The organism is Pontibacter sp. GD13 (assembly GCF_058216355.1).
This window is the reverse complement of the sequence record NZ_JBYZMQ010000006.1, coordinates 114,656-219,467: the sequence shown is the minus strand read 5'-3', so window position 1 is coordinate 219,467 and position 104,812 is coordinate 114,656. Positions and strand designations below refer to the sequence as shown.

At 49.7% G+C, this 104,812-nt stretch carries 105 protein-coding genes, 2 tRNA genes and 1 pseudogene (1 of these 108 only partly in view); 59 read left to right on the top strand and 49 right to left on the bottom strand.

The features are described from left to right. Positions 1-152 precede the first annotated feature (152 nt). The 7 genes from AC4BAN_RS10925 (at position 153) to AC4BAN_RS10895 (ending at position 9,424) form a co-directional block, all read left to right on the top strand. Positions 153-1,205: a restriction endonuclease gene (locus AC4BAN_RS10925; RefSeq protein WP_490564436.1), complete on the top strand. Its 1,053-nt coding sequence runs from the start codon at positions 153-155 to the stop codon at positions 1,203-1,205. 241 nt (positions 1,206-1,446) lie between these two features. Beyond that, positions 1,447-1,728, top strand: coding sequence for a type II toxin-antitoxin system RelE/ParE family toxin (locus tag AC4BAN_RS10920; protein WP_490564442.1), 282 nt, complete (start codon positions 1,447-1,449; stop codon positions 1,726-1,728). Between the two features lie 11 nt (positions 1,729-1,739). Further along, positions 1,740-2,039, top strand: coding sequence for a HigA family addiction module antitoxin (locus AC4BAN_RS10915; protein ID WP_490564435.1), 300 nt, complete (start codon positions 1,740-1,742; stop codon positions 2,037-2,039). 639 nt (positions 2,040-2,678) lie between these two features. After that, positions 2,679-3,257, top strand: coding sequence for a hypothetical protein (locus AC4BAN_RS10910; protein WP_490564434.1), 579 nt, complete (start codon positions 2,679-2,681; stop codon positions 3,255-3,257). A gap of 249 nt (positions 3,258-3,506) precedes the next feature. Beyond that, the gene (locus tag AC4BAN_RS10905; RefSeq protein ID WP_490564433.1) at positions 3,507-3,941 is read left to right on the top strand and encodes a VOC family protein; all 435 of its coding nucleotides are present in this window, start codon (positions 3,507-3,509) and stop codon (positions 3,939-3,941) included. An 848-nt stretch (positions 3,942-4,789) separates the two neighbouring features. Beyond that, positions 4,790-8,866, top strand: a complete 4,077-nt coding sequence (locus AC4BAN_RS10900) for a T9SS type A sorting domain-containing protein (protein ID WP_490564432.1) — start codon at positions 4,790-4,792, stop codon at positions 8,864-8,866. Positions 8,867-8,992: 126 nt separating this feature from the next. Next, positions 8,993-9,424 (top strand): VOC family protein, encoded by a 432-nt coding sequence (locus AC4BAN_RS10895; RefSeq protein ID WP_490564431.1) that lies wholly within the window; start codon positions 8,993-8,995, stop codon positions 9,422-9,424. 80 nt (positions 9,425-9,504) lie between these two features. Here the strand turns inward: AC4BAN_RS10895 and def are convergent, their stop codons facing one another. The 6 genes from def to AC4BAN_RS10865 all read right to left on the bottom strand — a co-directional run bounded on the left by def (position 9,505) and on the right by AC4BAN_RS10865 (position 16,767). Beyond that, entirely contained in the window at positions 9,505-10,074 is a 570-nt protein-coding gene (gene def, locus AC4BAN_RS10890; RefSeq protein ID WP_490564430.1) for a peptide deformylase, read from the bottom strand. Beyond that, complete coding sequence (ruvX, locus tag AC4BAN_RS10885) at positions 10,071-10,487, bottom strand: Holliday junction resolvase RuvX (RefSeq protein WP_490564429.1); 417 nt, start codon at positions 10,485-10,487, stop codon at positions 10,071-10,073. Before ruvX ends, def begins: the two co-directional genes overlap by 4 nt. A 126-nt stretch (positions 10,488-10,613) precedes the next feature. Beyond that, positions 10,614-13,034, bottom strand: a complete 2,421-nt coding sequence (locus AC4BAN_RS10880; protein ID WP_490564428.1) for a TonB-dependent receptor domain-containing protein — start codon at positions 13,032-13,034, stop codon at positions 10,614-10,616. A 5-nt stretch (positions 13,035-13,039) separates the two neighbouring features. Next, positions 13,040-14,425, bottom strand: a complete 1,386-nt coding sequence (locus AC4BAN_RS10875; RefSeq protein ID WP_490564427.1) for an HTTM domain-containing protein — start codon at positions 14,423-14,425, stop codon at positions 13,040-13,042. A gap of 25 nt (positions 14,426-14,450) precedes the next feature. Beyond that, the gene (locus AC4BAN_RS10870) at positions 14,451-15,563 is read right to left on the bottom strand and encodes an imelysin family protein (RefSeq protein ID WP_490564426.1); all 1,113 of its coding nucleotides are present in this window, start codon (positions 15,561-15,563) and stop codon (positions 14,451-14,453) included. Positions 15,564-15,657: 94 nt separating this feature from the next. After that, positions 15,658-16,767, bottom strand: coding sequence for a DUF4856 domain-containing protein (locus tag AC4BAN_RS10865; protein ID WP_490564425.1), 1,110 nt, complete (start codon positions 16,765-16,767; stop codon positions 15,658-15,660). Between the two features lie 268 nt (positions 16,768-17,035). Between AC4BAN_RS10865 and AC4BAN_RS10860 the strand changes: the two genes are divergently transcribed. The 5 genes from AC4BAN_RS10860 (at position 17,036) to AC4BAN_RS10840 (ending at position 23,860) form a co-directional block, all read left to right on the top strand. After that, a complete protein-coding gene (locus AC4BAN_RS10860) occupies positions 17,036-18,688 on the top strand; it encodes a S41 family peptidase (protein ID WP_490564441.1) in 1,653 nt (550 codons plus the stop codon). A 77-nt stretch (positions 18,689-18,765) separates the two neighbouring features. Next, positions 18,766-19,965 carry a homogentisate 1,2-dioxygenase gene (locus AC4BAN_RS10855; RefSeq protein ID WP_490564424.1) on the top strand — a complete coding sequence of 400 codons (1,200 nt, stop codon included), beginning with the start codon at positions 18,766-18,768 and terminating at the stop codon, positions 19,963-19,965. A 98-nt stretch (positions 19,966-20,063) separates the two neighbouring features. After that, on the top strand, positions 20,064-20,591 hold the full coding sequence (locus tag AC4BAN_RS10850; protein ID WP_490564423.1) for a hypothetical protein: 528 nt from the start codon (positions 20,064-20,066) through the stop codon (positions 20,589-20,591). Positions 20,592-20,609: 18 nt separating this feature from the next. Continuing rightward, positions 20,610-20,987: a co-chaperone GroES gene (locus AC4BAN_RS10845; RefSeq protein ID WP_490564422.1), complete on the top strand. Its 378-nt coding sequence runs from the start codon at positions 20,610-20,612 to the stop codon at positions 20,985-20,987. Positions 20,988-21,286: 299 nt separating this feature from the next. After that, positions 21,287-23,860: a DUF5916 domain-containing protein gene (locus AC4BAN_RS10840; RefSeq protein ID WP_490564421.1), complete on the top strand. Its 2,574-nt coding sequence runs from the start codon at positions 21,287-21,289 to the stop codon at positions 23,858-23,860. A 91-nt stretch (positions 23,861-23,951) separates the two neighbouring features. On the opposite strand, the gene AC4BAN_RS10835 is transcribed toward AC4BAN_RS10840, so the two are convergent. The 4 genes from AC4BAN_RS10835 to AC4BAN_RS10820 form a co-directional block, all read right to left on the bottom strand. Continuing rightward, on the bottom strand, positions 23,952-27,713 hold the full coding sequence (locus tag AC4BAN_RS10835) for a S8 family serine peptidase (RefSeq protein WP_490564420.1): 3,762 nt from the start codon (positions 27,711-27,713) through the stop codon (positions 23,952-23,954). Between the two features lie 202 nt (positions 27,714-27,915). Further along, positions 27,916-28,887, bottom strand: a complete 972-nt coding sequence (gene hemB, locus AC4BAN_RS10830) for a porphobilinogen synthase (RefSeq protein ID WP_490564419.1) — start codon at positions 28,885-28,887, stop codon at positions 27,916-27,918. A gap of 120 nt (positions 28,888-29,007) precedes the next feature. Then, entirely contained in the window at positions 29,008-29,256 is a 249-nt protein-coding gene (locus AC4BAN_RS10825; protein WP_490564418.1) for a putative signal transducing protein, read from the bottom strand. Between the two features lie 29 nt (positions 29,257-29,285). After that, on the bottom strand, positions 29,286-29,771 hold the full coding sequence (locus AC4BAN_RS10820; RefSeq protein ID WP_490564417.1) for a CPBP family intramembrane glutamic endopeptidase: 486 nt from the start codon (positions 29,769-29,771) through the stop codon (positions 29,286-29,288). Between the two features lie 79 nt (positions 29,772-29,850). On the opposite strand from AC4BAN_RS10820, the pseudogene AC4BAN_RS10815 reads away from it, so the two are divergent. Further along, a pseudogene (locus AC4BAN_RS10815) lies at positions 29,851-30,630 on the top strand (IS5 family transposase). A gap of 373 nt (positions 30,631-31,003) precedes the next feature. Here AC4BAN_RS10815 and AC4BAN_RS10810 read toward each other — a convergent pair. From AC4BAN_RS10810 to AC4BAN_RS10775, 8 genes are all read right to left on the bottom strand, one after another. Beyond that, complete coding sequence (locus tag AC4BAN_RS10810; RefSeq protein WP_490564416.1) at positions 31,004-31,510, bottom strand: CPBP family intramembrane glutamic endopeptidase; 507 nt, start codon at positions 31,508-31,510, stop codon at positions 31,004-31,006. Between the two features lie 213 nt (positions 31,511-31,723). After that, positions 31,724-31,906, bottom strand: a complete 183-nt coding sequence (locus tag AC4BAN_RS10805) for a hypothetical protein (protein ID WP_490564415.1) — start codon at positions 31,904-31,906, stop codon at positions 31,724-31,726. A 23-nt stretch (positions 31,907-31,929) separates the two neighbouring features. Beyond that, positions 31,930-32,118 carry a hypothetical protein gene (locus AC4BAN_RS10800; protein ID WP_490564414.1) on the bottom strand — a complete coding sequence of 63 codons (189 nt, stop codon included), beginning with the start codon at positions 32,116-32,118 and terminating at the stop codon, positions 31,930-31,932. 66 nt (positions 32,119-32,184) lie between these two features. Next, a complete protein-coding gene (locus AC4BAN_RS10795; RefSeq protein WP_490564413.1) occupies positions 32,185-32,472 on the bottom strand; it encodes a DNA-binding protein in 288 nt (95 codons plus the stop codon). A 53-nt stretch (positions 32,473-32,525) separates the two neighbouring features. Next, positions 32,526-34,679: a peptidase domain-containing ABC transporter gene (locus AC4BAN_RS10790; RefSeq protein WP_490564412.1), complete on the bottom strand. Its 2,154-nt coding sequence runs from the start codon at positions 34,677-34,679 to the stop codon at positions 32,526-32,528. Between the two features lies 1 nt (position 34,680). Then, positions 34,681-35,733, bottom strand: a complete 1,053-nt coding sequence (locus AC4BAN_RS10785) for an HlyD family secretion protein (RefSeq protein WP_490564411.1) — start codon at positions 35,731-35,733, stop codon at positions 34,681-34,683. A gap of 362 nt (positions 35,734-36,095) precedes the next feature. Continuing rightward, a complete protein-coding gene (gene rocD / locus AC4BAN_RS10780) occupies positions 36,096-37,337 on the bottom strand; it encodes an ornithine--oxo-acid transaminase (protein ID WP_490564410.1) in 1,242 nt (413 codons plus the stop codon). Positions 37,338-37,482: 145 nt separating this feature from the next. Continuing rightward, complete coding sequence (locus AC4BAN_RS10775; protein ID WP_490564409.1) at positions 37,483-37,797, bottom strand: hypothetical protein; 315 nt, start codon at positions 37,795-37,797, stop codon at positions 37,483-37,485. Positions 37,798-37,959: 162 nt separating this feature from the next. On the opposite strand from AC4BAN_RS10775, the gene AC4BAN_RS10770 reads away from it, so the two are divergent. The 8 genes from AC4BAN_RS10770 (at position 37,960) to rimO (ending at position 43,545) form a co-directional block, all read left to right on the top strand. Next, a complete protein-coding gene (locus AC4BAN_RS10770; protein WP_490564408.1) occupies positions 37,960-38,133 on the top strand; it encodes a C1orf53 family protein in 174 nt (57 codons plus the stop codon). 134 nt (positions 38,134-38,267) lie between these two features. Further along, positions 38,268-38,507: a 50S ribosomal protein L28 gene (rpmB, locus tag AC4BAN_RS10765; protein WP_439881069.1), complete on the top strand. Its 240-nt coding sequence runs from the start codon at positions 38,268-38,270 to the stop codon at positions 38,505-38,507. Further along, positions 38,507-40,123 carry an aminopeptidase P family protein gene (locus AC4BAN_RS10760; RefSeq protein ID WP_490564407.1) on the top strand — a complete coding sequence of 539 codons (1,617 nt, stop codon included), beginning with the start codon at positions 38,507-38,509 and terminating at the stop codon, positions 40,121-40,123. The genes rpmB and AC4BAN_RS10760 overlap by 1 nt, the downstream gene beginning before the upstream one ends. A 135-nt stretch (positions 40,124-40,258) precedes the next feature. Then, positions 40,259-40,447, top strand: coding sequence for a 50S ribosomal protein L33 (gene rpmG / locus AC4BAN_RS10755; RefSeq protein ID WP_490564406.1), 189 nt, complete (start codon positions 40,259-40,261; stop codon positions 40,445-40,447). Positions 40,448-40,449: 2 nt separating this feature from the next. Next, positions 40,450-40,602 carry a DUF4295 domain-containing protein gene (locus AC4BAN_RS10750; protein WP_299826285.1) on the top strand — a complete coding sequence of 51 codons (153 nt, stop codon included), beginning with the start codon at positions 40,450-40,452 and terminating at the stop codon, positions 40,600-40,602. A gap of 108 nt (positions 40,603-40,710) precedes the next feature. Continuing rightward, positions 40,711-41,670: a signal recognition particle-docking protein FtsY gene (ftsY, locus tag AC4BAN_RS10745; protein ID WP_490564405.1), complete on the top strand. Its 960-nt coding sequence runs from the start codon at positions 40,711-40,713 to the stop codon at positions 41,668-41,670. A gap of 9 nt (positions 41,671-41,679) precedes the next feature. After that, entirely contained in the window at positions 41,680-42,228 is a 549-nt protein-coding gene (locus AC4BAN_RS10740; protein WP_490564404.1) for a carboxypeptidase-like regulatory domain-containing protein, read from the top strand. 3 nt (positions 42,229-42,231) lie between these two features. Beyond that, complete coding sequence (rimO, locus tag AC4BAN_RS10735; RefSeq protein ID WP_490564403.1) at positions 42,232-43,545, top strand: 30S ribosomal protein S12 methylthiotransferase RimO; 1,314 nt, start codon at positions 42,232-42,234, stop codon at positions 43,543-43,545. Positions 43,546-43,613: 68 nt separating this feature from the next. Here the strand turns inward: rimO and AC4BAN_RS10730 are convergent, their stop codons facing one another. Further along, the gene (locus tag AC4BAN_RS10730; protein WP_490564402.1) at positions 43,614-43,994 is read right to left on the bottom strand and encodes a PH domain-containing protein; all 381 of its coding nucleotides are present in this window, start codon (positions 43,992-43,994) and stop codon (positions 43,614-43,616) included. A gap of 341 nt (positions 43,995-44,335) precedes the next feature. Between AC4BAN_RS10730 and bshC the strand changes: the two genes are divergently transcribed. After that, positions 44,336-45,916 carry a bacillithiol biosynthesis cysteine-adding enzyme BshC gene (gene bshC, locus AC4BAN_RS10725; protein ID WP_490564401.1) on the top strand — a complete coding sequence of 527 codons (1,581 nt, stop codon included), beginning with the start codon at positions 44,336-44,338 and terminating at the stop codon, positions 45,914-45,916. Beyond that, complete coding sequence (locus AC4BAN_RS10720; RefSeq protein ID WP_490564400.1) at positions 45,916-46,497, top strand: 5-formyltetrahydrofolate cyclo-ligase; 582 nt, start codon at positions 45,916-45,918, stop codon at positions 46,495-46,497. Before bshC ends, AC4BAN_RS10720 begins: the two co-directional genes overlap by 1 nt. An 11-nt stretch (positions 46,498-46,508) precedes the next feature. Here AC4BAN_RS10720 and AC4BAN_RS10715 read toward each other — a convergent pair whose 3' ends face one another. From AC4BAN_RS10715 to mnmC2, 3 genes are all read right to left on the bottom strand, one after another. Continuing rightward, entirely contained in the window at positions 46,509-47,591 is a 1,083-nt protein-coding gene (locus AC4BAN_RS10715) for an endonuclease/exonuclease/phosphatase family protein (protein WP_490564399.1), read from the bottom strand. A 172-nt stretch (positions 47,592-47,763) separates the two neighbouring features. Then, positions 47,764-48,102: a hypothetical protein gene (locus AC4BAN_RS10710; RefSeq protein ID WP_490564398.1), complete on the bottom strand. Its 339-nt coding sequence runs from the start codon at positions 48,100-48,102 to the stop codon at positions 47,764-47,766. Between the two features lie 162 nt (positions 48,103-48,264). Then, on the bottom strand, positions 48,265-48,945 hold the full coding sequence (gene mnmC2 / locus AC4BAN_RS10705) for a tRNA (5-methylaminomethyl-2-thiouridine)(34)-methyltransferase MnmC2 (protein WP_490564397.1): 681 nt from the start codon (positions 48,943-48,945) through the stop codon (positions 48,265-48,267). Between the two features lie 145 nt (positions 48,946-49,090). Between mnmC2 and AC4BAN_RS10700 the strand changes: the two genes are divergently transcribed. Both AC4BAN_RS10700 and rlmN read left to right on the top strand, forming a co-directional pair. Then, positions 49,091-49,522, top strand: a complete 432-nt coding sequence (locus AC4BAN_RS10700; protein ID WP_490564396.1) for a thioesterase family protein — start codon at positions 49,091-49,093, stop codon at positions 49,520-49,522. 17 nt (positions 49,523-49,539) lie between these two features. Next, complete coding sequence (rlmN, locus tag AC4BAN_RS10695) at positions 49,540-50,613, top strand: dual-specificity RNA methyltransferase RlmN (protein ID WP_490564395.1); 1,074 nt, start codon at positions 49,540-49,542, stop codon at positions 50,611-50,613. Positions 50,614-50,751: 138 nt separating this feature from the next. Here rlmN and AC4BAN_RS10690 read toward each other — a convergent pair whose 3' ends face one another. Next, complete coding sequence (locus AC4BAN_RS10690) at positions 50,752-51,714, bottom strand: YihY/virulence factor BrkB family protein (RefSeq protein ID WP_490564394.1); 963 nt, start codon at positions 51,712-51,714, stop codon at positions 50,752-50,754. A 162-nt stretch (positions 51,715-51,876) separates the two neighbouring features. On the opposite strand from AC4BAN_RS10690, the gene AC4BAN_RS10685 reads away from it, so the two are divergent. Next, on the top strand, positions 51,877-52,629 hold the full coding sequence (locus AC4BAN_RS10685) for a hypothetical protein (protein ID WP_490564393.1): 753 nt from the start codon (positions 51,877-51,879) through the stop codon (positions 52,627-52,629). A 107-nt stretch (positions 52,630-52,736) separates the two neighbouring features. Here the strand turns inward: AC4BAN_RS10685 and AC4BAN_RS10680 are convergent, their stop codons facing one another. The 3 genes from AC4BAN_RS10680 to AC4BAN_RS10670 form a co-directional block, all read right to left on the bottom strand. After that, the gene (locus AC4BAN_RS10680) at positions 52,737-54,191 is read right to left on the bottom strand and encodes a DUF4403 family protein (RefSeq protein WP_490564392.1); all 1,455 of its coding nucleotides are present in this window, start codon (positions 54,189-54,191) and stop codon (positions 52,737-52,739) included. A gap of 100 nt (positions 54,192-54,291) precedes the next feature. Then, positions 54,292-54,609, bottom strand: coding sequence for a thioredoxin family protein (locus AC4BAN_RS10675; protein WP_490564391.1), 318 nt, complete (start codon positions 54,607-54,609; stop codon positions 54,292-54,294). A 119-nt stretch (positions 54,610-54,728) separates the two neighbouring features. Then, positions 54,729-55,709, bottom strand: coding sequence for an NAD-dependent epimerase/dehydratase family protein (locus AC4BAN_RS10670; protein ID WP_490564390.1), 981 nt, complete (start codon positions 55,707-55,709; stop codon positions 54,729-54,731). A gap of 409 nt (positions 55,710-56,118) precedes the next feature. Between AC4BAN_RS10670 and AC4BAN_RS10665 the strand changes: the two genes are divergently transcribed. From AC4BAN_RS10665 to AC4BAN_RS10640, 6 genes are all read left to right on the top strand, one after another. After that, positions 56,119-57,090, top strand: a complete 972-nt coding sequence (locus AC4BAN_RS10665) for a hypothetical protein (RefSeq protein ID WP_490564389.1) — start codon at positions 56,119-56,121, stop codon at positions 57,088-57,090. A 33-nt stretch (positions 57,091-57,123) separates the two neighbouring features. Beyond that, positions 57,124-58,314 carry a glycine C-acetyltransferase gene (gene kbl / locus AC4BAN_RS10660; protein WP_490564388.1) on the top strand — a complete coding sequence of 397 codons (1,191 nt, stop codon included), beginning with the start codon at positions 57,124-57,126 and terminating at the stop codon, positions 58,312-58,314. Positions 58,315-58,462: 148 nt separating this feature from the next. Then, positions 58,463-59,119: a DUF2975 domain-containing protein gene (locus AC4BAN_RS10655; protein WP_490564387.1), complete on the top strand. Its 657-nt coding sequence runs from the start codon at positions 58,463-58,465 to the stop codon at positions 59,117-59,119. Between the two features lies 1 nt (position 59,120). Next, positions 59,121-59,327, top strand: coding sequence for a helix-turn-helix domain-containing protein (locus tag AC4BAN_RS10650; protein WP_490564386.1), 207 nt, complete (start codon positions 59,121-59,123; stop codon positions 59,325-59,327). Between the two features lie 82 nt (positions 59,328-59,409). After that, positions 59,410-59,721, top strand: a complete 312-nt coding sequence (locus AC4BAN_RS10645) for a hypothetical protein (RefSeq protein WP_490564385.1) — start codon at positions 59,410-59,412, stop codon at positions 59,719-59,721. A 39-nt stretch (positions 59,722-59,760) separates the two neighbouring features. Beyond that, on the top strand, positions 59,761-59,961 hold the full coding sequence (locus AC4BAN_RS10640) for a PLDc N-terminal domain-containing protein (RefSeq protein ID WP_490564384.1): 201 nt from the start codon (positions 59,761-59,763) through the stop codon (positions 59,959-59,961). Positions 59,962-59,985: 24 nt separating this feature from the next. On the opposite strand, the gene cdaA is transcribed toward AC4BAN_RS10640, so the two are convergent. Both cdaA and folP read right to left on the bottom strand, forming a co-directional pair. Then, positions 59,986-60,834 (bottom strand): diadenylate cyclase CdaA, encoded by an 849-nt coding sequence (cdaA, locus tag AC4BAN_RS10635; RefSeq protein WP_490564383.1) that lies wholly within the window; start codon positions 60,832-60,834, stop codon positions 59,986-59,988. Next, positions 60,831-61,688 (bottom strand): dihydropteroate synthase, encoded by an 858-nt coding sequence (folP, locus tag AC4BAN_RS10630; protein ID WP_490564440.1) that lies wholly within the window; start codon positions 61,686-61,688, stop codon positions 60,831-60,833. The genes cdaA and folP overlap by 4 nt, the downstream gene beginning before the upstream one ends. Before the next feature lie 44 nt (positions 61,689-61,732). Here folP and AC4BAN_RS10625 point away from each other — a divergent pair, with 44 nt between their 5' ends. The 4 genes from AC4BAN_RS10625 to AC4BAN_RS10610 all read left to right on the top strand — a co-directional run bounded on the left by AC4BAN_RS10625 (position 61,733) and on the right by AC4BAN_RS10610 (position 64,696). Beyond that, the gene (locus tag AC4BAN_RS10625) at positions 61,733-62,278 is read left to right on the top strand and encodes a DUF1599 domain-containing protein (RefSeq protein ID WP_490564382.1); all 546 of its coding nucleotides are present in this window, start codon (positions 61,733-61,735) and stop codon (positions 62,276-62,278) included. 107 nt (positions 62,279-62,385) lie between these two features. Then, a complete protein-coding gene (locus AC4BAN_RS10620) occupies positions 62,386-63,483 on the top strand; it encodes a BT_3928 family protein (protein WP_490564381.1) in 1,098 nt (365 codons plus the stop codon). Continuing rightward, positions 63,480-64,004, top strand: coding sequence for a shikimate kinase (locus AC4BAN_RS10615; RefSeq protein WP_490564380.1), 525 nt, complete (start codon positions 63,480-63,482; stop codon positions 64,002-64,004). The genes AC4BAN_RS10620 and AC4BAN_RS10615 overlap by 4 nt, the downstream gene beginning before the upstream one ends. 83 nt (positions 64,005-64,087) lie before the next feature. Continuing rightward, on the top strand, positions 64,088-64,696 hold the full coding sequence (locus tag AC4BAN_RS10610; protein WP_490564379.1) for a sterol desaturase family protein: 609 nt from the start codon (positions 64,088-64,090) through the stop codon (positions 64,694-64,696). Positions 64,697-64,751: 55 nt separating this feature from the next. Here the strand turns inward: AC4BAN_RS10610 and AC4BAN_RS10605 are convergent, their stop codons facing one another. Further along, complete coding sequence (locus AC4BAN_RS10605) at positions 64,752-64,922, bottom strand: hypothetical protein (RefSeq protein WP_490564378.1); 171 nt, start codon at positions 64,920-64,922, stop codon at positions 64,752-64,754. Between the two features lie 394 nt (positions 64,923-65,316). On the opposite strand from AC4BAN_RS10605, the gene AC4BAN_RS10600 reads away from it, so the two are divergent. From AC4BAN_RS10600 to AC4BAN_RS10560, 9 genes are all read left to right on the top strand, one after another. Further along, the gene (locus AC4BAN_RS10600; RefSeq protein ID WP_490564377.1) at positions 65,317-65,742 is read left to right on the top strand and encodes a hypothetical protein; all 426 of its coding nucleotides are present in this window, start codon (positions 65,317-65,319) and stop codon (positions 65,740-65,742) included. 333 nt (positions 65,743-66,075) lie between these two features. Then, the gene (locus AC4BAN_RS10595) at positions 66,076-67,329 is read left to right on the top strand and encodes a tyrosine-type recombinase/integrase (protein ID WP_490564376.1); all 1,254 of its coding nucleotides are present in this window, start codon (positions 66,076-66,078) and stop codon (positions 67,327-67,329) included. A gap of 10 nt (positions 67,330-67,339) precedes the next feature. Further along, entirely contained in the window at positions 67,340-68,179 is an 840-nt protein-coding gene (locus AC4BAN_RS10590) for a hypothetical protein (protein WP_490564375.1), read from the top strand. A gap of 83 nt (positions 68,180-68,262) precedes the next feature. Then, positions 68,263-68,601, top strand: a complete 339-nt coding sequence (locus AC4BAN_RS10585) for a helix-turn-helix domain-containing protein (RefSeq protein ID WP_490564374.1) — start codon at positions 68,263-68,265, stop codon at positions 68,599-68,601. Positions 68,602-68,847: 246 nt separating this feature from the next. Beyond that, positions 68,848-69,288 (top strand): hypothetical protein, encoded by a 441-nt coding sequence (locus AC4BAN_RS10580; RefSeq protein ID WP_490564373.1) that lies wholly within the window; start codon positions 68,848-68,850, stop codon positions 69,286-69,288. Positions 69,289-69,385: 97 nt separating this feature from the next. Further along, positions 69,386-70,282, top strand: coding sequence for a toprim domain-containing protein (locus AC4BAN_RS10575; protein ID WP_490564372.1), 897 nt, complete (start codon positions 69,386-69,388; stop codon positions 70,280-70,282). A gap of 376 nt (positions 70,283-70,658) precedes the next feature. Continuing rightward, positions 70,659-71,069, top strand: coding sequence for a hypothetical protein (locus AC4BAN_RS10570; protein WP_490564371.1), 411 nt, complete (start codon positions 70,659-70,661; stop codon positions 71,067-71,069). A gap of 288 nt (positions 71,070-71,357) precedes the next feature. Continuing rightward, a complete protein-coding gene (locus tag AC4BAN_RS10565) occupies positions 71,358-72,020 on the top strand; it encodes a hypothetical protein (RefSeq protein ID WP_490564370.1) in 663 nt (220 codons plus the stop codon). Positions 72,021-72,221: 201 nt separating this feature from the next. Then, positions 72,222-72,485: a hypothetical protein gene (locus AC4BAN_RS10560; protein WP_490564369.1), complete on the top strand. Its 264-nt coding sequence runs from the start codon at positions 72,222-72,224 to the stop codon at positions 72,483-72,485. A gap of 53 nt (positions 72,486-72,538) precedes the next feature. Here AC4BAN_RS10560 and AC4BAN_RS10555 read toward each other — a convergent pair whose 3' ends face one another. From AC4BAN_RS10555 to pheS, 5 genes are all read right to left on the bottom strand, one after another. After that, on the bottom strand, positions 72,539-73,159 hold the full coding sequence (locus AC4BAN_RS10555) for a hypothetical protein (RefSeq protein WP_490564368.1): 621 nt from the start codon (positions 73,157-73,159) through the stop codon (positions 72,539-72,541). Between the two features lie 362 nt (positions 73,160-73,521). Continuing rightward, positions 73,522-73,595, bottom strand: a tRNA-Asn gene (locus tag AC4BAN_RS10550). A 134-nt stretch (positions 73,596-73,729) separates the two neighbouring features. Then, a complete protein-coding gene (locus AC4BAN_RS10545; RefSeq protein WP_490564367.1) occupies positions 73,730-74,146 on the bottom strand; it encodes a hypothetical protein in 417 nt (138 codons plus the stop codon). After that, positions 74,139-74,996, bottom strand: a complete 858-nt coding sequence (locus AC4BAN_RS10540) for a 3-hydroxyacyl-CoA dehydrogenase NAD-binding domain-containing protein (RefSeq protein ID WP_490564366.1) — start codon at positions 74,994-74,996, stop codon at positions 74,139-74,141. Before AC4BAN_RS10540 ends, AC4BAN_RS10545 begins: the two co-directional genes overlap by 8 nt. A gap of 93 nt (positions 74,997-75,089) precedes the next feature. Continuing rightward, positions 75,090-76,115, bottom strand: coding sequence for a phenylalanine--tRNA ligase subunit alpha (pheS, locus tag AC4BAN_RS10535; RefSeq protein WP_490564439.1), 1,026 nt, complete (start codon positions 76,113-76,115; stop codon positions 75,090-75,092). A 238-nt stretch (positions 76,116-76,353) separates the two neighbouring features. Here pheS and AC4BAN_RS10530 point away from each other — a divergent pair, with 238 nt between their 5' ends. The 8 genes from AC4BAN_RS10530 (at position 76,354) to AC4BAN_RS10495 (ending at position 86,103) form a co-directional block, all read left to right on the top strand. Continuing rightward, entirely contained in the window at positions 76,354-77,163 is an 810-nt protein-coding gene (locus AC4BAN_RS10530; RefSeq protein WP_490564365.1) for a LiaF transmembrane domain-containing protein, read from the top strand. 17 nt (positions 77,164-77,180) lie between these two features. Then, complete coding sequence (locus AC4BAN_RS10525) at positions 77,181-78,209, top strand: sensor histidine kinase (protein ID WP_490564364.1); 1,029 nt, start codon at positions 77,181-77,183, stop codon at positions 78,207-78,209. Continuing rightward, positions 78,202-78,945, top strand: coding sequence for a LytR/AlgR family response regulator transcription factor (locus AC4BAN_RS10520; RefSeq protein WP_490564363.1), 744 nt, complete (start codon positions 78,202-78,204; stop codon positions 78,943-78,945). Before AC4BAN_RS10525 ends, AC4BAN_RS10520 begins: the two co-directional genes overlap by 8 nt. Positions 78,946-79,184: 239 nt before the next feature. Next, positions 79,185-79,817 carry a TetR/AcrR family transcriptional regulator gene (locus AC4BAN_RS10515; RefSeq protein WP_490564362.1) on the top strand — a complete coding sequence of 211 codons (633 nt, stop codon included), beginning with the start codon at positions 79,185-79,187 and terminating at the stop codon, positions 79,815-79,817. A 31-nt stretch (positions 79,818-79,848) separates the two neighbouring features. Then, positions 79,849-81,213 carry a TolC family protein gene (locus AC4BAN_RS10510; protein WP_490564361.1) on the top strand — a complete coding sequence of 455 codons (1,365 nt, stop codon included), beginning with the start codon at positions 79,849-79,851 and terminating at the stop codon, positions 81,211-81,213. A gap of 35 nt (positions 81,214-81,248) precedes the next feature. After that, a complete protein-coding gene (locus AC4BAN_RS10505) occupies positions 81,249-82,406 on the top strand; it encodes an efflux RND transporter periplasmic adaptor subunit (protein WP_490564360.1) in 1,158 nt (385 codons plus the stop codon). Positions 82,407-82,428: 22 nt separating this feature from the next. Further along, complete coding sequence (locus AC4BAN_RS10500; protein WP_490564359.1) at positions 82,429-85,845, top strand: efflux RND transporter permease subunit; 3,417 nt, start codon at positions 82,429-82,431, stop codon at positions 85,843-85,845. A gap of 6 nt (positions 85,846-85,851) precedes the next feature. Further along, positions 85,852-86,103 carry an acyl carrier protein gene (locus AC4BAN_RS10495; protein ID WP_490564358.1) on the top strand — a complete coding sequence of 84 codons (252 nt, stop codon included), beginning with the start codon at positions 85,852-85,854 and terminating at the stop codon, positions 86,101-86,103. 122 nt (positions 86,104-86,225) lie between these two features. Here the strand turns inward: AC4BAN_RS10495 and AC4BAN_RS10490 are convergent, their stop codons facing one another. From AC4BAN_RS10490 to AC4BAN_RS10475, 4 genes are all read right to left on the bottom strand, one after another. Further along, entirely contained in the window at positions 86,226-86,966 is a 741-nt protein-coding gene (locus tag AC4BAN_RS10490) for a M48 family metallopeptidase (protein ID WP_490564357.1), read from the bottom strand. A 251-nt stretch (positions 86,967-87,217) separates the two neighbouring features. Further along, positions 87,218-87,415 (bottom strand): hypothetical protein, encoded by a 198-nt coding sequence (locus tag AC4BAN_RS10485; RefSeq protein WP_490564356.1) that lies wholly within the window; start codon positions 87,413-87,415, stop codon positions 87,218-87,220. Between the two features lie 20 nt (positions 87,416-87,435). Next, the gene (locus AC4BAN_RS10480) at positions 87,436-87,978 is read right to left on the bottom strand and encodes a YkvA family protein (RefSeq protein ID WP_490564355.1); all 543 of its coding nucleotides are present in this window, start codon (positions 87,976-87,978) and stop codon (positions 87,436-87,438) included. A 210-nt stretch (positions 87,979-88,188) separates the two neighbouring features. Further along, entirely contained in the window at positions 88,189-88,806 is a 618-nt protein-coding gene (locus tag AC4BAN_RS10475; RefSeq protein WP_490564354.1) for a C40 family peptidase, read from the bottom strand. A gap of 283 nt (positions 88,807-89,089) precedes the next feature. On the opposite strand from AC4BAN_RS10475, the gene AC4BAN_RS10470 reads away from it, so the two are divergent. Then, the gene (locus AC4BAN_RS10470; RefSeq protein ID WP_490564353.1) at positions 89,090-89,467 is read left to right on the top strand and encodes a hypothetical protein; all 378 of its coding nucleotides are present in this window, start codon (positions 89,090-89,092) and stop codon (positions 89,465-89,467) included. 91 nt (positions 89,468-89,558) lie between these two features. Next, positions 89,559-90,116 (top strand): type 1 glutamine amidotransferase domain-containing protein, encoded by a 558-nt coding sequence (locus AC4BAN_RS10465; protein ID WP_490564352.1) that lies wholly within the window; start codon positions 89,559-89,561, stop codon positions 90,114-90,116. Between the two features lie 91 nt (positions 90,117-90,207). Here AC4BAN_RS10465 and AC4BAN_RS10460 read toward each other — a convergent pair whose 3' ends face one another. The 3 genes from AC4BAN_RS10460 to AC4BAN_RS10450 form a co-directional block, all read right to left on the bottom strand. After that, on the bottom strand, positions 90,208-90,756 hold the full coding sequence (locus tag AC4BAN_RS10460; protein WP_490564351.1) for a DUF6992 family protein: 549 nt from the start codon (positions 90,754-90,756) through the stop codon (positions 90,208-90,210). A 102-nt stretch (positions 90,757-90,858) separates the two neighbouring features. Continuing rightward, a complete protein-coding gene (locus AC4BAN_RS10455) occupies positions 90,859-91,602 on the bottom strand; it encodes a YceI family protein (protein ID WP_490564350.1) in 744 nt (247 codons plus the stop codon). Positions 91,603-91,731: 129 nt separating this feature from the next. Beyond that, on the bottom strand, positions 91,732-92,340 hold the full coding sequence (locus AC4BAN_RS10450; RefSeq protein ID WP_490564349.1) for a porin family protein: 609 nt from the start codon (positions 92,338-92,340) through the stop codon (positions 91,732-91,734). A gap of 529 nt (positions 92,341-92,869) precedes the next feature. Here AC4BAN_RS10450 and AC4BAN_RS10445 point away from each other — a divergent pair. Next, entirely contained in the window at positions 92,870-93,772 is a 903-nt protein-coding gene (locus tag AC4BAN_RS10445; protein WP_490564348.1) for a histone deacetylase family protein, read from the top strand. 33 nt (positions 93,773-93,805) lie between these two features. Here AC4BAN_RS10445 and AC4BAN_RS10440 read toward each other — a convergent pair whose 3' ends face one another. The 5 genes from AC4BAN_RS10440 to AC4BAN_RS10420 all read right to left on the bottom strand — a co-directional run bounded on the left by AC4BAN_RS10440 (position 93,806) and on the right by AC4BAN_RS10420 (position 97,513). Then, complete coding sequence (locus tag AC4BAN_RS10440; RefSeq protein ID WP_490564347.1) at positions 93,806-94,027, bottom strand: hypothetical protein; 222 nt, start codon at positions 94,025-94,027, stop codon at positions 93,806-93,808. Positions 94,028-94,118: 91 nt separating this feature from the next. Continuing rightward, positions 94,119-94,292, bottom strand: a complete 174-nt coding sequence (locus AC4BAN_RS10435) for a hypothetical protein (RefSeq protein WP_490564346.1) — start codon at positions 94,290-94,292, stop codon at positions 94,119-94,121. Between the two features lie 134 nt (positions 94,293-94,426). After that, a complete protein-coding gene (locus tag AC4BAN_RS10430; RefSeq protein WP_490564345.1) occupies positions 94,427-95,125 on the bottom strand; it encodes a methyltransferase domain-containing protein in 699 nt (232 codons plus the stop codon). Then, entirely contained in the window at positions 95,106-96,224 is a 1,119-nt protein-coding gene (locus tag AC4BAN_RS10425; protein WP_490564344.1) for a type III polyketide synthase, read from the bottom strand. The genes AC4BAN_RS10430 and AC4BAN_RS10425 overlap by 20 nt, the downstream gene beginning before the upstream one ends. A 173-nt stretch (positions 96,225-96,397) precedes the next feature. Further along, positions 96,398-97,513, bottom strand: coding sequence for an NAD(P)/FAD-dependent oxidoreductase (locus tag AC4BAN_RS10420; protein ID WP_490564343.1), 1,116 nt, complete (start codon positions 97,511-97,513; stop codon positions 96,398-96,400). Between the two features lie 171 nt (positions 97,514-97,684). Here AC4BAN_RS10420 and AC4BAN_RS10415 point away from each other — a divergent pair, with 171 nt between their 5' ends. After that, positions 97,685-98,059, top strand: a complete 375-nt coding sequence (locus AC4BAN_RS10415) for a T9SS type A sorting domain-containing protein (RefSeq protein ID WP_490564342.1) — start codon at positions 97,685-97,687, stop codon at positions 98,057-98,059. A gap of 143 nt (positions 98,060-98,202) precedes the next feature. After that, a complete protein-coding gene (locus AC4BAN_RS10410; RefSeq protein WP_490564341.1) occupies positions 98,203-99,231 on the top strand; it encodes an alkaline phosphatase D family protein in 1,029 nt (342 codons plus the stop codon). Positions 99,232-99,247: 16 nt separating this feature from the next. Here AC4BAN_RS10410 and AC4BAN_RS10405 read toward each other — a convergent pair whose 3' ends face one another. The 3 genes from AC4BAN_RS10405 to AC4BAN_RS10395 form a co-directional block, all read right to left on the bottom strand. After that, on the bottom strand, positions 99,248-99,598 hold the full coding sequence (locus tag AC4BAN_RS10405; protein WP_490564340.1) for a hypothetical protein: 351 nt from the start codon (positions 99,596-99,598) through the stop codon (positions 99,248-99,250). Positions 99,599-99,701: 103 nt separating this feature from the next. Beyond that, positions 99,702-99,773, bottom strand: a tRNA-Arg gene (locus AC4BAN_RS10400). 73 nt (positions 99,774-99,846) lie between these two features. After that, positions 99,847-101,049: a Pycsar system effector family protein gene (locus AC4BAN_RS10395; RefSeq protein WP_490564339.1), complete on the bottom strand. Its 1,203-nt coding sequence runs from the start codon at positions 101,047-101,049 to the stop codon at positions 99,847-99,849. Positions 101,050-101,428: 379 nt separating this feature from the next. Between AC4BAN_RS10395 and AC4BAN_RS10390 the strand changes: the two genes are divergently transcribed. Beyond that, positions 101,429-104,812, top strand: partial view of a BamA/TamA family outer membrane protein gene (locus AC4BAN_RS10390; protein ID WP_490564338.1) — the 5' portion only. Its footprint extends 441 nt past the window's final position; 3,384 of the gene's 3,825 nt are visible here — the first part of the coding sequence; it begins with the start codon at positions 101,429-101,431; the stop codon falls past the right edge of the window.

Sequence of the window (104,812 nt, the reverse complement as noted above, 5' to 3'; positions counted from 1 at the left end):
TTTTCCCTTATTTTTACACGCAGTACCGGGAGAAAAAAGGGAAAAACAACCCCGGCCAACAACACCCATAAGACACTGAATCAAGCATCACAAGCTTCACCGTCTTATGGCCTATTTCGTTGGGTGTAATTAAAAAAAAGTCGTGAGTAGACATGATAGATTTTAAAGAAATTCCAAGTAACCCTAAGGAAGGTGACCCAGATACATTTGAAAAGTTCTGTTCTGATTTTTTAAAATCAATAGGTTATGAAATACTGGATATACCTTCTAGAGGGGCAGATGGCGGAATTGATTTAAAAGTAAAAGACTTAAGAAGAAAACCAGATGGTAGTTATAGAACGGAAGAAATCTGGTTGGTTAGCTGTAAGCACTATGCCCATTCAGGCAATAATGTAGGATTACCCGATGAAACTAGCATTACTGATAGAATATTACAGCATGGCTGTACGGGGTTTATGGGTTTTTATTCCACGGGTCCCACTACCTCATTAATTACAAGGCTAAAAGGATTAAAGCTCCCTTTTATTATCTATTATGACAGAGAAATAGAGAACGAAATTGTGGGGTTTTATTCAAGGGAAAATCTGTTTATGAGATACTTCCCTAATTCTTACCAAAAGTGGAAATCAATCTCCAATTTGTATGAACCTGTAAAGCTTTTTGAGTCACTTATAGACTCAAAGTATAATAATGTTAAGAGTTTCCTCATCACCAGCTTTGGTTCCCTAGGTGCCGCATTGAAGCAAATTAGGCAACATGAGTCTTTTGAAGAAATTTTTGAAAAGAATAATGTAACATACAAAGTGAGCGATGAAATCCCTAAAATCACAGCATCAATGTTGGACGGATTTGATGAATTTCTAAAACAATTTCCTGGAGGGCTTCAACAAGTACTTGACGAATGTGATGAAAAACTTCCAGGTTTACTTCCTCCCGACGGACCAGGAGCTTTTTTTAAGTTGATTTCTCTTTATTGGGGGGCAATTTTTTCTGGTTATATGCCTGCCATTTCAAAGCGGTTACTGGATTCGATTGGGGAAACAGATTCACATCAAAAGCCTATTCACTTTTCTTTTGGTTTTAACCAAGACACTTTTCGTGAGCAAATAGATGAATATTGCCTTTTTACAAATTACTTTATTTGCAGTTCTAATTGCCACAATAATTTAATAACGGTTTTCCCTAAACTTAAAAGTGAATTATAAAAAGCCTTAGCTATGATTCTTGTCAAATGAAATATATTGCTTTCAACTAAACCTCAATCAAAATGCTGGTCCAGAGGTTGGAGGGATAAAAGAAGAAAAACAACTCCCAACAAAAGCTAAAATTCATTAAAACGTTTTTTAGCCCAACCGTTAGGCTGTGTTTCAAAGAATAGAAATTCTACAAATCTTTTAAGAATCAAACTTATGCTTACTTTTGGCGTTAGTAACGCATAAAGTAAGTATGGTTGTGTCATTCGGGTCAAAGGAAACTGAAAAAATCTGGAACGGAGAACGGGTTGCGAAACTGCCTATGGAAATTCAAACGGTCGGCAGGCGCAAACTTAGAATGCTTCACAACTCTCAGGATATTGCTGACCTTCGAATACCTCCTTTCAACAGATTAGAGAAGTTAGCGGGAAACCTGAAGGCGTTCTACAGCATCAGGATAAACAGCCAATGGAGCATCATCTTTCAATGGAGTAATGGCCAAGCATCAGAAGTAGAAATTATAGATTATCACTAAAGAAGAATTAAATGGAGCGATTACCCAATATTCACCCGGGAGAAATACTTAAAGAAGAGTTTCTTGTTCCTCTAAACATCACAGCCTACAGGCTTTCAAAGGACATTAAAATACCTCAAACGAGAGTGTCTGAAATTTTAAAAGGAAACAGGCGCATAACAGCAGACACAGCCTTGCGATTAAGTTACTACTTTGGTAATTCCCCTAAGTTCTGGCTCGGGCTCCAAGACGATTATGATTTGGAAGAAGAGATGATAAAAAAGCAAAAAGAGCTGGAAACGATAAAGCGCTTTGAGCAAAACGCAGCCTAACCCAGTTCAGCCTCAACCCTTGCTTCGCTTCGTGCTTCGGCTGCACTAATCCGTTGAATACGATTCAAAAACCTCAATAAACTTTGCCTAGCCCTGTTTTTATATGTTGAAACATATAAAAACAGGGCTAGAGCTGTTAAATTATTTCTAACTGCATATAATTTTAAATTTGCTTATTCTTATATTTAAACGCAGATAATAAAGCAATTAGCACAGTTTGTCAAAGAACGGAGAAAAGAAGTTGATCTGACGCAGGAAGAGTTTGCGGGACGTGCAGGGGTTGCACTAACTGTAGTGCGTAAAACGAACAGGGAGAACAAATCTGAATATGGAAAGGTTAACTTAGCTCTTCACTTGTTTAAACATAAATTAGTTCCTATTAACAGCAAAGATATGAATGAAGGAGGGCAGCTAACACAGGACTACAGCGCATAGAAATTTACCTGAAAACAGACAAAGACGCCAGCAAGGAACACCATATCCAAGCCCACTTGGCTATTTTTTAACCACTGGCGCAAGCGTACCACACCACACAAGTATACACAGCGAACAAACTTTTCTGCCTTATAGATACAGGGCGGGCAGTACTATTCTGTATTCTAAACAACCGAAACCTTAACTTTATTTAGCTATCTGATTATGAAAAAAATTGTACTGATTTCTGCGTTTGTGTTTGCTGCGTTTAACTGTGCAGTTGCCCAGGAAGGAGCCGTGAAGCAGCTTCCTGTCCGGCTTTTGCTTGGAGGTGCCCTTGAAATGGGTGGTGATAAGGTGGCTGAGATTTACTTTACCAACGGAGATGAACAGTCGGTAAATGCCGGGCAAGGCATATCAGTTGCAGTTGGGGGGCAGTTACAGTTGCCTAAAGTAGAAAAGCTGCTCTTTCGCGCTACGCTGGGCTACAAGTATGTTACCACCCAGGCCGACAACGCGCATATCCGGCTAACCCGCGTGCCCATACACCTGACTGCCAATTGGATGGCTACCGACAAGATACGCATAGGAGCCGGCTTGGCATCTCATCATGCCATTCGCTTTAAGGCTGATGGTATTGGAGATGATGTTGCATTTAAAGTTGCAGCCGGACCTACATTTGAGGTAGCCTATGGTGACGTGGGCCTTACCTTCACGGCCATGAAGTATAAAGACAATGAGAATAACATTTACTCCGCCAACGCCATTGGCTTGTCGGTTAGCGGAGTGCTGCCCAAAATGTAAAACATAACCGCTCTCCAACTTTACTATTGCATCCGACTCCAGGAAAGCCACTGAGCTATAACCGGACTGTAACTTTAAGTGCTTGCTTAAATGATGAATACTCCATATAAACAAACAGCTTTGCCATTGGAGTCGGACTCACCTTTGTTCTGAACGATCCTGTTATTCTAGGTCCTGTTAAATTATGTTTCTAAACGATAAAAAAGGAATTGCAGGGCTGGATGCGCTAATGAAAAATAGTAAGGAAAAATGAAAAGAGTAATTCTGGCGCTTTCGATTGCAACAGTGCTACCAAGTTGCAATTTGCTAACTAAAATAAACACGCAAATGGCAGAACAAAAGCATGAAACGGGAAACATACCTGCAACTACTGACACAACACCTAAGGTAACAGGTATAGGAGGAATCTTTTTCTTTTCTGAAAATCCTGCAGAAACAAGAGAGTGGTATAGTCAGAACCTGGGGATTGGAACCAACCAGTATGGTTCGACTTTTGAATCAAGAAATGTAAACCGACCTAACGAGATTAACTATCTCCAATGGAGCCCTTTTAAAAAGGGGAGTGAATATTTCGCCCCTTCCAAAAAGGAGTTTATGATTAACTATCGGGTTCAGAATATGGAAGGACTTGTAAAGCAACTACAGGACAAAGGCATAACCATACCCAGAAGGCAACAAAATTGAACTCTGGGAACCAATTGATAGTATGCTAACCGGCACAGAGGCAGATCCAAAAAAATAAATGAGTGGAGTGCTTTACCGCCATTCTATCTGTTTTGAGATCACAGAAGGGGTGAAGTATAATTTATAGATTTCTGCTGTTTTGTGTATCAATTATATTCCTGCGGCTCATCCTGCCTGAAGCCTCAGGCAGGATGAGCTGCAAACTAATCTTTCTCCAAGAGCCTTCATCCTGTGCTTTCTACTTGCCAGAAGCAAGTGGCCTCTGCGTGCCCTATGCTTAAGTAAAAGAGGTGCTCACCCCAAAGCATCCGGGTCAGATTGATGCCCAATAAAGGATTTATACAAAGGCATAGATGCACTGCGCCACCTTGCAAGTCAAAATTTTTCCGGATAAAACAAAATATGCCCTTGAGGGGTGTGGCTACCTAACAAGGGTATGATAAGCACTGCTTGTCAGTGCTATACAAGTATAAAAACCAAATATTTTAGCTATATAGTTCAAGTAAAATTCTTTATTATGTGCTAAATATTGTTCAATTAAAATTATTAATTAGGGTTACATTTACACACCATAATACCATACTGCCTCCACTAACGCCTTAAACATGAAAACACTTTTTACAAGATTACTTGTTTTAATGTTCTTTGTTTTTCTTGGCCCGGCCCTAAGCCGGGTTCAGGCGCAAACGCCTGGCCTTGTTTTTCAGCCAGCCATAAATGGAGGCCAAAAGGTTCTAGACCCTAACGCAGATGGGTATGTATCTAAAACAACTGCGGGATTTCCGGGAATAAGCATGGACGAAGGTTCTCAATACAGTGAAGTCCCCTATCGGCCCTTTCCTATCTTTATGTATGAGCCCCTACACGATATACTTACTGGAAACTCCGGTGGGCATACTGACTTTGCTCCCCGAACCTACGATGCCAATGGCAAGCCGACAGGTTCTCCGCTAGCCTCTTACTTTGATGGAGTAAATTTCATGTTTCGTGTCAGGCTTGGCGGCACTTCTTCGGCCTCTATGGCTTATAGTATCCTGATAGATACGGATGGGAAATTTCCGGGAGGCACCCCAAACCCCGGATTTGAGTTTGAAGTGGTTCTGGCCAATAACTTTGATGTAAGAATATACGACCACCGTACGAACACAACCGGCGGAGACGTTATTTTTCAGGGATCCTACAAGCAGTTCTCCCACAAAGCGGTTGCTGCTTCCAGGGGCGATAACAATCCTGATTACTTCTATGATTTTTATGTGCCGCTTGCTGCTTTTAAAGGCGGCATAACCTCCAGCACCCCGTTACGCATGAGTGGTGTAACGGTAACGAGTGCCAAAAGCGGTATTTATGGTTCGCTCTCAGATATTGGCGGGGTAGATGACCGTGTTTATGGCGGCGATAAAAATGAAGCCTGGTTAGATATTATCAATGCCTTCCCTCCAACCAGCTTGGATGACATGCAGCAAGGCGAGTACCCGCCTGCCATATCAACGCCGCCAGTTGTTAATAATCCGATCTACACCAACAGTCCCACTATTACCGGAACCTCTGTAGAAATTCCCGGGTCTGTCATCACAGTTTACCAGAACGGGGTCGTAATTGGTACAACAACCGTTAACCCAGATGGCACCTGGTCGCTGACTGTGCCAGGTACTGTTACTTTAGTTGTAGGGGATCAGATATCGGCCATAGTAAGCCCTGCAGGAAAACAGGTGTCCGGTTTGTCTAACATCGTAATTGTGCAGCAGGGAACGTGCGTAACAACGCAAACGCCTCCTATTACAAGCATTGTAACGCAAAGTCCCAAAGGCTTTTCCGGCACCACAGCTTACCTGGGGTGGCAAACTTTTACGATCTATAGAAAAGACGCAAGCGGAGCCATAACATTCGAAAAATACACAGTTGAGATTTTGCCCGCACATGCTGTTGCAGGTTCTTCTCCTACCGTTTACAACTGGCTTTACAAATACCCTCCTGATAAAGAGATAGCAACCGGACTCTACACTGTAACGGTAACCCCAACCGGCATGTGCGAGTCTCAGTCATCAAACGAGGTGTGTTATGATGGCACAGGCAACTCTACTATAAACGACAGGGTTCCCACCATTACAGGCATTAACGGCGTAGCTATCCCCAGCACCACGGTGCTGTTCCTGATGCCGCTCAATTCAGTTAGCGGCACATTAGCAAGCGCTACAAGAGATACAAAAGTAGTGCTATACAAGAATGGTGTTAGAACGACATTCTCTGTCCTGACCAGTACAACAAGCTGGTCAATGAATACGCCGGGAATTAACCTGGTGGAGGGGGATATTATCACAGCACGAACTATAACCGATGGGAGTGCAAAACTGGCAATATGTGGTGAGCTATCTTCCAGGCCATCCAACTATAAAATGGCCGCTGTTAAAACTACAACACCGGTTATAAAAGGGAGTTACTGCGGGCCTACCACCACCATATCCGGCACCTCTACCGATGAAGCGGGCACGCGCATTTACCTGTACATGAATGGCAACCTGATCACTTCGCCTGCCGGCCCGCACGCAACTGTTAATGTGCAGGGATACTGGACTGCAACAGGCTTAAACATTCCGGAAGGCGCCACGGTTACGGCAAAAGCGATAGGCGATGGGAAAGTTGAAAGCAGTGTCTCTAACGCTGTGTCAGTTACTTACCGGCAAACTATCACAGGCTATTCCCTGACTGGCCCTGTGTATGAAAACGCGGTTTCTGTTAAAGGCCTGGTCCCGCCGGGCGCTGTTAGTGGCCGAGAAACCGTAAGGCTTTACATAGATGGTGTGGCAACAGAATACGCAACGTCAACTTTTACAAATGGTGCCTGGACCATCTCCGGCATCTTTGCCTACGACATTTATGCAGGTGCAACCTTAACTATAAAAGTATCAAGTGCGGGTGTTTGCGAAAGCATTAACTCTAATGCGGTTGTGGTAGCGTGCAGTCCAGCCGACAGGCCCATTACGGCTAACATGGCGCCCAATGATTACTGCGCCAACACAGCGGCAACCGTTAACCTGACATCCTCCGTGCCAGGCGCTGCTTACAGCCTGTTTGTAAATGGCGTGCAGGTGGGTGGGTCTGTTGCCGGTACAGGCTACCCGATCAGCCTGTCTACCGGGCCATTGTCGGTAAATCCTTCCTCCATTTCAGTCGAGGAATTGAGAATAGGTACCACTTGTGCTAAACGTGTGTTTGGCCCTTTTACAGCGACAGTTTACGCTGCGGTGCCAAACGGTTACACCATAAGTGCATCGCCTGATAAAGGCTGCCCTAACATGAGCACGCAGCTGACAGTGTATAACGCCCGCACAGGGTATAGTTACCAAGTTATCAATGCTGATACTAAAGAAAGAATCGGGGCTGCTTATACGCCCGGTGCCGCCGGCGACTTTGTCTTCCCTGCCATCACAGTTCCAACTACTACAACCTATGGCATTCTAATAACTGACATAGCCACCGGATGCAGCCTGGAAAACACGAAAACGGTTCAGGTTACGACAACGGGTCCGGATGTGACAAGGGCCGTTGAGGCAAGCAGCCCTGTTTGCATCGGAGGCGCTGCTACCATAACCGTAGACACCGAGGCGGGTTATACTTATAGGGTGTTCGAGAAAGGCACCACCAACCAAGTCGGCCCTAACCTTGTGGGAGATGGTAATCAGAAAGCCGTTACTACGGCTGCACTGCTTGCCGCCGGCACATACACCTATGTCGTTGAGGTAAGCGGGAGCATCTGCACAACCTACCTGCTCACGGAGGCAAGTACTACCGTAATAGACCCTGCTAATTATATGGTTTATGCCGGAGATCCGCAGCTGGTTTGCCGTGGCAATGCCGCAACGGCAAGTACTGCCCTGCAGGGTAGCAATCCGGCTCCCGGAACTGGCACCTGGGCAGTAACTAAAATGCCCGCTGGCGCAGGCACACCTGTTTTCAGCAACATAAACGATAAAAATGCGGTTGTATCCGGGCTGGTTTCAGGAGATTACGAGTTTACCTGGTCGGTAGTGACAGCATGCAGCAGCGGATCGAGCAGCGTAATTATCACCGTTAACTGCGATGCCGTGTATACGGTGGTGGCACCTAATTACTGGGATATGTTCCCGAATGCCTCCAACCTGGCCACTGCCTTCGACGAAGACAAGGGGGTTGTGAGCGCAACCATACTGAGCGGCAGGATTCCAAACGGCAGCAGGTTCAATCAGGATGGCAACATTGTGGTCGATCTCTCAAGAGGCAGCCTGGAGCCGGGAAACTTCCCGCTTACCATCAGAACGGTAGATTTCTTCGGTCATGTTACGGTAACGCAGATCATGATCACGATCTACCCCAGAGGAAGCGCCCCTTCTCCACTGCCCGTAGAGCTTATGTCGTTTAAGGCAACAGTTAGCAAAAGTGATGTGGTTATACAGTGGCAAACTGCTTCTGAAACGAACAACGACAGGTTTGAGGTAAGAAGAAGTGCGGACGGCAAAACGTTTGAGACAATAGGCACTGTACAAGGCAACGGTACCACTAGCCAGAAAATAGCTTATACTTTCACGGATACGACCCCCCTGTACGGCACCTCTTACTACATGCTGAAACAAATTGACCATGATGGCAGCGCGGCATTCAGCCGTGTGACATCGGTTACCATAAAGGTGGCAGCAGGCATACAGTACCAGGTGTTCCCCAATCCGTTTGACTCAGAGCTTAACCTCAGCATCATTACCGGCTCAGCGGGGTGTGCTGTTGTGCAGTTGGTAGACATGCAGGGCAGGGTGATCAGCTCTAAAAACATGATGCTGGAGCCAGGTAAGAACAGTTATGAACTGCCGGTTAAAAACATAAGGCCGGGTATGTACCTGATCAAAGTTACAGGAGAAGGTTTAAGCTATACGGCGAAGGCGATAAAAACGCAATGATACGGGTTGATGGTTAACCCACAGATCAGGAATTCTCAAATTTAAAAGGCCGACTTTCGCGGAACCCTACAGTTTGATTTAGTAATTTGCAGTTAAAGCAATCTAACACTAAAAAATCCAACTTAAATGGCTGCAATCAACCCTTACCTAACCTTTGCCGGCAACTGCGAAGAGGCGTTCAATTTTTATAGATCCGTATTCGGAGGCGAATTCCCGTATGTGGGCCGCTTTAAGGACATGCCATCCGAAAAACCTATACCCGAGGAGGAAGGCAACAAGATCATGCACATATCGCTGCCAATCAGCCAGGAAACAACGTTAATGGGCAGCGACTCTTCCGAAGCCTTTGGCCAGGCAACTAGCAAAGGCAACAACTTCTCTATCTCGATCAACGCGGAAAGCGAGGAGGAAGCAACCAAGTTATTCAACGGGCTTTCGGAGGGCGGCAAAGTAACCATGCCGCTGAACAAGACTTTCTGGGGCGCTTTGTTTGGGATGTTTACAGATAAGTTCGACATCCAGTGGATGGTGAATTTCGACTACGAGCAAAAGCACTAACACTACGTGTCGTTATAACAGCAAGCGGCCTGCCACAGATCATGTAGCAGGCCGCTTGCTTATACTTCGCAATATTATACTTAGCGCTTCTTTGCCAACGCCGGGAACTTCATTTTATAATCGGCGTCCACATCGCCTTTGGTTATCTTGACTAACCTGTTCTTGATCAGGCGCTTCTTCAGGGCGTTCAGGTGGTCTGTGAACAGAATACCCTCAATGTGGTCGTACTCGTGCTGTATCACGCGGGCCGTCATGCCATCGTACGTGTCCTGGTGCTCGTTCCAGTCCTGGTCGAAGTAGCGGATAACGATGCGCTCGGGGCGGTAAACCACCTCGCGCACACCCGGTATACTGAGGCAGCCTTCTTCAAAGCCCCACTCTTCGCCGGTCTCTTCCACGATCTCCGGGTTAATAAACGCCTTCTTCACGCCCTTTCCCTCATCGCCTTCGTCCATCATCGGCTCGGAGTCGATCACGAACAAGCGAATGCTCTTGCTGATCTGCGGTGCTGCCAGCCCCACCCCGTGGGCATGGTACATGGTGGCATACATGTCCTCTACAAGCTCCTGCAGGTTTGGGTAGTCCTGGGGAATGTCCTGGGCTTCTTTTTTTAATACTGGATCGCCGTAAGCGGTAATCGGGTAAATCATATGTTTCTGCTTTCTAAATACGATTGTAAAATGATGGCTGCGCTCACCCGGTCCACAGTGGCCTTGTCCTGGCGGTCCTTCTTCTTCAGGCCGCCGGCCAGCATGGCCGCCTGCGCCATTTTAGAGGTAAAGCGCTCATCCACTAAATGCACCGGAATGCCCGGAAACGTTTTCTGCAGCGTACGGTGGAAACCCACCACATGCTGCGTGGCCTGGGTTTCTTCGCCGGAAAGGCGGCGCGGCATGCCCAGCACAAAGGCCTCTACGGGCTCGCGCTGTACATAGTCCTTCAGATAGGCTAACACATCTTTGGCGTGAACGGTTTCTAAAGGGTTCGCAATTAGCTGCAGCACATCTGTGGTGGCCAGCCCTACGCGTTTGGTGCCGTAATCAATTGCCAGTATTCTACCCATGTTTTTGCATTTCTGCCGCAAAGGTAAGGATTTTAATTATCGGATGACAATGGTTGATGGCACCGGCGACGAACAAATACTGGCACAAGCCCCGATGTGCAGGTGCCGACAGGCCGTTTTCCAGCACTACAGCTTAAACTCTAGGGTAACATAGTAATTGCGTGCATCCGACGGAATAATACCCGGCCCCGGATAGCCTGTGGCACGACGGGTAAAGTAATGGTTGTCGGTCAGGTTGTTGATACCTGTTTCCAGAGTAAAGCGCCTGTAGGTATAGCTCCCCGACAGGTCCATGACCCAGTAAGCCGGGATAATGCCCACCACAGCCGTTGGCTCCAGGATGGAGTTTGGCGCATCGGTGTACTGCCTGGCGGTGTACGAGTACTGGTAGGCCAGCTTTAACTGGTTGCGCTTGAAGGAGAGGCCTGCCTTGGCGATAAGCGGCGGTGCCAGCTCTACTTCCTTACCGTTGATATTGGATAGGGGGCTGCTGTATTTTGTGTTGACCAGCGTTACGTTAGAGAAGGCCGAAAGGCTGGTTGGGTGGTCTGCGCCGAAGTATAGCTTCAGCAGGTCAGCTTCCACAAAGGTTTCGAGGCCGATGTTGCGGGAGTCGCCCACATTGGTGCGGATGCGGTTGGTGGTGCCCGGTATGTTCTGGTAGTTGATGCGGTCTTTGTATGCCAGGTAAAACAGGCTGGCATCGAAGTTAAGCAAGCCGCTGACGTTGCCGCGTATGCCCAGGTCGGTGCTGTAACCCGACTCATCTTTCAGGTTCTGGTCCACGAACTGGTTTGGGTTGATCACGCGCATGTCGTTGAAGTTAATGGCGCGGTAGTTCTGCGAGAAATTCGCGTATACCTCCAGCTGCTGGCTCTGTTTGTAGCTTAAACCCAGGCCCAGTAGCAGCACATTGCGCGTGCTCTCCCGGGCTTCCGCCACTTCCTCGTCCCGGATAATGTTCTGTGCCTGGTCTCGTACCACATCGCGGTAGCTGCCGTCTGCGTTCGTGTTGATCCACTCGTAGCGGATGCCCGGCGTCAGGCTTAGTTTTGGCGTGATGTTGAAGATGTTTTCGGCGAACAGGGCCACGTTACGGCTCAGGTAATCGTAGCTGGAAGCGTTGGGTGCCCCGGTTTCGGAGTAGAAATGGAAATTGTGGGTAGCTGCGGCAGAGCCGTCGCCTTGCTTTTGGTCGGTAAAGCCGCGGTAATAGCGGGCACCTACCAACAGTGTAGAAAACGAACTGCCCAGGTCGTAGCGATGGATCAGGCGGGTTTCGTTGCCAAAGTTATGGAACTGGTCCTGCAGCAGGGTGCGCGGTTGCGTCACATCGTCGGGACGGCTGATCTTGCCCATGTACCCCAGCGCGTCGCGTTGTGCCAGCAGGCCGAAGTTCCGGATGTTCAGCTTGGTGCGCTCATTCACGCGGTAATCCAGTGTCAGGGCCATCAGGTTCCAGTTCACTTTAAACCAGTTCCGGTCCCGGATAGACTGCCGCGCATCCTGGTTAAAGGCCACGTCTGTTAAACCGCCGGGCTGCTGGGCCAGGTAATCCATAAACGTATAGTTAAAACCGATCTGTAGCCTGTTGTTCGGGGTGTATTGCACAGCGGCAAAGGCCGTGTGCGCATCAAAGCCGGCGTTATCGCGCCAGCCGTCGCCGCGCTTGTACTGGTAAAAGCCGTAGTAACGCATTTTCCCTTTGGTGCCGCCCACGCTGTTAAAGGAGTTGACCAAGCCCCATGATCCCGCTGTCTGGCGGCTGGTCAGCTCAAAAGGCTTATCCTCCGGCCCTTGCTTCATCACAAAGTTGATCATGCCGCCAAACTGCGTGCCGTATTGCAGCGAAGCCGCCCCACGCACCACCTCAATTCTATCCAGCGCCTCGGTGGGAGGGGTGTAGTAGCTCTCGGGGTAGCCCAGCGCATCCGCCGAGATATCGTAGCCGTTCTGGCGGGTGTTGAAGTTGGAGGTGCGGTTCGGGCTTAGGCCGCGCCCCCCAATGCCCAGCTGCAAGCCGGCCCCGTCGCTTTCCCAAATGTTCAGGCCAGCCACTTTGGCGAATACCTGGCGGCTGTTGTTGGTAGCTTTATTAGCGGTGATGTCGCTCAGTACCACTACCTCGCTCTTCTTGCCTTCGTAAATGGCGGTTCCCTCCACTGAGTTAAGGCGTGTAATGCCGAAGGTCTTCTCCTGTTCGCCCTTCACGTTCACTTCTTTCAGCTTGCCTTCCAGGGGCTTGAGCTGGAAGTTAAGCACCGCATCGGCATTGCGGATGGTTACTTGCTGCGTAGTGGAGCTCAGGCCGGTGCCCACGCTGTAGGCGGTTATGGTATAGGTGCCGGCGGGCAGGTCGTTTATCCTGTAAGTGCCCTTTGCATCAGCCTTGTACAATACGCCGGTGTTTACCAGCAGTACCTCGGCTTGCGGGGCCGCTAGCCCACTGGTTGCGTTGCTGACTCTGCCTGAAACAGAAAAAGTTTGTGCCAGCGAAAGGTGCAGGCTAAAAAGAAAAAGGAGGAATGTGAGTGTACAGCGATGCATCTTGTTTAGGGCTGCCCTACAGCTTGTGGCTGCAGCGCTTCGTCGTTAAAAGGTAAAATCCAGCTTTTCGGCACAAAGCTTTCTTCCTGGGCCGCTAAGTTAACACTTGGATCTATTAAAAGCCTGCTGCTGCGTCCATTCATACTTACATACACCTCTGAGCGTACCTCCGGGGCCGGAATGCCTTTGCGTTGGTATTCGTCGTGCAGCATGTGTGCGAACTGCAGCAGCATGTCGGGTTGCGTGGCCACCTGCTTTTCCTGGGTAATGGTCAGGTACTCGCGGTTGTTGATCTCTGTTTCGCCGCCGGTGCGCGGGTCTTTCACATAAAAAAAAGCCGTGCCTGTTTTCTCCATCAACATCACGCGCCACGAGAAGCGGTAACCCTGCTCGGTCCAGAAAAGCTTGTCGGGGTACAGCATGAAACGCCAGGGCACCAGCACCTGCACCATAAAGTACAGCGCCAGCAAAGTAAGCAGCAGCGGCTGCGCCCTGATGCGGGCCTGCCTTGCGAACCGGGGTTTGCTTGCCCCGCTTATACTTCTAAGCCAGCTGAGCGCCTTTTCGTGGAACCGCTCGGAGAAAAAGATCAGCGTGCACACCATCATGATGTACGGGAACATGCCGATCTGGAAAAGCACCGCTGTGAGCACATGAAACACCACCACGGTGGCGTAAGCCAGCCACCTGCTCCTGCGCCAGCTCAGAAAGAAAACGATGGTCAGGTCGTAAAAGGCGCCGAACCAGCAAAACAAGTAGGCTACCCATACTTTATCGAGCAGCGGACCGATGAGGGGCAGGTGCGTATGCGCGGGCAGCCAGTAGCGCAGTGGCATGGCCTCCAGCAGCCAGTCTGGGTTTAGCTTGGCCAGGCCTGCATAAAAGTATACCAGCCCCAGCTGCAGTTGAAAGATCAGCACGGTCCAGCGGGGCACCTGGCTTACCCAGCTAGCCGGGTGCCGCCTCGCATCGAGTGCGAAATGCCGGTTTGCCGGCACAAACAGCAGCAGCAAAGCCACCACGCTCACAAAGTAGTAGTGGTTGAGGTAGTTGGTTTTGTCGATGAGCTCGATGTAGGTGAAGCTCAGGAAGAACAACAGCGCAGACCAGCGGTAAAAAAGGCCCAGCAGGATGCCCAGCGCCGAAACTGCCGCTAAGGCGAACAGGGCGTGCATGCCTGTCTCGCCCAGGGGTTTCACCCACTCAAAGCCGTAGTAAGGGAAGTATACTTTCGGCAGCACATACAGCTCCGTTACCCAGCCCTTCAGCATAAACCGAAGGATACCTGCCAGCATCATGCCGCCAAACAGCACCCGGAACACTGCCAGCGGGGCAGCAGACACCGGTGCGGTGAGGTAACAGGTTAGCTTTTGTGGCCGGAGTGAGCGCATATCGCAGAAGGTCTGGCGACCGGGGTTAATCGCCGTCGTTGTCGGTGTAGTTAATAGTGACCCCCAGGGCAGCCGGCATGTCGGTTTTGGTGAGTACAATGAGCTGCTGCAGTTCGTCGTAGGCCTTGGTTACCGCTTGCGGCTGCGTGTTTACGGCCTCCGAAAGGGGACCCTGGATGGCATTGGCAGCGGCCAGGGCCGCATCAAACTGCGCTTCTATGGCTTCCGAAAGCAGGCCGCCGTTGTACTGCGCCTTCACATGGTCCAGGTAATCATCCAGGCCAGGTCCGTTTGTGCCGCTGGCGGTCAGGCCCATAAAAATTGCTTTTTCGGCCCGTATTGCGCGGGTAAGCATGTCCAGGGAGTTCTTGCTGTAATAAGCCTCCACTTTGTCCGGGTACGCATTACCTGCCGTAAACCGGCCGCTGGGTATGCCTAGTTTTGCCCCCTTGGTTACGTCAATGTCAGAGTTAAGCCCGTTCACGAGGTCTCCTACGGCGCTGCCTACCGCCGTGCCGGCAGAGGCTTTAAACTTTGCCGTGTAGTTGCTTGTAGTCCAGCCCGCATAGGTGGCCTCGGCGCGCTGCTTTATCATGTTGGCGACGTCCTGCACATACTTTTTACGGTTGGCAGCACTTGGCGCGGTGGTATAAAGGGCAAGCGTTTCGGCATCAGTGCTCTTGGTGTACAGCAGGTAATCCACAGCGGGGAAGCCTTTTGCATACAGGTTTGCCGTAGCCTGCAGGTCGTAGTTACCCGAGGCAACGTTTTGCTCGATCTGGCTGGTGGTAACGGGGTAAACATTCAGGTTGCTGCGCAGCATTTGTTCCTCTCCAGGCCCAAACTTATACAAACTCACATCCTGCCAGGCCTTGTACGCCTCCAGGTACTCTTTGCGGGCAGCGGCCAGCGTGGCAGCCGTGGGGTTAGCGTTGAACGCAGCTACAGCGGCAGCCATCTCCGTAGATTCGGTTTGAAAAGCCAGGTAACCCGGCACGATCAGGTTATCGGCATAGTTGGCCAGCATGGCCTCGCGGTCGTAGTCCGTAGTAGGCCCAGAGGGGCTATCGGAGCCGCAGCCGCTTAACAGCGCCAAAGTGGCGAGGGCAGCAAAAGTATAGTTTTTGAAAGCTTTCATACTGTACTTATTAGAATGCGAAAGGCAGTAGCCCGGCATGGTATGATGCCGCAGCTACTGCTTTCTGGTTTAAAACACTACGTTGTGGCAGCGGTTACAACTGGCCTTTAATGGCATCCAGGTTATAAGCTGCGCTTAGTATATCAATAGCCGCCTGAATGTCGGTGCCGGTGGTAGCATAAAGGTTAGTGCCGATCTTGGCCATAAAGGCATCATACTTGGCATCGGTCAGTTTACGGTCAGTTTTAAACTTTAAGCCCATCACAAAGCCCATTGCCTCTGATAAATAATGGCTTTTCTTGGCCTGATCAGCCACGCTTTCTTTCGCCTCGTTTAACTCGTGAATGGCCGAGCCAACCACCAGCCTTTCCCACTCTGTTCTGATCGTGGCGGCAGCGGCATCCTTGCCTTTCATATCTTTGGCAGAGATAGCGGCTCTCCCTTTCAGAAAGGCATCCATCAGCGCTTTGTTACTGCCTAGGGCAGCATTTACCTGGTTGCTGTAGTTTGCCCAATAATCTAAGCCAGTTAAATTAGTAGGGAAATCCTTGGGTGCTCCAAAATAACCAAAAGCCTCATCCCAGTGGTGCTCCATCAGAGTGCCTTCACCTGGGGTTACAGTTGTGTTGTCTACGGCTGGGCCAATTTTTTCGGCTGTCAGGTAGCCCTCCACGGCCTGGTAATAGAACACGCCTCCCATCAGTCCCTTCGAGATCACCTGGCCGAATTCTACGCCTTTGTCGTTTACCAGGTATTTTCGGGTGCCGTCGGCTGAGGTTAGGATACCGGCAGTGCCGTTGCTAGCTGCAGCGCCTGCTGTCTGGCTGGCCGCGGCCACCGCATCGAAATAACCTTCGAAAGTGCCGGTGGCAGTGGCGATTGTCTTGTTCTTAAGTTGCTTGCTGGTGGCCGCGTTCAGGTTGGCGTTGGCAAACGGTGCGTTTGCGTTGGCGTACATGTTCTTCATTTTCTGGGCATTCAGCACTGCGCCGTTGTTGCCTGTTTTAATGTAGGCGTTCAGCTCATCCAGCATGTCAATGCGTGTTTCCTGACCTGAGTAATCCACGTTTGCGAAGTTGTAAGTGGCAGGCACGTCGTACGATGGGGTTTCTTCTTTGTCATCGGTACAAGAAGTAAAAGCAACGCAGGCTGCCAAAGTGAGTACAGCAAATGCTTTGTTTTTAAGTTGAGCAAGCATCATCATTCTATATTGTTTTTATTTAGACTTATTTTAAATAGTGAGGCAAAGCTAAGAAGCATCTAAATATTAGGCAAGCCTTATTTAAAATTATTTTAAATAAGCGGGTGTTATAAGTAAGCAGGGGGTGGCAGGCGCCTAAATAAAAGCAACTTTCGGCATTTTCTGCTTGTATAAATAAGATGCCTCCCAACAGAATTAGTTAAATTGGACACCTGCTTTTCAGTGAAAAAAACCACAGGCAAGGGCAATAATTTTTAGACATATGGATAAGATGGAACAAGGGGATGAAAAGAAGCACGTTCGAAACTCCCCATTTCAGATAAAACTGCCACTCTTTATTGCGTTGGCATTAACGGTAGGTGTCCTGATTGGGGCTACTACTTTCTCGCCATCTTCAAACAACCCCCAGGGCACGGCCAAAAGCTACCTGAAATTTAGGGATATCCTCAGTTATATAGACCGGGAGTATGTGGATGCGGTTAATATTGAGGAGCTTTCTGATTTCGCCATCACAAAAATGCTGGAGAAGCTGGACCCGCATACTTCTTACATCCCCGCTGACGAGATGCAAATGGCCCGTTCTTACCTGGAAGGCGACTTTGAGGGCATCGGCATTGAGTTCAATATATTCAAGGACACCATTTATGTGGTTACCCCCTTAAGCGGGGGGCCGTCGGAGGCAGCCGGTTTGCTGGCAGGGGATAAGATCATTAAAGTGGACGCCGAGAATGTGGCCGGAAAAGGAATTACCAACGAAGGGGTTTTCAAGCGCCTGCGAGGCCCCAAAGGCTCTAAGGTAAACCTGGCCATTCAACGCAAAGGCAATAAAAAACTGCTCGATTTCACGATCCAGCGCAATAAGATACCCACTTACTCCGTGGATGTAAGCTATATGGTAGATGATAAGACAGGTTATATAAAGGTAAGCCGATTCTCTGCCACCACATTCGAGGAATTTAAGAAAGCGCTCGACGAACTACGTAAAAAAGGGATGCAGCAACTGGTGCTGGACCTGCGCGGCAACCCGGGAGGCTACATGGACCACGCCATTCGCATGGCGGATGAGTTTATATCCGGCGAGAAGATGATCGTGTACACCGATGGAAAAGGAGACAAGTACGACTCCAGGACATTTGCGCGCGTGAAAGGCGACTTTGAGGATGGCCCCCTGATCGTGCTCCTGGACGAGGGCAGTGCCTCTGCCTCCGAGATTGTGGCGGGTGCCTTGCAGGATAATGACCGGGCCCTGATCGTGGGGCGGCGTTCTTTTGGCAAAGGCCTGGTGCAGATGCCTATTCCGCTGGATGACGGTTCTGAGTTGCGCCTGACCATTTCGCGCTATTACACCCCCAGCGGACGCTCCATCCAAAAGCCGTATCACGGCGATGCCGAGGAGTACCAGAAGGACATGCTGCACCGTTTCGAGAGCGGCGAGTACTTTCACCCGGACAGCAGCTTGTTTGCGGACTCTCTAAAGTATAAAACGTTGTTAGGGAGGCCGGTGTACGGCGGCGGCGGTATTATGCCCGACGTTTTCGTGCCCCGCGACACAACGGAGCTTTCGCCTTATCTGAGTGAGCTCTATAACAACAACATTATCCGGGAGTACACTTTAAACTATTACCGCGATAACCGCAAGACACTGGAGAAAATGCCGCTGAATACCTTCCGGAAACAATTTGAGGTAACTGATAAAATGCTGCAGGATGTGGTGCAGATGGCTAACAAGGCCGGCGTACCTTACCAGGATGCGGAGTTCAGGCGTTCCCGGAACTTGCTGCGCAACAACCTGAAAGCTTTTCTGGCCCGCAGCATTTACGGCAACAAAGGCTTCTTTCCGGTGCTGCATGCCGCTGATGAAGAGCTGCAGCAGGCACTCAAGCACTTTAACCAAGCGCAGCGGCTGGCAAAGGGCGGCGTATAAATAACTGATCTTAGTTTTGTAAATTGCTCCACAAGCGCATCGTTTTTAATTAAATTATAAACAAGAGCATCCCAAGTATGGCTTATTACTATAAGTTAGGAGAGATCCCGCACAAAAGACATACCCAGTTCCGGCAGCCCGATGGCAGCCTGTATGCAGAGCAGCTGGTGGGCACGCTGGGCTTCAGTGGCGTATCGTCGCTGCTGTACCACATTAACCCCCCTACCCAGATCAGTCGCATCGGTGAACCCCGGCCGTTTGCCCCCAAAAGGGCGGAAGGTATTAAGCTGGCGCCACACCATTTGCGTACCCTGCAGCAGAAAACCACCGGCACCCATTACCTGGATGCCCGGAAAACCATGCTGTTTAACAGCGATGTGGCCATCTGCATCTGCAACCCGTCGGAGCAGGAGATGGACTATGCGTATAAGAATGGGCAGGCCGATGAAGTAGTGTTTGTGCACGAAGGCACCGGCGACCTGATCACACAGATGGGGCGCATCCCGTTTAAACCCGGCGACTACCTGGTTATCCCGCGCACCATCATCCATAAATTCCGCTTCGATGCAGGCGATGTGCGCCTGTTAATCATAGAGTCGTTTAGCCCGATAGAAACACCGCGCCGCTACCGCAATCACTTTGGGCAGCTACTGGAGCATTCGCCCTTCTGTGAGCGCGACATGCGCCCACCCGTGGAGCTGATCACGGAAAACGAGCAGGGCGAGCACCTGGTGCAGGTAAAGAAAGAGGGGGAGCTTCATCAGTTCTATTATGACTTTAGTCCATTTGACGCCGTGGGCTGGGATGGGTACTTTTACCCCTATGCCTTCTCCATCTATGACTTTGAACCCATAACAGGCCGCATTCACCAGCCGCCTCCGGTGCACCAAACATTTGAGGCGCATAACTTTGTGATCTGCTCGTTCGTGCCGCGCCTGTTCGATTACCACCCGCTGTCCATCCCGGCACCTTACAACCATTCCAACGTAGACTCCGATGAGGTGCTTTATTACGTAGATGGCGATTTTATGAGCCGTAAGGGCGTAGACCGGGCTTCTTTCACCGTGCACCCCGGCGGCATTCCGCACGGCCCGCACCCGGGCACCGTGGAGGCAAGCATCGGCAAAAAGGAAACGCATGAGTACGCCGTGATGATTGATACCTTTAAGCCCTTGCACCTGACAGAAGAGGCGGCTGCTCTGATGGATGAAAATTATCCTATGAGTTGGAAAGAAAATGGAAATGGGAAGGTGCGCAAGGGTGATATGTTTGATTAATCCAATCTTTATTTTGTAAATTGCGGCAGGAAAAGCAGTTATATTTGCTCTTCCTGCCGCAATTACATTTTATACTACCCTTAATCACCCTTATTTTTATGAAACAAGTACTTTTAGCCCTTGTAGTCTTGTTGACATTTACCGTTGTGTCGTGCAAGCAATTTGATGAACTGCTCACTTTCCACATTGATCAGGAAGAGGTCATCGAGATTCCCGCCAGTCCGCTTATCGGCCAGGTAATACCCGTAACCCCCGTCACAGTAGACACAAACTCCAGCGAAGATTTTAAAAACAATAAAACCCGTTCTGAGTTAGTAAAAGATGTTGTGTTGAATAAACTCGACCTCGACATCACCAGTCCGCAGGGCGAGAACTTTGATTTCCTGAAAAAGATCGAGATCTACATTTCGGCTGAGGGCAAGAGCGAGGTAAAAGTGGCTTACCTGGAAGAGGTGCCGCAGGGTGCCAGCACCATCTCCCTGAAAACTACTAACACAAAACTGGACACATATATCAAAGGCGACACGTATACCATCAGTACGCGCGCAACGCTAGCAAAGGCTGTTGCCCAAAAAGTGACGATCAAAGCAAAAATGCGTTTCAAAGTAACTGCAAATCCTTTATAAATGATGCATCCTTTACCCATGAGGATTTCTGAAAAGAATACACTGGAAAAAATCATCATAGTGGGTGATCGTGTATTGATAAAACCCAAAACAGCCCGCGACCAGACAAAGAGCGGCCTGTACCTGCCCCCTGGTGTACAGGCCAAAGAGAAAGTGCAGGAAGGCTATATCATGAAAGTCGGTCCAGGCTATCCGATACCAATGGACTATGGCTTTGAGGAGGAACCCTGGGGAGGGGAAGAGGAGGATGTGCGCTACATTCCGCTACAGGCAAAAGAGGGCGACCTGGCCATTTACCTGCAACGCGATGCCATTGAAATAAATTATTTGGGAGAGAAGTATTTCATCGTGCCGCAGGCAGCCGTGCTGATGCTGGTGCGCGAAGAGAACTTATAAGTCGAACAGAAACTGAATGAAGCCACGTTTGGAAACAAGCGTGGCTTTTTTGTTGTCCGTTTCCGGGCAAAAACTGCCCGGAAACGTGCACCTGTACCGCGCTGAAACTGCATATAAATGAAAGTAATATATTGATAATTAGAATGTTGTGATTTATGGCATGCCGTATGTAACACGTAGCGAGGAGGTTCAAAAAAATGTTTGCTGCCAAAGCAACCTTTGGCAGTGGTGTGTCATCTTTTAGATGCCTGGTGGTTACAGGATTTAAATCAGTTATACTTACCGCACGTGCTCATACTATGAAAAAGTTTTTACTGCTGATGCCAACTTCGCGGCAGCTTCTTGTGCTTTGCCTTTGCTGTACTTTTTTTGCAACAACCAGCGCCTGGGCGCAGGAGCAGAAGCCGGAACAGAAGAAAGAGTATAATTTCCCGCAAAAGCAGCTGAAAGCCCTGCGCGTGACCGATGCACCTAAAGTTGACGGCATCCTGGACGAGCCTATCTGGCAGGATGCCGAACTGGCGACAGATTTTATCCAGCACAGGCCAACCCCCGGCCCCCTGGAACAGCATAAAACAGAGGTGCATGTGCTCTACGATGATGAGGCCATCTATGTAGGCGCGGTCATGCATGATGTCTCGCAGGACAGCATCTTTAAAGAGCTGGGCCGCCGCGACAACTTCGGGAACACGGATTTCTTCGGCGTTTTCCTGGATACCTACCATGATGAGATTAACGGGGTGGCGTTTTTCGTGACTCCTGCCGGTGTGCAAATGGATGCGCGCTATTCCTCCTCCAATGGCGAGGATTTTAGCTGGAACGCGGTGTGGGAGAGTAGTGTAAGCCTGCAGGGAACAGATTGGGTGGCTGAATTTAAGATACCCTACTCGGCCATTAGGTTCGGCAGCAAAGCAGAGCAGCTGTGGGGCATAAATTTTATGCGAAACCGCCAGTCTACCCGAAAAGCTTTCTTTTGGAACTTTGTAGACCCCGCCAAAGATGGTTTTGTGAACCAATGGGGTACCTTAACTGATATCAGGAACATCGAAGCCCCCCTGCGCCTTTCCTTCACGCCCTACCTGTCGTCTTTTACAAACAGCTACCCCTATACCAAAGAAGGCAGCGAGAAAATAAAGTATAAGCAGGACTTTAATTTTAGCGGGGGCATGGACCTCAAGTATGGTATAAACGATGCCTTTACCTTAGACATGACCCTGATACCTGATTTTAGCCAGGTGCAGTCGGATAACCAGGTGCTGAACCTCTCTCCCTTTGAAGTGCAGTTTAATGAGAACCGGCCCTTTTTTATGGAGGGCACAGAATTATTTAACAAAGGTGGATTTTTCTACTCGCGGCGTATAGGTGGCCAGCCGGTAAACAATGCGATCGATACCGAGGTAAGATATGCCGGCTATACAGTGATAGATAACCCGATCGAGACAAAGATGATCAACGGCACCAAAATTTCCGGTCGTACCCAGTCTGGGTTGGGGGTAGGGGTTTTTAACGCTGTGGTAGGGAGCCAGTTTGCTACCCTCGAGAGCGCTGAAGGAGAGCGGATAAAAGTAGAGACCCAGCCGCTTACAAATTACAACGTTACGGTGCTGGACCAGTCCTTAAAAAACAACTCTTACGTGACCTTCGTGAATACCAATGTGATGCGGCAGGGCACGACCTACGACGCTAACCTGACCGGGGCTGTGTTCCGTTTGGCCAACAAAGGAAACAAGTATGCCATTAGTGGAAAAGCCGCTGTCAGCCAGCGCTACTTCTCCGACAGCACGGACCTGGGCTATATGTATAACCTGCGAGTAGGGAAGGTAAGCGGAAATTTCACCTACAGTTACAGCCACACCGTAGAGTCGGACACCTATAACCCCAACGACCTGGGCATATTGTTTACGCCTAACAGCGTGGAGGAGAACCCGCAGCTGCAGTACAACTTTTACAAGCCTATCTGGAAACTGTTGAACTTGTACACCAATCTGGGCGCTGTGTATGAGCGCCGGTACAAACCCGATGCCTTTCAGAATTTTGTTATCTACAGCAACGTGAACGGCACGTTTAAGAATTTCTGGAGCGCAGGCATGTTTGCCAACCTGGAGCCCGTTGAAACAAACGATTTTTTTGAGCCGCGTGTGGCAGGGCGTGTCTATGTCTTTCCGGTAAACAACAGCGTGGGCGCCTGGGTATCTACAGACTACAGAAAGAAATTTGCCCTGGATGTAGAAACCAGCTACCGCGCTTTTAACGAGAACGACCGGCACAATGTGAATTACAGTATTTCGCCGCGCTACCGGGTAAACAACCAGCTTTCCTTTAACTACTCCTTCAGCCGCAACGCCAGGTATGACGACATAGGGTTTGCCAACAGGTTCGACCCGGATCTGGATGATGGCAAAGACGAGGTAAAGGTGATATTTGGGCTCCGCGAGGTGCTCACCACTTCAAACACCCTGTCAGGAAGCTACATCTTCAACAACCGCATGTCAGTCTCGCTCAGGGCACGCCACTACTGGTCGAGTGCAAAGTATAACCGCTTCTTTAGCCTGACAAACGAGGGGCAGTTGCTGCCCGATACGTATCCGCAAGGGTATAAGCAGGGGAATGAGGAAAGGTTTGCCGGCAAAAACCACGACATCAACTACAATGCCTTTAACGTGGACATGGTGTACTCCTGGTGGTTTGCGCCAGGCAGCGAGATCAGCGTTGTCTGGAAAAACGCCATACTACAGAGCGGCGAGCAGATCGAGGTAAACTATTTCGATAATTTCTCCCGTACCATCACCTCGCCCCAGAACAACACCTTCTCTATTAAAATACTGTATTACCTGGATTACCTGACGTTGCGAAGCAAACTGAAGAAAGCATAGTTTGAGCAATCTCCTATTGCTGCGTTTACACCCTGCAACAAAAAACCCCGGCTCTAACCGGGGTTTTTTGTTGCAGGGTGTAAACGAACGGTTAATGCTGTACCAGTATTTTTTCGGTGTACATGGTGTCGCCGTGGCTTACACGCAGTACATACAAACCTGATGCACTTGAGCTAAGGTTGATGAACCCTTCGTACTGGCCGAAATGGTTGGCTACTTTGCGGCTCATGATCTTGTTCCCCAGCATGTCGGTTACTTCAAAAAGAATGTCCTCGGGCTGCGCTGTCTCCAGTTCGAGCCTGAAATGGCCGGTGCTTGGGTTAGGCGAAACCACCAGAGCGGTGCCGAGTTCGCGGATGCCCTCTTTGTAAGAAAAACTGTACGCCCTGGACATCTCTGAAACGCAACCCTCCTTAAACACGATTACGCTGTACTCGCCGCTTTCTTTTGGCGCAAATACCTGGCCGGTGGCCCCCTCAATTGCCTGGGTACCCTTAAACCACTGGTTGCCCACTGGCTCGCTGGATACCAGCGTTTGCTTGTCGCGGGTTATCTCGGGCTGTCCCAATGGGGTGCCGCCTTTAATTAAAGCCGCAACACGCGGGCTCTCGCAGCCCAGGGCACGCACCTTCATGTCGTAGAAGTAATAGTAGTATGACTCTGTGTTAGGGCTGGCCGTATTTCCGGTGATTGAAACCACGTTCCCGGCCTGGAAAGGATATCCTGTCACGCCGGCATTGTTCCTGAAAATAGTGGCCCCGTTCTCATAAGAGATTGATATTCTATAGTTTCCTGCTGCCGGCAACTCCAGGCCCAGGTAATAAACGGCGCCAGCATCGTTCGGGTCGTTTTCCTGAACACCCTCGGCAGGGGTAGTTCTGGTAGCGGTTACGTACAATGTTTTGGTAGACACTGGTGCCCCGTCCTCGTTAAACACCGTGAACGTGATCTTGCCACTGTTTCCGATGTACAGGCGTGCGCTCTCCAGCAACACAGGCGCTTTGGTGTTTATCAGCACATCTGGCGTGAAGGCATTGTATCCGCCTCCGGTAGCAAAGTTTTTATTAGGGGCGCCCAACGTTCCTTCAAACGAATTGAACGCTGCGTAAAGCTTGTCGCCCACTTGGGCAACCGGCACCTGCAACTGATTGCCCACGGCCACAGGCTGCTTGCTTGTAGGAGAGTTGAACCAGTAAACAGCTCCGCTACCCGCAGCTGACAAGGTGTAGTTAGGGTCGGTGCCACAGCGGAAAGCGGCTGCATCAACAGGGGCTGCTGCCGGCGAGCCAACCGTAAAGGCGCGCACCTGACGGTTATTTGTCTCTATGGCATCGTTTTGCAGACCCGAGAGGGCAATCAGTTCATAAGTGGCGCCTGCCTCGGTGGCAAACGATTCAGTTAGCATCAGTTCTGCGTGGGCATAAGGCTTCAGTTCCCCTGTAAAGGAAGTGGTCAGTTGTTTTATCTCCAGGCCATTTTTCCTGACGCTGATCGTAACTGGGATGTTGGTTTGGTTAGCAGAACCCAGGTTCTGGATGTTCACCAGCACTTTCTGCGAGGATGTGGCACAAAGCGATGCACCGATTGGGGTGACGGATGTTACGGCAATGTCGTTCAGGGGCTTTTCGAACTGAATCAGGTAATCCTGGGTTTCGCCGCGGGCATAGGTTCCGCAAGGTACCACCTCGGTGGCTACTGTGGTTTCCTGCACCACTACGCGCATGCGCACCTTGTTTCCGGTAACCCCATTGCCTGGTGCGGTGAGTGCAGCCTCAAACATGGCATTGCCAGCTAACACTTCCGATACCGCGGCGGTTTCTCCGGCATCCTCAAAGCTTCCGTTTCCATTCCAGTCGATAAATACTTTTGCGATTTTGGATGCATCTGCGCCACAGGTACCAACTCCCAACCGAAGCTGCTTGGTCTGGCCCGGTTCAAAGGCCAGTATGTTGGCTGTCAGGTCCTGGTAGGTTGTGCAGCCGGAGGCTAGTGTTTGCGTCTGCTTGCCCAAGCTAAAGGACGTGATCTTAGCGCCTGCATCAGAGGTTGGCCGGCTCTCGCAAACGGCAACGCCACCTGCTCCGCTCACGATCATGGCGTAAGCCTGCGGACCCTTAGACAGGGTACCTTTATGCTTTACTGTGATGGTGTAGGTTTCGCCGGGCACTGTATTCATGATCTTAACCTGTTCCACATTGTCCAGTCTGTTATCGCCGGTAGTGGCCGCGTTAGCAGGTGCGTTCGGATCCAATACCCAGGGCAGGTAGGTAATGGCCTTGTTCGTGATCCGTACATCCAAGTCGTTCACCAAACGCGGTGTGCGGTTATTGAGCACCTGTGAATTAACACTTATAGGCGTGGCCTCGGGGTCGGTCCAGGAGATGGTTACCACCAAAGGCCCGGCACCAGATGCGGTTACCTGTTTCGTGAAAGTCTGGTCTTGCGCCAGTGTATTTTCCAGGATCATATGGGTGCCATCCAGATTGGAAATAGTGGATGCGGCCCGTTTCATATTCAATAATCCCCAGCCATAGATATAGTCTGGCCCTGGTGTTTTGCCTGCTTCATCGGCGGTATGTATGGCTATTCCTTTTAAAGTAGCAGCCCGCATCACTTGTCCGTTTTTCAGGTTAGCATAATGCTCCTGTAGCAGCAGTAAGCTACCTGCCACGTTAGGAGAGGCCATAGAGGTGCCACTTAAAGTAGTGTAGGAGGTGTTGCCCTTATCGGAGGCGGACAAAACAGAAACGCCATTCCCTACCAGATCCGGCTTGATGCGGCCATCGTCGGTGGGGCCATAGCTGCTGAAAGAGGAGATAACCACATCAGTGCTTTCGCGGTAGCCTTCTGAGATTGGATTGACGGCGCCAACTGTTAGGATATTCTTGGCCGTGCCATAGGTAGAAATAATGTCATAGCCGTTGTTTTTGCTGATACTGCTACTGCGCGAGTCTACTTTAGTAAAGTTACCCGAGCTGTTGCGTTGGTAATAGGGCTGCCCTTCGTTGGGGCCTGTAGAGCTACGGTCGTTGCCGGCCGACTTCACGATCAGGTAATAGGGTGCGTTATAGGCAATCCTATCCCAGGTGGCAGCTGTTTCATTGTAGTATCCAAACTTATAATCTTCTGTAGCGCTGATATCCGGGTCTCCCCACCACTCCCAATACGGGTCCTCTGAGGTGCCTTTGCGGTCGGAGTTGTAGCGCCATCCTGAAATAGTACCATACGAATGGTTGGATATAAGTAGCTCGGGCGCTGCAGCGGCCATCTCGGCCACATCACCGTTAAAGTCCCATGCATTCAGTTTGGTAACCCCAAAGGCCATGCCCTTGGCAAGCGAGCTAACGCCTTTGGCTATCATGGTGCCCGCCACGTGCGTAGCATGTTCGCTGCTAGCAGAAGGGTTGTCTTTTTGAACCACGCGCTCACGCAGCTCCTGGTGCGAGGCCAGTACGCGCCCCCCATCCCACATGCCCAGTTTGTCGCGCACGGCACTGCTTGCCCCGCTTAGGCTCAGCCCCAGCGAACCGCCAGCCCACACCTCATTCGTTTTGGTGGTAGCCGCCGCTCTGGTGTTATTATAGGTGATATAGTAGATCGGTAACCCTTTGGCATCCAGTCCCTGCAAAGCGATATGCGTGCCGTCTGCATACGTTTTCTCAATGGTCCAGCCATTTTTTTTGGCTAGTTCAAGGGCTTTGTTGCGGCTGGCTTTGTAATCCTTTTCTGCAGAAACAGCAATACGGTCCAGTGCCTTAACATTCGCGCGAACCGGTGAATTACCGCGCTGTGCGAATGCAGTGGAGGCTGTTGCCAGTGTAGCGGCAACAAGCCAAAGGCTTAATCTTCTCATAAAAAGTATTAGGGTAGGTGTAATGGTCTTTCAATATATGACAAAATGCGAATAATGGCAAAGCAGTTCAATTTTCTTCGTTTATTTTTCTGTTTGCCATAACTTCGTTTGTGACCTCTGAAACTACTAAAAGTGCAAAAATAAAAAAGCGTGCACCAGATTATCTGGATGCACGCTTTTTAAGCAGAGAGTAAGAGGCAAATTACCGCTTTAGCACCTGCGCGTATTCTTTGGCGAAATAAGAAAGTATAACATCGGCACCGGCGCGCTTTATACTTAGCAGGCTCTCCAGCATGGCCTTCTCCCCATCCAGCCAGCCTCTTTCGGCGGCGGCTTTCACCATGGCGTATTCCCCGCTCACGTTGTAGGCGGCAATCGGCAGCTGTGCGTTTTCGCGCAGCAGCTTGATGATGTCCAGGTAAGCGAGGGCAGGCTTCACCATCAGATAGTCGGCGCCTTCCTCGGTATCGAGTGCGGCCTCCAGCAATGCCTCACGGCTGTTGGCAGGGTTCATCTGGTAGGTTTTCTTGTCTCCTTTTTTGGGTGCCGAGTCCAGGGCATCGCGGAAGGGGCCGTAAAAGGCGCTGGCATACTTGGCGGTATAGCTCATGATGCTTACTTTTTCATAGCCATTCGCGTCGAGCACCTTGCGGATGTGCGCCACACGGCCGTCCATCATGTCGGAGGGGCCTACTATGTCGGCTCCGGCCTGTGCCTGCGTCAGGGCCATTTTGCCCAGCACTTCCAGCGTTTCGTCGTTCAGGATCTCCCCGCCTTCTACAATGCCGTCGTGCCCGTCGGAGCTGTAGGGGTCCATGGCGACGTCGGTCATCAGCACAGCCTCCGGGAAATTGCGCTTCACCTCCCGGATCGCGCGAGCATACAGTCCATCCGGATTATGGCTTTCAGAGGCATACTTGTCTTTCAGTTGCTCGGGTATACTGGCGAAAGGGGCAAAGGCATTCACGCCCAGGTCCAGGCAGGCGGCTACTTCTTCTAAAAGCGTATCGATGGAGAAGCGGTTAATGCCCGGCATGGAGGCAACCGCTACACGCTGGTTCTGGCCTTCTATAATAAAGAGCGGGAAAATAAAATCGTTCAGGCTCAGGCTTGTTTCCTGCACCATGTTCCGGATCACCTCGTTCTGGCGATTGCGTCTTGGTCTTCTGATCATACGTAAAAAATCCTTTACAAAAATTGTTCAAAATCAAGTTGCTGCAAAGGTACGGCGAAAGCGGGGGAATTAGAAAACGGGGTGGCTTTAATTGTATGGGTGCAGGATTTTACTGGTCGTTTATTGTGGCAGGTCAGTGTTGAATTCCTCCAGCAGCTGGTGAGCCTGCTCTCTGTCGAGGCCCGAAACGATCAGCTTCACCGGGTTAAAACCACCCGACGACACTTGCCAGGGGGCAATGCTGCCCATGTGCTCGTTCTGCACAAACACATAGATGCCGTGGTTCTCCAGCATGTTCTTAATGATAGAGGCCCGGTGGAAGTCGCCGGCGAAAATCTGTACGGGTTTGTTGTTTTCTTGCTGATCCATTTTTGTTTTATGCTACTGTAACGTCACATTTAAATGACAGTCACCTCTTTGATCTCATCAAAGTTTTGCGAGGTGTCCGATTTGGTTGTCATATCTCCAGAGAGATGAATTGAGCGGTTAAATTTGCTTCTCATTAGATAAATAAAATAAGAAGAGAAGGCAAGCAAGGTAAGTGCAGCTATAATAATGAACACTGAAACACTCCCGTAAATATCTGATACGGCCGCAACGCTCGTGCTGCCATACTTATAGTTTAAGTAGCGTCCTCCTAAAGCTGCCAAATTAGCAATAAAGTGGAGCAGTATTGTTATACCTAAACTTTTTGTTTTATAAAAAACCCATCCAAAAAACAACCCAAACACCAAAGCACCCATTACTTGTGTAGGTACCACATGAAAGAACCCAAATATAGTTGCTGACATAAAAATAGCTATCTTGGGTGATTTGGATGTCAGTAAGCCTTTTAAAATGATGCCTCTAAATATAATTTCTTCAAGTATAGAGCTTATAATCACTGCTCCTTAGAGGCTGTTTTGATTTGTTTGGATAAAAAAGCAGGTGCCGGTTGTTTAGGTAAGAAAAGTTTGCAGACTTATGATTTACCCAAGCAATTTAACCGACACCCAATGGCAATTTATAGAAAAGATCTTAGACGATGAAACGCTGCAGCGCAGGCGCCAGTGGCCTCTTCGGCGTATTTTCGATGCTATCTTCTACGTCCTTAAAGGTGGGATTCAGTGGCGCATGATGCCCTCGGACCTTCCACCTTGGCAGACAGTTTACTACTATTACCGCAAATGGCGGGAGAATGGTTGCTGGGAGCTGCTCCACGATCATCTCTCCAAGCAGGTCAGGCGCAAGCACGGCAAAGCGGATTCCCCGAGCGTGGGCATCATTGACTCGCAGCGCGTAAAGACTGTGCAGCAGGGCGGCAAGCGCGGCTATGACGCGGCCAAGCAGGTGAAGGGGCGCAAAAGACACCTGATGGTCGACACACTGGGGCTGCTCATCGTCCATCGGGCAGATGTTGCGGAACGGCAGGGCGCCCGGTGGCTGCTGGCAAGGGCAGCGGCGCGAATAGCCGATTTCAACCGCCTGAAGCTCTTTTTTGCAGACCAGGGTTACAGCGGGTTACCCCTGTGGGAGTGGGTGAAGAACACCTTTCGCCATCTGAACTGGAAGTTGGAAATAGTAAATAAAATACATCAGAAGGTATTTGAAGCATTGCCGAAACGATGGATTGTGGAACGGACCTTCGGTTGGCTCAACCTCTACCGAAGGCTCTCCAAAGACTAGGAGTACTTGACTAAATCATCCGAGACAATGATAAAGGTGACCATGATTCACATCATGCTTAACAAACTTGATAAATGAAATCAAAACAGCCTCTAATACTAACGGAATAGAAGCAAAAGGATGGCTAGTACTGCTGTTCAGGCTTAATATTTACCCAAAAACCTTGCCCACAGGTATATTGAGGCCAAACTGAAAGGCTATCACGATTAAAATGAGAGCGGAAAGAATGGTTAGTCTATTAAGGCCAAAGTTAAAAGTCAACTGAATATTTCTTTTAGCATTTATAAAGTAAACCATAATTATCAACGATAAACAATATGCAATAAATACAACTGTCATTTCTAATTCCTGAGAAATGCTGCTTAAGTTCAAAAATAAGATAGAGGCAGCAGGTACAGCGCTAAGAATAAGTGTTCCAATAATTTGCAAAAAAATGTTAGGGAATAGGCTGCTAGTTAAATATGTAATTGTGGATGAACGAATAAGAATTTATAAGAGCATGAGCTAAACAGACTAATAAGAATTGTGGTTTTTGTTTGGCTTGAATCACCAAATACAATGCGCCCAAAATTAAGCCCGGCAAAAATGCAAAAGCAATATAGTATAAATCGTGGGAGTGGGCTAGTGCAAATATTATTGTAGATACTACAAGGGCTATAAATCTGGACTTTAGTAAAATTACTACTGTTTCAATGATAAATGTCTGAAATATGATAGTCTCTATTATTGGGGCAAAAACTGCCACCATTATAAACATTACTAGAGGTGATAAGTTTTCAAGGCCCGATATTTTTAAACTATTTCCAGCAAGATGCTCTAGTATAAAAGATGAAGAAACATTGTAAATTACTGCTAAAAAAACTGTTCCTGTAATTAGCGTTGATAGTTTGTATTTAGCTAATATAGATATAGCATCATCAAAGCCTTTGTCTAATTTAGAAATATAGCTTAAAACCATAATTGGAACCTAAATTATTGAAAGAAAAAACTTAGTAACATAAAAGCTTGTAGTATAGAGAATCTTGCTTAAATCGAGTAAACCGGACATGTTTATTAAGTATAAACTAATGAATATAGTAGGCGGTATTAGTATTTGAACAATATTTCTTTTCTTCATATCTGAATTTTTATTGTACAGGCAACAGTAGCTGTTGCCTGTACATAACATTACTTATTTACATGGGTCGTAATTGTAGTCTTTCCCAGCTGAAGCATCCTGTACTCCAGCTTTAATTGAGTCAAATTCTGACAATAAGTAAAAAGCAGCTGCTATAGCAACTCCAACCCAAATGCCCCCTTCAACTGAAGTAGATTCCTCTCGACTTAATTCTACTAAATGATATCTCGAATTCATAATGTTATTTTTAGTATTAATGATTAATATTTAACTGGCGCCCAGCCTGCTCCTCCATTTGAGGTGTTTATTGTAAGCTCTACACTGGCAAATGCTTCAACAACTTTAGTTCCATAGAACCCATGCCAATAGCCTATTTCGGTGCCGCCACCAACAACAGATAATTCTTCCATTGTTAGCTCATATAGATTAATTTCTTTTAAGTTATTCATATAATTTATATTAACATTATTCTCAACACTTACAGGCTGCCGACATCACCTTTATTAACCGGTTAACTAATGTAAAGCTATGCTTCTACAATCCAGTAAAACTGGACGTAAGAAAATATTTCCGCCTAAAATTTCAACGCTTTCCTGCTCCGTCACAACCTTCAAGGAAAATATTATTTCCAGTTTACCATTGCCGGTATAATAGAAGGTGTTTCTTTGCCTGGTATAGCCAATAGTTAAGCCTTCGTCTTTTAAATAGTCGATAATGTTGTAGAGCTGCGCCCTGCTGATATCAAGCCTGCTGGCCAGTTCCTCTGGTGTGCCCGTTCTCTCTTTCCGTACTAGCTCGTCCAAGTACTTTATCCGTTCTATGTACTTCCTAAAGTTCATACCACTCTCATTGCTGCTTAATTCAATACTAAAAGTTGTTTGTTTATCATCTCAAAATAGCGCTCGCGTTTGGTCAGCAACTCCGCGTGTGTGCCCTGTTCTACCAGTTTGCCGTTTTCCAGCACAAACAACAGGTCAAAGTCTTTTACGGCGGCCAGGCGGTGCGTAATAAAAATCACGGTTTTGCCGGCCTCCGCCAGTTTGCGGATAGTCAGCTGCACAAATTCTTCTGATTTGGGGTCGAGGGAGGAGGTGGCTTCGTCCATAATCAGCACTTCCGGGTTTTTGTACAACGCCCTGGCAACGGCAATGCGCTGTTTCTGGCCGCCTGATAAAGAGGCACCGTTTTCGCCCAGGTACGTGGCAAAACCGTTTGGCAGACCTTCTATAAAGTCCATCATGCCCAGTTGGACGCAAATGCCCACAATGCGCTGTATGTCCGGCTGGTAATCGCCGAGGGCGATGTTGTCGATTACATTGCCAGCAAATAAATCCACTTTCTGGGGCACTACCGTCACCAGTTGCCGCAGGCTCCTGTTTTCGATATACTTCAGGTCATAGTCGCCGATGTGTACGCTGCCCTCTTGCAGCGGGTACAGGTTTTGCAGGATGGAGATGAGGGTGGGTTTGCCGGAGCCGCTCTCCCCGATAATGCCCGTTATTTTGCCTTTTGGGATGGTCAGGCTCAGGCCCTCAAACACGTTTTTGCGGGTGCCGTAGCGGAAATGCACAGCCTTCAGGTGTATGTCGCCGATAAACTCTTTCTTCAGCTCAAATTTGTTCTCATTGCTCTCTACCTCCAAGTCCATGATTTCAAACAAACGGTCTGCCGCAATCATGGCATTCTGGATGGTCTTGTTCATGCCTATCAGCGTACTCACTGGTCCAGTAAAATACCCGATGATGGCGTAGAAAGACAGCAGTTCTCCCGGTGTAATCTGGTTGTCGAGCACATAACCCGCGCCTACCCAAAGCAGCACGATGGTGAACGCCCTCGAAATAGTCTCGGAGGAAGTACCTGTGAAGATGTTGTTGACGCCTGATTGATAGACCGTGCCCAGCAGCTTGATAAAGCGCGTCTCCGATTTCATGTTGGCGTGGTCTTCTATGCCGAAGCGCTTGATAGTGCCAGCCGCTGTAATAGACTCCACCATTTGCGACTCCAGCTCGGCTGAATCTTCCATCAGCACTCGCTCCACCTTACGGTTCAGCTTATTGGTGATGAAGTATACCAGCGCATACAGTGGGATAATCAAGAGTATAACAAGCGCCAGTTTCCAGTAGTAAGTGAACATGAGGGCAAAAGCAAACAGCACGATAAACACGTTCACCATCAGGTTAATGGAAACATCGTTGATGAAGGCCCTAATCTTTACTGCATCGTTAATCCTGCTGATTATTTCGCCCACGCGCATGGTGTCGAAGAACTGCTGCGGCAGCGTAAGCAGGTGCTTATAATAGCCAAGTATGAGGCGGGCGTCAATCCTCTGCCCCGTCTTCAGCACAAAAAGTGTCTTATACACCCCGATGAGCACCTGAAAAGCCAACAGCACCAACATCACCACGCTCATCAGGTTTAGCAGGTTTCTGTTGCCATCTGCAAAAACGTTGTCTACTATCTTCTGCACGTAAATGGCCGTAGACAAACCCAGCACGGTATATATAACCGCGCCAAACAGCGCCTGAAGCATCACGGACTTGTGAGGTTTTACCAGAAACCAGAAGCGCTGATAAACAGAAACGGTCTGGTTCAGTGTCTTAAAGTCGTCGTTTGGCATCAGCAGCACCAGCACGCCGCTCCACAGTTCCTTAAACTCCTCATGCGGAATTTTGTGCATCCGGCCGTCAGCAGGGTCCATCACGAGTATGTGTTTCTGGGTTGCTTTATAGATGACTACGTAGTGGTGCAGCCTGCCTTTAATGACAACATGCGCAATAGTAGGCGTGGGAATCTTAAACAAACTGTCGAACTCGCCCCGTACGCCTTTAGCAGAGAAGCCCATTTTCTGGGCTGCCTCAATTAAGCCCAGCACATTTGTGCCTTTCTGGTCGGTAGAGGCCATCTGTCGGATCTTGGAGACAGGAAGCCTCAATTTATAGTAGCTGGCAACAGATGCCAAACAAGCCGCCCCGCAATCGGTCATGTCCCGTTGTTTCACGTTGGCGCTCATACTATATGGTGTTGATGGTTGGGTTCATCCAGTCGTCCACTTTATCGTACGTCAACTGAAACAGGCTGCGGCGTGCCACCAGAAACCTGCCGTTAAAGGTCATGCCTTTTTTTATCTCGCCTTTGTAGCCGTTTTGTAGCGAGAGATGCGTCTGGTCGAGCGCACAAACAACACGAAAGGCAACCTGCTGCTCTGCCACCAGCGTCAGGTCATCGGCTATTTCTGCCACGTTGCCTTTGCCCAAGCCCCAGTCGTTGTAGTTAAAGGCGTCTACCTGAAAGGAAACGCGCTGGCCGTGCTTGATGAAACCTATATCTTTGGGAGAGAGGTAAACGACTGCCAGTATAGTCGTGTCTGGAGAGATTTCGGCAATTTTCTGGTTGGGGAACACATAGTCGCCCTCTTTGATGTTTTTTGCGCTTAACAGCGTGACGCTCACACCGGCTGTTATCTTATAGCTGGTTTTCTGGTCGTGGAGCAGCTTCACCCTGTTCTCCAGTTGGCTTAGCTCGTTGGCGTAGGAACTTGCTTCCTGTTTCCACTGCGCCAGCTGCTTTTTAAAGTGGAGTTCGAGGGCAGCCTTGGCTTGCTCATTCTTCGCCTTCGATTCATCGAACTCCATAAAAGCAATAACTTTTGCGTCGTAAAGCAGTTTGTTCCGCTCAAAGTCCCTTGTGGCCTTTTCTAAACCTGCATTCAGATTTTCAAAAGCTGAGAAGAACTCATAGTATGCCGCTGCATACACCTCCGTTTTAAATGAACCTGCTTTTGCTGTAGCTATGTCAGTCCTGTTCAGGCTTTTCAGGTCAGCAAGGAAATCATGCAGCAAAGCAATTCTTTGGCTGTGCCCCTGTAGCTCCAGGTCCAACTGCTCAGTTTCTATCTCGGCAAGAACGTCTCCCTTTTTTACCTTATCGTTTTCCCTGAACCGAATGGTGTGTACCCTGCCGGAAACAGGCACGAACACCTCGTTTCTTTCAAGGGAGCTTTGGAAGGTGCCTCTCGCCTGAACAGAGAGATCGACATGTATAAACGGCAAACTCAGGAATGCCACCAGAAGGAACCAAATGGAGCTGAGGTAGATGGCTTTCTATCGTACTGCTATCCTACTCTGATAGCATTCAGAGGACTCCGCAATAACAGCAGCGGGGAAGATTGTTTTCATATAAATAATCGCAGATGATTTAGATCGTGTATAATTTTAGATATAAAATTATACTGTCTCAAGTCATTTTTAGAATATTTATACTCTATATATAGCACATTCTGGCGTAAGCAGTAAAAATATTTATTGCAAGGAGTCAATTTCCACGATGCTTGTTTCAGATGCTTTGGTACATAACATCAGGTGTTTTTTAGGGCACAAAAAAGGGTGAAGCCGCTGCCTCACCCTTTTCGTTTAAGCCTTACCGGTGCCTAAAAATTCATGATTACTTCTTCAATGATATCACAGCACGCATGCAGCTGCTCTTCTGTGATCACCAGCGGCGGCGCAAAGCGGATGATGTCACCGTGTGTTGGTTTGGCCAGCAACCCTTTGTTCATCAGCTCCACACACACGTCCCAGGCCGTCTGGCCTTTGTCGTTGGGGTTGATCACGATGGCGTTCAGTAGTCCTCTGCCCCGCACCAGCGTTACGATCTCGGGGCGCTTTTCCATCAGGCGGCGCATGCGGTCCCGGAACAGTTCACCCAGAACACGGGCATTCTCGGTCAGGTTTTCTTCTTTGATCACCTCCAGGGCGGCAATGGCCACCACAGCCGCCAGCGGGTTGCCGCCAAACGTAGAGCCGTGCTCGCCTGGTTGGATGCACAGCATGATGTCGTCGTTTGCCAGCACGCACGATACCGGCAGCACACCACCCGACAGGGCCTTGCCAAGTATAAGGATGTCGGCGTGCACATCATCATACTTGCTGGCCAGTATTTTGCCGGTGCGGCCAATGCCTGTCTGAATCTCATCGGCCATCAGCAGCACGTCATATTCCTTGCACAGGGCGTGCGCTTTTGCCAGGTAGCCGTCGTCGGGCACTACCACCCCGGCCTCGCCCTGGATCGGCTCCACCAAAAAACCGCAAACGTTCGGGTTCTCTTTCAGGGCCTCCTCCAGCGCGTTGATGTCATTGTAAGGAATCACTTTGTAGCCCGGCATGTAGGGGCCGAAGCCTTTGGTGGAGTCGGGGTCGGTGGAGAAGGAGATGATGCCCGTGGTGCGGCCGTGGAAGTTGTGCTCCACCACGATGATCTCGGCGTTGTGGGGGGGAATGCCTTTTTTCATGTAGCCCCACTTGCGGGCCAGCTTTATGGCTGTTTCCACAGCTTCGGCGCCGGAGTTCATGTAAAGCGCTTTTTCATAGTTAAAGTACTCGCAGATATATTGCTCTGCCACGCCCAGCTTATCGTTGTAAAAAGCGCGGGAGGTCAGGGTGAGCTGCTTCGCCTGCTCTACAAGCGCCTGGATGATCTGCGGGTGGCAGTGGCCCTGGTTCACGGCGCTGTAAGCCGACAGGAAATCATAGTAGCGCTTGCCTTCCACATCCCATAGGTAAACTCCTTCGCCGCGGTTAAGCACGACAGGTAGTGGGTGGTAATTATGAGCGCCGAATTCGTGCTCTATGTCCATCGCCTGCTGGCTCGAGGTGATTGTTTGCGTATCCATAGTTTTTTAGTTTTCAAGTTCCTCTGAAATAAACAGGTGCCCGGCCTTTGCAAAACAGGTACTGTAAATATTACAGATCCAATTATTTATGGTTGTAAAAATAGCGAATAGGTCGCTCTTTTAAAACTTATGCCCTTATGTGGGGCTAATAGCGCTGTTGCTTAGCCTGTAAGCAACGGTCAAACACGGCCCGGAAACCCTCCGGGTCGTACTGGGCATAGGTGTTTGTCATCAGGCCAAAGGTGTTGTCGGGCGTCCGGAAGCCGTACACCTCGCAGGTGCCCTGAGCGTTGCCGGGTGCTGCTACCTGGTGCCGCTCTATAAGCGTTAACTGCTCGGGGGCGATGGCTTTATGCAGTTCGGAGCAGTACAGCTCATTGTGCTGTATGCTGAAAGTATGCGTAAAGCCTCGTAGGCGCATGGCGCTAATGGCTTCGCTGAATGTGTTGTAACGGGGCATAGGCAATTGGAGAATCGGTATAACATACAAGCGCCGCTGGCCGGTAGCTTTAGTTTGAGCCTGCTCTTGTGCTTTGTACGGCACTACACCCCGCTTAGGGTTCAACAGTTTTGGCGGATGTCGCGCAATTCACGTAATTTGCGTTAAACAAACAGCAATACAGTGAGCCAGAAGCTAACAGAGGGGGAGGATTTCTACTTTAACGCGCAGGGCCTGATGGTGCTTACGGCCAAGTACCTGCAAAAGCGCGGGTACTGCTGCAAAAATGCCTGCAAGCACTGCCCGTATGGCTTTAACAAGCACAGGCAACAGGTAGAAGAGAAAAAGAAAGTATAAAATATGTGTCAGGAATGCGCCCACACACGGCAGAATACACAATTAGAGGAAAAATATTTTAGATGCTTTTGAATTTCTGTAACTTTTTGCAGATATTTGCACCCCTATTGAAATAATTAAGAAGAAAATACAAGATGGCACGAGTTTGCGATTTAACAGGTAAAAGACCACGCGTAGGTAACAACGTATCTCACGCTAACAATAAGACAAAGCGTAAGTTTTACCCGAACCTTCAGAAGAAGCGTTTCTATATCCCGGAAGAGGATGCCTGGGTAACGCTTAAAGTTTCTACTTCGGCCATCAGAACCATCAACAAGAATGGTATTTCTGCTGTGCTGAAGAAAGCAGTAGAGCAAGGCTATATCATGTACTAATGGCAGCCTCCCGGCTGTGTGTACTGATCCTGTGGGCAACTGTTACAGCTGCCACGGCGCAGGTACGCACAAATCCGGCGCAGCCAGCTGCTACTTTAGATAAAACATTTCACCAGCAACGGAGAGAGCAACTGCGCAGGCAGCTTCCGCCTCACTCCGTTGCTGTTTTTTTTGCCGCCCCGGTGCGCAACCGCGCCAACGACGTGGACTTTTACTTCCACCAGGACCCGGACTTTTACTACCTGACCGGGTACGCCGAGCCCAATGCGGCGTTGGTGCTGTTCTCGGAACCGCAGAACGTGGCCGGAAAGCAGGTAAGTGAAATGCTGTTTGTGCAGCCCAACGATGCCCGGGCAGAACTATGGAACGGGAAGCGTTTGGGTGTGGAGGGTGCGGCCAGTGCGCTGGGGATAGCCACCGCGCCGAACACCGCCTTCGCCGGATTCCAGCTCGATACCACATCCGTGCAGCGCATACTCTTTAAGGAGCTTCCGGGGGATGTGCGCGACGATGCCGCAGACGAGGCCGACCTGTACAGCCTGCTGCAGCAGTTCAGGCAAAAGGCAGCCATTCCTGCCGGTTTTGATGCCACCCGGAACATGCTGTATGGCATGGTGCGGGAGCAAGGTGCCGCACAGCCACAGGAAATCAAGAACTACCTCGGGCAGATGATGCGTTACAACCCGGCGCTGCAGCAGGATAAATACCTGGGTAGCTACCTACAGGCTGCCACAGCCGCCGAACGCGCCAAAGCCCTGGCAGCAGTGCCCAAAAGCAGGCTGGATGCCCACACCCTGAACCAAACGCTGGCAGCGATGCGCGAGGTAAAAACACCACAGGAACTAAATCTGCTCCGGAAAGCCATCACCATCTCCGCCCTGGGCCAGATAGAGGTGATGAAGGCCATGCGCCCGAACATGTCGGAGATGGAACTGCAGGGCATACACGAGTTTGTGCACAAGAAGTACGGCGCCCAGGAAGTTGGCTACCCCTCTATTGTGGGTGCCGGCAACAACGCCTGTGTGCTTCACTACATCGAAAGCAAGAAGCCAACCGTAGGCGACGACCTGGTGCTGATGGATGTGGGGGCAGAATACAGCGGCTACACGGCCGATGTTACCCGCACGGTGCCGGCAAACGGCAAATTCACAAAGGAGCAGAAAACGATATACGAACTGGTGTTGCAGGCACAGCAGGCCGGTTTTGAGCAATGTAAAGTAGGCAACTCGTTTCAGGCACCCGGCATGGTGGCGCAGGAAGTGATTGCCGACGGGCTGCTGAAGCTCGGCATCATCAAAGATAAGGCCGAGGTGCGACGCTACTTCCCGCATGGCACCTCGCATTACATTGGCCTCGATGTACACGACGCCGGCTCCTACGGCGCCTTCAAACCCAACACCGTGATTACGGTGGAGCCCGGGGTTTACATTCCGGAGGGCAGCCCCTGCGACAAGAAGTGGTGGGGCATTGGCGTACGGATAGAGGATGATGTGCTGATCACTGAGAAAGGCTGGGAGAACCTGTCGGGACTGGCGCCGCGCACCGTGGCGGATATTGAGAAAACGATGGCACAGCCCAGCGCACTCGATGATTTTATACTTCCGAAACTGGACTAGCGGCCTGCTGGTGACAGGTTTGTGTAAGCCTTGAGTAGGTGAGGGCAAGGGTTTTACAATAAAGTTTTTACTTTGTTTGTAATTAGAGATTTAAGCTTTTATATTTGCAGTCCTAATTAAAAAATTACTGTTGAGATGGCTAAAAAAGCAAAAGGTAACAGAATCCAGGTAATCATGGAATGCACAGAGCATAAAGCGACGGGCACACCTGGAACTTCAAGGTACATCACTACCAAAAACAGAAAGAATACGACTGAGCGTCTGGAGCTTAAGAAGTATAATCCGGTATTGAGAAAAGTAACTGTACATAAAGAAATTAAATAACCATGGCAAAGAAGGTAGTTGCAACCCTAAAAACCGCCACAGGTAAAGACTGGGCAAAAGTAATCAAGGCCGTACGTTCCCCAAAAACGGGTGCATACAGCTTTAAAGAAGAGATGGTACCTGTAGACAAAGTACAGGAATTCCTTAAAAAGTAATCAGCCTCCTCTACTTATACATAGATAACACGAAGAAGTCCCGTTAACGGGACTTTTTTAGTATATTACCGTATCACCGAAAGTCTTCATCCTCACAAAATAATCGGCATGGGCATTTTTGACTTTTTCAGCAAAGAGAAGAAGAAAGAATCACTCGACAAAGGTCTGGAAAAGACCAAGGAAAGTTTCTTTGGCCAGTTAAGCAAAGCTGTGATCGGTAAATCCACAGTGGATGTGGATGTGCTCGACGAGCTGGAGGAAATTCTGGTGCATGCCGATGTGGGCGTGGGCACGACGGTAAAGATCATCGACCGCATTGAGAAGCGCGTGGCCCGCGACAAGTACGTGAACACCGATGAGCTGGACCGGATTCTGCGCGAGGAGATTGCCGCCCTGCTGGAGGAGAACAACGCCGGCGACGGGGCTAACTTTGAGCTGCCCGCAGGCATCAAGCCCTATGTGATCATGGTGGTTGGCGTGAATGGCGTGGGCAAGACCACCACCATCGGCAAGCTGGCCGCGCAGTTTCACAAGGCCGGTAAAAAGGTGGTGCTGGGTGCCGCCGATACGTTCCGGGCTGCCGCAGTGGACCAGCTGATCATCTGGGGCGAACGCGTGGGTGTGCCCGTGGTATCGCACGGCATGAACACCGACCCTGCCTCCGTAGCCTTCGACGCAGTGAAGAAAGGCGTGGAGATGGACGCTGACGTGGTGATCATTGACACGGCCGGACGCCTGCACAACAAGGTGGGCCTGATGAACGAACTCTCGAAGATCAAGCGCGTGATGCAGAAGGTAACCGAGGACACGCCACACGAGGTGCTCCTGGTGCTGGATGGCAGCACAGGCCAGAACGCCCTGCTGCAGGCCCGCGAGTTCACCAAAGCCACCGACGTAACCGCCCTGGCGATTACGAAGCTGGATGGTACCGCCAAGGGAGGTGTGGTGATCGGAATATCAGATGAATTTAAAATACCGGTGAAATACATCGGAGTTGGCGAGAAAATTGAGGACCTACAGTTATTCGACAAGAACGAATTCGTAGCATCTTTCTTTTCACGCAAATAGTACATACCCATGGACAAGTTCCTGCTTCTGCCGCTGGCGCTGTTGCTCTCTTATTGCAACGGCTCCAAGCACGCCCACCAAACTGAAAGCAACACCAGTAACATGGAGCAATCAGGCACCTCTGATCAAACCCAGGCACCTGTTGGCAACACCAGCCGGCAGCAAAACCACCAGGCCCCGATAACGCAGGGAATGACCGGTAAAGTGCTTTGGAAAGCCGGCAACCAAATGCCCTCCCCGGATGTGCAGCCAAGCACAGGCAAGGGGGTAGCGCGCACGCTCTACATCTATGAGCTCACCAATTCCAGTCAGGCAACTACCACCGAAGGTGTTTTTCATAGCAACATTCAAACTAATTTAGTGACGAAGGTTGTTACAGATGCTAATGGCAACTTTGCGGTTAGCCTGAAGCCCGGCAAGTATAGCCTTTTTTCGAAAGAGGAGAAGGGCCTGTTTGCCAATCTGCTGGACGGAGAGATGAACATCAACCCAATAGAAGTACAGCAGGGGCAGGTAACAAACGTGGAGTTTCTGATCAATTACCAAGCTAGTTATTAATACGTGAAAGTAAGAACATTAAAGAAGGATAAGGTAAACGTGATCACATTGGGTTGTTCTAAAAACCTGGTGGATTCGGAAGTGTTGATGGGGCAGCTGCGTGCCAACGAGATTGAGGTGGCGCACGAGTCTGAAAAAGACGATTCTAACATCATCGTGGTGAATACCTGCGGCTTTATCGATAATGCCAAGCAGGAGTCCATCGACACCATCCTGCGCTATGCCGATGCCAAAGAGGCCGGGCAGATAGACAAGCTGTACGTAACTGGTTGCCTTTCGCAGCGCTACAAAGATTCTTTGGAAGCGGAGATCCCGCAAGTGGACGCCTACTTCGGCACCCTGGAGCTGCCGCAGTTGCTCAAGAAACTGGAGGCAGACTATAAGCATGAACTGATCGGGGAACGCCTGATCACGACGCCTTCGCATTACGCTTATTTTAAGATCGCCGAGGGCTGTAACCGCCCATGCTCTTTCTGTGCCATACCACTGATGCGCGGCAAACACGTAGACCGCTCTATAGATGACCTGGTGAAAGAGGCGAAGCGCCTGGCCAGTATGGGTACCAAAGAACTGGTGCTTATCGCACAGGACCTGACTTACTACGGACTGCAGCATTACGGCGAGCGCAAGCTGGCAGACCTGCTGCGTAACCTATCCGATGTGAACGGCATCGAGTGGATCCGGATGCAGTATGCCTACCCCTCGCAGTTTCCGATGGATGTGTTCGATGTGATGAACGAGCGGGAGAATATCTGTAAGTACATGGACATGCCGCTGCAGCACATTTCGGATAACATGCTGAAGACCATGCGCCGTGGCATTGGCAAGCGCCGCACCATCGAGCTGGTAGACACCATCCGCCAGCGCGTGCCGGACATCGCTTTAAGAACCACCCTGATCTCCGGTCACCCCGGCGAGACAGACCAGGATTTCCAGGAGCTGTACGATTGGGTAGAGGAGACCCGGTTTGACCGCCTGGGTATATTCACCTACTCACACGAGGAGAACACCCATTCGCATACTTTAGAAGACAACGTGCCGGAGGAAGTGAAGCAGGAGCGTGCCGATGCCATTATGGAGCTGCAGCAGGGTATTTCTGTGGAGCTGAACGAGGCAAAGGTAGGCAAGACCTACAAAGTGCTGTTCGACCGGAAAGAGAGTGGCTATTTTGTAGGCCGCACACAGTTCGACTCCCCGGAAGTGGACAACGAAGTGCTGGTGCCAGCCGACAACAATTACGTGCGCCTGGGCGATTTCGCCCAGGTGAAGATCACCGGTTCCTCGGATTTTGATCTGTATGGAGAGGTAGTGCCTTAATCACTTCGCGCCCCTTCTAAAACAAAGCCCTTAGCTGTATACAGCTAAGGGCTTTGTTTTAGAAGGGATTACTTCAGTACATGCTTACTCAGCACACGATACGCCTCGTTGATGTTGTTGCCCTTGCTGAAATCCTGTTTGATGGTGGGCTCACTTTCGCCGGTAAGCCATATTTTAAGCTCAGCGTCCAGGTCTGCGATACCCGCGCTCTCTCTCGAAAATTTTTTGATGCTACTGTAAGGAATACTCTGATAGTCAATCTTGGTGCCCGTAATACCCTGCTTGTTCACTACGATCAGACGCTTGGTAGTAAAAACGAGCATATCCCGTATCAGTTTGTAAGCACGTTCGATGTGCTCATCCTCTATCAGAATTGGTTGAAACTCTTTGGTTATTTTCTCGATAGACACCTCAGACGCGTGCCCCATCATGCCACTTAATAAACCCATAGTATAGTGTTCTTGGTTAGGCATGTTTACGTACAAAAGCAGATAGGTTTGCAGTTTTGACTATATGTGACTGAAAAGGATAGGTTTGAAATAAAGCTAAGAATTGAATTTTGGATGCCGTAGTTGCGGCAGAATACGAAAGCAAGGTATAAACGGAGCTCCTGACACAGGTTGTTACAAGTCCGGATGCGCACCGTTCTCATCATCCAATCTATCCAAAATCCTGAAAATCCTGATCCGGACAAAAAATAAAACCTTTACTTTGTGATGAAGCGGCGATTTGCTGCAACACAATTCGGGCAAAACTGTTAAAAGGGCTATACCCAATGCCCGATATGCTGATGGAAGTATCAACCACGATGAAGATCACCAAAATAGATTATGCCGCAACAGGCGCCTTTTCACAAACTGTAGCCGATTATCTCTCCCGTAACGAAAAGCTAAAGTCATTTTATAACCACTTTCCGAGCCCCGAAGCTTTTGGATCCCAACTAAAAGAGAAAACCTTTGGCACGACGCAACGCCAGACCCTGCACCAGGCCCTGGAACAACAGTACGCCTCCCTGCAGGAGAGGCATCCGGCGGTACAGCAAAACCTGGATCTGCTGAAGGAGCATAACACTTATACCGTTACTACGGGCCACCAGCTCAATATATTTACCGGTCCTTTATACTTTGTCTACAAGATCATCACTGCTATAAATACCTGTAAACAGCTGCGGGCAGCCTACCCCGATCACAATTTTGTGCCGGTTTACTGGATGGCCACCGAAGACCATGACTTTGAGGAGATCAACCATTTCAACCTGTTTGGCAAAGAGCATAGCTGGCAAACGGAGCAGACCGGTGCCGTAGGCAGGTTTTCCACAGATGGGTTGGAGCAGGTGCTGGAGGAGCTGCCGGAAGCCTACCCTGTTTTTGAGGAAGCTTACCGCAAGAGCAAGAACCTGGCCGATGCCACCCGCGCCATCACGCACGCACTTTTCGGGGAGTACGGCTTGATAAGCATAGACGGCGACGACGCCCTGCTGAAGAAGGCCTTTACACCTGTTGTCGCCCGCGAGCTTACAGAGCAGTTCTCTAACAAGCTGGTGGAGAAAGCAAGCGCCGCGCTAGAGCAGCAGGGCTACAAATCGCAGGTGTACGCGCGCGAGATCAACCTGTTTTACCTGAAGGATAGCCTGCGTGAGCGTATCGTGCTGGAGGGGGAAAAGTATATAGTGCTCAACTCCGATATCACATTCAGCAAAAGCGAGATTCTGGAGGAGGCACAGGAGCACCCGGAGCGGTTTAGTCCGAATGTGATCCTGCGGCCGCTGTACCAGGAGATCATACTTCCGAACCTGGCCTACATTGGGGGTGGGGCCGAGGTGGCCTATTGGTTTCAGTTAAAGCAATTGTTCGAGGCATGCCAGGTGCCATTCCCGATACTGATGCTGCGCAACTCTGCCTTGTACATAAACCGGGGCAATGCCAGCCGCATGCATAAATTGGGGCTGCAGCCGGCAGAACTTTTCCAGGACTACCAGGACCTGAAAAAGCAGCTATCGGGCCAGATACACGAAGAGGAGATCAGCCTGGAGGCGCAGCGCAAAACCGTGGCCGCCGCATTTGCCGCGGTGGAGCAGCTGGCCCGGGAAATAGACCCGACGCTGGTGAAAGCCGTCGGGGCCGAGGAGCAGAAGGCGCACAACGCCCTACAGATGCTGGAGAAGAAGCTCTCGAAAGCTCGCGACAGCAAGCACGAGCAAACCTTTAAGCAACTGGAAAACCTGAAAGACAAGCTGTTCCCGAACGGGAGCCTGCAGGAGCGCCACGATAACCTGCTGACCTATAAAACCAACAGCCCCGACTTTATTCCTGCCCTGGTGGATGCCTTCGATCCGTTTGAGCAAAAGTTCACGATTCTGGAGGAGGAGTAATGCACAAGGCAGAGCTACGCAGGCTGATGCTGCAAAAACGGCGTGCATTGCCACCTCAAGAGGTGCAGCAACGGAGCGAACAGATCGCAACGCTTTTTTTTGCTGCATTTCCGCTTACTGCCGGACAAACGGTGCATGTTTTTCTGCCCATCCAAAAGAACAACGAGGTTAACACCTGGCTCATAATTGAAAGACTTCGGAAAGAATGCCCTGAGGTGCGGGTAGCAGTGCCGGTTACGGACGTGGCGCAGAACATACTTACCCACCATCACCTGACGGATGAGGCCATACTCATCGAAAATACATGGGGCATTCCGGAGCCTCAAAACGCCCATATCATTCATGCCCTGGAAGTAGACGTGGTGCTGGTGCCCCTGCTGGCCTTTGATAGGGCAGGGCACCGTGTGGGCTACGGCAAGGGGTTCTATGATCGCTTTCTGGCCGACTGCCGCCCAGATGTGCTCAAGATCGGCCTATCACTAGAGCCGCCGGTAGCAAGTATAGCGGACCCGAATCCGTTTGATGTGCCGCTTAACTACGTTGTTACGCCCCAAGGAGTGTGGCCCCCCGAGCACAGCTGACCCTTTTCGTTTTATTTTGCGCAGGCCTCTTCCAGCCCTTCCTGGATGGTTTCTGTGGCTTCCTGTTGGGTGTCCTCATCCGGCGCAGGAGCCTGCTGCTCATACTTGTTCTGTGGCGAGAAACTAAGCTGGATGTAGATGGGAAAGTGGTCTGAATCAATATCCGGAAGCCTTTTTATGTGTACCAGCTCAAAGTGCTCGGAGTGGAAAACATGATCAAGGGGCCAGCGCAGGAGCGGGTAATTTGCGTTAAACGTGTTGAAAAGCCCCCTGCCTATGCGGGGGTCCAGTAAGTGACTCACCTCCTGGAACAGCTCTGTGGTCCTGGACCAGGCCACATCGTTAAAGTCGCCGGCCACCACTACCGGATACTTAGAGCCGGCAATATCGCGGGCAATCATCACAATTTCGGCGTCTCGTTTTCTGGAGTTAGGGTCCTCGGTGGGCACAGGTGGTTTTGGGTGCACGGCATGCAGCTCCACCCAGGTACCGTTGCGTAGCTGTACAAAGGTCTTGATAGACGGAATGTCGCTGTCGAGCAGATAGTAGACCTTTTTTTGCCGCAGGGGCAGTTGGCTGTACAGGTGCATGCCATAGGTGTTGCTGATCGGTATCTCCACGCGGTAAGGGTACCTTTTCGTAACCGGCTCCATGGCCTGCTGCCACACCGAGTCAGACTCCAGCAGCAGCAGGATGTCTGGGTTTTTGTCCCTGGTCAGGTCAAGCAGTTTCTCGTGGTTCAAGTTTGTCATCAGCACATTAGACACCATAATGCTGAGGTAAGCTTCCTGAGAGCCATCCTGCGGTGCTTGCTTTACCTGCACCGGGGCCAGGAAGGTGTAGGTATAAATATTAAAAGCCTGGTAAACAAAAGCCAGCACCAGGCCACCAATCAACAATTTATCGCGTTTGCGGTGGCGGCTCCCCATCCATAAAAACAGAACCAGGCAGAGCAGCGCGAGCACAAAAAGCTGAATACGCGGGTAGTCAAATACACGCACGTACCATTCCTCAGAGCTAAGGAGCGGCAAGGCGGAGGCAAGTATGGCAAATGTGCCCAGAGCCTGTATGATAACAGTCGCTGCTTTCTTCATTTTTCAGGTAAATATGTACTGCAGCGTGGGTTCAGAAATGGGTGAGCGGTTTAGTTTTACCAGTAAGCGTACGTATTTTCAGGTGTGAAGTTGAAAAGCTAACAGGTTGAACGCAGAAAGTTTCTGCAGGCGTTCAACCACAGCGATTCCTGAATTTTTACTGGAAGGGCTCCTACTTTTTCTGGCCTTTACCCATTGTTTTCAAATGTTGCACGGGGCCGAATTCGGCCTGCTCTATGGTTTTGCCACGCAGGTAAATTTTGCGGAGCTTAACTTCGACAGGGGCCATCGTTTTGGTCATGTCAGAGGCCACCACTTTTACATAAAATGCCTTGGCCTGTACCGCCGCGCCGCGTCCGAAAGCGTGCCGCTGTTCATGCTTGCTGACGGGCAGGCCCGGAATAACCTGGTAGGTAGTGCAAACCACTTCATATTTTGACTGGAACTGCTTTACCACCTCTTTTCCGATTGCCTGAATCGGCTTCAATACTTTTAGTAGTTGTGTCTTCATAAGGGGGAAATTTGGAAGAGTGCTTTTATGCGATGCAAAATAATACAATATCCATAAAATTAAAGTTCAATGGCTAAATAAATGTATCCGTGCAATAGTAATAGTAGAATAGTTATACTTTGACAGGGTAAGCCGTGCTGTCAACGAGGGAGTAGTATGTTATCAGGCAGACAAGAGCCTGATGCCCCGGGTCATCTCGCGTTTTCCCGGAGGGCCGGGTAATGCTTCTACGATAAAGCCTGCGGCCTTCAGGCTTCGTTTAAAAGAGCCTTTGGCGCAATAGGTTACCAGCGCGCCACCAGGGCGTATGGCGTTAAAGAGCTTTACAAACATTTCATCGGACCAGAGCTCGGGCTGCTTTTCCGGGGCGAAAGCATCAAAGTAAACAATGTCATAATAGGCGGCAGGCGAGCAAAACTCCTCCAGCGTTTCATGTATCTTTTGCAGCGTAAAATAAGGGATGATGCTAATTGGCTCGTTCCAGGGGGCCGCGTGCATCTGTTGGAACACATCAAACAACTCGGGGTTTAAAATGGCCTGGTCGAAGCACAGCTGGTCAACCACGTCCTGCTCCAGGGGGAATTTCTCCAGCGTGTCGTACTGAATGAAGGCCTTTTTGGCCAGGGCAAAAGGGAAGGTAAGGATGGCATTCAGGCCTGTGCCAAACCCGACTTCCAGTATTTTTATGTCTTTTTTTAGCTGGAGCACATCTTCCAGCCCGTGCTTTATAAAAACATGCAGCGACTCCTGCAACGCCCCGTGCACCGAGTGATAATGCTCATTTAATTCCGGTACATACAGGGTATTTGATCCGTCTTTGGTCTGGCGTATTTCGAGGTGCATCTTTTTTATGTTACTTTACAAATGTAAGCAATGCAACGAACAGGCTGCAACTAAAAAGTTTTATTGTGCTCATAATTTAACAGGCACAATCGCAGGCCGCAACGCAAGCGAATATCTATCAACAGGAATTACATATCCGGCAACCATGGCAAGAGTAAAAGTAACAATACCGGCGCACGTGCATTTCAAAGCTAGCATTCCGGTACGCATAACGGATCTGAATTACGGCAACCACCTGGGCAACGATGCCCTGCTTTCGATCATGCACGAGGCCCGCATGCAGCTGCTGGGCAAGTATGGCTGGAGCGAGCTGAACCTGGCTGGCGCTGGCATGATCATGGCTGACGTTGCCATAGCCTACAAGGGGGAGGGCTTTTATGGCGACGTGCTGCAAGTGCTGCTGGCTTTTGACGATGTGAACAAATACGGCTTTGATATTACCTACCATATCCTGAACCAGCACGGCAAAGAAATAGCGCGGGCCAAGACGGGCATGCTCTGCTTCGATTATACCGCGCGTAAACTTATGCCCCTGCCGGCAGAAGTAAAGGAGAATTTGAAACTAATGGCTGAGTAATTTTGTAATTTTGAGGTATGAATTTGATCGCAGACATAAACATCATCAATAGGAAGGATATCCGGAAGCTATCGCTGAACGATCTGAAGGCGTGGCTGGTGGAGCAGGGAGAGAAACCGTTTCGGGCCAAGCAGGTGTACGAGTGGCTTTGGAAGCACTCCGCACAGTCGTTTGCCGAGATGAACAACGTAAGCCTGGGCCTGCGCGAGAAACTGGAGCAGCACTTTGCCATTCACGCGGTACAGGTGGCCACCGAGCAGGTAAGCAACGATGGCACCATTAAGTCGGCGTTTAAGCTGCACGACAACAATATTGTAGAAGGCGTGCTGATTCCGCACAACGACCGTAAAACAGCCTGTGTTAGCAGCCAGGTGGGTTGCTCGCTTACCTGCAAGTTCTGCGCCACCGGTTACATGGACCGGGTGCGCAACCTGGATGCCGCCGAGATATACGACCAGGTGGTGCGCATTAACGAGCAAAGTATACGGCAGTACGGCGAAGGCCTGACCAATATCGTATATATGGGCATGGGAGAGCCCATGCTGAACTACGCCAATGTGATGAAAAGTATAGAACGCATTACGGCGCACGACGGCCTGGGCATGGCGGCAAGGCGCATTACGGTGAGTACGGCCGGCATTGCAAAACTGATCAAGAAAATGGCCGATGACGGCGTAAAGGCCAACCTGGCCCTGTCGTTGCATGCCGCCAACGACGAAAAGCGCAACCAGATCATGCCCATCAACGAGACCAACTCGCTGGATGCCATAACGGATGCCTTAAAGCATTACCACGCCATAACCGGCCGCCGGGTAACGTATGAGTACATTGTATTCGATAACTTCAACGATAGCCTGCAGGATGCTGAGGAGCTGCTCCACTTCTCCAAGATCATCCCTTGCAAGATAAACCTGATCGAGTACAACCCCATTGAGAACGCAGATTTTCAGAACACCGACGATGACCGCCTGCAGCGCTTTATTTATTACCTGGCGGACAGGGGTTTGCAGGTGAATGTGCGCCGCAGCCGGGGCAAAGACATTGACGCCGCCTGTGGGCAGCTGGCGGTTAAAGAGAAAACCATAGCATAGCCGCAGAATGGGCAGCTTGTAGCACATTTGAACTGTCCTAAACCAAAGGGGCCTTTACGCTAAAACGTAAAGGCCCCTTTGGCTTAGGACATGTTGGAAGGTTAAAATGCCAGTCGTACTGTAAACCAGCATGCCACCTTATTCTTCTTCAAATCTGCCCTCTGCTGGTGGTCTCCCGGTTTTTTTATCAAACGGATCCTCGTGTACTTCCCGCTCTTCCACAAAAGTGGCGTGTGCTTTCGGGTGGATGCGCTGCCCGAATTTACGGGCGTACTCCTGGGTAAACTCAGCACCATAAAAGATAATAAGGGAGGAGTAGTAGATCCAGACAAGTATGACGATGATGGAACCGGCGGCGCCATAGGCTGAACCCGGATCGCTGGTGCCAATGTACCAACTGATCAGGAATTTGCCTATCGTAAAGAGCAGTGCCGTAACAAAGGCCCCGATCAGGGTATCCTTCCAGCGGATGATCGCATCGGGCAGGTATTTAAAGATCAGCGTAAACAGTAAGGTGATAACCCCCACCGAAACTATAAAATCTATCAGCTTGATCACCCAAACGCCAATACCCGGCAAAAGCTGCGAAAGGTAATCGCTCATGATTGAAACTGCCGCACTCAACACAAACGACACCAGCATGAGCACGGCAATGCTCAGAATGATACCAAATGAGAACACCCGCTCCTGTATCAGGCGCAGCATGCTGTTCTTTGGCTTCACTTTCAGGTTCCAGACCGAGTTTAACGACTGCTGTAGTGTAACAAAGAATGTTGTAGAGGCAAATATCAGCGTTCCGATACCGATCCAAAGGGCAATCCCCCCCGATTGACTCATCTGCGCATTCTGTATGATCTTCTCTATTTCTTCGGCGGCGCTGGGCCCAATGGCTGTGGAAATCTGTTCAGAGAGCTGACCCGAAACAGCCTTTTCCCCGAATACCGCGCCGGCCACCCGAATGATGATGATCAGGAGTGGGGGGATAGAGAAGATGGCGTTGAAAGCAAGAGCCGCAGCAAGGCGCAATGAGTTGTTTTCCATAAACTCGCCGGCCGAGTTTTTAAACAGGGGGAGCGTTTCTTTTAGTGTAAAATCAGCCATAGGCACATATTCAGGTTTAGATGTTTTGATACGGTGGGCTCATGCTTAAAGTTAAAAATTAGGGCAGTTTGCCGACCTCGGTTACATGGTTAAACATTTGTGTACTATTCTTGTGCAGAACTGCGTATATTTAGTTTTACTTGTAAATAAAGACCTATGCGCATGAAAAGATCACCATTGTTGTGCCTGCTGGTGTGGCTGGCATTGCTTCCGTTAGCAGCTGCCTTTGGCCAGGCAACCGCACCGGCCCAAACAGATAAGAAAGCCAGCGAGCTCGCCCAGCGGGTTATGAAAAGTTTGGGCGGGGAAAAAGCATGGAACGATACCCGTTACCTGGCCTGGACCTTTAACAATCAGTACCAGCTGTGGGACAAGCATCAGAACCGCTTCCGTTGGGAGAAGGACAGCCTGGTGGCCATTATCGATACCCAGACCAAAGACGGCAAAGTATACGTGGCCGGTAAGGAGATGGCCCCTTCCGAGGAAAAGCAGAAGATGCTGGAGCGTGCCTATGCACTGTATATCAATAACGCCTATTGGCTGGTGATGCCCTTTAAGCTGCAGGACCCGGGCGTACAGCTGAAGTACATGGGGCAGGATACCACCATGGAGGGCGCAAAAGCCGATGTGCTCCAAATGACCTTCGAGAACGTGGGACTTACGCCGCAGAACAAGTATAAACTATGGGTAGATGCCGATAGAGGCTTAATTACCCAATGGGCTTTTTTTAGAAATTACAACGATGCGGAAGCCGCTTTTACCCGGCGATGGAGCGATTACAAGAACTACGGCGGCATTAAGCTAGCCAGTGACCGCAGCAACCCCCAAAGCGATTTTAAACTGACCGATATTGCCGCTCCAGCCGTAGTTCCGGACGCTGTGTTTAACTGCCCCACCCCAATTAGTAAGTTTTAGAGCAAGGGCTTAATTTTAGTGATCATGTTTTTTTGATGTGTCACCCATCGTGGGCTGCTATACCCAGTATAGCAGCCCACGATGGGTTATAAGGATGTAGCCAGTGTCTAAAATTTAGCAACGGTAGCCGTTAAATTGCCTTTGGCCTTGATAATGGCCTTTATCCCTTCCGGGGTCAGGTAAATGTTATCCGGGGCTAACTCCGTTATATTCCCCTGCAGCAGCACCGAGCCGTTTACCTGCCCTTGCTTATCTAAGGTAGCCTGCAGCATTTTACGGGCATTCTCCAGTTCCCCTTTCACGGGTATGCTTACCTGCTGCTGTATCATGTCGATAAATTTATTTTTGGCTAACCAGCTGGCCGTGCTCAGCAGGCGATCCTTGGTGTCCAGGTCATAATCCACGTCGCGCACCTTGATGGATGCTGTTTCGGCATCGTAGTAAGGGGTGCCGCGCAGGTATATTTTACCCACGATTTTTTTTGTGAAAAGGCCGGCCTTTGTTTTTCCGTTCACATCCAGCATCAGCACCAGCTGCTCGCCTCCCGGGCTGATCGCCGCATCGTTCACTGTTAGCTGGCTTTTGCCATCGTCAAATTTGTAGGTCTGGCTGGCGAGTTGGTCCTGGGCCATTATACTGGCATGCGCATACGGAATGTTGGCTGTCATGCCAATCTGAATGTCGTCGGCTATGCGGCTGTCCACAATCAGCTTTGGCAGGTTTTTGTTGAGCTGCACCTGCGGTTTGCCATTGGTGGTAACCGTAAGGTACGATGTAATGCCAATGCGAGTGTTCAGAGCGCCGTTTTTAGCAAGCAGGGGTGCAATACGCACTTCCTTGGGTACAATGGTGAGCCAGGCATTTAGCGCATCGTCCAGCTTTACCGGTTCCTGCATCAGATGCCAGGCGTCGGTTACATACTGCTTCATGTCCAGGTGGCGCTGCAGCTCTTTGTCCAGTTGCTTCGAGAGCGTAACCATCTGCTTGCGAAGCGCCGGTTCCACAAAACGCGCCAGCCCGATCTTCAAGGGGCCCAGCTGCAGTACAGGCTTGGTATTGCCCCACTCAAAGTCGCCGCTTGTGATCGTGTTTATTCTGTAGTCTTCTGTTAAACCGATCCTGCTCTCTGTCTTAATGACCATGTCAAAAGTGGTGTCCTCGGTTTTATCAATGGTAGGGCAGATCTTGCAGGGGTCCCATTGCCAGCGGCCTTTGGCATAAACGCGCAGCGGGATATGAAAGTATACTTTGTCTTTCTCGGCGCTCATAAGCAGCTTGCCTGCTTTCGTAACAGTCAGGGCAAGGTTATCATCGTTCAGGTTCGTGTCTTTGTACAGCACGCCGCTTACTTCCTCATTCAGCTTTTCTTGCAGGGCTGCGACAGAGATGGAGACAGGCACCGTGATAGATGAAAGCTGCGGGGTATAAGCAGTGGCGCCAGTTGCAAAAGCGGCAGGAGCTGCCGCGTTTACTTTATCGGTGCTGGAGCAGGCTTGCATAATAAGCCCTGCACTGCTAATAATGGCCAGAAAAAGAAGGAGTCGTAGAAAGTTTTTATTCACGTAGTATGCTGATTTTAAAAAGCGGCGCAAGTTAAACACCTTACTTCATTTCAGCCACATCATGCAAGCGCTGTGCCGCAAAATCACAAGGAGTCATATTTTAACCTAACTTTTGCAGCAGCTCTCTGATACCCGCCTCTGATGAGACAATGCCGCAGTCAAACAATTTGCCTTTGCGGTAAGTGGCAAAAAAAGGTGTGCCCGTCATGCTGACCTCTTTACGGGAAACCGGGTTTTCAGCAGCGTTCATGCGCACAAAGGTAATGCTTCGGAAGGCGGGGTCAGCGGCGAATCTGGAGAAAGCGGGGGCCAGGGCTTTGCACAGGGCGCAGGCTTCGTCAACAAATTTTACAATTACTTTTTCCTTTTTAAATATTAGCTGCCTTAGCCCGGTATCGTCAGATTCTGTTATCGTCATAAAGAGTAACTCCTGTGTGTGATGCGCTTCTTATAAGACGATTTCTGAGAGAATTAGTTAAAAAAAGAGGGCACCCCTTGCAGTGGCGCCCTCTTACGGTCAGTTAAGGGATGTGTTTCTTAGTGAGCCAGCGGTTGCGCTACCTTCATCTTCTTCAGGTTCAGGAGCATGTCCGCTGTCATGGCGTCCAGGTCGTAGGCAGGCTTCCAGCCCCAGTCCTGCTGCGCTGCGCTGTCGTCGATGCTTTGCGGCCAGGAGTCGGCTATCTGCTGCCGCGAGTCCGGCTTGTACACGATCTCAAAATCGGGGATATGCTTACGGATGGAGGCCGTGATCTCCTCTGGCGAGAAGCTCATGGCGCTCAGGTTATAGGAGTCACGCACTTTTACCTGCTCAGCCGGGGCATGCACCAAATCAAGCGTGGCTTTAATGGCATCGGGCATGTACATCATGGGCAGGTACGTGTTCTGGCTCAGGAAGCACTCAAACGTTTCGCCCTGCAGGGCTTTGTGGTAAATGTCAACGGCATAATCTGTGGTGCCGCCACCCGGCAGGGCCTTGTACCCGATCAGACCAGGGTAGCGGAGGCTGCGCACATCCAGGCCATACTTCTGGAAATAGTACTCGCACCAGCGCTCACCAGCCTGCTTGCTGATGCCGTAAACGGTGTTTGGGTCCATTACGGTTTGCTGCGGTGTATGCTGGCGCGGCGTGCTCGGGCCAAAAACGGCAATGGAACTAGGCCAGTACACGCGCTCCACCTTCTGCTCCAGGGCAAGGTCCAGCACATTAAACAGGCCGTCCATGTTTAGTCTCCAGGCAAATTTCGGGTTCTTTTCGCCGGTGGCAGAAAGCACGGCGGCCAAATGATAAATCTGCTTGAATTTATACTTAGCGGCTAACGCACCCATTGACCTGGCATCCAGCACATCGATCTTCTCGAACGGGCCTGAATCGCGCAGGTCAGCCTGTTTTGGTGCCGCAATATCCGCCGCTACTACATTCGCCCCTCCATACATGTTGCGCAGCTCCAGGGTAAGTTCAGAGCCAAGCTGCCCGCAGGCGCCTATTACCAAAACGGTGTCGGTTGTGTTTGCCATAGTTGATTGTAAATCTTTGCACAAAGTAACCGAATTCGGGGCAATAGTGAAAACATTACCCGTAAGAAAGGGAACGATCGGTTTAGATGGGAAGGGGCAAAGGCTGAAAAAGCGGGTACCTGCCCGAAGGCCTGCACGCGCTTTTCACTGAACTAACTATTATTCACTAACCTCGCTGCAAAGGTAGGTCGGTTTAACTGGCACTGAAAGCCCCTCTTGCGTATTTAATGATAACATAATACAGGTAATAAGCAGGTAATACCCCAACCGCCATTCTGATACCGTACTGTAACAGAAACAGGTTTTTCTTATCTTTGTAAAGGCAGCCAAACCGGGCAGAGGGTAAACGAGCCATTTGCCACGCTGTACTGGCTATGCACGGTAACAGCGGCAGGCCCTAAAAGAAGCTATGACGTACGAAGAGTACCTTATAAAAAAACGGATAAACAAAGCGGCATTTGCCGCAGGTGACCCGGTGCGCTTTGCTGCTTGGCAGGAAATGTACGCGCTGATGCACCCGAACAGCTTTTTGGTTGCCGTTAAGATGCAGCTGAACAATATTCGCCTGCGGTTTCACCTGGCCGAAGCGGATGTGCCGAAGCCTGCCGTTGCGCAGGCAGCCGCTCGTCCTGCAGCCCGCAGGGCCGTGGCGCCCCAAACGGCAGCCACACCAACTGTTCCACAGGAAACATCGGAGGCCGCTGAAGTTGCCGCTCCAAAGCCAAGGCCGGTCGTGCGGCGTGCGGCTGCCATCCAGAAGCCACCTGTTGCGGATGGTGCTGCTGTGCCGGCAACTGAAGAGGGGCAAGCCGCTCCTGCCAAGCCAAGGCCGGTGATCAGGCGCCCTGTTATTGCAAAGCCCGCAACCGAACAAGCGTCTCCCTCAGCAAGCGAGGAAAAAAAAGTGGATGAAACCGCAGCGCCAGCTGCCGAAAGTATAAAACCGGCCAGGCCGCGGCCAGTCATCAAACGACCCGCGGCTTTGCAGCAGCCAGCCGCACCGCCTGAGACAACGGATGCCGTGAATCCTGAAGAAGTGCCTGCTAAGCCTGCCAGGCCACGCCCGGTTATAAAACGCCCCACCGCGCTGCAAAATCCGCCTGCTGATAGCGAAGCGCGTGCTGCGGAGGTGATGCCGGATGCACCTGTGCCCGCCACCGAAAAGGCGGCAATGGCACCGCGTGCGCGCCCTATCATGAAAAGGCCGGCAGCCTTACAGAAACCGGCAGAAGATGCCGCTGTGCCGGAAACCGCGCCTGCGCCTGCCGCCAACACGGAGATTGCCCCAGAGCCCGAACAGCAGCCAAAGCCACCCAGGCCAAGGCCGGTAATGCGGCGCCCTCCCCCAAAACCGGCAGACGATAACGAAACAAAGCCATAAACTTGTAAACAACCGATAACGATACACCAGACTATGTACGAGACTTTAAAACCAGACTTAGCGCAGCAGCTTGCCGAAATAAAGGAAGCAGGCTTGTATAAACAAGAACGCATCATCACCACGCCCCAGGGCGCTGACATTGACACCACCCAGCAGCCGCATGTGCTTAACTTCTGTGCCAACAACTACCTGGGGCTGTCGGCGCACCCTAAAGTGATAGAGGCGGCCAAAGAGGCCATTGACACACACGGTTACGGCATGAGCTCGGTGCGCTTTATCTGCGGCACCCAGGACATCCACAAAGAGCTGGAGCGTAAGATATCTGAGTTTTTAGGAACAGAGGATACCATACTTTACGCGGCCGCTTTTGATGCCAACGGCGGTGTATTCGAGCCCCTTTTTGATGCTGAGTCGGCCATTATCTCCGATGCCCTGAACCATGCCTCCATTATTGACGGCGTGCGTTTGTGCAAGGCCCAGCGCTTCCGCTATAACCACAACGACATGGCGGACCTGGAGGCGAAACTGCAGGAGTCGCAAAATGCCAAACACCGCATCATTGTAACCGACGGGTCGTTCTCGATGGATGGCACCATTGCCCAGCTGGATAAGATCGTGGCGCTGGCCGAAAAGTATAAAGCCCTGATCATGGTGGATGAGTGCCACAGCTCCGGTTTCCTGGGCAAGACAGGGCGAGGCACACATGAGTACCGCAACGTGATGGGCCAAATCGATATCATTACAGGTACGCTGGGCAAGGCCCTGGGCGGCGCGATGGGCGGATTTACATCGGGTCACAAGGAAGTGATCGATATGCTGCGCCAGCGTTCGCGCCCTTACCTGTTCTCCAATTCGCTGGCTCCTTCCATTGTGGGCGCTTCCATCGCCGTGCTAGACCTGTTGAGCTCAACCACCGAGCTGCGCGATAAGCTGGAGTCGAACACCAGGTACTTCCGCGAGAAAATCACGGAGGCGGGCTTTGACATCAAGCCAGGCGACCACCCCATTGTGCCGGTCATGCTCTACGATGCCCCACTGGCGCAGGAGTTTGCGGCCCGCATGCTGGACAAAGGCATTTATGTGATCGGTTTTTATTACCCGGTAGTGGCAAAAGGCCAGGCGCGCATCCGCGTACAAATATCCGCCGTGCACGACAAAGAGCACCTGGACAAGTGCATCGCCGCCTTTACCGAGGTAGGTAAGGAACTGGGTGTTATCAAGTAAATCTTTCGTTTATATTGGAAAAGCAGAAAGCCACTCTAGTGAAGGAGTGGCTTTTGCTTTTTATCAACTTAAATTTATTGTTATTCGATATATATTGCTTGGCTAATAATTTTATTTAGTACATCTTTACAGAAAATAATTATCAGCTATGGAATCGTTATCTCAAAGCACGACAGTTAAAGTTCTGAACATATTATTTAAGGTGATATGGTATGCTGCTCTTATATTAGTCGCCTATAGTTTTATAAACTTTTGGTATGTGCCGTTAAAAACTTTTGGTGAACAACTGCCTTACATAGAGGGAACTGTTAAAATCTACGAACCAGGTAAAAGCTACCCTACTATAGCAAAAGTAAGCACTATAGCAGATGCTATAGTTAAACCTGGTCTGATTGAAGCGAGCGTGAAAGTAAAACTAGCCAGCTGGGTTGAAATGTTAGAGGTAAATGTGATAATATACCTTTTGCTAATAGCTTTAAACTTACTGCTGGGTTTAGGATTAGTTTACCAACTGCATAAAATTTTCAGTTTGCTTAAATCTGATCTCGTTTTCAATACGGCTATTATCAAAAGGATAAGATATTTAGGATTGATATTGCTATTTGGCCCAGTTACCGGAAACATTTCACGGGTATTGTTCACTTCAATTATAACTGATCACGTTCAGGTTTCTGGCTACCAGATTGATACCAGCGGGCAGCTTAGCTTTGGCGTAAATACACTTTTTGGATTTGTGGTATTGGTTCTGGCTGAAGTGTTTAAGGCAGGGCTGACACTGCAACAAGAGAAAGAGTTAACTATTTAAGATGGGTATAGTAGTAAACTTAGACGTGATGATGGCTAAGCGTAAAATGTCGCTGAACGAATTGTCGGAGCGGGTACAGGTAACACCAGCGAATTTGTCGATATTAAAAACCGGAAAAGCTAAAGCTATTCGCTTTAGTACATTAGAGTCAATTTGTAAAGTACTGGACTGTCAGCCAGGCGATATTCTTGCGTTTGAAATCAGTTAAGACTTTTGAATCGGTCTGACTGGCTTTTTGCTTTCAAACGAATCCTTAATAACTTGACTGCCCACTCTGAAATGCATAGCCCATGAAGCCAAGACTAACAGCTGGACTTATACTTTCCTTATTCCCTGTTTATAGTTTTTTAGCCTGGCTGTATGTGTCTTATACCCGCGGGCAGTTGAGCCAAAGCAATAGCGTAACAAATTACCTGATGTTTTTTCCTGCTTTTATGCGGGATGTGGCGGCTATCAGTAGCTTGAGTATCGTGCTGGCATTCACCTCACTTTTTATAATAGGCAGTACCAACTGGGGCAAGGGCAACAGCAGCCCTGTTAAAACAGTTTATATGGTGCTGGTGGCGCTTGTGCTTTTGTTTAACCTTTGGAGTATCTTATAACGCGCGCCGCTGCTGTTAAAGAATGTTGACCGGTAAATAATGGAGTTATTTGCGAAATATCCTTTTGTGGTGATGCTGGTGCTTGCAAATTACCTTGGCGTGGTTTTCAGTATCTTTCACCTTATTTTCAAAAGCCATTTTACATTAGCGCAACGCCTGAACTGGATGGTGCTGCTCTGGCTAGTGCCGGTAATCGGCCCGATTGCCTATTGGCTTTACTGGAGCAGGAAAAGGGTGTAGAAAGAAATAGTCGGCAAGCCAGTGTTAAACAGTGCTCACAGATTTTTCTGAGGCCGGCGCAACCGGTACAGCCCGCTGATCGGTGTCGAACAGGAACTGGTTGAGTTTCACCCGCAGGTCTGCAGATGAAAGGTTGCGGTGTACCTCGCCGTTGCGCACCAGCGCAATCTGCCCCGTCTCCTCCGACACGACCAACACCACACTGTCCGTGATCTCTGTCAGGCCAATGGCGGCCCGGTGGCGCAGACCCATGGAAGCCGGAATTTCCTGGTTCTCGGAAACCGGCAGTATACAGCGCGCCGCTTTGATGCGGTTAGCCGAAATAATGACCGCGCCATCGTGCAGCGGACTGTTCTTGTTGAAGATGGACACCAGCAGGCGCTTGGAGATGATGGCATCGATCAGGTCGCCGGACTCAGCGTAATATTTAAGCTCGGAGCTTTTTGCAAACACGATCAGGGCACCCGTGTTCTTGCCTGCCAACGATTTAGAGGCTTCGATAAAAGGGGTGAGGCTTAGTTTATCAGACTGCTCGCGCCGCCACGGGAAACCCCGGAAGAAGCGATCGTTGTTGAAGGCGGTAGTTTTACCGATCATTAGCAGGAAACGCCTTATTTCGGGCTGAAACAGGATAATGGCCGCCAGTACACCCACCCCCATAAACTGGCCAAGTATGATGCTGAGCAGTTCCATGCCCGCCGCGCGTACTACCAGGTACAGCAGGTAAATAGAGAGCAGCCCCAGGAAGATCTTCAGTGCCACACTACCCGTCAGGAGTTTGTAGAGTTGGTACAAAAGAACTGTGACGAGCAGAATATCGATGATGTCGAGTAGCTCAATCTCTAAAAAACCAATGCTGAATAGAAATATCAAAGTAATGTTTTCGTATAAAGTTGTATAGTTTGCTTCGTTTCTTTTACGTCGTGCACCCGCAAAATGTCGGCACCCTTGCTTAACGCAATTGTGTTTACGGCTATTGTGCCTGTCAGCGCATCGGCTTGGTTTGTACCCAGCGCTTTATAAACCATGGATTTGCGCGAAAGGCCCGCCAGCATGGGCAGCTCCAAGATACGCAATTCATCCAAATGTTTTAACAGTTCGAAGTTGTGATCAATGGTTTTGGCAAAACCAAAACCCGGATCAAGAATGATATCCTGCACACCTAGCTTTTGTAGCTTGTAAACCTGCGCCTGAAGTTCATCTATTACCTCGGTTACCACATCTGTATACTTAGCCAACGCAGTCATGGTCTGTGGCGTTCCGCGCATGTGCATCAATATGTAAGGTACCTGCAGCCTGGCCACTGTCTCGTGCATTTTCTCATCCAGGTGGCCTCCCGAAATATCGTTGATGATGGCAGCACCTGCCGCCACGGCAGCCTCAGCCACTTCTGCCCTAAACGTGTCGATGGAAAGTATGGCTTCCGGGAAAGCTGCGTGTATGGCCGCAATAGCGGGCACTACACGGTCCAGTTCCTCCTGTAAGGCTACCTCGGCGGCACCTGGCCGGCTGGAGTAGCCGCCAATATCCAGTATGTCGGCTCCGTCGGCCAGCATTTGCCCGGTGCGCTGCAGCACCTGATCCAGGGAGCTCAGCCGGCTGCCAGCGTAGAAAGAATCGGGGGTGACGTTCAGGATGCCCAAGACCTGCGGCGTGTCCAGCGAGAGGATTTTTCCGCGGCAGTTGAGTGTGGTTTTTTTCTTAAAAAGCGTATCTTTCGCTTCCAATGTTGGCATCTGAGTCAATTGTTTTTAAAATTAAAGCTAAAAAGTTGATTAGTCAAACACTCCAGGAATATAATCGGGTAGTTAACCGCTGTAAGGATACCTTTGTAAAGAAAACGAAAGATTACGGTACCGCATGGCGCGTGCTCCGGCTGCCTTCCATCACCGATCAGATCTTTATCAAGGCGCAGCGCATCCGCTCTATCCAGGAAAAAGGAAAACAGCTGGTGGAGGATGATGTCAACGGGGAGTTTGTGGGCATCATCAACTACTGCGTGATCGCTTTAATGCAGTTGAACCTGCCAGCGGATGCACCTTTAAGCCTGTCTGCCGACGATGTGGAGCGTGCGTACACGGATCACACAGAGGAGAATATCAAGCTGCTGAACGCCAAGAATCACGACTACGACGAGGCCTGGCGCGACATGCGCGTGAGCTCCATCACCGATATCATACTCATGAAGCTGTACCGCACCAAGCAGATAGAGGACAACGCGGGACAGACGCTGATCTCGGAGGGTGTGGAAGCCAATTACCGCGACATGATCAACTACGCCGTGTTTGCTTTGATCTTGTCGGGTTTTGCGGAGTAGTTGAAATAGTGTATCCTGCAAAGTGTACTGGTGCCTTAGCCTTACGTGCAGCGGAGTGCCTGATGATGCTGTAAATTATAAATCCATAGAATTTCTCTCTCAAAATAATGAAATACCTAAGCAAATTCTGCTGGCTCTTTGTGGGCGTGCTGTTCATATTTTCGGGCCTGATCAAGATCAACGACCCGGTGGGCACCGCGATAAAGCTGGAGGAATATTTTGAGGTGTTCTCCACAGACATCGCCCCTTTCTTTAAGTCGCTGGAGCCACTGGCGCTCTTCTTCTCTATTTTTCTAAGCGCCCTGGAGATTGTGCTGGGGGTGGCCCTGCTCATCCGCTGGAAACTGAAGGAGGTGCTGATGGCGCTGCTGGTGATGATCGTATTCTTCACCTTCCTCACGTTCTATTCAGCCTACTTTAATAAAGTAACGGACTGCGGCTGTTTTGGCGATGCCATTAAGTTAACTCCCTGGGAGTCTTTCACGAAAGATATCTTGCTGCTGGTGATGATCGTAGTCCTGTTGTTTACGCAGCGCTACCTGAGGCCCTTTGTAAAGCCTGCTACCGGCGCAACTGTTACAGCGCTTACCGCCATACTTTCCGTAGCTATTGGCTGGTATGCCTATGAGCACCTGCCTTACATCGATTTCCGGGCTTACAAGGTAGGAAACAACATTCCGACGCTGATGAAAGCCTCCGCGCCGCTCCGTTATAAGTATATCATGACAAAAGGCGGCGATGAGCAGGAGTTTGAGGAGTACCCGGCCGATGAGAGCTATACGTTTAAAGAAATGGTGGCCATTAACCCGCAGGACGGCCCGAAGATCACTGACTTTAATGTGTGGAACGATCAGGGCGATTTTACGCAGGAAATATTAACAGGCTACAAGCTGCTGATTCTGGTACAGAATGTGGCCAAGGCAGACCGCGATGACCTGCCGGAGATCAGTAAGCTGGCTAAGGCAGCGGAACAGCAGGGCCTGACGCCCCTGGTTATAACCAGTAGCAGTGGGCAGGATTTTGAGGTGTTCAGGCACGAGGCTAACCTGGCGGTTCCATACTTTTACGGCGATGGCACGGTGCTGAAAACGATCATGCGCTCAAACCCGGGCATCCTTTTACTCCGGGATGGCACCGTGAAAGGAAAGTGGCACCACAACGACACGCCAACGATTGAGGAGGTGATGGGAAAACTGGCGGAATGAGGGTCTTTTTAATCGGTATGATGGGAAGCGGCAAATCCACGCTCGGAAAGCAGTTGGCCGCCCTGCTGGGCTACCCTTTCATCGACCTGGACAAATACATAACGCAGCAGGAGCACAAAACGATTGCCAGCATATTTGAGGAAGAGGGCCAGAAGCGGTTCCGTTTTCTGGAGCGGCAGGCGCTGGAACAACTGGTAAAGGATTACGAGCAAGTGGTGATTGCAACGGGTGGGGGCACGCCTTGTTACTTTGATACCATGGATCTTTTAAACAGGCTGGGGAAGAATATTTACCTGGATGTGCCCGTTGAAGAATTATTCAGAAGGCTACAAGCGTGTGATCCGGAGGAGAGGCCGCTGCTGGCCGGGAAGCACGAAGCGGAAGTTAAATCTTTTCTAGCCAAAACGTTAACCGATAGAATACAATATTACGAGCAGGCACACCTCAGGATAAGCGGCAGAGAAATAACCGCTGCGCAACTAAAACACTTGCTAAACCATAACCAAAGCGGCTCGTTATAGTTGTATACATGTTGTTGGAACCTAAAGCACCAGATAAAAAATCAAGTAGTTTTACCAAGAAACGAATACAGCAAGATTCGACTATGAAACCTAATCACAAAGGCCGTGCACAGCTTTTCCAGAACCCGATTCTGGAGAAGATGACCAGAACCCACATTGCCCTTCCTATTTCTATTTTCCTGATCATTGCCATAGGGTTGATATACTATGGTCTGGCTTACAGCTTTATTAATGTGCTGGATGCGGTTGGCTTCTTTTTTATCGGGTGGCTTATTTTTACGCTGCTGGAATACCTGGCGCACCGCTACATTTTCCATATGGATACCAGCACGCACACCCGGGAACGATTACAGTACCTATTCCACGGAAACCATCACGAGTACCCTAAGGATAAGAAGCGGTTGGCAATGCCACCGGTGGTAAGCATCCTGTATGCCTCTGCTTTCTTCTTTTTCTTTAAGCTGTTTTTCGGACAGTTTGTGTTTGGGGTGGTTGCGGGTATGCTCTTTGGTTATGCCCTGTATTTATTTGTGCACTATGCCGTACATGCGTATGCACCTCCTAAAAACTTTCTGAAACAGCTGTGGATACACCATAGCATCCACCATTACAAAGACCCTACGGTAGCTTACGGGGTGTCGTCGCCGCTCTGGGACCATGTGCTGGGCACCATGCCGAAGCGGGGGAAATAGTTGTTGATAACACAGCATAAAAAAAGGAGCCAATCGGCTCCTTTTTCATTTTCTTCTATCGTCTCAGCTTTCGAAACAGCCAGGTTATCAGCAGCACCACCACTACAATAATGATAATGGCTGTCCACATACCGGCCTCAAAAACATCTCCGATAAACTCACAACTGCTCAGCGTTAGTGTCAGCAGCACAAGCAGGGTCATTAAATAGGCTCTTATGTTCTTCATATTTTTTTGCTTTAGAATGGATGCAGGTAAGCAGGCTGGTTGTTTAATTGTGCTGCGCACCTAACATATGATAATATTACCATATTGTTATTACTGTTTTTATACTGAAAAGGTTAAGGACCGGTAGCAGCAGTTGGTTATTTTATAGACTACAAACCTTACCCATGCATGGTATACGAGACTTTTACGCAGAAGTGCGACCATTGGAAGTTGCGCATAGCAGACGGGAAAAGTGAAAGGAGATATGTTATGACTCGCTTACTCCCGATTGGTATAACAACGGGCAACCTTTATTTTGATGTGAAGGGCACAATGCTCGGTTTTGAATAAGCGGACTGAATCCTGTATCTTTAAAAGTAAGTGAGACTTTAAGAAGAAAATACGTGTAATGCCCATGTCTGAAAATGTTGTCCGAATAATTGCAGAAGACCAGTTTTATCGGGTAGAGCTGCATGACAATCTAAGCTTGATCTACGTGCTCTGGAAGTGCCACCTGGAAGGGGAGATACTGAAAGAGAGGTTTCAGGCTTTGCTCAACATCATTGAGGAGCATAAGCCGCTGCGCTGGTTAGGCAACGCCAACGCAACACACTACATTACCCTGCAGGATGCACGCTGGCTATTGGCTGCCTTCATGCCCTTGCTGGTCGCCTCGTCGGTGAGGCGGTATGCACGGGTAGAGTCGGTTAAAAGTTTGATGATGCTGGATTCTATGCATCTCCAAGACAAAATCAATCAGCTGCCCTGCGAAGCGCATGAACGGTTTGAATTTCAGTTTTTTGCTGATGAGAAACAGGCGCTTGCCTGGCTGACGGCTTAATTTCGTGTTGATGCGCCCAGTTAGCATGGCAGTTATGCTTAGTCTCAGCATAAGTCTTTTCGCGCTTACCGGCAAACAAAAAAGCCACTTAACGATTTGACTCGTAAGTGGCTGATTTTAAAGCTCCCCCTCCTGGGCTCGAACCAGGGACCCCATGATTAACAGTCGTAATATGGGTGAAATCGTTAGAATGCGTTTCCTAATAAAAACCCCTTATTCATGCTAAATTACGGGTTTTTGGTGATAGCTAGTAATAGGTGTAAATAAATATTTATTCGATCCGTATGCAAACTGTATGCAAATGCATAAATTGGGGCCATAAATTAAGCATCTATGATTAAGCCTCATATCAGCATCTATTTAGACACCAGGAGAGCAAAAGCCAACAGCTTATACCCTGTAAAGCTCAGGGTGTTTATAAGCAATGGTAAGCAGCGTACGCAGAAGCTTTACCCACTCGGTATGGATTTGACTGCAGAAGCTTTTGAGCGCTCTTATAATGCAACAAAGCCCAGAAAAGAAGATAAGGATTTGAAGCTAAAGCTTTTGGCAAAAGAACAGTTAGCCGTTGAGGTAGCAGACGGTTTAAATGTGTTTACATTTGAGAGGTTTGAGCGAGAATTATTCAGGGAGAAGCAGTCGGGCAATGATGCTGCATATCACTATAAAGAGTATATAAAAGGCCTGCAAAAGCAGGGGAAAGTTTCCACAGCATCAAATTATGACCAGAGTTTAAAGAGTCTATTAGAATTTACTAATTCTAAAGGCAAGGGGAATGCAACAAGTTTGTTTTTTAACATCATTACGGTTGACTTCCTGCACCGTTACGAACGCTGGATGTTGGGAAAGGAGAAGAGCCGTACAACAGTGGGTATTTACTTACGGCCATTAAGGGCAATTTTTAACAATGCCATAGAAGCCGGCGACATTCACAAAGATATATACCCATTCGGGAAGCGAAAATACCAGATACCTGCAGGGCGAAATGTAAAGAAAGCATTTGACAAGAGTCAACTAAGCACGCTTTTTAAATTTGAAACTAACATACCAGAGCAAATAAAGGCGCGGGATTTCTGGTTTTTCAGCTATGCCTGCAATGGAATGAACATTAAAGATATTGCTAATTTAAAGTATAGCAGCCTCCAAGGCGACAGCCTGACGTTCAGTAGAGCTAAGACGATAGACACAACGAAAGCTAATCACAAGCCTATTGTAGTAGCCTTGTCTGACTTTCCAATATCTATAATAGAGAAGTACGGCAATGTTGACAAAAGCCCAAGTAATTATATATTCCCGATCCTAAGAAAAGGAATGAACCCGGAAGAGCAGAGCAAAACCGTAAAGAATTTTACTCGCTACATCAATCAGCACATTAAGAATCTAGCAAAGGCGGCAAAGCTACCGGAGGACATATCTACATACTACGCGCGTCATTCTTTCGCCACTAATGCTATACGTAATGGGGCAAGCCTGGAAATGATACAGGAGAGCCTAGGACACAACGACCTAAAAACTACTCTTAACTACTGGGGAGGATTTGAGGAGAATGTAAAGCGCGAAATTGCAGATAAATTGATGGAGTTTTAAAAGTTGTGCTATGAATTATGACGGACTTCCACCAGAGGATCTGGCTGCATTATATTTCAATAAGCCTGAAGAGCGAAAGCTGATAGAAGAGTATGTATTAGGCTTGGGCGGATATTTACAAGGTTACTTTAAACACTTACTACAAGAGCCGGACCCGCTGCCATTCCAAAGCTTTGCAGCACATAATATTTCATCACCTAAGAGAGACGGGCATATTTTATGGTCCGACTTACACAGCTTCGATAGTTTAGTATGGCATTACCAGCAACAGAAGTTCGATTTACAAAACAATAATACTGCCCCTAACTTGCAATTGTTTATAGACAGGGAGATTATGAGAGCAGCGGGGAGGCGTGATGATCTTCTACAAAGCTTTAACAGCTCAAGCAACGTGAGCGACGATGACAAGTACAGCCTTTATATAAGTGTGCAAGAACAGTTCATTACCTATTTAGAAGGGGAGAAGAAATCCGCCTGTACACATCCTTTATCGGGAGTGGGCAAAGTTCGGGAGCTGTCTAATCCCTTGAAACCTACTCAAAGAGCTATAGCTTTATATTGCTATTATTTACAGGATGTAGGCGATATGGAGGCCTTTGAAAATATGGAGGGAGGCAAAGAAGCGGCCCTTAAAAGAATTGCGGCAGAACATGGATTTATCTCTAGTAACAGCTGGAAAGCTCTGCAGCAACACTACAATACTATCATTCAACCCAGGACAGGGGCATTAGAGCGAACAGATCCCAACCACATTAATAATCTCAGAATCGCTATAGCTATGTTAAAATCACATCCTAATGCTGTTGCTAAAGCTAACAGGGAGTATGACACAGCAATACTGAATAGATAAGCATATTACGTAACCCCTTACCCCTCCTTACCCCTTTTGCAGGGTGCTTACTTTGTCTCAACAACATTTAACCACTTGAGACAATGGTAAATCCTTTTGAAACGATTGATGCCAGGCTGAGCAATATTGAGGCTCTTTTGCTAGACTTATTTAGCACTAGGTTTAACAAAGGCCCTCATAATACCGCCACCGAGAAACTAATGACGGTAAACGAAGCCGCCGGACTCTTGTCATTGGCAGTGCCTACAATATACGCTCTAGTTCAACGCCGCGAAATTCCCCACAGCAGAAGGGGTAAACGCCTCTACTTTTCCAAATCGGAACTCACAGAATGGGTGCAGGCCGGCAGAATTAAAACAGCATGCGAAATAGTAGCAGAAGCTGAGGCCGAATTAGCTGCAGCAGGAAGGAGGCGTAAGTGATGCTTAGGCACCTAATCTTTTATGAGTTAACCGATAAAGGAGTTATCCGGGCCAACCACTCAGCAGTAAAACAGCAACTGATGTTTGAGGTTGCTTATCTGTATGGAGCGGGTAAGCTGACCGTTGCGGCTAATATGCCAGAAAAAGCCCCCGCAACACATACCCGCACAACTTAAGATGCAATAATAGAAAAGCCGTGCTTTGTGGATATTGCACGGCTTTTATGCTATTCAAGATTGAAACCTTATGAGCAAAGATACTAAAAGTATTGGTGAAATCCCTATTCTTTCGGAACAAATAAAGGCCCTGCTAGCGGACCGGTTAGGCGAAAATATATCTAAAAGATTCACAGCTATCCCGCAATGCCTTATACCTTTCTACGGGAGCGCCAACGTGGCACTTTTCATAACACAGCTCGCATACCTACAAGGCACAAGCATGCACTACAGCAAGTGGGTGCCTAAAGATTATGCCGATTGGGAAAAAATAACGGGCATAAAGAAAAAGGCGCTTGCAAAAATAATAAAGGAGTTGGAGTACGTAGAGAGCGGGCAGTACTGGGCGGGCAAAGGGAATGAAGCGAGGAAGATACTGCATACCCGAATCAAAGAAGATGTGTATTTCCAGGTGCTCGATAGTTTCTTGTCTAATCTAAAGCATCAAAACGACCTTTTAGAAGCCATGTAACGTGTCGAAACGATGCGCCTACATAATAAGAGTATTATAAGATAACTATAGGGAAAGATGTTATCTCTTACTCGCCCTATTGTAAAGCAAAAACCCAATGACGAAAGAATACATAGAACAGATAAAGAAAATCAACCTTGCCGAGTTTGTGCAGTGTTTCGGGTATGAGCTAAACAAAGAGAGCAGCAGCCGCAGAAGCCCCGTTATGAAGCACCATCTTACAGACTATACTTTGATCATCAAAGAGCAGCCAGGAAGCGGGCATTATACTTTCTTTGAATCCGGAGGGGCAGCTAAGGGCACTATCATTGATTTTCTGCTATGGCAAGAAATAGAATATCGTAAAATACCTGAAACTATTTCAGAGTATGGGCAAGGCAAAATAAAGCCTTCTAAGCGCATCAGAGTTGCAGGGAGTGGAGCTACGCCAGTTCATAGTAAATCTTTTAGCATGGCTCCTTATTATGATGCCAAAACAGCAAGGCTAGAGCAACGCGGCATAAGTGCATTTATCTTTAATCATCCACTATTTAAAGATCGTATAGGGGCAGACAACAAAGGTGTTACTTGCTTCCCTATGTATAATGCTAAGGGCATGTGCGGGATTCAGAGAGCCACCGGCCGAATAGTTTCAGGATCAATACGCGGATTATGGGCATCCACTCGTCCGGATGTTTGCGGAATAGCAGGAAGCTATAAAATCTTCATTACTGAGAGCCCAATAGATAATCTTTCTTACGAACAGATGCACGGGGGCAACAACTTTCATTTAGCAACCATCGGCAACCCAACAGCAGCCCAGTTAGAAACAATTAGGTTTATTGCCGAAACAACTAAAACCCCTGTGCTTCTTGGATTCGACAATGATGTAAAAGGAGAACAGTTTGCAGCACAAGTAGAGGAATTATTAAAAGGTTTAGTGTCAACTGAACGAGTAAGGCCAACGCTTAAAGACTGGAATGACGATCTAAAAGCAAAGCACGAGCAGTACTGAAGGGATGAGGCTATTAGAGCCGTTCTGACGCATTATCTAATCTTAATGTATGATTGCCTCACAAAAAGGAGAACGTACAAGGATACAATTTTTATTTGCGAACCAGGGGTGCTACAAGCACATCACTACACTCCGCAAAAATAATTTTTGAGAGACACACGTAAATGAAACAACCACATACACACCATGTGCAGTAGTTAAATAGAAAGCATGTCTAAGGTAGTTTATCGATACATATTCTGAAAAGGGGCTTTTTTAGCTTAAATAAATTATAAACAGGCGTGTTACAATTAGCGAAAGCAGTACAAAGTCTGAATATTTCTGATGTTTTCAGGCAGTAACTTAGTGTTACAATGTAATACATGAGCCTAATAACATGAGAGTAAGAAAACTAAATGATGCAGATACGCTAGAGATTTTGTCAATAGGGTATAGGATGCAGCGAGTACTTAGCAAGGAGTACAGTTTGCACCCGTTGGAAGCGGCAGTTATTACCTTGATAGGAAGCTATAGTAACAGGCCGTCTGAGGAAATTTTAAGTTTATCCGTTCCGGAGATCACCACACTCCTAGCCTATAGCAGGGGAAACCGAGAGAAGATATATTACGCAACAAACGGCCTTTGCGAAGGTGATACACCTTATCTAAAGAAACACTATGACAAAGTTGTACGAGGTAAGAAAGTAGCGACTTATTCTCTTACTGCTAAAGGCGTTGAGATAGTGAAAGCTGCAGTTAGCCTATCAAAGGTTTTCAGGTACGAGATAGCCCAGGTAGCAACAGCCTAATTTAAAAATGGTGAGCAGCACATAAGGGTACATCTATCTATAAAATGGGTGGGGGTATAAAGCGCAAAAGGAAAGCACCTGCACTTTACTGGGTGCCTGACCAGATTAGCAGCACTATCTATTTTTGTGCTCCCCTTATTTGCTTAGCTACTCCCACACTAATAACCTACACCACACCCTGAATACCTTACACCCTATGCTCTATGCCTGATACAACTATTTAATGTAGATGATGAGGCGCAAGGAAAACAACAGTTACAACCACAACACAGACTTAACTTAACCACTATGTTCCCATTCTTAGCGGCTGCGGCTGCAGTTCCAGCCCTGTATCAGACGATCACAGGCATAAAGCAGGATAGACTAGCAAGAAAGCTAAACCCTGTCAGACCGACTTATACCATACCTGGCGCAGTCAATGAATCCGTTGACATGGCACGTCAATCAGCTAACGCGGCTATGCCCGGATATGGCACGGCACAGAACAACCTGCATGCAAGTACAGCAGGAGCGGTGCGCGCAGCACAACTGGCAGGATCTGGTAACAATGCACTAGCAACGATAGCAGCAGCACAAGGTAATGAGGCTAACGCTATGAATAACCTGCAGGCACAGAACACGCACTTTCTGTTCGGGCAGCGCCAGAGCCTCATGCAGTCCCTTATGAATAAGGCACAATACGAAGACAAGGCATTCGATTATAACCAGCGACAAAAGTATGATGAGGAAGCAGCAGCTAAAGCCGCACTGATGGAAGGCAGCAAGCACAACATAAACAACGGTATATCCGGACTGAGCAGTGTAGCTATAACAGCTTTTGACAAGCCTCAGAAACCACTGCCAAGTATACCAGGCTTTGACTTTCTAAAGTTCCTGCAGCAACAGCCAGTAGGAACAGGATCATACAATGATGCATCTAACTACGGGAGGCAATTTTCCAGTTATTCTTAATAGTAATAGCTTGTTTTTTTGCCTGCTTATGCTGTATTTACGGGCTCCTAAACAGTTAGTATGTACAGCAATTCCAACAAGAGAATAACAATAAGCCGTTACCTATGGAGGCAGAAGGGGAAACCCCTGCACGGCCCTAACTGGCCGAGGACTCCTGCGGGTAACGGTGTTTTATTTTACCTAAACCTAAACAGTTAGAGCATGCAAAACACACAAGAAAAGAAAGCAGTTTTCCAAATGCGCACAGCACCTGCAGGCAATTTTGATGCTAGTTATTTATTAGAGCATCTTGAAAGTTCCTCACCTGTAGATATAGCTGTACAGCTAGATACAGTTATAAGTGAACTCACAACGATGATCCTTGATAGCGGTGAATCCCATGCTGATTTAATTGACCCATTGCACCACCTTCGCATGATTCGCAACAGTATTTTATCAGGGGCAGGTGTGATAAACTTTAAGTAAGCACTACTCAACCCCCTAAAGCACAACGGCATATCTTAACCAGGTGTGCCGTTTTACTTTTTGCTTTTTAAATTCATTTCATAGAGAGTATAGTCTATATACCAACCACTATTTTGTTTCTCTTCATCCTTTATATTTAGTTCAGTTGATGCCCCTATTTTGTTAGCACATAAGCTAAACGCCCTAAAGAAAGAACGCTCGCTTTTAGTCAAATGAGTACCAGCTATTTTAAACGCTTTTCTTGTCTGGGCAAGCTGCAGCAAAAAGTTAGAAATAAAACCGACTACTAAGGCTGCGAATGCATAAAAGATACCTAGCCCTCCAACTGTAAAATAACCATAGATTATAAATACGAGATAAAGAGCCGATTCATTTACATATTTACTAGCCAATAAAAGCAACTTTGGGCCAATATGTAGAGCTAATGCCGCACCAATGGTATTAAACAAAATGCTTAATATGAATACTGCTATAGCAAGTTGCGTGTAAGTTAAAGGTAAACTGAAGCAAACAGAAATAGATATTAACAGGATCAGTGTTTCTATTACTTCAATACCCTCCACCATTCTGAGTACTTCCGCTGGTCTATATTTCTCCCGAAGTCTCCCCATATAAGTAAAAGCATGCTCAGGCTCAAGTCTAATTTTTAACCCATTTGGCGTGTAGATTGGCATTGTTTTTTTCTTTTATAATTGATTTATTCTTAGAGCACCTATATTAAGTAAAATATATATTTTTTTATATAGGTCTGAGAAATATTTGTCTATATTTCTTATAAAATGAATCAATGAGATAAAACGGTTATTTAAGGTATGAATGCAAATTATGCTATTGGTGCTACGCAAGAGCTATGAATTATATTTCGTATTACAAGAAATATAACCCAAGAAAAGATAAAAGGAAGTAGCTGCAAGACTGGCGAAAATGGCAAGGTTGAGATAGTGGTGATAAATCTTTCAAGCCTCTTTATATGCAAATTGTATGCAAATAAAAAAAGCCACTTAACGATTTGACTCGTAAGTGGCTGATTTTAAAGCTCCCCCTCCTGGGCTCGAACCAGGGACCCCATGATTAACAGTCATGTGCTCTAACCAACTGAGCTAAGGAGGAATTTTTAGAAGATACCAGCGACTTTCCCGCTGATTGATGGTGCAATATTACGGCAGTTTTACTTACCACGCAAGAGGGCCCCGAAAAAAATATTGCACAAAATTATAAGCTCCTGTAAATCAAACAGAAATTCTTCAGTTAGAAATATACAGTAAGGAGCCGGAAAGCGCTGTTTTGTATTGCTTCAGGCCATAAGCGGCTGGCCCCGACATTACCGCGCCCTGGAAGCTGAACTGCGATCCGCAGCATTTATCTATGATAAAAAGGTTCGACTGATCTACCTCTACCTGTGCGCAGGCCGCTGTGGGGTCGTAGGGGCAGGCGCGCTCAAAGGCATAGTACAGGCTGGCGCTCTGGCGTACTATTAGCAGCCCTTTATAGCCCCCGGGCAGGTAAACGTACCCTCCATCCCTTCGAAGCTCAGGGAATTGCAGGCTGCTCACGTTTATCTGTTCACTTACCGGCACATCGGGTATGGCTGGGCCGTTATAGCTGTTTTTGCAGGCGCTAAGCAGGAGTAAAACAGCCAGAAAGGGCCACAGTCTACTCATAAGAGTAAAAGCCCCTGCCTGTTTTGCGCCCGTGGTGCCCGGCATCCACTTTCTGCTGCTGTATCCGGCTTGGTCTGAATTTGGAATCATAATGGAAGGCCTCGAACATGGAGGTGGTTACCGCATAATTAGTATCAACACCTATCAGGTCCATGAGTTCAAAGGGGCCCATTTTAAAGCCGCTTGCATGCATTAACTGATCGATGGTTGCCACGTCTGCCACGCCCTCTTCCAGTAGCTTTAAACCCTCCACATAGAAATGGCGCGCTACACGGTTAACGATGAAACCGGGGGAATCTTTTGCCATCACCGCGGTTTTTCCTAGCTTTTCAGCCAGCAGCTTTACAGTTTCAGCAGTTTCCGGTGATGTGGCAGCTCCAGATATCACTTCTACCAGCTTCATGATGTGGGCAGGATTAAAGAAGTGCATGCCAACCACACGTTCCGGGTTAGGCACGGAAGCCGCAATCTGGGTAATAGGGATAGACGAAGTGTTGGAGGCAAGTATGGTGTCGGGCGTATTGATGTCGGCAAGCTCTCTAAAGACGCTTTTTTTAACTTCTAAACGCTCCACAATAGCTTCGATGATAACATCGCAACTCAACTGCAGGGTTTCTCCTGTAAAAGAAAGATTGTCCAAAGCAGTTTGTTTGTCGGCCTCTGTAAGCTTGCCACGCTCAATGCCCTTTGTCAGGTTTTGGGCGATGGTTTGCTTAGCTTTCTCCAGTACCTTGTCATTGATATCGAAAAGGATAGTTTTGTACCCCGCCTGGGCACAGATCTGGGCAATGCCCTGCCCCATGGTGCCGGCCCCTACCACGCCAATCGTCTTAATGTCCTCTAACTTCATAGCTTTAACGGTTCCTTATAAAAGAGAAGAGTGAATGCCTGGCTATACTTGTACGGCGAAACACTCACGCATCCTATTTCTCATTTATCCAAATTAAATAACCCCCTCAAACTGGCGCAGGAATCGCACATCGTTTTCAGTGAAAAGGCGCAGATCTTTTATCTGGTATTTTAGCATAGAGATACGTTCTATACCCATACCAAAGGCAAAGCCTGAGTATACTTCCGGATCGATGCCGCTGCTCTGTAGCACGGCGGGGTCTACCATGCCGGAGCCCCCGATCTCTACCCAACCACTACCCTTGCAAATGTTGCAGCCTTCGCCTTTGCAGATGAAGCAGGTAATGTCTATCTCGGCGCTGGGCTCGGTAAAAGGGAAGAACGAAGGCCGGAAACGGATCTCGGTGCCCTGGCCAAACATCTCCTTGGCAAAGTAGTAAAGCGTTTCTTTCAGGTCTTTAAAACTAACGCCTTTGTTCACGTACAGGCCCTCCACCTGGTGGAAAACCATGTGCGCCCGCGCCGAAATGGCCTCGTTGCGGTACACGCGGCCCGGCATAATGCTGCGCAGTGGTGGCTGGTTATTCTCCATCAGGCGCACCTGCACCGTAGAGGTATGGGTGCGCAGCAGTTTATCCCTGTCCTCGCTCAGGAAAAAGGTGTCCTGCATCTCGCGGGCCGGATGGTTCTCAGGGAAGTTAAGAGCAGAAAAATTGTGCCAGTCGTTCTCCATCTCCGGCCCTTCGGCCACGTTAAAGCCAATGCGCTCAAAAATACGCACGATCTCGCGGCGCACCAGGGATAAGGGGTGCCGGGTACCAAGCGTGTTCGGCACTGGGGGCAGGCTAAAGTCAAAACCGGAGTCCTCTGTTGCGGTTGAGGCGCTTTGCAGTTGCTCCTGGGCCAGGTCGAAGCGCTCCTGTGCGCGGGTCTTCAGGGTGTTCAGCTGCTGCCCCACCTCGCGGCGCTGCTCGGCTGCCACATCCTTCAGGTTATTAAACAGGTCGGCTATGCGGCCTTTCCGGCCAATAAAAGCAATACGAAACTCCTCCAGCTCAGCAGCAGTGGTAAGCTGGGTCGCTTCTATCGCTTGTGCTACACGTTGTATGTTCTCCACCATCATACACAAAGATAATAATTTGGCGGTTTTCATCCTCATTTCTACAGTAACAGTTCATCCGGGCAATAAGGGGCAGCGCGTACAGCCCCGCTATCACATAGCGTTAAAGCTATATAGTTTGTATGTTTACCGACGCAACCCCCGCCTTTACCGACTTCTTGGCGGGGGTTGCCTATTTACAATGGACCGGCGCAGCGTTTTGGAGTACATTTGAATCGAAACTTAAACATAACACACTATGGATAACAAGGATTTTAACCCAGGCAATAACTACCGTGACCGTTGGGACAACCCGCGCGGCGGCAACACCGGTAAAGTAATGGCAGGCTTGCTGCTGATCCTGATCGGGGTGGTGATACTGGCTGCCAAACTCCACTATTTCTTTTTGCCCTCCTGGCTTTTCTCCTGGCAGGTATTTTTAATCGTGCTGGGCCTGTTTATCGGTTTCCGTCATAACTTCCGGAAAAGCGCATGGCTGGTGTTGGTCATTATTGGCACGGTCTTCCTAGTCAACGACCTGGTCACCGGTTTTAACCTCAAGTTGTATTTTTGGCCGATCATGCTGATCGGCATCGGATTATGGGTGATCCTCAAGCCAAAAGGCCGCTACTCCAGGCACATAGCAAGGCCACAGGCACCTACCAATGCCAGCAGCGCCATACCAGACCAGGATGGAGGGCATAGCGTGTTTGGCAATGACGCCTCGACAGAGGATTATGTAGACGCCACCGCCATATTCGGGGGAGTTAAGAAAAATATCATCTCCAAGAATTTCAGGGGCGGCGAAGTGGTGAGTGTGTTCGGAGGCACAGAGCTCAACCTGAGCCAGGCCGATCTGCAGCAGCCCGCCGTGCTGGATGCAACGCAGATATTCGGGGGCACCACGCTGGTGATACCTGCCAATTGGGAAGTAAAATCCGAAGCCGTGGCTATATTGGGCGGCATGGATGACAAGCGCCCGATCTTGCCCGGCGGCTACGATCCGAATAAAGTGCTGATCATAAAAGGCACCTCACTTTTCGGCGGACTTCAGATCAAGAGCTACTAATTTATACTTGAAGGCGCATGTCTGCACAACGCATCATATTGGCTTATTTGGGCTGGGCGCTGCTCTGGGCCACTGTACAGACCCTGTTGCTGTGGTCGGGTGGGGTGCCTGTGCAACAAGCCGTGGTGGATGCGCTTTTCACCAACCTGCTGCTGGTTGTGGGCGGCTATGCCATGGGGATTGGGTTGCGGTACTATCAGCCTAACATAAAACAGGGCGCCTTTTTACTGGGCTGGAGCCTGGGCATGGCGGGCATTTGTGTGCTGATGTTGAACGGGGTGCTTACCTGGGTCTTTAAAGCAGAGGCCGGATACCTGACCTTTGTGGAGGCTACCTTGCCGGTGCGCATTGCGTTTGCCTGGCTCATGGTGCTCCTCATGGTGCTCCTGAACTGGCTGTGGTTCTATACCCGCAACCGGCAGCAGGACGAAGACCGAAAGAAAACAACGGAAAACCTGGTGCGGGAGGCAGAGCTTTATAACCTTCGGCAACAGCTGCAGCCGCACTTTCTGTTCAACAGCCTTAATTCAATCAGTGCGCTGGTAGGGGGCAGGCCGGAGCAAGCCAGAACGATGATCCACCAGTTATCCGATTTTCTGAGGGGTACGCTCCGCAACGATAACCAGCAGTTGGTTGCGCTGGAGGACGAGCTGCAGCACCTGGAGCTATACCTGGAAATTGAGAAAGTGCGCTTCGGGCACCGGCTGCAAACGGCCATACACGTGCAGGACGAGGCACTGAACATGCGCCTGCCCGCTTTGCTGTTGCAGCCTGTGGTGGAGAACGCTATAAAATTTGGCCTTTACGGCACCATGGGCGAAACCCGGATATGCTTGCACATAACGGCCAATGCGCAATTACTGCAGCTGCAGGTGCAGAACCCTTACGATCCGGACACAGTGGAGGCCAGCCGGGGCACCGGTTTCGGCCTGAGCTCCGTAAAGCGCCGGCTTTACCTGCTGTATGCGCGCCATGATCTGCTAAACACGCAGCAGCAGGACGGAATATTTACCGCAACCATCAAAATACCACAAAACTATGCATAAGTGCCTGATTATTGATGATGAGCCCCTGGCCAGGGGCATCGTGGCTGAATACCTGCAAAGCCACCCGGAAATGGAGGTAGTGCAGGAGTGCGGCGACGGTTTTGAAGGCGTAAAGGCCATCATGCAACACCAGCCCGACCTGGTTTTCCTGGACATCCAAATGCCGAAGATCAATGGGTTTGAGATGCTGGAACTGGTGGAGCATGCCCCTTCCGTTATCTTTACAACCGCCTTCGATGCGTATGCCATCAAGGCCTTCGAGGCAAATGCAGTGGATTACCTGCTTAAACCATTCAGCAAAGCCCGTTTCGACGCCGCTTTACAGAAGTGGCAGGAGCAGAGGAAAAACCTTGCGCCTGCGGGCCAACTGCAACAGCTAGAGGCCACGCCTGGGAAGCAACCGGAAGAGCAGTTGCGCATCGTGGTGAAAGTAGGCAACAATATCCGGATCATACCCATATCGGAGGTACTCTACCTGGAAGCCTGCGACGACTACGTGAAAGTAAAGACGCGCGAGGGCACCTTCCTCAAAAAGAAAACGATGGCTTACTACGAACGCACCCTGGACCCGGCCCAGTTCGTGCGCGTGCACCGCTCTTTTATACTGGCCTTATCCCAACTTACGCGCATAGAACCCCTGGAGAAAGACAGCCATGTGGCACTGCTTAAAAACGGCGAAAGAATACCCCTGAGCAAAAGTGGCTACACAAAATTAAGGGCTGTTTTGGGGTTATGATTTTCTGTGGAAAGCTGCCAAGGCACTGAATTCATTTCGTCGGGCAAACCAGGCCTTTTAGCGTTTGTTTTGAGGCGTTGGCCCCGAATCGGCTCTAATTGTGAGTAGATGTGTAAACAAGTGTGGGTTGCATATTGTTTATATACAGCTCTTGGAGCGTGTTTTTGAGGAAAGTATTTGCAAAAATAACTCACAGGAAACTTTGGCTACGCGAAACGTTTCCGTAGTTTTGCGCTGAAATGGAGACGGCAGAAAGTATAGATTTCAAAGACAGGATATCGCAGGCGGCTTTTGACCTCTTCTGCCAGAGAGGGATAAGAAGCGTCTCGATGGACGACATTGCACAGCAGCTGTCGATGTCAAAGAAAACGATTTACAAATGGTTTGATAACAAAGACCAGATCGTGTACCATTCCTGCAATCGGTTTCTGGCTACGCTGGAAACAGACTGCGAATGTTCGATGAAGGGCGCAAGGAACGCCATCGAAGAACTGTGGGGGTTGATGGAGATGACCAAGCAGTTGGCAGCCCGCATACACCCTTCCGTTTTTCATGATGTACAGAAGTACCACCCGGACAGCTGGCAGCTGTGGGTAGCGCACAAGTATGCTTTCATGCTGGACAAGATAAAGCTTAACCTGCTGCGCGGCGTGGCCGAGGGGCTTTACAGGGGCGACCTGGATGTGGAGATCATGGCTCGCATCCGGCTGGGCATGGTGGAGGTGGCTTACGATGACAAGCTGTTCCCCTCGCATGTGTTTAGCATCCAGCAGGTGCAGCTCGACATGCTGGAGCACTACATGCTGGGCATTGCCACCTTAAGGGGCCATAAAATGATAAACGAATACAAGCACCGCGTTGAAGAAGAATAGCATCCCACCTTCCCACTACCAGATTAAAATTATGAAAAATTACCTTAGTCTTTTAGCGTTCCTCCTGGCTACCATTACCTGTGGGGCGCAAGGCCAAAGCGCGCAGCAGTTTGGGTTGCAGCAAAGCATAGAGTATGCCCTGCAGAACCGCGCCAGCCTGAAGGCCGCCCGCAACGAAGAGAAAATTGCCAAAGCAAAAGTAGGCGAGATCAGAGCCGTGGGGCTGCCCCAGATTAATGGCACCCTGGATGTGGGCGATAATTTCGTGCAGCAGAAAACATTCCTGCCCGCCGAGTTCTTCAACGACCCGGATGATCCCAACTCCCCGCAACCCGGCACCTTCGTTCCGGTAACGTTTACCCCGGCCTATGCCGGTAACGCCACCTTAACGGGCAGCCAGCTGTTGTTCGATGGGAGCTACCTGATCGGGTTGAAGGCTGCCAAAACCTTTACGGAGCTTTCGCACAAAAATACCCTGCAAAGCGAGATCGAGGTGGCCGAGCAAGTGGCCAAGGCCTACTACGGCGTGCTGGTGAACCGCGAGCGCATGGAGCTGCTGAACCAAAACCTGACCCGGCTGGATACGCTGCTGTTCCAGACAAGGGTGATGTTTGACAATGGCGTGGCCGAGAAGCTGGATGTGGACCGTTTGCGCGTGTCGCTTAACAACCTGAAGGTTGAGAAGCAGAAAGCGGAACGGCTGATAGAACTGAGCGAGAGCCTGCTAAAGTTTCAGATGGGCCTGGAGCAAAGCCAGCAGGTGGTGCTTACAGACAACCTGGCCGAGGTGGAAGTAGACATGGCGCAGCTGGTGCCCCAGAACTTTAACTACAGCCGCCGCATTGAGTATTCGGTGCTGGAAACGCAGCGCGACCTGGCCGAGCTGGACCTGCGCAACAAGCGCGCCGGCTACCTGCCAAAGCTGCTGTTGAATGCGCGCTACGGGTACAACGCAGCCAACAATGCCTTTGGCGAGATTACCAAAACCGGAAATTGGCTGGAGTACGGCTATGTGGGCGGGCAACTGCAGCTGCCGATCTTCGATGGCCTGCGCAAGCACTACCAGATACAGCAGGCAAAGCTAACGCTCGAAAACACCAAGTATGGCTTTGAGACCCTGCGCCAAAGTATAGACCTGCAGCTGGAGCAATCGGCTACCGAGCTTTCGAACGCCCTTAGTGTGCTCGACTCGCAGAAAGAGAACATGGAGCTGGCGCAGGAAATAGCGCGGGTGTCCAAAATCAAGTTTCAGGAGGGTGTAGGCAGCAACCTGGAAGTGGTGACCGCTGAAACGGACCTGCGCCTGGCGCAAACCAATTACTACGCCGCCATTTACGATGCCCTGATCGCCAAAGTAAACCTGGAGAAGGCCACCGGAACCTTACTGCTTAAATAAAACTACTGAAAAACCACCTAATCGCTACTGCCAACATGAAAAGAATCACAACCCTATCCATTATTTCCCTTCTGTTCGGGCTGCTCTCGTGCGGCGGCAACAACAACGGGAAAGAGGCCAAGTTAAAAGACCTGAAAGAGCAGGAGGCAAGCCTGCAACAGCAGATCGAGGAGCTGGAAGCTGAACTGAAAGCTGCGGGCGGCACGGTGGCTACAGAAAAGAAAACGGTGCCGGTAAGCGTGGCCTCTTTAAGCCAGGATACCTTCCGCCACTACCTGGAAGTGCAGGGCAAAGTGGATTTTGACCAGAATGTGCTGGTGAGCGCCAAAGTGCCCGGCGTACTGACCAGCGTGCGGGTATCGCGCGGCGACCGTGTGTCGAAAGGGCAGACCCTGGCTACCATTGATGCCCAGGTGCTGGAACAAAACATAGCGGAGATCAGAACCCGCATGGAACTGGCGAACATCGCCTACCAGAAACAAAAGAACCTCTGGGATCAGAAAATTGGCACCGAAATGCAGTACCTGACGGCTAAAAACAACAAAGAGGCTTTGGAAAGAAGCCTGGCAACCTTGCAGCAGCAACGCGATCAGTTCAATGTAAAGTCGCCGATCAGTGGCGTGGTGGACGATGTGATGCCAAACGCTGGCGAGGCAGTGGCACCTGGCATGGGCATTATTCGCGTGGTGAACACACAGGGCGGCAAAATAGTGGCCGAAGTGTCAGAAGCCTACCAGGCCATGATCAAACAGGGAGACGCTGCCATGGTATACTTCCCGGACCTGAAAAAAGAAGTGGAAACCACCGTGGGCGTGGTTGGCAATTATATCAACCCTACCAGCCGCACTTTTACCGTAGAGCTGCGCCTGAAGAACGACAAGGAAATAAGCCTGCGGCCTAACATGATCGCCGTGGTGCGCATCCAGGACTATAAAAACGAAGAGACGATTGTCGTGCCGATAAACCTGGTGCAAAACGACGAGAAATCGGCCTACGTGTATGTGGCCCGGAAGCAAGGCGACCACTATGTGGCTGTCCGGAAGGAAGTGAAGACTGGCATGAGCTACGATGGCAAAGTAGAGGTGCTGAGCGGTTTGTCGGCCAACGACCAGGTGATTACCGCCGGCTATCAAAATCTAAACGAGGGGCAGCCTGTTGTGTTTACTGAGGGCAACAGCCTGACCAGGAAGTAAGAGGCCTTTTAAAGTATAAACTATGAAACAGTTTAAGCCAACCAGTTGGTCTATCGATAATAAAACCAGTATTTATATCGTAACCGTCATCATCACGCTGGCAGGTATCTTCTCTTATATCAACCTGCAGAAAGAGAACTTTCCGGATATTGTGATCCCTACGGTTTTTGTAGGCACCATTTACCCGGGCACCTCTCCCTCCGATATGGAGAACCTGGTAACGCGGCCCATCGAAAAGGAAATAAAGGCCATTAACGGGGTAAAGAAGGTAACCTCCAACTCGGTGCAGGACTTCTCGATGATCACCGTAGAGTTTAACACCGACGTAGAGGTGGCCGTGGCCAAGCAGCTGGTAAAAGATGCCGTGGACAAAGCGCGCACCGACCTGCCCACCGACCTGGACCAGGAGCCGAATGTGCAGGAGGTCAACTTCTCCGAGATTCCGATCATGTTTGTGAACGTATCGGGGAATTACAGCCTGGACAAGCTGAAAGACTACGCCGAGGAACTGCAGGACAGGATGGAAGCCTTCCCGGAAATTACCCGCGTGGATATGGTGGGAGCCTTGGACAAGGAGGTGCAGGTAAACGTGGGCCTTTACAAAATGCAGGCCGCCCAGGTCACCTTCAACGACATAGCCTCGGCCATTGCGCGCGAGAACGTCACCGTATCAGGGGGCAATATAACGGTAGGCGAGGCCAAGCGCTCGGTGCGGGTGGTAGGCCAGTACGTGGACCCGAACAAGATCGGGGATATTGTGATCAAGTCCCTGCCGGGTGCCAACATTCAGCTAAAAGAGATTGCCGAGGTAAAAGAAGGGTTTGAGGAGCAGGAAAGCTACGCGCGCCTGGGCAACCAGCCCGTTATCACCCTCAACGTGATCAAGCGCAGCGGCGAGAACCTGATCGAGGCATCGGACAACATGCGCGAAACCATCGAGGAGATGCAGGGCTCCGTGCTGCCCAACGATCTGAAGATCTCCATTTCCAACGACCAGTCGAAGCGCACGCGCCATACCCTCAACGACCTGATCAACACCATCATCATCGGCTTTGTGCTGGTAACGCTGGTGCTGATGTTCTTCATGGGCACCACCAATGCCATTTTCGTGGGCCTATCGGTGCCGATCTCCATGTTTGTGGCGTTTTTCACCTTCTACTTCTTTGGCATATCCCTGAACATGATTGTGCTGTTCGCCTTTTTGCTGGCACTGGGCATTGTCGTGGACGACGCCATTGTGGTGATCGAGAACACGCACCGTATTTTCCATAACACCAGCTTAAGCATAACCAAATCTGCCAAGTCAGCCGCAGGCGAGGTGTTTATACCTGTGTTGGCCGGTACGCTTACCACCATTGCCCCTTTCTTTCCGCTGCTTTTCTGGCCGGGTATTGTGGGTAAGTTCATGCAGTACCTGCCCATCACGCTTATTGTAACGCTGGTGTCGTCGTTGCTGGTGGCCTTTGTGATCAACCCGGTGTTTGCGGTGTCGTTTATGAAGCGCGATGGGGAGAGCAAACCAACCACGAGCAGCGGCAAAAGATTCTGGATACTGGTGGCCTTAGGGTTTGTGGCAGTCCTTGTCGGCTATGTGACCGCCTGGTACGGCACTGCCAACCTGATTTTGCTGGTGCTGGTACTGGCCCTTCTGAACAAGTTTGTGTTTACCGGCCTGATCTATAAATTTCAGCACACGGCGCTGCCTCGTTTTATGGCAGGGTACGAAAACCTGCTGCGCTGGATGCTGGTGGGCAAAAGACCCGTGTTCGTGTTCTTCAGCGTGATTGGCCTGCTGATCTTTTCCTTTGTCCTGACCGCCATCCGGCCTCCCAAAGTGGTGTTCTTCCCATCCGGCGACCCGAATTATGTGTACGCCTACATCAACATGCCCATCGGAACGGATCAGGCCGTAACCGACTCTGTTACCAAGATAGTGGAAAGGCGCGTGTACGACGTGATTGGAGACAATAACCCAAGTATAGAATCGGTGATCTCGAACGTGGCCATAGGAGCCGGCGACCAGAACGACCGCAGTACAACCCCGCAGTCGCATAAAGGCAAGGTAACCGTTTCGTTTGCAGAGTTCAAAGACCGCGAAGGCGACATGACATCTGCTAACTACCTGACAAAAATTAGAGAGGCGGTGCAGGGAATACCCGGCGCCGAGGTGACGGTAGAGCAGGAGCAATCGGGCCCTCCGGTGGGTAAGCCAATCGCCGTGGAGATTGCCGGCGAGGACTTTGAGGGACTGATCACGCTATCAAAACAGGTGGAGCGTTACATTGATGAGCAGAATATTGCCGGTATTGAGGAGCTGCGCTCCGACCTGGAAGACACCAAGCCTGAGATAGTGGTGAACATTGACCGGGAGCGTGCCAACCGCGAGGGCATCAGCACCGGGCAGATAGGGCAGGAGATCCGGACGGCCATCTTTGGGAGGGAAGCCTCAAAGTTTAAGCTCGACGAGGAAGAGTACCCGATACAGGTGCGCTACGCCAAACCTTACCGCGATAACATCGACGCGCTGCTCGACATGCGCATTACGTACCGCGACATGAACTCAGGTCAGGTGCGCCAGATCCCGCTCTCGTCGGTGGCAAGTATCGATTACTCCACCACCTATGGCGGCATTAAACGCAAAGACCTGAAGCGTATGGTTACACTGGAGTCTAACGTGCTGGACGGCTATAACCCCAATGAGGTGGTGCAGCAGATAGAGCAGTCGCTGCAGAACTTTCAGACACCCGAAGGTTATGAGGTGCGCATGGGCGGCGAGCAGGAGGAGCAGCAGGAAACCATGCAGTTCCTGCTGTTTGCGCTGGTGGCGGCATTCCTGATCATCTTCCTGATCCTGGTTACACAGTTTAACTCTGTGTCCAAACCGTTCATCATTCTCTCGGAAGTACTGTTCTCGATTATCGGGGTGTTACTGGGCTTCTCGATCTTTGGCATGGATGCCTCCATTGTGATGACGGGCGTTGGTATTGTGGCGCTATCGGGTATTGTGGTGAAAAACGGTATCCTGATTGTGGAGTTTACCGATAAGCTGCTGGAAGAGGGCCTGACGCTGAAAGAGGCAATTGTGGAGGCTGGTAAAACACGTCTGAACCCGGTGCTGCTCACAGCCACGGCCACCATACTGGGGCTTATCCCGCTGGCTATTGGCTTAAATATCAACTTCTACACCTTGTTCACCGCGTTTGAGGCAGGTTTCTTCCTGGGCGGTGACAGTGTGGCGTTCTGGGGGCCCCTGGCCTGGACGATTATCTTTGGCCTGGGGTTTGCCACCCTGATCACCTTGCTGGTGGTGCCGGTCATGTACCTGCTGAATGAGAAGCTGAAAGATAAAATAGTAGGAAAGCAGAAACGTGAGGAGCGGCAGCTGGAAAAGCGAGTGCCTCAGGTTAATGAGAAATTTAGAGAAGAATACACCTTTTAAATGACTATGGTTGCTACACATACCGCTATTGAGAAAGAGGTTATCCAGATCATTAGCAAGACAAAAGAGATAAAAGCAGAGCGTTTACAGGCAAACAGGCTGTTGCACGACTTCGGGTTTGATACAGTGGATGTGGTGGATATTATCCTGGAGCTGGAGAAAAGCTTCCAGATCACCATTCCGGATGAGGTGCCCATTGATACGGTAGGCGACTTTGTGGACTTTGTGGCCACGCATACCTTGCGTAAAGCCAGCTAAAGCCAGGAAACAGTTAAAAGCAAAGACCCCGGTAGTAATTCCGGGGTTTTTTTATGGCTGCTACCTGCTGGCAAGTAAGGGCCTGTAAGTATGGATAGTAGAGTTTTGCTATAGTGTTTCGTTTAGAAGATGGAGATACGGTACGCTTTTAACTTCTTGTCCAGCCCCTTGGCGTTGCCGCACACACTGTCGAGGAGGGCCCAGAAATGGGGGCCGTGGTTTTTCTCTACCGTATGCGCCAGCTCATGCAGGATCACGTAATCGCAAAGCGCCTCCGGTAACCGCATCAGGTGTAGGTTCAGGTTGATGTTGTTGGTGTGGGAGCAGCTGCCCCAACGGCTTTTAGCGTTCTTAATGAATACGTTCTGGTACTCGAACCCGAACTTCTCGGCAAAGTATGCGACACGCTGCGGCAGGTATTGTTTGGCCTCCTTGCGGTACGCATCCTCGATAGACTGCCGAATGAACTTCTGTATAGCAGGGTCGCACACATCTTTGTGGGCCGGGTAAAAAACACTGATATAGCCGTTCTGTATAACGCAGCGCATGGTATACTGGGCATGTGTAAGCAGGCGCAGGGAGTGGTATCGGGTTTTGAATTCTGAGGAGCCGTCGTAAACGGTTAGCTGCTGCTCCTGTTGCTGCATGCGGGTCTGGTGCTCCTTTATCCAGTCTGACTTGGTATAAATAAGCTGTTCTGCTTTTTCGAAGCTGATATGGGGTGGCACTGCCACACGTATCCCTTTCAAAGGCCTGACGCTGATGCTAAGGCGCTTTGCTTTATCACTCCTTTCAATAAGAACTTTCCCGATACCGTCAATATGGACATTGACGGATGTAAGTCGTAAAAATGATGAAGACACTTTACTTTGGCTAAAAGTTAAAATACAAAATCCTCTGGCCAAATATAAAGAATAATTTCCTTACAAAACTATAGAGAACCTCGCTTTTATGGGATTTTGTATAAATTTTAGTATTAATATTGTACTATATTTTAATATTATGAGGTATTCGTGCTACAGCCTGTAAGGGCCCTGAAAGCAGAAATAGTGCAAAAAAAGAGCCGGTCAGATAACTGGCCGGCTCTTTTCGGTTAACAATTTACAGCTGATTTTTATTTGCTGTCTCCTTCTTTATTCTTTTCCCCGCCCTCTGCGGGGTTTGGGTCATTGCGGTTCTTGTCGCTTACGTTGCGGTATTGCTCGCCGGTATGCTTATCAGGAATTCTGCCTGTTTTCAGGTCTCCCTTTGCGTCCTCTGCTGTTTTTTCCCAGTCTTTTTTGTCGGTGTTCTGTCCTTTGTTGGTTTCCATAGTTTTCTTGTTTATTGGTTTTATACTTGGTTATTTGTTTCTATCTGCACCGTGCCCTCTGTCTGGTTGCTATACTTTGGCGTACCAAACGAGGTATCGGCGTTGTGCACATTCTCGGTATGCGCCGGATGCTGCTCTGTTGGTGCGTGTTGCATTTCCCATTCCTTAAACTTGTCCAGCTCAGACTTGATGCTGGTCATGAACCAGGCAAGTAAGGTGGCATCATCCAGCAAGCCGATCACCGGGATCATATCCGGAATCAGGTCGATAGGCGACAGGAAGTAGAGGATAACGGCAATGCCGCCTACAATCGTTGGGGTCGGGATGCCCTTGTAATCGCCATGGGTGGCCGATTTGATCAAGCGCGACAAAAGCTGCAGGTTTTCCCATACTTCGCCGGCCAGTGCACCCACTCCCTTGCTGGCTGTTGCTTTCTTAAAAGCGTCGTTCAATAGCCTGGCAATTTTAGAAGGGTGTTTCAGGTACGTTTCAGCTTTTTCAAGTATCTTCTTAAAGAGCCGGCTTTGTGCAATGTTTTTTCCGTCAGGTTGTTGGTTCTCCATAATTGTGTACGTGCTTATACTTCTTGTGTTTGATATTGTGCTTTTGATAACCCCGCAACCAAGATCAGGTTATTGCAGGAACAGCTGCAATGTGCGGAAATTAATACTAACCTACCTATACTTGCTGTTAGTAAAATTGTTTGGGTTTAACGAAAACAAAAAAGGCCCTGCAGGTTAAATGCAGGGCCTTCTGATAAAGTAGCTAGCGGATTAGTTTACACGGCCCCCGGCATAAAAGTAATTGCGGTAATACGGCTCGTTAAGAGAGCTCACCATAACCCCCCCGTTGGTGGCGGAGTGTATAAACTTATTGTTCTTCAGATAAATGCCCACATGGAAAACCGGCTGCTTGGGCCCGCGGCGGAAAAAAACGAGATCTCCGGTCTTCATTTCCCCTTTTTGAATATGGCGTACGTGCTGAAACATAGAACGGGAGCTGCGGCTCAGCTTCACCCCATACACCTCCCGGAAAATGCTGGAAACAAAGCCCGAACAGTCGGTGCCTTTCTTAGAACTGCGGCCATAGCTGTAGGGTGTTCCAAGCCAGCGGGCAACCGATTGGGCTAACTGCCAGTTCTCGGGCTTAGTGAAACGCATGTTCAGCTTTCTGGAATAATATTCCTCCTCTTTGGCTTCTGGTGCTGCTATGGGCTCGTACAGTTCCAGGCTACGAACCATATCCTCGCCGGAGTTAATGGCGTATGGCGTAATAGCGAATGCAGTGGCTGGGGGAGTTGTTTTTGCCTTTTTTGCCGGCGCCACCTCGTAGAAGTAAGACAGCGTAAGCGAAAAAATCGCGAGGACAGTGAGAATAATGGTTTTTGTCATAAGGTTTAGCTTGTTGCCGGCCTGTAAAGGCATTAACAGTTTCACCTGTGCTGCAAAGCAGCTATAAAATTGCACTGAAATTGCCCCTGTCTGGCTTAAACAACTCTTAGCCAGCAAGAAGGCCAACAAAAATAATGACAAAATTCCAAACGCCCAAACACTTGTTTTGTGCTGTTTTTCTGGCAGCGTGACCCATCTGTCCCTTTTTACCAGGCAAATAGCACATCCGGGTGCAGCAAAAGGCAGTTTAAGGAATGAGGAATACACGCTAAAAAGCGCAGCAATGAACTATAAAATTGTAGAAGATTCCTGGTTTGCCAGGGTGGCACGGATGGTTTTAAAGAGTAAGAACGTTGCCATGGTCTTAGGGGAAACAATCCATTTAAGCGGGGTTGAACGAAGCGCCTTTCTGAACGATGAGGGGTGGGTGGCACATGAGCTGTGCCACATCAGGCAGTTTCAGGAGCACGGCTTCCTGCGGTTTTTGTGGCTTTACCTGCACGAGACGATGCGGGTGGGCTACTACAACAACAAGTATGAAGTGGAAGCCCGCCTGGAAGGCATGAAGCACCGGCGGCACATGCACCCTGCCAAGCGGGCCGGCGCCACCCTAGACCCAACCGGCCTGCCCTTGCCCGGCGACACAAAAGAGAAATCCTGAGCCATTGGCCATGCAGAGCCGTTAACAATTTAGCCGCTGAACCGTTGTTGTTATAGAAATCAACTGTAAACCACACTAAAACAAACTTAACATGCCGAATAAATTAGAGGGTAAGAAAATTGCCATATTAGTAGAAGAAGGATTTGAACAGGTAGAACTCACCAAGCCTTTGCAGGCCTTAAAAGAAGAAGGCGCGGAGGCACACATTATCTCGCCTAATAAAAACGCGGAGATAAAAGCCTGGAACCACACCGATTGGGGAGATAAATTTAAAGTGGATAAAAAATTAAGCGAGGCAAGCGCCGATGACTACAACGGTTTGCTGTTGCCCGGAGGCGTAATGAACCCGGATAAGCTCCGAACCAACCAGGAGGCCGTCAGTTTTGTGAATAAGTTTATGGAATCGGGTAAGCCAGTGGCTGCCATCTGCCACGCCCCCTGGACCCTGATTGAAACGGGCAAGGTAAAGGGCAGGAAAATGACCAGCTACCATACCCTGAAAACCGATCTTAAAAACGCAGGCGCCGATTGGGTAGACCAGGAGGTAGTGGTGGATAATGGCCTGGTGACCAGCCGTAATCCGGATGATATTCCGGCTTTCAACAAAAAGATGATAGAAGAGTTTGCCGAAGGCAGGCACAACCGATAAATAAGCGGAACCATACTTATAAAAGCCGCGCCGCCCTTTAAAGGCAGTGCGGCTTTTATTTGTGCGGCCTTTAGTGGTTTGCTGCAGTTTATCAGCCAGCCGGTATAAGTTTGAAAAGCTTATCGGCATGATACTCCAGCAAAATTGTAAGTACCAGGTCTAGCATGAACAGGAAAACCCCCTGCAGGATAATGGCCTGACCCCATCCAAGCAGGCGCTCTGGCCGCAGGTTGTTCCTGGCACGGGCCTTCAGGTAAGCTCCTAAAAAGGTATAGCCAATATCAAGGCCCACATTCAGGTATAAAATGGTTTTGTACCAGCTGTGCAGCCGTACACTTTCCGTTAGAGTGCGCGTCAGGGCGTTATCCGAAAATATGAAATGTAGGGAAGCGCCAGCGATAAGCAGGTTTACCACATTCCAGTAAAGGTTCATCTGGAAGAAATACCTGCTCGACCTGGTAGAGTTGCTGAGTCTGAAGCTGCCTAGCAGGATATTCAGTATCGCCCAGCCTCCCAGTACCAGCATCCCTGCCCGAAGTATACTTTCCTGACTTACGTTAAAAGCCTGCAGCGGGGCACTCTGGGCCATGGCCGTGCAGCTCAACAGCAAGAAAGCAGACAGGCAGAAAATTTTTCTCATATACATGGTTATTGTTGCCAGCACGTTTGCCCTGGTGGGCCTTAACTAACAGAACCGGCCCGGCAAAGAATAACGGAAAAAGCCTGGGTGGTATGGGCGGCTTTATTGTTGAGCGGGTGTGGGCCGAGCCACGATGTCCAGGCCAATATTCACTTCCGGGTAAATGGTTTGGTCGCCTAGCGAGTTATCGGAACGGTACACCAATCCCCATTTTGTGCGATCGATGTTAAAGTTGGCCTTTGCCCTCAGCACGTGCTCTTCCAGGGTGACTTTTGCCGGGAATGAGATGCTTTTGGTCACGTTTTTTAAGGTAAGGTTGCCGGTAACGCGGTGTGTAGGGTTTTTGACGCGCAGCTTATTATCAGCGGTACTTTTTGAAGCGGGTGTAGGCGTGGCTTCGGTGCTGTCGTAAGGGGCTACCCCTGTTAGCTCGAAAACAGCTGTTGGGTACAGCTCGGCATCAAAGAAATCAACGGATTTCAGGTGCTTGGTAAGCTTATCGTTGCTGGCCTGGTCTATTGTTTTATCGTCAGAGCGCATGGTGGCCATGTCGATCACGATGTTGCCGTCAGACAGCAGGCCATTGCTCATATGCAATTCGCCATCACGGATCTTAAAATAGCCGTTGTGCCGGCCCGTCATTTTCGCCCCAATCCAGGTCACCTGGCTTTTGGTAGTGTCTATCAGGTATGTTTCGGAAGGCGTTGCTTTGTTTTGCTTGTTAATCGCTTCCCCTACCTCTGCCTTATCCGTTTTTACAGTAGTATCGCAGGCACTTAGTGCCACAAGGCAGGCGAGAAGGGTGCTAAAAAGAAAGTACAGTGTATGTGTGTTTTGTTTGCGCATGAGATGATCGTTAAATGAAAGTCGCCTTGCAATGCAACAGCTGAAGCATGTTCGTCCTGTATGGTTCTCATCGTGGTGTTGCAGGCACCTGCTGGTAGCTTTTAGGTGTAAAGTGTTAGGCTTGTAACGTTAAAAGGCAACGGCTAAGTATACTTGTACCACTCTGGGGTGGATAGCCAGCTCTGCACTGCTGCCGGTTTTACCGGTTTTTACCAGGTTCTCAAAGCTCAGGTTGTAGCGGGCGCCTGCAATAAACCTGTTTATCCTGCCCTCAAATCCAGCCGCTGCGCCATAGTCAAACGTGTTATAATCCTTTAACGTAACCTCTTTGCCCTCCTGTGTCGCCGACACCATCACGCTTACCTGTGGCCCCACGTGCAGGCTAAGGTTCTCTGTGATGTTAACCACCGCCAGCAAGGGTACCTCCAGGTAATCGAACCTGAAAACGGAGTCAGCGTGCTCGTACCCTTTCCGGGAATAAAGCAACTCAGGCCGAACAGCGAAATGCTTGCTCCAGCCAATTTGAGCAAAAACCCCGGCATGATAACTTTTGAGGTTATCAAAGCTACCCAAAAAATCCTTATCGTTTCCATAGATGTCAGCGAAATTCACTCCTCCTTTCACGCCGAACCACGAGTTATACAGGCTCTCAGGCGGCACCGCTGTAGAGTCTGCATCCTGTGCCTGCGCAGCAACCGAGCAAAGTATAAACAAGCAACCAAAGATGTATTTTTTCATTTCATGAGGTTTAAGTAACAGCCATTTCCGCCCTACGTTTCCTGGCAGCGTCTGCCTGTGAGGTATATACTGCAAAGGCGGAATATAAAGTTGCTTTCGCTACTTTTTTTAAGATTTACTTCGATGAAATTACAGGGCCGGGAAATATACTACAGCCCTTGGTCAGCGATTTTAAAGGCGTGTGCAAGCTTAACAGGGCCCGACAATTTTATTAGCAACGTTTGCTAATAAAATTTGATTATTTAATACGGAAATATGAAATTTTGAATAAAATATACTTTTGGTAACATATATTTAACAGAAGGTAGTGGATAACTATGGGTAATGAACATAGTTATCCACATTTATCCACAACCCATAAATTAAACGGTTAGTTGATTTGGCCTATTTCTTTTAGTTATCCACCAGGTTAAAAACAGCTGCTAAAATATTTAGTTTTTGCACTGTTTCCGGTGCAGCACCCATGTGTTTGTATATCAAAAATAGATTGTGTAAACCTGACCTCAGGGTTTGTTGTTAGCTTTGTGATATGCTTAAAATTGCCTGGTCCGAGATATTCGCCCACAGCCTGCCCCAGGGCCACCGTTTCCCGATGGCTAAGTATGATTTGCTGCCGGAGCAGTTGCTCTATGAGGGCACTATTACAGCGGGTAACCTGTTTGCGCCAGCACCGCTGCAGGAGGAGTTTATTCTGGATACCCATCAGGCTGGCTACTGGCACCGGCTCCAGCACCTGCAGCTTACAACTTCTGAGATCAGGAAAACGGGCTTCCCACTTTCTGCGGAACTGGTGAACCGGGAGGTGGTAATCATGAATGGCACTCTACAGGCCGCTTTGTTTGCCTTGCAGTATGGTGTGGGCATGAACATTGCCGGCGGCACGCACCATGCTTTTACCGACAGAGGGGAGGGCTTTTGCCTGCTCAACGACATCGCTATTGCCGCCAACTACCTGCTCAGGTATAAAGGCATAAAAAAAGTATTGGTCGTGGATTTGGATGTGCACCAGGGCAATGGTACGGCACAAATATTTAAAGAAGAGTCCCGGGTGTTTACCTTCAGCATGCACGGAGGGCACAACTACCCTTTCCATAAAGAGCAGTCGGATCTGGATATTCCGCTTGCCGGGGGCACCGATGATAGCACCTACCTGAAACTGCTGAGAGCGGCTTTGCCGCGCCTGGTTGAGGAGCAACAGCCGGAATTTGTTTTCTTTCAGTCGGGGGTGGATGTGCTGGCCACCGATAAACTGGGCAAGTTGGGCATGAGCATCGCAGGCTGCAGAGAGCGTGACAGAACCGTGATGGAGCTATGCCATAAAAACAAGCTGCCTGTTGCCGTAAGTATGGGTGGGGGCTACTCCGAACAGATTGCCCACATAGTAGAGGCCCATGCCAACACGTTCAGGTTGGCCCAGCACATTTGGTTTTAGAGTAGCGTAGCTGAGTTTAGTGCCCGCAAGAATTTACTCCTTCGTTTTAAGTTTGTCGTCCTCGCTTTTACGCCCTGGAATCATGCTGCGGAGCGCGATGTAAATAATCGGGGCCAGGGCCAGCACCAGTATGATGTAAATCACGATTTTGAGCGCCTTCACAAAAAAGGCGATTACCACGGCAGAGATCGCAACCGACAGGATAAAGATAAGCCAGAATCTGATGTTGTCTTTTGTCATAATGTATACAGGCAAGGGGCAATGCTTTAAGATCAACCGTTATCAATGCTATACCCGAAAAACTGCATTATGGTTGAGCATCGGCAGCGTTGGGGTTGCGCAAAGCCTAGCGGTGTAGTTTGCGGGCCACAAACTTAGCGGCGAAGTATAAAGCCGGCTGAAGGAGCGCCAGCAGGATCAGGATGGAAACAGGTGAAAGAGACACTTTTGTCCAGAGCAGGTAAAGCACAGGAGTTGCCACTACTACTGACAGCAGGTAAGGGTAATTAATTTTAGCCATGATTAAGGGCAGTGTTCATAGCTCAAGATAGATTTTTTCCGATAAAGTAAAATGGCACCAGTTACTTTTTTTTAGCAGCTGCCTGTGCCTAACTTGCTATCCTGTGCTTGAGGATAACGAAGGAGCTGCCTGTTTCAAGGCTTCTGCAACACCAACTGCCACCTGAAGGCCCACATCCATTTCAACGTATACTTTTTGATTCCTGCCTGCCGTACCAGCTGCTCCAGCTCGTGGCGTTTGAAGGCGCGCCAAACCGAAAGCGGGGCGTCGTTCTTTACCAACCGCGAGTTCGAGAAAGCCGCCGTAATATACTTGATGGAATAATACGCCAGCCAGTGCCGGTGCAGGTCGTTGATGATGACGGCTGTGCTCACCTGCCTGTAAAACAACTGGAATAGCTGCGTTAGCTGCACGTCGGTGAAATGATGACAGAACAGGCTGCACACCACTACATCGTACTGCTGCGTGGCAAAAACCCTCGAAAATACGTCGTGCCGGGTAATGCTGATCTCCGGAAAATCCTGGCAGCGCTTTCGGGCGTACTGCACCATAAAATCGTTGGCATCGATGCCTTCCAGCGTCACGTTGATCTTTTTGCGCCGGGCCCACAGGGCAATACTTCGCAGCGTGTCGCCGCCGCCGCAGCCAATGTCGGCTATGCGTAAGGTATGGTTTTGGGGCACATCTAACTTTTCCAGCGCATCCAACACTACTTTATACCCCCCGAGCCAATGGTTGATCACCTCCAGCTCTTGCAGGTTCTGGCGCAGCTCTTCCCCTGACAGGGTCAGGTCGTCCATCAATTCGAGCTCGTTAGACCGTAGCTTCAGCATAATGCACTTTTAACAGCATCGATTCCAGGGTAAGGCCGGGGCCGAAGGCAAAACTCAGCACCGGCTCGTTTTGCTCCTGCAGGGTAAGGGTATCCATCAGTTCCTTTAAAACAAACAGCACCGTGGCCGACGACATGTTTCCGAACTCGCGCAGCACCTGGTAGGCGAAGCGGTTGTCGTCGCGGGTCATGCCCAGTTCCTGCTCTATCACCTCCAGTATGCGCCTGCCGCCGGGGTGTATGGCAAACAGGTTAATTTCAGAGATCTTGGTTTTAAGCCCCTGCAGCAACCTGTCGGTAAGCTCTTTTATCCCTTTTTTGATCAGGTCGGGCACATAGGAGGAGAGTGTCATCTCAAAGCCGGTGTCGCCGATGTGCCAGGCCATGTCGCGCTTGCCGGCGGGCGCCAGGTCGCAGTGGAACGACTGTAATTCCAGGCTCACATCCGGGCAAGGCTGCCCCTGCATGAGCACCGCTGCGGCCCCATCCCCAAACAAAGCGTTTGATACCAGGTGGTCCTGCTCGGCGTGTTTCTGGAAATGGATGGTGCAGATCTCGGTGCATACCAGCATCACCTTGGCCTCCGGAGTAGCCTTGCAAATGGCGTCGGCCAGTTTAATGGCGTTAAAGGCGGCGTAACAACCCATAAAGTTCACGGCAGTGCGCTGCACCGAAGTAGAGAGCTGCAGGCGCTCCACCAGTTCAATGTCCAGGCCGGGGGCGTACATGCCCGTGCAGCTAACCGTGATCAGGTGCGTGAGCTCGGGCAGGGCAACAGCAGAGCTTTCCAGGCAGTTGCGCACTGCATTTTCTGACAGCTCAACGGCATGTTTTCGGTAAAGCTCCATGCGCTGTTGCACTGTGGGGAAAGGCTCCAGCGTAGGGGTGTTTGGGAAAAAAGTGAAGTCGCCGTTTTCCAGGGTATAATCCTCCAGCACGCTGTAGCGCTGTCCGATGCCCGACAGCCTGTAAAGTGCTTTCAGCTTGCGGGTGTGTGGCGCATCAAACTGCAAAGCCTTGGCCATAAAATCGGCTATCTGCATCTGAGGGATCTTGAAGGGTGGGTTTGCAGTGCCTATGGCGCAAATGTAGCTTTTCATGTGGTAAGGTGCGTTTCTTGTTCCTTGTAGTACGTGCCCAGTATCGGGTTTGAGAAGAACAGCCAGCAGGCAGGAAGGTTCTGAAGCTGCCATGCTATACGTACAGGCAATGGGTATGGCTACGTACGCATGCTGGGGCATAATGGATATAGCCTGCACAAGCAGCACCAAGCTTAAAAGGGCTGTCCGTGGGTTTGCTGCATGATCAGGCGCACGGCAGGCGGCAGGAACCGGAGCGTGCCTACTGCCACTTCAGAGAGCAGCGGGTGCCCGAACAGTTGCTGCACCGTGCGGCCGGTTTGCAGGCGCCTGGCAAACTTCCTATACCAGGCCTGGCGGTAACCCTGTTCCATCTCGCTGCGGCTGTAACCCTCCTTAAAAAAACGGATAACCTGATCGGTTGCCAACTTGCCTGCATGCATGGCCATGGCCATACCGTTGCCGCACAGCGGCGTGATCATGCCTGCAGCGTCGCCGCACATCAGCATGTGGTTCTCGACACACGTTTTGGTGGCAAAGGATATTTCGTTGATCACCTCGGGCTGTTCGTACAGAAACTCGGCTTCCTGAAAGATGTGGCGCAGGTGCGGGTTTTGGTACAATAGCGCCTGTTCCATTTTAGGAATGGTGCCATGCTGCCGTAAATTCTGGCGTGTAGTCAGGTAACAGAAACAAGACTGCTCGTTCTCGATGGCGGAGATGCCGGCGTAGCCATCTGTGAAGTTATGAAGGGCGATCTGGCCATTGGGTTGAAAAGGATACTTGAGGTGGTATTTAACGCCAATGTAAGGTGATCGGGATTTGAAAAAGCGGCGTTCCAGCTGGCGGTCCAGGGTGCTGCGCTTGCCATAGGCGCCCAACACGACGCGGGCCTGGAGCTGTTCTCCTCCGCTCAGGTGCACTGTAAAGGCATCATCGGCAAAGTCAACTTGCTGCACGGTGCTTTGCAGCTTAAACTTTACGCCCTGCTTTTGCCCCAGTTGGTACAGGTGATGATCTAAAGTAAAGCGGCTGATCCCGAAGCCGCCCATGTCCAGGCGTGCTTCCAGGGTTTTGCCTTTGGGCGAGGAAAGCAGAAAATGCGTGATGCGGGCAGGCTTCAGCGAGCCGACATCCACGCCCAGCCAGCGGAGGTAAGGCAGCACCTCATTGGATATATACTCCCCACACACCCTGTGAAAGGGGTAGGTTTTTTTCTCAATTACCGTAACCGACAAACCCGCCCGCGCCAGGCCAAGGGCGCTGGTGAGCCCTGCCAGGCCACCTCCTGCGATTATTATGTCCTCCAACTAAATATAAGTTTTATGTATATACTTTAAGTACAAATTAAATTCTGAAAAGTTAGTGAATACCACTGTTTTATTGTGTAAAATACAAGAACAAATTAAATTTTCAGTCGTTCATAATAAGTGGAACGACTTTTGTAATTTTGAACCAGGACTTTACGCGATTTACGATATATGAAAAAATTTATACTTACCCTTTTAGCTTGTACTTCGGTGCTCTTAACGCAGGCACAGGCTAGAACCCCTGTGGTAGGCCAGTCTGTGGTAGCAGAGAAGGTACAGGTGCAGGAACAAGACGACAAGGAGCTGGCTATTTACCCGAATCCGAGCAATGGCGTATTCACCATCTCTATTGCTAACCTGTCAGCTAAAAAAGCGGAACTGCGCATTATAAACGTTATCGGTAACGAGATTTACCACGAAACGTTGACCCGGGTGGAAGGGCAGTTTTCTAAAACAATAGACCTGAGCGGAAAAGCGAAGGGGCTTTACTACATTAAACTCGAAACGGACAATTTCAGCTCTGTGCGCAGAGTAGTAATTAAGTAGTATTTCAACATCTCAACGCAAAAAGGCGGCAACTTTATAATAAGGTTGCCGCCTTTTTGCGTTGAAAAGCTATTGGCCAACTTGCTTATGGGTAAAGGCAGTTTCTGTATATTTGGTAAAAGAAAAGACCTTTTAAAAACGACATGCACACCAAACAACTTCTAAAACTACTTGTTGGGCCGCTGCTTTTATTGGCCGCCTGCCGGCAGCCCAACACTGCGTCGTCCGCTGTTACGGCAGAGCCGATCAAAACACTGGCGTTCGGCTCCTGCAACCGCCAGGACCTGCCGCAGGTGCTTTGGTCGGCAATTAACCACAACCAACCGGATGTCTGGGTCTGGCTGGGCGATAACATTTACGGCGACTCCGATACCATGGCAGTGCTGCAGCGCAAGTATAACATGGTGCTGCAGGAGCCCGGCTATCAGCAACTCCAGGCCAACACAAAGATAATCGGTGTTTGGGATGATCATGACTACGGGAAAAACGACGCCGGTAAAGAGTATGCCAAGAAGCAGGAGAGCGAGCAACTTTTCTGGGACTTTATAGGCGAGCCGGCCACCAGCCCGCGTCGGGAGCAGGAGGGGGTGTACAGCGCGCATACCTACGGCCCGGCGGGGAAGCAGGTAAAGGTTATCCTACTGGACAGCCGCTATCACCGCGACTCCCTGGCGCGCATTAATGGGGTGTACCAGGTAAACAAGACCGGCGATATACTGGGAGAGGCGCAATGGGCCTGGCTGGAGGAGGAACTCCGGAATAGCAAGGCATCTATTAACTTGATCGGCAACGGCATTCAGGTGCTTCCACAGGAGCAGGCGTATGAGAAGTGGGATAACTTTCCGGCATCGCGCGAACGCCTGCTACGCCTGATTGCCGCCTCGGGCGCAAAGGGCGTGATACTGCTAAGCGGGGACCGGCACATTGCCGAGATCTCCAAAGTCAACCTGCCGGGCATGCCCTACCCGCTCTACGAGATTACAAGCAGCGGCCTGACGCACGTGTACAGCGGCGATAAGGTGGAGCCTAACCGCTTTAGGGTAGGCAAATTGGTAAAAGAACTGAACTTTGGAATACTGCAGTTTGACTGGACAAAAAAACCGGTGCAGGTGAGAATGGTGGTGAAGGGGCAGGCTGATAAAACACTGCTGCAGGAAACCGTATTTTACTAGTGCAGGCGCTTAACTGTTAATTTTCCGGGAGTATAGTTTTAGGGATATACCCTGTCATCGAAATCGAGTCTTGCCTGATTCTGGCACGAACAAAAATACTGTGCAGGGTGTCCAGCACCTGTATCTGCTGCGAGGTGTCGAAGTTTGTGATAGCTTGGCTTTCAAAGGCCGGGTTAGTGTAAAGTTGCCCATTTATCAGGGGCTTGGTAACCAGCAGCACGTCGGCGGGAAGAGGGGCGTCTACACCTGTCTCGCTGGCCACAGTAGCCTGGGAGGTGTCCTTTTCGATTGCTTCGCGACCGCGCTGCCTGCAAGCTGGGGCTGCAAGCAGCACGCCAATCAGTAACACGTTCAATAGTCTGTTCATAGCGTAGAGTAAACATATAGTTTTACGTATATGCTGATAGGTGTATAAAAGGTTTCAGAAACAGGAATCAGTATCTGAAATGTCGGCATTTGTGTGCCCTTTGTGGCCTTGAGCAGAATCGAACTGCTATCTAAAGTTTAGGAAACTTCTATTCTATCCGTTGAACTACAAGGCCTTGTTAAAAGGTAAGCAGGACAAATTTAAGCCAAATTCGGAACTGTACAATAGTAAATAACGTCGGAGTGCTTTTAATGTGAAGGTCCGTAGTATAAAACAGCAATGGTGAAGGCAATTACAGTCAGCACCAAACCCACCATAAAGATAGTATAAGAGATGCGCAGGATCCTGTACTTACGTCTGAGAACCTCGCCCAGATAGTAGATATCAGTGATCATGTTATTGTAGAGCGATTTTTTGTCGCGCATGATCTCATGCATGCCATGCTGGAACTCGTCGAGGGCCAGGTTAGTGAAATTACCGAAAAAGAGCAGGTTTACTTTACGGCTGTTGATCCTGTTTTTGTTAAAAGCAAAGCTTGTTATCTCGGGCTGTGCCGAAATGATAGCAAACACAATAGACCCCAGTGTAGTGAGCAGAAGCATGCCAATGGGTATGATGAGTGTTCGGTGCTGTGCAAACTCGGTGCCCGTAACAGATGATTTGGCACTCAGGTACGTGATCACAACAGAGAGAATGATGGCGTTGATACTGATCATCATGTTCGCCTTATTGTCTGCCATGCCGCTCAGGTCAAGATGCGTACGGTAGGTGTTGCGGAACATGGTTTCGATGCCGCGCTTGGGCTGGGCCAGTGTTTCGCGCTGCTTCTTATCCGACTTCTTTTTTTTCTTCGATTCTTTTTCCAAGAGGCTGCGTTGCTCCTGTATGTTTATGCCTAACTGGCTTGCGAACTTGCGCTGCGCCTGTAGCGTGTGGAAGGTAGTGGACAGTAGGAAATCCATCTGGAATTGTGCCCATTCCGGGTTAGAGAAAAACTGGTCCTTAAAAATTTCCCACTCTACCCGTAGCAGTTCCGCGTTGGCAAAAAAGGTTTCCTTGCCAATGTTTGCCATATCGGCGTCCACCATCAGCTCCTGCAAAAGGCCTTCCGGTTCCTGCTTGTGTTTGGTGGCGCTGATAATATCGCTGATTCGCTGGATGCGCTCCTGCGGATACTCCCTTTTCTGAAGCCATTCCGCTGCAATTTTTATACTTTCCTCCTCATGCCCTGTGTACGTATTTAAGTAACCGGTATCGTGGAACCAGGCAGCCAGCAGCAGGTCCTGCAGCTCATCCTCCGGCAGTTCACTCAGCTTCCCCAACTCCTCCGCTTCTGCAGCGGTTTCGAAGGTGTGTTTATAGTTATGGTAAACAAGCTTCTGGGAGAGGTTCTCCTTAAAAAGCCTGAAGACAAACTCACTGGCCTGCTTTACAATTTTATCGTCTTTCATAGTATTTGTACTGCGGGGCAAAAAAACTTGCTCTTACCCAGCGTAAAGTATAATGTACAAGATGCACATGTCTCTGCGGTTACGATGGAAAATGGCTTTTTGTTAGTTAAGCAGCTCTTAACGGGTGTGGGAACGCCTGCCTTTATCGGGAACAACTAAAACCAATTTCCTCTCGTTTATCAATTCCGATCCCGCCGCTCACCCAGGTGGCGTGAAGCAGCTGGAGAGAGCCCCGGTTTCGCCACTGCACTGTCTTGTGTCATCAAAAAAACATATTGCCCTATTCTGCACGCTGTCGGGGACACGAACCCCTGGGGCATAAAGATATTATTCCGGTGTGCTGGACCTGGCCGTGCAGCGGAAGCGTATGATAAAATATATGGTTAAAAAACTACTCAAACAATATCAGGCAGGCCATAGGCACGGCTGGCTGCTATTGCCCATTCTGCTATTGGTAAGTTGTGTGTCTACGGAGCCCTACTATAGTGGCAAAGGCCTCGAATGGGAAAAGGATGCACCCAACCAACAAAGCAGACTACTGTATACCGTATTCCTGATCGGCGACGTGGGGGCACCAAACCTGGAAACCGGGGAACCCTCCCTGATCCTGATGCGCAAACAAATGCAAGAGGCAGGCATGCAGAGTGCCACTGTTTTCCTGGGGGATAACGTGTATTACAACGGTTTGCCGCCTGTTGACAGGTTTGACCGCGAAGTGTCAGAAAAGCGCCTGAACGCACAGCTGGATATTCTGAAAGGCTACCCCGGCGAGAAATACATGATTCCCGGGAACCATGACTGGAACCACAGTGGTCGTGGTGGGATAGACGCCGTGGTGCGGGAAGAGCGCTATGTGAACGAGTACCTGACCGACGAAAACATCATAGTAGGTAGCGACTTTTATGTGCCCGGCAACGGTTGTCCTGGCCCATACGAGGTGAAGATCAGCGACGACCTGGTGCTGATTGCCGTGGACTCGGAATGGTGGTTGCATCCCTATAACCGCCCCTACGGCGACAACAGCAGTTGTGGCGCTGCAACAGAGGTAGAGTTCCTGCTGCAGTTAGAAGACATTATCGAGAAAAACAGCGGGAGTGATATTCTGGTGGTCGGCCACCATCCGCTGGTAACCCGCGGCAACCACGGGGGCTTTTTTACGCTTACCGATCACCTTTTTCCGCTTACAATGCTCCGCGACTGGATGTATTTCCCATTCCCGGTTATAGGCTCTATCTACCCCTTTGCCAGGAAGTATGGCGGTATCCTGCAGGATATTCCGCACCCGCGCTACCAGGCCTATATTGAAGGACTAACCAATATCTTCTCAAAATACGACAACATCGTGTATGCCGCCGGGCACGAGCACGGGCTGGAGTACTTTGAGTATAACGACATCCCCTTGATTGTGAGCGGCTCCGGCTGTAAAACGCAGTACCTGAAGGAGGGAGGCGACTACACCAATTACATTCAGTCGGTAAAGGGCTTTGCAAAACTGCTTTACTACGAGAATGGGGAAGTCTGGACCGAGTTCTGGGTGCCCGAAGGCAAAGGAGAATCCGGTAAGGTGGCTTACAGAACACGCGTTTACGACAAGAAGCCCCGTAAAGAAGTACCGTTTGTACAGGACAAAACCCCTTACGCCGACAGTTCCATTACCCTGGCGGCCAACCCCGATTACAAAACCAGAGGGTTAAGTAAACTCCTGTTAGGCGACCATTACCGAGAGGAGTGGGCAACACCTGTAAAGGTGCCTCTGCTGGATATGAAGAATGTGTACGGCGGCTTAACCCCTTATCAGAAGGGAGGAGGCAAACAGACGGCCTCTTTAAAAGTGCGAAACCCCGACGCAACAGAATATGCCCTGCGCACAGTAGATAAGGATCCCACCCTGGCCCTGCCCGAGTACCTGCGCGAAACAGTTGCGCGCAGCCTGCTGCAGGACCAGGTTTCGGCACAGCACCCCTATGGGGCCCTGATCGTGCCTCCGTTGGCCGATGCCGCCGGGGTGCTGCACACAAACCCCCAACTGGTGTATATCCCAAACACGACCAACCTGCGGCAATACAGGGATGAGTTTGGTAACACACTGGCCTTTCTGGAGGAAGATGCAGACGAGAACCATGAAGAAACAGCCAGCCTTGGTTTCGCCAAAAACCTGGTGGGCACGGATAAGTTGCTGGAAGAACTTGAGCAGGACAACGACAACGAAGTAGACCAGCCTGCCTATGTGCGCGCCCGCCTTTTCGACATGCTCATCGGTGACTGGGACCGGCACGAAGGGCAGTGGCGCTGGGTAGAAGAGAAGAAAAAGGACGATAAAGGGAAATTGTACACGCCGGTGCCAAAAGACCGTGACCAGGCTTTTTTCAAGGTCGACGGGCTCGTGCCGTGGTTAGTCACGCGGAAGTGGGGCGTAAGAAACGTGCAGAATTTTGGGTACGAGTTCCGGGACATTGTCGGGCTGAACTTAAATGGCCTGACCCTGGACCGCACGCTCACCTCGCGGGTAACCAGGGAGGAGTGGCAACGCATTGCAACGGATATGAAGGCAAGCGTGACAGATGCCGTAATAGAAGATGCCGTGCGCCAATGGCCAGCCGAGATCAGGGAGCTCTCGGGGCCGGAGATTGTAGCCAAGCTTAAAGCAAGAAGGGACAAGCTGCCCCAGGCTGCCATGGAGTATTTTGACTTTCTGGTACAGTATGTCGATATCTCCGGAAGCGACAAGCACGAACGCTTCGAGATAAACCGGCTGAACAATGAGGAGATGGAGGTGAAGGGCTACAAGATCTCCAAAGAAGGTGAGATGCTGAAGCCGATCTACAACCGCACTTTCCTTACCAGCCAAACCAAGGAAGTCCGGTTTTATGGCATGGATGGGCAGGACCAGTTCGTGGTTTCGGGCAATGTGGACAAGAGTATTGTGGTGCGCATCATTGGCGGCGGCGACAAGGATGTGATCATAGACTCTTCGCATGTGAGCGGACTGAAGCGGCACACCCTTGTGTACGACACAGAGGAAGGAAACGAATTCCGGTTCAGCTCCGAAACCAAGGATAAGACACAGCCCTACCCGGAGGTGAACCAATACGACCGCGACAATTACAAGATACCCTACCTGGGCCCGCGGCTCTCAGCAGCTTATAACGTGGACGACGGAATCCTGCTGGGTGCCGGGGCGCTGCTGCGCACACATAAGTTCCGCAAAAATCCCTACGCCTCAGAGCATCTCCTGAAAGCGGAATACGCTTTCCTCACCAAGTCGGTTAATATCCGGTATACAAGCGATGTGCGGGATGTGCTGGAAAACTGGCACCTGGCTTTGGATGCCAACTGGCAGGCACCGCAGTACCAGCGCAACTTCTATGGCCTTGGCAATGAAACAGAGCAGGCCTCCGACGTGGACGATGCGTTTTACCGGGTTCGTTTTGAGCGCCTTACCCTTAAAACCTCCCTTTACAGAGATATCAGCTCATTTGTGAAAATTGGCATAGGCCCCACCTACGACCGCTTTAAGGCAGACAAGCCAGGGCAGGAGACTTTCCTGCTGAAACAGGCACGGGCCGGAAACCTGTTGCCTGGCACTTACAACCCTGTTGCAGATGCTTTTAACGTGCAGCACTATGGGGGCATTTCGGCCTACGCCAACCTCGAGGTGCTGGGTGGGGGAGGCACCCTGGCCAACCCCGACATCGGCATGAAATGGTATAACAACTTGAGCTATAACCAGCAGTTAGGCGGTGAGAAACTGCACTTTACAAGT

Coding starts and splice junctions, on each gene's coding strand:
- AC4BAN_RS10425 (WP_490564344.1), bottom strand. CDS start 96,224: ATGAAAAGCTACATTTGCGCCATAGGCACTGCAAACCCACCCTTCAAG.
- AC4BAN_RS10435 (WP_490564346.1), bottom strand. CDS start 94,292: ATGGCTAAAATTAATTACCCTTACCTGCTGTCAGTAGTAGTGGCAACT.
- AC4BAN_RS10580 (WP_490564373.1), top strand. CDS start 68,848: ATGAGCAAAGATACTAAAAGTATTGGTGAAATCCCTATTCTTTCGGAA.
- AC4BAN_RS10415 (WP_490564342.1), top strand. CDS start 97,685: ATGAAAAAATTTATACTTACCCTTTTAGCTTGTACTTCGGTGCTCTTA.
- AC4BAN_RS10395 (WP_490564339.1), bottom strand. CDS start 101,049: ATGAAAGACGATAAAATTGTAAAGCAGGCCAGTGAGTTTGTCTTCAGG.
- AC4BAN_RS10800 (WP_490564414.1), bottom strand. CDS start 32,118: ATGAATAACTTAAAAGAAATTAATCTATATGAGCTAACAATGGAAGAA.
- AC4BAN_RS10600 (WP_490564377.1), top strand. CDS start 65,317: ATGTCTGAAAATGTTGTCCGAATAATTGCAGAAGACCAGTTTTATCGG.
- AC4BAN_RS10640 (WP_490564384.1), top strand. CDS start 59,761: ATGGAGTTATTTGCGAAATATCCTTTTGTGGTGATGCTGGTGCTTGCA.
- AC4BAN_RS10905 (WP_490564433.1), top strand. CDS start 3,507: ATGAAAAGAGTAATTCTGGCGCTTTCGATTGCAACAGTGCTACCAAGT.
- AC4BAN_RS10595 (WP_490564376.1), top strand. CDS start 66,076: ATGATTAAGCCTCATATCAGCATCTATTTAGACACCAGGAGAGCAAAA.
- AC4BAN_RS10465 (WP_490564352.1), top strand. CDS start 89,559: ATGCCGAATAAATTAGAGGGTAAGAAAATTGCCATATTAGTAGAAGAA.
- AC4BAN_RS10620 (WP_490564381.1), top strand. CDS start 62,386: ATGAAATACCTAAGCAAATTCTGCTGGCTCTTTGTGGGCGTGCTGTTC.
- AC4BAN_RS10790 (WP_490564412.1), bottom strand. CDS start 34,679: ATGAGCGCCAACGTGAAACAACGGGACATGACCGATTGCGGGGCGGCT.
- AC4BAN_RS10910 (WP_490564434.1), top strand. CDS start 2,679: ATGAAAAAAATTGTACTGATTTCTGCGTTTGTGTTTGCTGCGTTTAAC.
- rpmB (WP_439881069.1), top strand. CDS start 38,268: ATGGCACGAGTTTGCGATTTAACAGGTAAAAGACCACGCGTAGGTAAC.
- AC4BAN_RS10900 (WP_490564432.1), top strand. CDS start 4,790: ATGTATGAGCCCCTACACGATATACTTACTGGAAACTCCGGTGGGCAT.
- AC4BAN_RS10915 (WP_490564435.1), top strand. CDS start 1,740: ATGGAGCGATTACCCAATATTCACCCGGGAGAAATACTTAAAGAAGAG.
- mnmC2 (WP_490564397.1), bottom strand. CDS start 48,945: ATGCACCTCGAAATACGCCAGACCAAAGACGGATCAAATACCCTGTAT.
- AC4BAN_RS10460 (WP_490564351.1), bottom strand. CDS start 90,756: ATGAGAAAAATTTTCTGCCTGTCTGCTTTCTTGCTGTTGAGCTGCACG.
- AC4BAN_RS10845 (WP_490564422.1), top strand. CDS start 20,610: ATGAGGATTTCTGAAAAGAATACACTGGAAAAAATCATCATAGTGGGT.
- AC4BAN_RS10525 (WP_490564364.1), top strand. CDS start 77,181: ATGTCTGCACAACGCATCATATTGGCTTATTTGGGCTGGGCGCTGCTC.
- AC4BAN_RS10500 (WP_490564359.1), top strand. CDS start 82,429: ATGAAACAGTTTAAGCCAACCAGTTGGTCTATCGATAATAAAACCAGT.
- AC4BAN_RS10410 (WP_490564341.1), top strand. CDS start 98,203: ATGCACACCAAACAACTTCTAAAACTACTTGTTGGGCCGCTGCTTTTA.
- AC4BAN_RS10850 (WP_490564423.1), top strand. CDS start 20,064: ATGAAACAAGTACTTTTAGCCCTTGTAGTCTTGTTGACATTTACCGTT.
- AC4BAN_RS10540 (WP_490564366.1), bottom strand. CDS start 74,996: ATGAAGTTAGAGGACATTAAGACGATTGGCGTGGTAGGGGCCGGCACC.
- AC4BAN_RS10545 (WP_490564367.1), bottom strand. CDS start 74,146: ATGAGTAGACTGTGGCCCTTTCTGGCTGTTTTACTCCTGCTTAGCGCC.
- ruvX (WP_490564429.1), bottom strand. CDS start 10,487: ATGGGTAGAATACTGGCAATTGATTACGGCACCAAACGCGTAGGGCTG.
- rocD (WP_490564410.1), bottom strand. CDS start 37,337: ATGGATACGCAAACAATCACCTCGAGCCAGCAGGCGATGGACATAGAG.
- AC4BAN_RS10485 (WP_490564356.1), bottom strand. CDS start 87,415: ATGGAAACCAACAAAGGACAGAACACCGACAAAAAAGACTGGGAAAAA.
- AC4BAN_RS10675 (WP_490564391.1), bottom strand. CDS start 54,609: ATGACGATAACAGAATCTGACGATACCGGGCTAAGGCAGCTAATATTT.
- AC4BAN_RS10515 (WP_490564362.1), top strand. CDS start 79,185: ATGGAGACGGCAGAAAGTATAGATTTCAAAGACAGGATATCGCAGGCG.
- rpmG (WP_490564406.1), top strand. CDS start 40,259: ATGGCTAAAAAAGCAAAAGGTAACAGAATCCAGGTAATCATGGAATGC.
- AC4BAN_RS10505 (WP_490564360.1), top strand. CDS start 81,249: ATGAAAAGAATCACAACCCTATCCATTATTTCCCTTCTGTTCGGGCTG.
- AC4BAN_RS10565 (WP_490564370.1), top strand. CDS start 71,358: ATGTTCCCATTCTTAGCGGCTGCGGCTGCAGTTCCAGCCCTGTATCAG.
- AC4BAN_RS10555 (WP_490564368.1), bottom strand. CDS start 73,159: ATGCCAATCTACACGCCAAATGGGTTAAAAATTAGACTTGAGCCTGAG.
- AC4BAN_RS10685 (WP_490564393.1), top strand. CDS start 51,877: ATGAAAAGATCACCATTGTTGTGCCTGCTGGTGTGGCTGGCATTGCTT.
- AC4BAN_RS10520 (WP_490564363.1), top strand. CDS start 78,202: ATGCATAAGTGCCTGATTATTGATGATGAGCCCCTGGCCAGGGGCATC.
- AC4BAN_RS10560 (WP_490564369.1), top strand. CDS start 72,222: ATGCAAAACACACAAGAAAAGAAAGCAGTTTTCCAAATGCGCACAGCA.
- AC4BAN_RS10690 (WP_490564394.1), bottom strand. CDS start 51,714: ATGGCTGATTTTACACTAAAAGAAACGCTCCCCCTGTTTAAAAACTCG.
- AC4BAN_RS10825 (WP_490564418.1), bottom strand. CDS start 29,256: ATGGATCAGCAAGAAAACAACAAACCCGTACAGATTTTCGCCGGCGAC.
- ftsY (WP_490564405.1), top strand. CDS start 40,711: ATGGGCATTTTTGACTTTTTCAGCAAAGAGAAGAAGAAAGAATCACTC.
- AC4BAN_RS10730 (WP_490564402.1), bottom strand. CDS start 43,994: ATGGGTTTATTAAGTGGCATGATGGGGCACGCGTCTGAGGTGTCTATC.
- AC4BAN_RS10665 (WP_490564389.1), top strand. CDS start 56,119: ATGACGTACGAAGAGTACCTTATAAAAAAACGGATAAACAAAGCGGCA.
- AC4BAN_RS10700 (WP_490564396.1), top strand. CDS start 49,091: ATGGCAAGAGTAAAAGTAACAATACCGGCGCACGTGCATTTCAAAGCT.
- AC4BAN_RS10510 (WP_490564361.1), top strand. CDS start 79,849: ATGAAAAATTACCTTAGTCTTTTAGCGTTCCTCCTGGCTACCATTACC.
- AC4BAN_RS10775 (WP_490564409.1), bottom strand. CDS start 37,797: ATGCCCCGTTACAACACATTCAGCGAAGCCATTAGCGCCATGCGCCTA.
- AC4BAN_RS10575 (WP_490564372.1), top strand. CDS start 69,386: ATGACGAAAGAATACATAGAACAGATAAAGAAAATCAACCTTGCCGAG.
- AC4BAN_RS10475 (WP_490564354.1), bottom strand. CDS start 88,806: ATGACAAAAACCATTATTCTCACTGTCCTCGCGATTTTTTCGCTTACG.
- bshC (WP_490564401.1), top strand. CDS start 44,336: ATGGAAGTATCAACCACGATGAAGATCACCAAAATAGATTATGCCGCA.
- AC4BAN_RS10530 (WP_490564365.1), top strand. CDS start 76,354: ATGGATAACAAGGATTTTAACCCAGGCAATAACTACCGTGACCGTTGG.
- AC4BAN_RS10430 (WP_490564345.1), bottom strand. CDS start 95,125: ATGCTGAAGCTACGGTCTAACGAGCTCGAATTGATGGACGACCTGACC.
- AC4BAN_RS10810 (WP_490564416.1), bottom strand. CDS start 31,510: ATGGTTTTAAGCTATATTTCTAAATTAGACAAAGGCTTTGATGATGCT.
- AC4BAN_RS10835 (WP_490564420.1), bottom strand. CDS start 27,713: ATGAGAAGATTAAGCCTTTGGCTTGTTGCCGCTACACTGGCAACAGCC.
- AC4BAN_RS10470 (WP_490564353.1), top strand. CDS start 89,090: ATGAACTATAAAATTGTAGAAGATTCCTGGTTTGCCAGGGTGGCACGG.
- AC4BAN_RS10895 (WP_490564431.1), top strand. CDS start 8,993: ATGGCTGCAATCAACCCTTACCTAACCTTTGCCGGCAACTGCGAAGAG.
- AC4BAN_RS10655 (WP_490564387.1), top strand. CDS start 58,463: ATGGAATCGTTATCTCAAAGCACGACAGTTAAAGTTCTGAACATATTA.
- AC4BAN_RS10615 (WP_490564380.1), top strand. CDS start 63,480: ATGAGGGTCTTTTTAATCGGTATGATGGGAAGCGGCAAATCCACGCTC.
- rlmN (WP_490564395.1), top strand. CDS start 49,540: ATGAATTTGATCGCAGACATAAACATCATCAATAGGAAGGATATCCGG.
- AC4BAN_RS10715 (WP_490564399.1), bottom strand. CDS start 47,591: ATGAAGAAAGCAGCGACTGTTATCATACAGGCTCTGGGCACATTTGCC.
- AC4BAN_RS10585 (WP_490564374.1), top strand. CDS start 68,263: ATGGTAAATCCTTTTGAAACGATTGATGCCAGGCTGAGCAATATTGAG.
- AC4BAN_RS10645 (WP_490564385.1), top strand. CDS start 59,410: ATGAAGCCAAGACTAACAGCTGGACTTATACTTTCCTTATTCCCTGTT.
- AC4BAN_RS10855 (WP_490564424.1), top strand. CDS start 18,766: ATGGCTTATTACTATAAGTTAGGAGAGATCCCGCACAAAAGACATACC.
- AC4BAN_RS10880 (WP_490564428.1), bottom strand. CDS start 13,034: ATGCATCGCTGTACACTCACATTCCTCCTTTTTCTTTTTAGCCTGCAC.
- pheS (WP_490564439.1), bottom strand. CDS start 76,115: ATGGTGGAGAACATACAACGTGTAGCACAAGCGATAGAAGCGACCCAG.
- AC4BAN_RS10840 (WP_490564421.1), top strand. CDS start 21,287: ATGAAAAAGTTTTTACTGCTGATGCCAACTTCGCGGCAGCTTCTTGTG.
- AC4BAN_RS10450 (WP_490564349.1), bottom strand. CDS start 92,340: ATGAAAAAATACATCTTTGGTTGCTTGTTTATACTTTGCTCGGTTGCT.
- AC4BAN_RS10875 (WP_490564427.1), bottom strand. CDS start 14,425: ATGCGCTCACTCCGGCCACAAAAGCTAACCTGTTACCTCACCGCACCG.
- def (WP_490564430.1), bottom strand. CDS start 10,074: ATGATTTACCCGATTACCGCTTACGGCGATCCAGTATTAAAAAAAGAA.
- hemB (WP_490564419.1), bottom strand. CDS start 28,887: ATGATCAGAAGACCAAGACGCAATCGCCAGAACGAGGTGATCCGGAAC.
- AC4BAN_RS10670 (WP_490564390.1), bottom strand. CDS start 55,709: ATGGCAAACACAACCGACACCGTTTTGGTAATAGGCGCCTGCGGGCAG.
- AC4BAN_RS10405 (WP_490564340.1), bottom strand. CDS start 99,598: ATGAACAGACTATTGAACGTGTTACTGATTGGCGTGCTGCTTGCAGCC.
- AC4BAN_RS10650 (WP_490564386.1), top strand. CDS start 59,121: ATGGGTATAGTAGTAAACTTAGACGTGATGATGGCTAAGCGTAAAATG.
- AC4BAN_RS10865 (WP_490564425.1), bottom strand. CDS start 16,767: ATGATGATGCTTGCTCAACTTAAAAACAAAGCATTTGCTGTACTCACT.
- AC4BAN_RS10805 (WP_490564415.1), bottom strand. CDS start 31,906: ATGAATTCGAGATATCATTTAGTAGAATTAAGTCGAGAGGAATCTACT.
- AC4BAN_RS10605 (WP_490564378.1), bottom strand. CDS start 64,922: ATGAAGAACATAAGAGCCTATTTAATGACCCTGCTTGTGCTGCTGACA.
- AC4BAN_RS10570 (WP_490564371.1), top strand. CDS start 70,659: ATGAGAGTAAGAAAACTAAATGATGCAGATACGCTAGAGATTTTGTCA.
- AC4BAN_RS10870 (WP_490564426.1), bottom strand. CDS start 15,563: ATGAAAGCTTTCAAAAACTATACTTTTGCTGCCCTCGCCACTTTGGCG.
- AC4BAN_RS10750 (WP_299826285.1), top strand. CDS start 40,450: ATGGCAAAGAAGGTAGTTGCAACCCTAAAAACCGCCACAGGTAAAGAC.
- AC4BAN_RS10455 (WP_490564350.1), bottom strand. CDS start 91,602: ATGCGCAAACAAAACACACATACACTGTACTTTCTTTTTAGCACCCTT.
- AC4BAN_RS10760 (WP_490564407.1), top strand. CDS start 38,507: ATGGCAGCCTCCCGGCTGTGTGTACTGATCCTGTGGGCAACTGTTACA.
- AC4BAN_RS10860 (WP_490564441.1), top strand. CDS start 17,036: ATGGAACAAGGGGATGAAAAGAAGCACGTTCGAAACTCCCCATTTCAG.
- AC4BAN_RS10925 (WP_490564436.1), top strand. CDS start 153: ATGATAGATTTTAAAGAAATTCCAAGTAACCCTAAGGAAGGTGACCCA.
- AC4BAN_RS10720 (WP_490564400.1), top strand. CDS start 45,916: ATGCACAAGGCAGAGCTACGCAGGCTGATGCTGCAAAAACGGCGTGCA.
- kbl (WP_490564388.1), top strand. CDS start 57,124: ATGTACGAGACTTTAAAACCAGACTTAGCGCAGCAGCTTGCCGAAATA.
- AC4BAN_RS10920 (WP_490564442.1), top strand. CDS start 1,447: ATGGTTGTGTCATTCGGGTCAAAGGAAACTGAAAAAATCTGGAACGGA.
- AC4BAN_RS10495 (WP_490564358.1), top strand. CDS start 85,852: ATGGTTGCTACACATACCGCTATTGAGAAAGAGGTTATCCAGATCATT.
- AC4BAN_RS10710 (WP_490564398.1), bottom strand. CDS start 48,102: ATGAAGACACAACTACTAAAAGTATTGAAGCCGATTCAGGCAATCGGA.
- AC4BAN_RS10740 (WP_490564404.1), top strand. CDS start 41,680: ATGGACAAGTTCCTGCTTCTGCCGCTGGCGCTGTTGCTCTCTTATTGC.
- AC4BAN_RS10445 (WP_490564348.1), top strand. CDS start 92,870: ATGCTTAAAATTGCCTGGTCCGAGATATTCGCCCACAGCCTGCCCCAG.
- AC4BAN_RS10590 (WP_490564375.1), top strand. CDS start 67,340: ATGAATTATGACGGACTTCCACCAGAGGATCTGGCTGCATTATATTTC.
- AC4BAN_RS10480 (WP_490564355.1), bottom strand. CDS start 87,978: ATGGAGAACCAACAACCTGACGGAAAAAACATTGCACAAAGCCGGCTC.
- AC4BAN_RS10610 (WP_490564379.1), top strand. CDS start 64,088: ATGAAACCTAATCACAAAGGCCGTGCACAGCTTTTCCAGAACCCGATT.